General features: G+C 47.8%; 102 protein-coding genes, 7 pseudogenes and 1 other annotated feature (2 of these 110 only partly in view). Of the genes and pseudogenes, 47 read left to right on the forward strand and 62 right to left on the reverse strand.

Going from position 1 to position 115343, the window contains the following annotated elements:
• Positions 1–39: pseudogene (locus tag A4G20_06745) on the forward strand (hypothetical protein); it begins 770 nt to the left of the window's first position.
• A gap of 62 nt (positions 40–101) precedes the next feature.
• Here A4G20_06745 and A4G20_06750 read toward each other — a convergent pair.
• From A4G20_06750 to A4G20_06775, 6 genes and pseudogenes are all read right to left on the reverse strand, one after another.
• Positions 102–2322, reverse strand: a pseudogene (locus A4G20_06750) (hybrid sensor histidine kinase/response regulator).
• 8 nt (positions 2323–2330) lie between these two features.
• A complete protein-coding gene (locus A4G20_06755) occupies positions 2331–2834 on the reverse strand; it encodes a hypothetical protein (GenBank protein QIW16051.1) in 504 nt (167 codons plus the stop codon).
• A 265-nt stretch (positions 2835–3099) separates the two neighbouring features.
• On the reverse strand, positions 3100–3978 hold the full coding sequence (locus tag A4G20_06760; GenBank protein QIW16052.1) for an N-acetylneuraminate lyase: 879 nt from the start codon (positions 3976–3978) through the stop codon (positions 3100–3102).
• A gap of 81 nt (positions 3979–4059) precedes the next feature.
• Positions 4060–4923 (reverse strand): N-acetylmannosamine kinase, encoded by an 864-nt coding sequence (locus A4G20_06765; GenBank protein ID QIW16053.1) that lies wholly within the window; start codon positions 4921–4923, stop codon positions 4060–4062.
• 9 nt (positions 4924–4932) lie between these two features.
• A complete protein-coding gene (locus tag A4G20_06770) occupies positions 4933–5397 on the reverse strand; it encodes a hypothetical protein (GenBank protein QIW16054.1) in 465 nt (154 codons plus the stop codon).
• 175 nt (positions 5398–5572) lie between these two features.
• Positions 5573–6922 carry a metalloprotease PmbA gene (locus tag A4G20_06775; protein QIW16055.1) on the reverse strand — a complete coding sequence of 450 codons (1350 nt, stop codon included), beginning with the start codon at positions 6920–6922 and terminating at the stop codon, positions 5573–5575.
• Positions 6923–7009: 87 nt separating this feature from the next.
• Here A4G20_06775 and A4G20_06780 point away from each other — a divergent pair, with 87 nt between their 5' ends.
• The 7 genes from A4G20_06780 (at position 7010) to A4G20_06810 (ending at position 12054) form a co-directional block, all read left to right on the forward strand.
• Positions 7010–7537, forward strand: coding sequence for a hypothetical protein (locus A4G20_06780; protein ID QIW16056.1), 528 nt, complete (start codon positions 7010–7012; stop codon positions 7535–7537).
• 10 nt (positions 7538–7547) lie between these two features.
• Complete coding sequence (locus A4G20_06785; protein QIW16057.1) at positions 7548–7910, forward strand: invasion protein expression up-regulator SirB; 363 nt, start codon at positions 7548–7550, stop codon at positions 7908–7910.
• A 222-nt stretch (positions 7911–8132) separates the two neighbouring features.
• Positions 8133–8630 (forward strand): 5-(carboxyamino)imidazole ribonucleotide mutase, encoded by a 498-nt coding sequence (locus tag A4G20_06790; GenBank protein QIW16058.1) that lies wholly within the window; start codon positions 8133–8135, stop codon positions 8628–8630.
• Entirely contained in the window at positions 8630–9595 is a 966-nt protein-coding gene (locus tag A4G20_06795) for an L-asparaginase (GenBank protein QIW16059.1), read from the forward strand. Before A4G20_06790 ends, A4G20_06795 begins: the two co-directional genes overlap by 1 nt.
• A 10-nt stretch (positions 9596–9605) precedes the next feature.
• Positions 9606–10694 carry a 5-(carboxyamino)imidazole ribonucleotide synthase gene (locus A4G20_06800; protein ID QIW16060.1) on the forward strand — a complete coding sequence of 363 codons (1089 nt, stop codon included), beginning with the start codon at positions 9606–9608 and terminating at the stop codon, positions 10692–10694.
• Positions 10695–10868: 174 nt separating this feature from the next.
• Positions 10869–11636: a transcriptional regulator gene (locus A4G20_06805; GenBank protein QIW16061.1), complete on the forward strand. Its 768-nt coding sequence runs from the start codon at positions 10869–10871 to the stop codon at positions 11634–11636.
• Positions 11637–11676: 40 nt separating this feature from the next.
• The gene (locus A4G20_06810) at positions 11677–12054 is read left to right on the forward strand and encodes a hypothetical protein (GenBank protein ID QIW16062.1); all 378 of its coding nucleotides are present in this window, start codon (positions 11677–11679) and stop codon (positions 12052–12054) included.
• 51 nt (positions 12055–12105) lie between these two features.
• Here A4G20_06810 and A4G20_06815 read toward each other — a convergent pair whose 3' ends face one another.
• The 4 genes and pseudogenes from A4G20_06815 to A4G20_06830 form a co-directional block, all read right to left on the reverse strand.
• On the reverse strand, positions 12106–14145 hold the full coding sequence (locus tag A4G20_06815) for an oligopeptidase A (GenBank protein QIW16063.1): 2040 nt from the start codon (positions 14143–14145) through the stop codon (positions 12106–12108).
• A gap of 198 nt (positions 14146–14343) precedes the next feature.
• Positions 14344–15693, reverse strand: coding sequence for an anaerobic C4-dicarboxylate transporter DcuC (locus tag A4G20_06820; protein QIW16064.1), 1350 nt, complete (start codon positions 15691–15693; stop codon positions 14344–14346).
• A gap of 211 nt (positions 15694–15904) precedes the next feature.
• Positions 15905–16363: a hypothetical protein gene (locus A4G20_06825; GenBank protein ID QIW16065.1), complete on the reverse strand. Its 459-nt coding sequence runs from the start codon at positions 16361–16363 to the stop codon at positions 15905–15907.
• A gap of 82 nt (positions 16364–16445) precedes the next feature.
• A pseudogene (locus A4G20_06830) lies at positions 16446–18295 on the reverse strand (excinuclease ABC subunit C).
• A gap of 71 nt (positions 18296–18366) precedes the next feature.
• Here A4G20_06830 and A4G20_06835 point away from each other — a divergent pair.
• The 6 genes from A4G20_06835 (at position 18367) to A4G20_06860 (ending at position 22063) form a co-directional block, all read left to right on the forward strand.
• Positions 18367–18726, forward strand: coding sequence for a hypothetical protein (locus tag A4G20_06835; protein QIW16066.1), 360 nt, complete (start codon positions 18367–18369; stop codon positions 18724–18726).
• The gene (locus tag A4G20_06840) at positions 18716–19141 is read left to right on the forward strand and encodes a putative toxin-antitoxin system toxin component, PIN family (protein QIW16067.1); all 426 of its coding nucleotides are present in this window, start codon (positions 18716–18718) and stop codon (positions 19139–19141) included. The genes A4G20_06835 and A4G20_06840 overlap by 11 nt, the downstream gene beginning before the upstream one ends.
• A gap of 93 nt (positions 19142–19234) precedes the next feature.
• Positions 19235–19507 (forward strand): antitoxin, encoded by a 273-nt coding sequence (locus A4G20_06845; protein ID QIW16068.1) that lies wholly within the window; start codon positions 19235–19237, stop codon positions 19505–19507.
• Positions 19501–19863 carry a growth inhibitor PemK gene (locus tag A4G20_06850; GenBank protein QIW16069.1) on the forward strand — a complete coding sequence of 121 codons (363 nt, stop codon included), beginning with the start codon at positions 19501–19503 and terminating at the stop codon, positions 19861–19863. Before A4G20_06845 ends, A4G20_06850 begins: the two co-directional genes overlap by 7 nt.
• Before the next feature lie 103 nt (positions 19864–19966).
• Positions 19967–21520 carry an exodeoxyribonuclease I gene (locus tag A4G20_06855; GenBank protein ID QIW16070.1) on the forward strand — a complete coding sequence of 518 codons (1554 nt, stop codon included), beginning with the start codon at positions 19967–19969 and terminating at the stop codon, positions 21518–21520.
• Positions 21521–21580: 60 nt separating this feature from the next.
• Positions 21581–22063, forward strand: coding sequence for an rRNA maturation RNase YbeY (locus tag A4G20_06860; GenBank protein ID QIW16071.1), 483 nt, complete (start codon positions 21581–21583; stop codon positions 22061–22063).
• Positions 22064–22114: 51 nt separating this feature from the next.
• On the opposite strand, the gene A4G20_06865 is transcribed toward A4G20_06860, so the two are convergent.
• Positions 22115–23623 (reverse strand): exopolyphosphatase, encoded by a 1509-nt coding sequence (locus A4G20_06865; protein QIW16072.1) that lies wholly within the window; start codon positions 23621–23623, stop codon positions 22115–22117.
• 156 nt (positions 23624–23779) lie between these two features.
• Here A4G20_06865 and A4G20_06870 point away from each other — a divergent pair, with 156 nt between their 5' ends.
• The gene (locus A4G20_06870) at positions 23780–24289 is read left to right on the forward strand and encodes a peptidylprolyl isomerase (GenBank protein QIW16073.1); all 510 of its coding nucleotides are present in this window, start codon (positions 23780–23782) and stop codon (positions 24287–24289) included.
• A gap of 145 nt (positions 24290–24434) precedes the next feature.
• Positions 24435–25676: a multifunctional CCA tRNA nucleotidyl transferase/2'3'-cyclic phosphodiesterase/2'nucleotidase/phosphatase gene (locus tag A4G20_06875; protein QIW16074.1), complete on the forward strand. Its 1242-nt coding sequence runs from the start codon at positions 24435–24437 to the stop codon at positions 25674–25676.
• A gap of 25 nt (positions 25677–25701) precedes the next feature.
• Here the strand turns inward: A4G20_06875 and A4G20_06880 are convergent, their stop codons facing one another.
• The 3 genes from A4G20_06880 to A4G20_06890 all read right to left on the reverse strand — a co-directional run bounded on the left by A4G20_06880 (position 25702) and on the right by A4G20_06890 (position 28141).
• Positions 25702–26163: a hypothetical protein gene (locus tag A4G20_06880; protein QIW16873.1), complete on the reverse strand. Its 462-nt coding sequence runs from the start codon at positions 26161–26163 to the stop codon at positions 25702–25704.
• Between the two features lie 63 nt (positions 26164–26226).
• Positions 26227–27366: a hypothetical protein gene (locus A4G20_06885; GenBank protein ID QIW16075.1), complete on the reverse strand. Its 1140-nt coding sequence runs from the start codon at positions 27364–27366 to the stop codon at positions 26227–26229.
• A gap of 112 nt (positions 27367–27478) precedes the next feature.
• Entirely contained in the window at positions 27479–28141 is a 663-nt protein-coding gene (locus A4G20_06890; GenBank protein QIW16874.1) for an adhesin, read from the reverse strand.
• A 43-nt stretch (positions 28142–28184) separates the two neighbouring features.
• On the opposite strand from A4G20_06890, the gene A4G20_06895 reads away from it, so the two are divergent.
• Positions 28185–31307: a hypothetical protein gene (locus A4G20_06895; GenBank protein QIW16076.1), complete on the forward strand. Its 3123-nt coding sequence runs from the start codon at positions 28185–28187 to the stop codon at positions 31305–31307.
• 218 nt (positions 31308–31525) lie between these two features.
• A complete protein-coding gene (locus A4G20_06900; GenBank protein ID QIW16077.1) occupies positions 31526–31771 on the forward strand; it encodes a hypothetical protein in 246 nt (81 codons plus the stop codon).
• Positions 31772–33499: 1728 nt separating this feature from the next.
• Here the strand turns inward: A4G20_06900 and A4G20_06905 are convergent.
• The 7 genes and pseudogenes from A4G20_06905 to A4G20_06935 all read right to left on the reverse strand — a co-directional run bounded on the left by A4G20_06905 (position 33500) and on the right by A4G20_06935 (position 42845).
• Positions 33500–34642, reverse strand: a complete 1143-nt coding sequence (locus tag A4G20_06905; protein ID QIW16078.1) for a tRNA guanosine(34) transglycosylase Tgt — start codon at positions 34640–34642, stop codon at positions 33500–33502.
• A 280-nt stretch (positions 34643–34922) separates the two neighbouring features.
• Entirely contained in the window at positions 34923–35978 is a 1056-nt protein-coding gene (locus A4G20_06910) for a protease SohB (protein ID QIW16079.1), read from the reverse strand.
• A gap of 17 nt (positions 35979–35995) precedes the next feature.
• A complete protein-coding gene (locus A4G20_06915) occupies positions 35996–36796 on the reverse strand; it encodes an ABC transporter ATP-binding protein (GenBank protein QIW16080.1) in 801 nt (266 codons plus the stop codon).
• Positions 36789–37708 (reverse strand): annotated as a pseudogene (locus tag A4G20_06920) (ABC transporter permease). Before A4G20_06920 ends, A4G20_06915 begins: the two are co-directional and overlap by 8 nt.
• 185 nt (positions 37709–37893) lie before the next feature.
• Positions 37894–40383 carry a restriction endonuclease gene (locus A4G20_06925; protein QIW16081.1) on the reverse strand — a complete coding sequence of 830 codons (2490 nt, stop codon included), beginning with the start codon at positions 40381–40383 and terminating at the stop codon, positions 37894–37896.
• 154 nt (positions 40384–40537) lie between these two features.
• Positions 40538–42196: a restriction endonuclease gene (locus A4G20_06930; GenBank protein ID QIW16082.1), complete on the reverse strand. Its 1659-nt coding sequence runs from the start codon at positions 42194–42196 to the stop codon at positions 40538–40540.
• On the reverse strand, positions 42177–42845 hold the full coding sequence (locus A4G20_06935) for a restriction endonuclease subunit M (GenBank protein QIW16083.1): 669 nt from the start codon (positions 42843–42845) through the stop codon (positions 42177–42179). The genes A4G20_06930 and A4G20_06935 overlap by 20 nt, the downstream gene beginning before the upstream one ends.
• Before the next feature lie 340 nt (positions 42846–43185).
• Between A4G20_06935 and A4G20_06940 the strand changes: the two genes are divergently transcribed.
• Entirely contained in the window at positions 43186–43653 is a 468-nt protein-coding gene (locus A4G20_06940; protein QIW16084.1) for a hypothetical protein, read from the forward strand.
• Positions 43643–44020, forward strand: coding sequence for a hypothetical protein (locus A4G20_06945; GenBank protein ID QIW16085.1), 378 nt, complete (start codon positions 43643–43645; stop codon positions 44018–44020). The genes A4G20_06940 and A4G20_06945 overlap by 11 nt, the downstream gene beginning before the upstream one ends.
• A gap of 70 nt (positions 44021–44090) precedes the next feature.
• Here A4G20_06945 and A4G20_06950 read toward each other — a convergent pair whose 3' ends face one another.
• On the reverse strand, positions 44091–46700 hold the full coding sequence (locus A4G20_06950; GenBank protein ID QIW16086.1) for a DNA topoisomerase I: 2610 nt from the start codon (positions 46698–46700) through the stop codon (positions 44091–44093).
• 139 nt (positions 46701–46839) lie between these two features.
• On the opposite strand from A4G20_06950, the gene A4G20_06955 reads away from it, so the two are divergent.
• Complete coding sequence (locus A4G20_06955) at positions 46840–47730, forward strand: LysR family transcriptional regulator (protein ID QIW16087.1); 891 nt, start codon at positions 46840–46842, stop codon at positions 47728–47730.
• Here A4G20_06955 and A4G20_06960 read toward each other — a convergent pair whose 3' ends face one another.
• From A4G20_06960 to A4G20_06995, 8 genes are all read right to left on the reverse strand, one after another.
• Positions 47731–48003 carry an addiction module toxin RelE gene (locus tag A4G20_06960; protein ID QIW16088.1) on the reverse strand — a complete coding sequence of 91 codons (273 nt, stop codon included), beginning with the start codon at positions 48001–48003 and terminating at the stop codon, positions 47731–47733.
• Positions 47993–48277 carry a hypothetical protein gene (locus tag A4G20_06965; protein QIW16089.1) on the reverse strand — a complete coding sequence of 95 codons (285 nt, stop codon included), beginning with the start codon at positions 48275–48277 and terminating at the stop codon, positions 47993–47995. Before A4G20_06965 ends, A4G20_06960 begins: the two co-directional genes overlap by 11 nt.
• A 141-nt stretch (positions 48278–48418) precedes the next feature.
• Positions 48419–48778: a hypothetical protein gene (locus A4G20_06970; protein QIW16090.1), complete on the reverse strand. Its 360-nt coding sequence runs from the start codon at positions 48776–48778 to the stop codon at positions 48419–48421.
• A gap of 25 nt (positions 48779–48803) precedes the next feature.
• Positions 48804–51668 (reverse strand): DNA polymerase I, encoded by a 2865-nt coding sequence (locus A4G20_06975; GenBank protein QIW16091.1) that lies wholly within the window; start codon positions 51666–51668, stop codon positions 48804–48806.
• 115 nt (positions 51669–51783) lie between these two features.
• The gene (locus tag A4G20_06980) at positions 51784–52647 is read right to left on the reverse strand and encodes a hypothetical protein (protein ID QIW16092.1); all 864 of its coding nucleotides are present in this window, start codon (positions 52645–52647) and stop codon (positions 51784–51786) included.
• 154 nt (positions 52648–52801) lie between these two features.
• Complete coding sequence (locus A4G20_06985) at positions 52802–53860, reverse strand: molybdenum ABC transporter ATP-binding protein (GenBank protein ID QIW16093.1); 1059 nt, start codon at positions 53858–53860, stop codon at positions 52802–52804.
• A gap of 148 nt (positions 53861–54008) precedes the next feature.
• On the reverse strand, positions 54009–54713 hold the full coding sequence (modB, locus tag A4G20_06990) for a molybdate ABC transporter permease (GenBank protein QIW16875.1): 705 nt from the start codon (positions 54711–54713) through the stop codon (positions 54009–54011).
• 111 nt (positions 54714–54824) lie between these two features.
• The gene (locus A4G20_06995) at positions 54825–55583 is read right to left on the reverse strand and encodes a molybdate ABC transporter substrate-binding protein (GenBank protein QIW16094.1); all 759 of its coding nucleotides are present in this window, start codon (positions 55581–55583) and stop codon (positions 54825–54827) included.
• 180 nt (positions 55584–55763) lie between these two features.
• Here A4G20_06995 and A4G20_07000 point away from each other — a divergent pair, with 180 nt between their 5' ends.
• The 3 genes from A4G20_07000 (at position 55764) to A4G20_07010 (ending at position 59896) form a co-directional block, all read left to right on the forward strand.
• Positions 55764–56513, forward strand: a complete 750-nt coding sequence (locus A4G20_07000; protein ID QIW16095.1) for a molybdenum-dependent transcriptional regulator — start codon at positions 55764–55766, stop codon at positions 56511–56513.
• A 356-nt stretch (positions 56514–56869) separates the two neighbouring features.
• Positions 56870–58462 (forward strand): FAD-dependent oxidoreductase, encoded by a 1593-nt coding sequence (locus A4G20_07005; GenBank protein QIW16096.1) that lies wholly within the window; start codon positions 56870–56872, stop codon positions 58460–58462.
• 99 nt (positions 58463–58561) lie between these two features.
• Positions 58562–59896, forward strand: coding sequence for a patatin (locus A4G20_07010; GenBank protein QIW16097.1), 1335 nt, complete (start codon positions 58562–58564; stop codon positions 59894–59896).
• A gap of 61 nt (positions 59897–59957) precedes the next feature.
• On the opposite strand, the gene metQ (A4G20_07015) is transcribed toward A4G20_07010, so the two are convergent.
• The 7 genes from metQ (A4G20_07015) to A4G20_07045 form a co-directional block, all read right to left on the reverse strand.
• Entirely contained in the window at positions 59958–60755 is a 798-nt protein-coding gene (metQ, locus tag A4G20_07015; GenBank protein ID QIW16098.1) for a DL-methionine transporter substrate-binding subunit, read from the reverse strand.
• 112 nt (positions 60756–60867) lie between these two features.
• Complete coding sequence (gene metQ / locus A4G20_07020; protein QIW16099.1) at positions 60868–61659, reverse strand: DL-methionine transporter substrate-binding subunit; 792 nt, start codon at positions 61657–61659, stop codon at positions 60868–60870.
• A gap of 111 nt (positions 61660–61770) precedes the next feature.
• On the reverse strand, positions 61771–62565 hold the full coding sequence (gene metQ / locus A4G20_07025) for a DL-methionine transporter substrate-binding subunit (protein QIW16100.1): 795 nt from the start codon (positions 62563–62565) through the stop codon (positions 61771–61773).
• Positions 62566–62650: 85 nt separating this feature from the next.
• Positions 62651–63328 (reverse strand): methionine ABC transporter permease, encoded by a 678-nt coding sequence (locus tag A4G20_07030; GenBank protein ID QIW16101.1) that lies wholly within the window; start codon positions 63326–63328, stop codon positions 62651–62653.
• Entirely contained in the window at positions 63318–64352 is a 1035-nt protein-coding gene (locus tag A4G20_07035) for a D-methionine ABC transporter, ATP-binding protein (GenBank protein ID QIW16102.1), read from the reverse strand. The genes A4G20_07030 and A4G20_07035 overlap by 11 nt, the downstream gene beginning before the upstream one ends.
• Positions 64353–64563: 211 nt before the next feature.
• Positions 64564–64920 (reverse strand): hypothetical protein, encoded by a 357-nt coding sequence (locus tag A4G20_07040; protein ID QIW16103.1) that lies wholly within the window; start codon positions 64918–64920, stop codon positions 64564–64566.
• 62 nt (positions 64921–64982) lie between these two features.
• On the reverse strand, positions 64983–66050 hold the full coding sequence (locus A4G20_07045; protein ID QIW16104.1) for a homoserine O-acetyltransferase: 1068 nt from the start codon (positions 66048–66050) through the stop codon (positions 64983–64985).
• Positions 66051–66225: 175 nt separating this feature from the next.
• On the opposite strand from A4G20_07045, the gene A4G20_07050 reads away from it, so the two are divergent.
• From A4G20_07050 to A4G20_07060, 3 genes are all read left to right on the forward strand, one after another.
• Complete coding sequence (locus tag A4G20_07050) at positions 66226–67131, forward strand: hypothetical protein (protein QIW16105.1); 906 nt, start codon at positions 66226–66228, stop codon at positions 67129–67131.
• Entirely contained in the window at positions 67115–67807 is a 693-nt protein-coding gene (locus tag A4G20_07055) for a hypothetical protein (protein QIW16106.1), read from the forward strand. The genes A4G20_07050 and A4G20_07055 overlap by 17 nt, the downstream gene beginning before the upstream one ends.
• 147 nt (positions 67808–67954) lie before the next feature.
• Positions 67955–69055 (forward strand): murein transglycosylase A, encoded by a 1101-nt coding sequence (locus A4G20_07060; protein ID QIW16107.1) that lies wholly within the window; start codon positions 67955–67957, stop codon positions 69053–69055.
• Here A4G20_07060 and A4G20_07065 read toward each other — a convergent pair.
• The 8 genes from A4G20_07065 to A4G20_07100 all read right to left on the reverse strand — a co-directional run bounded on the left by A4G20_07065 (position 69052) and on the right by A4G20_07100 (position 75457).
• The gene (locus A4G20_07065) at positions 69052–71667 is read right to left on the reverse strand and encodes a protein-P-II uridylyltransferase (protein QIW16108.1); all 2616 of its coding nucleotides are present in this window, start codon (positions 71665–71667) and stop codon (positions 69052–69054) included. The genes A4G20_07060 and A4G20_07065 overlap by 4 nt on opposite strands.
• Before the next feature lie 185 nt (positions 71668–71852).
• The gene (locus A4G20_07070; GenBank protein QIW16109.1) at positions 71853–72176 is read right to left on the reverse strand and encodes a hypothetical protein; all 324 of its coding nucleotides are present in this window, start codon (positions 72174–72176) and stop codon (positions 71853–71855) included.
• 71 nt (positions 72177–72247) lie between these two features.
• Positions 72248–72700 carry a molybdenum cofactor biosynthesis protein MoaE gene (gene moaE, locus A4G20_07075; GenBank protein QIW16110.1) on the reverse strand — a complete coding sequence of 151 codons (453 nt, stop codon included), beginning with the start codon at positions 72698–72700 and terminating at the stop codon, positions 72248–72250.
• Positions 72701–72946: a molybdopterin synthase sulfur carrier subunit gene (locus tag A4G20_07080; GenBank protein QIW16111.1), complete on the reverse strand. Its 246-nt coding sequence runs from the start codon at positions 72944–72946 to the stop codon at positions 72701–72703.
• A 94-nt stretch (positions 72947–73040) separates the two neighbouring features.
• Entirely contained in the window at positions 73041–73523 is a 483-nt protein-coding gene (locus A4G20_07085; protein QIW16112.1) for a molybdenum cofactor biosynthesis protein C, read from the reverse strand.
• A 140-nt stretch (positions 73524–73663) separates the two neighbouring features.
• Positions 73664–74686, reverse strand: coding sequence for a cyclic pyranopterin phosphate synthase (gene moaA / locus A4G20_07090; GenBank protein QIW16113.1), 1023 nt, complete (start codon positions 74684–74686; stop codon positions 73664–73666).
• Positions 74675–74821 (reverse strand) — a binding site (molybdenum cofactor riboswitch). (Overlaps the previous gene by 12 nt.)
• An 88-nt stretch (positions 74822–74909) precedes the next feature.
• Positions 74910–75152 (reverse strand): hypothetical protein, encoded by a 243-nt coding sequence (locus A4G20_07095; GenBank protein QIW16114.1) that lies wholly within the window; start codon positions 75150–75152, stop codon positions 74910–74912.
• On the reverse strand, positions 75152–75457 hold the full coding sequence (locus A4G20_07100; protein ID QIW16115.1) for a DUF1902 domain-containing protein: 306 nt from the start codon (positions 75455–75457) through the stop codon (positions 75152–75154). The genes A4G20_07095 and A4G20_07100 overlap by 1 nt, the downstream gene beginning before the upstream one ends.
• Positions 75458–75678: 221 nt before the next feature.
• Here A4G20_07100 and A4G20_07105 point away from each other — a divergent pair, with 221 nt between their 5' ends.
• On the forward strand, positions 75679–77676 hold the full coding sequence (locus A4G20_07105) for a transketolase (protein ID QIW16116.1): 1998 nt from the start codon (positions 75679–75681) through the stop codon (positions 77674–77676).
• 67 nt (positions 77677–77743) lie between these two features.
• Here the strand turns inward: A4G20_07105 and A4G20_07110 are convergent, their stop codons facing one another.
• Together A4G20_07110 and A4G20_07115 are read right to left on the reverse strand one after the other, a co-directional pair.
• On the reverse strand, positions 77744–77935 hold the full coding sequence (locus A4G20_07110) for a proteolipid membrane potential modulator (protein QIW16117.1): 192 nt from the start codon (positions 77933–77935) through the stop codon (positions 77744–77746).
• 66 nt (positions 77936–78001) lie between these two features.
• The gene (locus A4G20_07115) at positions 78002–79012 is read right to left on the reverse strand and encodes a fructose-bisphosphatase (GenBank protein QIW16118.1); all 1011 of its coding nucleotides are present in this window, start codon (positions 79010–79012) and stop codon (positions 78002–78004) included.
• Between the two features lie 163 nt (positions 79013–79175).
• Between A4G20_07115 and A4G20_07120 the strand changes: the two genes are divergently transcribed.
• Both A4G20_07120 and A4G20_07125 read left to right on the forward strand, forming a co-directional pair.
• Entirely contained in the window at positions 79176–79421 is a 246-nt protein-coding gene (locus A4G20_07120; protein ID QIW16119.1) for a DinI family protein, read from the forward strand.
• A 40-nt stretch (positions 79422–79461) separates the two neighbouring features.
• Positions 79462–81330: a hypothetical protein gene (locus tag A4G20_07125; protein ID QIW16120.1), complete on the forward strand. Its 1869-nt coding sequence runs from the start codon at positions 79462–79464 to the stop codon at positions 81328–81330.
• Positions 81331–81605: 275 nt separating this feature from the next.
• On the opposite strand, the gene A4G20_07130 is transcribed toward A4G20_07125, so the two are convergent.
• Genes A4G20_07130 through A4G20_07145 form a run of 4 tightly spaced genes read right to left on the reverse strand, consistent with a single transcriptional unit; the run spans position 81606 to position 86269 of the window.
• Positions 81606–82304 (reverse strand): formate dehydrogenase subunit gamma, encoded by a 699-nt coding sequence (locus A4G20_07130; GenBank protein QIW16121.1) that lies wholly within the window; start codon positions 82302–82304, stop codon positions 81606–81608.
• Positions 82297–83205, reverse strand: a complete 909-nt coding sequence (locus tag A4G20_07135) for a formate dehydrogenase subunit beta (GenBank protein ID QIW16122.1) — start codon at positions 83203–83205, stop codon at positions 82297–82299. Before A4G20_07135 ends, A4G20_07130 begins: the two co-directional genes overlap by 8 nt.
• Before the next feature lies 1 nt (position 83206).
• Positions 83207–85630 carry a formate dehydrogenase-N subunit alpha gene (locus A4G20_07140; GenBank protein ID QIW16123.1) on the reverse strand — a complete coding sequence of 808 codons (2424 nt, stop codon included), beginning with the start codon at positions 85628–85630 and terminating at the stop codon, positions 83207–83209.
• A gap of 48 nt (positions 85631–85678) precedes the next feature.
• Entirely contained in the window at positions 85679–86269 is a 591-nt protein-coding gene (locus tag A4G20_07145) for a sulfate ABC transporter substrate-binding protein (protein QIW16876.1), read from the reverse strand.
• 337 nt (positions 86270–86606) lie between these two features.
• Between A4G20_07145 and A4G20_07150 the strand changes: the two genes are divergently transcribed.
• From A4G20_07150 to A4G20_07180, 7 genes and pseudogenes are all read left to right on the forward strand, one after another.
• Complete coding sequence (locus A4G20_07150) at positions 86607–87188, forward strand: hypothetical protein (protein ID QIW16124.1); 582 nt, start codon at positions 86607–86609, stop codon at positions 87186–87188.
• 48 nt (positions 87189–87236) lie between these two features.
• Positions 87237–88051, forward strand: a pseudogene (locus A4G20_07155) (formate dehydrogenase family accessory protein FdhD).
• Positions 88052–88074: 23 nt separating this feature from the next.
• Positions 88075–89391 carry a Xaa-Pro aminopeptidase gene (locus A4G20_07160; protein QIW16125.1) on the forward strand — a complete coding sequence of 439 codons (1317 nt, stop codon included), beginning with the start codon at positions 88075–88077 and terminating at the stop codon, positions 89389–89391.
• Between the two features lie 124 nt (positions 89392–89515).
• Positions 89516–90307, forward strand: coding sequence for a nucleoside triphosphate pyrophosphohydrolase (locus tag A4G20_07165; protein ID QIW16126.1), 792 nt, complete (start codon positions 89516–89518; stop codon positions 90305–90307).
• A gap of 97 nt (positions 90308–90404) precedes the next feature.
• Positions 90405–91127, forward strand: a complete 723-nt coding sequence (locus A4G20_07170) for a DNA-binding response regulator (GenBank protein ID QIW16127.1) — start codon at positions 90405–90407, stop codon at positions 91125–91127.
• A gap of 49 nt (positions 91128–91176) precedes the next feature.
• Complete coding sequence (locus A4G20_07175) at positions 91177–92562, forward strand: two-component system sensor histidine kinase CpxA (protein QIW16128.1); 1386 nt, start codon at positions 91177–91179, stop codon at positions 92560–92562.
• Positions 92563–92607: 45 nt separating this feature from the next.
• On the forward strand, positions 92608–93306 hold the full coding sequence (locus A4G20_07180; protein ID QIW16129.1) for a carbonate dehydratase: 699 nt from the start codon (positions 92608–92610) through the stop codon (positions 93304–93306).
• Here A4G20_07180 and A4G20_07185 read toward each other — a convergent pair.
• Positions 93287–93835, reverse strand: coding sequence for a glycerol-3-phosphate acyltransferase (locus tag A4G20_07185; protein ID QIW16130.1), 549 nt, complete (start codon positions 93833–93835; stop codon positions 93287–93289). The two genes, A4G20_07180 and A4G20_07185, sit on opposite strands and share 20 nt — an antisense overlap.
• Before the next feature lie 69 nt (positions 93836–93904).
• On the opposite strand from A4G20_07185, the gene A4G20_07190 reads away from it, so the two are divergent.
• A complete protein-coding gene (locus A4G20_07190) occupies positions 93905–94255 on the forward strand; it encodes a dihydroneopterin aldolase (protein ID QIW16131.1) in 351 nt (116 codons plus the stop codon).
• Between the two features lie 9 nt (positions 94256–94264).
• A complete protein-coding gene (locus A4G20_07195) occupies positions 94265–95158 on the forward strand; it encodes a cytidine deaminase (protein ID QIW16132.1) in 894 nt (297 codons plus the stop codon).
• Between the two features lie 110 nt (positions 95159–95268).
• Here A4G20_07195 and A4G20_07200 read toward each other — a convergent pair whose 3' ends face one another.
• The 7 genes and pseudogenes from A4G20_07200 to A4G20_07230 form a co-directional block, all read right to left on the reverse strand.
• Entirely contained in the window at positions 95269–96759 is a 1491-nt protein-coding gene (locus A4G20_07200; GenBank protein ID QIW16133.1) for a hypothetical protein, read from the reverse strand.
• 1336 nt (positions 96760–98095) lie between these two features.
• Positions 98096–101191 carry a transporter gene (locus A4G20_07205; protein ID QIW16134.1) on the reverse strand — a complete coding sequence of 1032 codons (3096 nt, stop codon included), beginning with the start codon at positions 101189–101191 and terminating at the stop codon, positions 98096–98098.
• Positions 101192–101203: 12 nt separating this feature from the next.
• The gene (locus A4G20_07210) at positions 101204–102427 is read right to left on the reverse strand and encodes an efflux transporter periplasmic adaptor subunit (GenBank protein QIW16135.1); all 1224 of its coding nucleotides are present in this window, start codon (positions 102425–102427) and stop codon (positions 101204–101206) included.
• Positions 102428–102490: 63 nt separating this feature from the next.
• Positions 102491–103042, reverse strand: a complete 552-nt coding sequence (locus A4G20_07215; GenBank protein ID QIW16877.1) for a hypothetical protein — start codon at positions 103040–103042, stop codon at positions 102491–102493.
• Between the two features lie 260 nt (positions 103043–103302).
• Positions 103303–105177 (reverse strand): peptidylprolyl isomerase, encoded by a 1875-nt coding sequence (locus A4G20_07220; GenBank protein ID QIW16136.1) that lies wholly within the window; start codon positions 105175–105177, stop codon positions 103303–103305.
• Positions 105178–105435: 258 nt separating this feature from the next.
• Positions 105436–105935, reverse strand: a pseudogene (locus A4G20_07225) (hypothetical protein).
• On the reverse strand, positions 105920–107029 hold the full coding sequence (locus A4G20_07230; protein QIW16878.1) for a Zn peptidase: 1110 nt from the start codon (positions 107027–107029) through the stop codon (positions 105920–105922). Before A4G20_07230 ends, A4G20_07225 begins: the two are co-directional and overlap by 16 nt.
• Positions 107030–107278: 249 nt before the next feature.
• On the opposite strand from A4G20_07230, the gene A4G20_07235 reads away from it, so the two are divergent.
• The 7 genes and pseudogenes from A4G20_07235 to A4G20_07265 all read left to right on the forward strand — a co-directional run bounded on the left by A4G20_07235 (position 107279) and on the right by A4G20_07265 (position 112708).
• Positions 107279–108592, forward strand: a complete 1314-nt coding sequence (locus A4G20_07235; GenBank protein ID QIW16137.1) for a sodium:proton antiporter — start codon at positions 107279–107281, stop codon at positions 108590–108592.
• 106 nt (positions 108593–108698) lie between these two features.
• Positions 108699–108968: a 30S ribosomal protein S15 gene (locus tag A4G20_07240; GenBank protein ID QIW16138.1), complete on the forward strand. Its 270-nt coding sequence runs from the start codon at positions 108699–108701 to the stop codon at positions 108966–108968.
• A gap of 70 nt (positions 108969–109038) precedes the next feature.
• On the forward strand, positions 109039–109635 hold the full coding sequence (locus tag A4G20_07245; protein ID QIW16139.1) for a LemA family protein: 597 nt from the start codon (positions 109039–109041) through the stop codon (positions 109633–109635).
• Between the two features lie 175 nt (positions 109636–109810).
• Positions 109811–110257, forward strand: coding sequence for a hypothetical protein (locus A4G20_07250; GenBank protein QIW16140.1), 447 nt, complete (start codon positions 109811–109813; stop codon positions 110255–110257).
• Complete coding sequence (locus tag A4G20_07255; protein ID QIW16141.1) at positions 110254–111015, forward strand: methanol dehydrogenase; 762 nt, start codon at positions 110254–110256, stop codon at positions 111013–111015. The genes A4G20_07250 and A4G20_07255 overlap by 4 nt, the downstream gene beginning before the upstream one ends.
• A 206-nt stretch (positions 111016–111221) precedes the next feature.
• Positions 111222–111686 (forward strand): hypothetical protein, encoded by a 465-nt coding sequence (locus tag A4G20_07260; protein ID QIW16142.1) that lies wholly within the window; start codon positions 111222–111224, stop codon positions 111684–111686.
• 411 nt (positions 111687–112097) lie between these two features.
• A pseudogene (locus A4G20_07265) lies at positions 112098–112708 on the forward strand (transposase).
• A 155-nt stretch (positions 112709–112863) separates the two neighbouring features.
• Here the strand turns inward: A4G20_07265 and A4G20_07270 are convergent.
• Genes A4G20_07270 through A4G20_07280 form a run of 3 tightly spaced genes read right to left on the reverse strand, consistent with a single transcriptional unit; the run spans position 112864 to position 114520 of the window.
• Positions 112864–113889 carry a hypothetical protein gene (locus tag A4G20_07270; GenBank protein ID QIW16143.1) on the reverse strand — a complete coding sequence of 342 codons (1026 nt, stop codon included), beginning with the start codon at positions 113887–113889 and terminating at the stop codon, positions 112864–112866.
• A gap of 44 nt (positions 113890–113933) precedes the next feature.
• Positions 113934–114281 (reverse strand): growth inhibitor PemK, encoded by a 348-nt coding sequence (locus tag A4G20_07275; protein QIW16144.1) that lies wholly within the window; start codon positions 114279–114281, stop codon positions 113934–113936.
• Complete coding sequence (locus tag A4G20_07280) at positions 114278–114520, reverse strand: hypothetical protein (protein QIW16145.1); 243 nt, start codon at positions 114518–114520, stop codon at positions 114278–114280. Before A4G20_07280 ends, A4G20_07275 begins: the two co-directional genes overlap by 4 nt.
• 214 nt (positions 114521–114734) lie before the next feature.
• Between A4G20_07280 and A4G20_07285 the strand changes: the two genes are divergently transcribed.
• Positions 114735–115343: the 5' portion of a hypothetical protein gene (locus A4G20_07285; GenBank protein ID QIW16146.1), read on the forward strand. 1110 nt of this gene lie beyond the right edge of the window; 609 of the gene's 1719 nt are visible here — the first part of the coding sequence; it begins with the start codon at positions 114735–114737; the stop codon falls past the right edge of the window.

Here is a 115343-nt window from a genome sequence, read left to right on the forward strand (position 1 = left end):
GAAGCCGTTGCCCATTATCTAACCCAACTCTTCTTATAGAACAAGCGGTTGAGGATTTGCAAAAATCTGCAAAAAATCAACCGCTTGTAAAGGCCATCTTATTAGGCATGCGCCGTCTGTCTCACCCATTCCTGGGCCTGTTCCAAATCTTTCTCCCAGGCCTGGGCAATATTTTCAACCCAAGTTGCAATGCATTGTTCCCATTCTTGACTGTCTGTTTGGGCTTTTTGAGCGATTTGCTGGAGTTGGCTCAAGCCCACGGAGGCCAATGCCCCTTGATTTTGTGGGCTTCGTCCAGCACAGCCTTACGTGAAGCTGGGCTTGGGCTAGCCTGCCAGGCTTGGTGGTAGTTGATAAGGTTTTCCACATACTTAGGCATCAGGCTGCCAAAGAGCTGGAAGTTATTCAGCACAGCCTGCTTGCCCATGACCTCACACAGTTCTCGTAGAATTTGACGGTCGAAGGCAACCTGGCTTTGCTCAACAAGCGGTTGTTTTTCGGGATTTTTTTGCAAAATATCATGGCCGAAATAGTGGTTGAGGCACTGGGAAAGGGCCTCTAGTGAAAGCGGCTTACGTAGCACATCATCCATACCCTGTTGCTGGTATTCGCCCTTGGTTTGTACGATGTTGGCAGTCAGTGCCACCAAGAGCGGCAGGTAGTCGATTTTGCCGCTTTCATACTGCTCCCGCAGGGCCTGGGCAATAGCCACACCCGTGGTATCAGGCAGTTGAATATCCAGCAAGATGAGATCGTAGCTTTGCTGGTTAAAACGCTCAAAGGCTTCCGCCCCTGTCATGGCCACGTCCACTTCACAGCCAAATTTTTCCAGCATGGCACGGGCCACCACCACATTGACCTCAATGTCCTCCACCAGCAACACTTTCAGAGCGTGGTGGCTGATTTCCATTTTTTCTTGGGCCTGAGTGATGTCAGCTTGAATGGTTAGGGTAAAGGTCGCCCCTTGGTTTTCTTCGCTTTCCACGGTTAAATCGCCACCCATCAGGCGGGCAATCCGTTTGGAAATGGCCAGGCCAATGCCGCTGCCCTGGGCCTTTTTGCCCTGGCTGTTTTCGGCCTGATAGAACATGGCAAAGATCTTGCGTTGTTCGTGTTTGGGAATGCCAATGCCGGTGTCTTTTAATTTAAAGCAGAAATGGTTGCTGTCGAGCTGGGATACGGTCAAATAAATATCGCCGCCATGTGGGGTGAATTTAACGGCATTGCTGACCAAGTTCCATAAAATTTGGCTAAGTCGGGCGTTATCAATATAAATAAAGCTCGGTAGGTTGTCGGCATAATCAATATGGAATTTAATTTTTTTCTTTTCGGCCATAATATTGGCAAAATGGCTAATGTCGGTAATTAATTGGGAGAATTCTACCTCGGTTCTAAATAATTCAATGCGGCGGCTGTCAATTTTTTCTAAATCAATAATATCGCTAAAAATATGGCCTAAAGAAATAGCGCTCACATTGATGGTTTTTAAATATTCCCGCTGCTGGGTATTTAGCTCCCCCTCTAAGAGAATACGGCTCAGGCCAATAATGCCGTTAAGGGGGTGCGTAATTCGTGGCTGATGGTGGCCATGAGTTTGGACTTGTCACGGTTATTTTTTTCGATAATGTCTTGGTAGCGGCGGCGTTCGGTAATATCCCGCCCAAAACCCATAATGCAGTGGCGGTTTTTAACTCGGTCGTAGTAAGGGACTTTGCGGATCTCAAAGCAGGCCAGTTTGTCGTTGGGGTAACGCACCCATTCTTCATAGGTCATACTGGAATTGCTGACGAAGGTGTCACGGTCGGAGTCGGTTTCTAACTTGGCCGTTTCCAGGGAATAAACATCTTTTATATTTAATTGGGTTAATTCGGCCTGGGTTTTGCCCGTTAATAATTCCATGGCACGGTTGCAGCCCAATATTCTGCCCGACTCATCACGGTAAAAAACCAAATCAGGTGAAGCATCAATAAAGGATTGGAGAAATTCGGCCTTTTGTTCTAATTCAATATTTAATTGGGCATCCTGTTCTCGTAGTTCGGATAAATCTTGCAGAGATTCTTGTAAACGCAGGCGGGAGCGTTCTAATTTCTCTACAATTAAATTGAAAAAATAAATCACAAAGGGGGCAGAAATTAACCCAAAAATAATGGAGCGTAAAATATCACTGGTGTGAATTTGGGCAAAAAATAAGAGGCTTAAGAGCATTTGTAAGCCAATGGCAAAGGAGGCCAGCACAGCAAAGCCTAAGAGGGCGGAACGCACCTTGCCCAATTTTAAGACCCAGTTTACATAGGCCTGTCCGTAGTGTTTGATGTTTTTCATAAGGTTTCCTATTCAAGCGCTTCAATGGCCGCCAGGCATTTGAATTTGCGGTATTCGGTTTCTTGCAACTGTTCCTGCCAAAAGGCCTTGTCTGGTTCACTGGCTTGATAATTTTGCTCCATAATCCAAGAGATTTTTTCATTTAAGGCCCTAAGCGCCTTCTTGTATTCGGCCAGCTTTTTATCATTGGGCAGATTATGGATATTGCGGGGGAAGCGGAAATTAGACTGAAAGCTAGGCCGAGTGGCTTTGAGTTGATTTGCAAATTTTTGGTGCTTTTCCACCGCTTGTTGCAGGGCCTTGAACTGGCGAAGCAGCTTATCGGCATAAAACTCGGCCAGTTCGGCCTGTTCTGCCTGACTAAGCAGGGCGGCTGTGACCTGAATTTCTCGTATAAAATCAGCCACCTTGGCCCTGGTTTGATTAAAGGCTTGGGGAGCGGTGGTTACGGTTTCCTGCTCATAGGGCCTAAAGAAGGCCAGTTGCTGGGAAAGGGATTGGTTAAAGTTCATGGGTTTGGTTTAGAAAAAACTTGGGCCTATTATCAGGAATTTATCGGTTTTTCAGAAAGATCTGTGAACCTTGATATATAAAAAGTAAGCGGCATTAGTTTGATTCTCCCAAACCTATGACGCCACCTAGCCTTATTTTAACAGACAAATAATGGACTCATCTATTTAATTTACTTGAACATAACGGACAAATTTACAACAAAAAATCCCCCAGCTTTACCTCAAGGCTGGGGGATTTCTACTTATCTCTTCTTGTTACAAATCATTACAGAAACTTAGCCTTAAGCTCTTTGGTTACAGCTTTTTGTTCTGCGGTTTGCTCTTTGGTCATTGGTTCACGGCAGTAGCCGGCTTGTACGCCTTCAAGCTCCAGTAAGCCTTTGATGGTTTGGTATAAACCATTGCCCAGGATGCCTTCGATAAGATCGTTGGTCACGTTTTGAATTTCAAAGGCTTCTTTAACCTTGCCTGCTTGGGCCAATTCAAAGATTTGACGGGCACGAAGACCGTTTACGTTGAAGGTTGAGCCGATGGCACCGTCCACACCTAATACGGCAGCTGGTAACATCATTTCATCAAAGCCTGCATAGATGAGGTGGTTAGGGAAGGCCTTGCGTAAACGCTCAAGCAGATAAAAGTCGCCTGCGGTGAATTTCACGCCGATGATTTTTTCGTTTTGGAAGAGTTCCGCAAATTGGCTAACGCCGATGTTTACCCCTGTTAAGAATGGGATAGAGTAAACGATCATGGTGTTGCCTGTTTCACGAATGATGGTTTCGTAGAAGTTTTTGATTTCTAGGAAGCTAAATTTGTAGTAGAACGGCGTTACCGCTGACAGGCTGTCATAGCCTAATTCGGTGGCATATTTACCCAATTCAACTGCTTCTTTTAAGTTTACACTACCCACTTGGGCAATAAGTGCAATCTGGTCTTTGGCTTCATCTTTAGCAATGCGGAAGATTTCTTTTTTCTCTTCGGTTGAAAGCATAAAGTTTTCACCTGTTGAGCCGCCCACATAGAGGCCATCAACCTTCATTTTATCAATGTTGTGGCGGACGATTTGGCGTAGGCCTTGTTCATTGATGGTGCCGTCTTCGTTAAAAGAAACCAATAAGGCACTGAAAATACCTTTTAAATTTTTCATAGGAATACCCTTTTGATGATTAAGTTAAATAAATAGGGGTTGCGTTTTGCAAGTTTTTTGCAAATCCCAACCGCTTGTAAATTACAGTCTTTGCTCCAAAATCACATTAAGCGTCTTCTGCTTATGGGCCAATGCCTTGTCAGGATCGGCTGTGACCAAGAGCGTATAAATTAAGTCTAATACAAAAAGCTGGGCCATTTTGGTGCCGATGGAGTCCCCTTGCATCTGACCCTGACGGTTGCCGTTAATCAGCACATAATCGGCTACATCCGTAATGGGGGAGCGTAAATAGTGGGTCAGGGCAATGGTCACAGCGCCATTCATTTTGGCAATGCGTAAGGCGCGGTTGGTTTCTTCCGACTGGCCCGAATGGCTAATGCCTAAAACCACATCCCCCCGCTTGACCAAGGCCGCCTGCATATACATAAAATGGTTGTTGGTCACCGCATCGGTTTGCAGGCCGATACGCATCAATTTATGCTTGGCATCTTCTGCGGTGAGGCCTGATGAACCGACCCCAAACAAGAAGATCCGATTGGCCCCTCTAAGCATGGTGACCACATCGTCTAACACCTCAAAATCCAGCAGGTTGATGGTTTCTGCAATCACATTGCTTAGGCTGGCCTGCAACTTCACGGCAATTTCTTTGGGCGTATCCACATCGGACACATCGGTGTCCAACATTTCGTAATTTTCTTTGGCCTGGGTGGCCAGCTCAATGGCCAAGTCCAATTTAAAATCAGTATAGCCCTTATAGCCCAAGGTGCGGCAAAAGCGAATAAAGGTTGCCTCCCCCACATCCAACTGGGCTGCCACTTCAGACAAGGAACATTGGTTGAGCAGCTGGGGCGAGGCCAAAATGGCATTGGCAATCTTTTTTTCTGTCTTGGTTAGGCTAAATTGCAGGGCACCGATGGTGTCTAAAATCTTTCCACGGGACGACATTTTCGCCTCCTATAAGATCTCAACAGGGACTTTTACCACGAGTTTTCGTAATAATTGGCTTTGGCCGACCTGGTTGCCTGGCTTATGGGGTTCATAAGGCAGGAAGATGGCAAACATATTGGGCCTTAAAACCACTTCATTCTTATCTTCAATGGCAGGCGTTAATTGGTAGTCGTCTTCATCACGGTATTCATCGTAATGGGCTAAATTAGGCTGGGCCAGGCCATATTCAATCATTTCTTGGCCTGAAATCAGGAGCTGAATATCCACAAATTTACGGTGCATTTCAGCCTGTTTGCCTTCAGCAGGGGCGGTTTCAAACTCCATCACATTCATTCTTATCCCCTCTTCCAAATCCTGCCAGCCCAAAGGTAGGTTGGCCAAATCAAGGGCTTTTAATTTGCCGCAGAGGCGGGCAAAAACAGGGGGTAAGGATTTTGCATAATCATCACGAGAGAGATCACCTAATAGCATACGACATTCCTTCTAAAATTAGCACTTTGAAAATATACTCCAGTTATTGAAAGAATAAAGATTTTTTACTTCAAAAACAAGCAGCAAAGTGTAAAAATGAGAAGTAGATCAAAGTTTTTCAGGTGCTCAATAGCAAAAAGGCAGTTTACCCTTAGATAAACTGCCCTTTTTCATCTTATTCCCCAGACACTTTCAATTTGTCTAACAAAATCGACCCCGTCTGAATATTGGAACGATGCTCCACATCATCTCCTACTGCAACCAGGTTCTTAAACATTTCCTGTAACTGGCCTGCGATGGTAATTTCGGCCACAGGGTACTGGATTTGGCCATTTTCCACCCAAAAACCTGCCGCCCCTCGGGAATATTCGCCTGTCACGCTGTTGATGGCAGAACCTAGCATTTCAGTCACTAAGAGGCCTGTGCCCATTTCTGCCAGCAAGGCATCTAGCCCACCTGCCCTATTCGGTTTAACCAGCCAGTTATGAATGCCGCCTGCATGGCCTGTGGTTTGTAGGCCTAGCTTGCGGGCGCTGTAGGAGGTCAGTAGGTAGGTTTGTAAGATACCATCGCTAACAATTTCCCGATCTTGGGTACGAACCCCTTCGCTGTCAAAAGGTGAAGATGCTAACTGGCGGAGCAAGTGCGGCCGTTCCACAATTTCAAACCAGTCGGGCAGGATTTGCTGGCCCAATTTATCCTGCATAAAGCTGGCCTTACGATAAAGTGCGCCGCCGCTAATTGCGCCTGCCAAATGGCCAATTAGGCCTGTGGCGATGTCGTTATAGAAGATAACCGGCACTTCGCAGGTCTTGAGTTTTTGTGGATTGAGCCTGTCCACCGCCTTAAAAGCCGCCTCTTGGCCCACCCATTCAGGGCTGGCTAATTGGCTGAAATCACGGGAAATGGTGTACTCATAGTCCCGTTCGAGCTGATCTTCAAAAGCAGAAATTACACTGCAAGACAGGGAATAGCGGCTAGACAAGTAGCTCTGCAAGAGGCCGTGGGTGTTGCCATAAACCCGCACGCCCGAATGGGAATTAAAGCTGGCCCCCTCGCTATTGACCACCCTTTCATCCGCCGCCAGGGCTGAATGTTCCACCGCCTTGGCCAACTCAATGGCCTCATCAACCGAGACATCGGCTTGATGATAGAGGTCTAAATTAGGGGCATCAAAGGCCATCATGTCCCGATCGGCTAGGCCTGTGCAATCATCTTCTGAAGTGTATTTGGCAATGGCCAGGGCCGACTCCACCGCCCGCTGGATGGACTGGGGTTGCAAGTCTGAAGTGGAAGCATTGCCCTTGCGCTTGCCCAAGTAAACCGAGATCCCAAGCGATCCATCATTGTTAAACTCAATATTTTCCAGCTCCTCCAAACGGGTAGAAACCGAAAGCCCGGCTACCTTGGTCACCGCCACCTCGGCCTCTGCGCCGGCCTTTTTTGCAAAATCAAGGGCCGATTGCACCGCTTGTCTTAGGGTTTGTTCCTGTTCTTGGAGTTCTGCTTTATCAATTAATGCCATTTCCTAGCCTTATCTACACGAATAAATTTGCACATTCTACCGCAAAACTCTGCTAAAATATGCCATTTTTTATGGATAGGAGCCCTAATGGCCAGAAAACAACGCAATGAAATCGACTGGACAGATGAGGAAGAAGAAATCATCTGGGTCAGCAAGAGCGAAATTAAGCGGGATGCGGAAGCCCTTAAAAAGCTTGGTGCCAGCTTGATTGAACTTAGCCCGCAAAACTTGGCAAAAATCCCCCTTGATGATGAACTGAAAGATGCCATTGAACTGGCCCAGCGCCTCAAACTAGAAGCTCGCCGTCGCCAGTTGCAATACATCGGCAAGCTCTTACGCAACCTTGATCCAGAGCCTATTCAAGAGGCCTTAGACAAGGTGGAAAACCGCCACGCCCAACAGTTAGCCTTGCTACAAAAGCTGGAAGTGGTGCGAGATCAGCTAATCGAAGAAGGCGACAGTGCCGTCAATGCCCTGCTTGATGAATACCCTGAGCTAGACCGCCAGCACCTACGCAACCTAGTGCGGATGGCTCAAAAGGAAAAACAGGCCAACAAGCCACCTAAAAACTACCGTGAAATCTTTCAATATTTAAAATCTGTGATTGCAGAATAGTGGGAACAAAATGAAAACCTTATTAATGATCCATGGCCTTACGGCCTATCTTAGCTTGAGCCTCTTGCTCATTCGTGGTGTGATGTCTGTTAAAGGCAAAGACTGGCGGGCTTATAAACTCCTTAAAATTGCCCCGCATGCGGTCGATACCCTTCTTTTAGTCACGGGCTTTGCCTTTGTGGGAATCTTATTAGCCAACGAGTATGTCGAACTGGCCCAGTTAAGTTGGGTGCTGCCAAAACTGGCCTTTATTGTGCTTTATGTGATTTTCAGCGCCAAGGCCTTTAAGAAAAACCAACCCTTCTCCCTCAAACATTTCTTACTGGCAGTGGTAAGTTTTATGTTGGCAATTTTTACGGCGGTGCTTCACTAGGCTTTCTTGCTCTGCTGGCGCCAGCGTCCCCGCTGGTGCCAATATTAAAGCCGTAAAAATCAGCACCAACCTGGAGGCTGGCGCTATCTATATCCTCTTCTTTCATTCCCTTTCAACAAGCGGTCTAAATTCCCTCAAAATCTGCAAATTTGTCTTAAGCAACCGTTTGCTTTTGTGCTATCATTCCGCCCGTTTTTTAGTATCAATACCAAAGGATTTAAAATGACCGCAAAAGCACAAATTGCCATTGTGATGGGTTCCAAAAGCGACTGGGCGACCATGGTTGAAGCCACTCAAATGCTGGATCTCTTTAACCTGCCTTATCACGTTGAAGTGGTGTCTGCCCACCGCACGCCCGACAAGCTCTTCCAGTTTGCCCAAGGAGCTGAACAAGCCGGTTATAAGGTGATTATTGCAGGCGCAGGCGGGGCAGCCCATTTGCCGGGTATGATTGCGGCCAAAACCATTGTGCCTGTGCTGGGTGTGCCAGTTAAAAGCTCCACCCTCAGCGGCATTGACAGTCTCTACTCTATCGTGCAAATGCCCAAGGGCATTCCTGTCGGCACCCTGGCCATTGGCAATGCAGGAGCGGCCAATGCAGGCCTGTTAGCTGCCCAAATTTTGGCAGCTTTTGACAAGGATTTAGCCCAAAAACTCCACCAATTCCGCGCCCAACAAACCCAAAGCGTGTTGGATAATCCTGATCCGAGGGCTGAATAGTGAGCAAAAAACTGCTGATTTTGCACACAGGCGGCACCATTTCCATGAGCGAGGGAGAAAACGGCAAGGTTACCCCTTCAGATCGTAATCCCCTTTTAGATTCCCTTACCCGCCTCAACCACCCAGCACAACTGGTGCAGGAGGCAGTGCTTAACCTGCCCTCGCCCCATATTCATCTGGCACATTGGATCTTATTGAAAAATCGGATTGAACAGGCCGTTCAAACCGAGCAGGTGGATGGCATTGTGATCACCCACGGCACAGATACCTTGGAAGAAACGGCCTATTTCCTTGATTTGGCCCTGGCCGTGGACGTGCCTGTGGCCATCACGGGCGCCATGCGTTCCAGCAATGAACTGGGGGCCGATGGCCTCATCAACCTGCAAAGCGCCATCTTGGTTGCCTTAAGTGAAGAAAGCCGTGGCAAGGGCGTGTTGGTGGTTATGAATGATGAAATTCACAATGCCAAGTTTGTGACCAAAACCCACACCACCAATGTGGCCACCTTCCAAACCCCAACCTTCGGCCCCTGCGGCCTAGTGGCTAAAAATCGGGTGCTCTACTTCCAGCAACTCAGCCACTATGAACGCTTCCCAATGGGAGACTTGGTTAAAGACAATGTGCAACTGATCAAAACCTATGCGGGCATGGACAGCTTCTTGCTCAAGCAACTGGCCCAAAGTGCCTGCCATGGTGTGGTGATTGAAGCTTTAGGTGCTGGTAACCTGCCGCCAAGTTGCTTGGAAGGGCTTGAGGCTCTCTTGCAGGCCAAGATCCCCGTGGTGCTGGTTTCCCGTGCCTTTAACGGCGTAACCCAAGATGTCTATGACTACCAAGGCGGCGGCAAACAACTCAAGCAAAAAGGTGTAATTTTCACCACAGGTCTGAGTGGCCAAAAGGCCCGTATCAAATTGCTGGTTTTGTTAAATCAGACCCTAAACCGACCGCTTGCAGACTATTTTTAAGGACGATACCATGAACAAAAGCTCCCTCTACCCGCCTATTTATGTCCTAGGCAATGGCCAACTGGGCAGAATGCTCCGCTATGCCGGCGCCCCGCTGGATATTGATGTTAAGCCCCTGGCCTTTGATGCTCCCGTCTTTGAGATCGAGGCCAATAGCCTGATTACGGCTGAAATTGAACGCTGGGCTGACACACCGCTTACCCAGCTCTTGGGCAACCACCAAAATTTTGTCAATTTGCCCGTCTTCGGCCGCCTGGCTGACAGGCTTACCCAAAAGACCCTCTTAGACCAATTAACACTGGCTACCAGCCCTTGGCAACTACTAGAAAGCCCTGAACAATGGCCTCAAGTCTTTAGCCAAATCGGGGAAAAAGTGGTGGTAAAACGCCGTACAGGCGGTTATGACGGCCGTGGCCAATGGATTGTGACCCAAGACAGCATTGACCAAATCACGCCTGATCTCTTTGGTGAAGTGATTGCCGAGAAATTTATCCCCTTTGATGGCGAGGTTTCCCTGGTTGGTGCCCGCTTCCGCAATGGTAACACCCGCTTCTACCCAGTTACCCACAACCTACAGCAAAATGGGATTTTACGTTACAGTGTTGCGGATGTTGCGCTGCCTAACCAAGCCCTTTATCAAGCTCAAGCCGAAAAAATGCTGTCTGCCATCATGCAGGAGCTAGATTATGTGGGCGTGATGGCCATGGAATGCTTTGTGGTTGGCGATAAGCTCTTGATTAACGAATTAGCCCCACGGGTGCACAACAGCGGCCACTGGACGCAACTGGGCTGCTCCATCAGCCAATTTGAACTCCACCTGCGTGCCCTTTTAGACCTGCCAACGCCAGAATTAAAGCCGATTGCCCCAAGTGTTATGGTCAATCTTATCGGCATTGAACACCAGGCCGCCTGGCTCAATCTGCCCTTCAGCCAACTGCACTGGTATGGCAAAGAAGTCCGAGCTGGCCGAAAACTGGGCCACATCAATCTCACCCACCCCGACAAGGCTGTCTTATGTGAGCTTTTAGAAAGCCTTAAGCCGCATTTAACGGAGGATTTCCATTCGGGCTTAGAATGGGCCTGTGAAAAGCTGGCCTAATTATACTTAGGCCTCCAACCCCAAAGGGCTGATTTCGATCTTACATTGAAATCGGCCCTTATCATTTGGAGCTTGAAAACCACAAAGATAAAAAACATAGTTCAAAATAGGTAGATTTATGCTAAAATTTGCCCTAAATCAAAAAATCTTACTATTTTCAATTGGAAGACGTGTATGAAAATTGTTTCGGAATATAAGGGCTCAGCAAAATCTAGCTGCACAATTCACTGCCAAAATTGCAGTATCAGCCAGCTCTGCCTGCCTTTTACCTTGAGCGAACACGAGCTAACCCAGCTCGATAACATCATTGAACGCAAAAAACCTGTCCAAAAATCACAAATTATCTTCCAATCTGGCGATGAGCTACAGTCCCTTTATGCCATTCGTTCAGGCACACTCAAAAGCTACACCATCAGTGAAAATGGCGAAGAGCAAATTACTGCCTTCCATCTGCCTGGTGACTTGGTTGGCTTTGATGCTATTATGAATATGAAGCACGTTGGCTTTGCCCAGGCCCTTGAAACCTCGATGATCTGCGAAATCCCCTTTGAGGTCTTAGATGATTTGGCCGGCAAAATGCCGAAAATCCGCCACCAGATTATGCGCTTAATGAGTAGCGAGATCCGCACCGATCAGGAAATGATCTTACTCCTGTCCAAGATGAATGCAGAAGAAAAACTTGCTGCCTTTATCTATAATTTATCCCAACGTTATGCTGCCCGTGGCTTCTCTGCCCGAGAATTCAGGCTTACCATGACCCGTGGCGATATTGGCAACTACTTGGGCCTAACCATTGAAACCATCAGTCGCCTCTTAAGCCGCTTCCAAAAAAGTGGTATGATCTCTGTACAAGGCAAATACATTACCATCAACCAAATGGAGGCCTTGGCAGAAATGGCCGGCTCCACCAAGGCGCAAATTCCCATCGTACAAACCGCATAAGTTGGAGGGCTGATTGCCCTCTTTTTATTTAAGGATTTTTATGGAATACCAATTCACCCACACCATGCACGGTGTCGTAGCCAAATGTTCTATGGATCACGAGGCCTTTGCCCACTGGCTTAACACTGAAATTGCCAATAAGCCTGAAAAAGTCACCACTATTTTGGAACATATTACCCAATGCAAACAAGCCTTCCCCAACCCATATGAGTGGGCCTTTGAGGGCAAGGAGTTTAGCTTGTATTTGGATACCGATGAGGTTATGGTCAAGGCCAATAGCTTTGAGGCCATTTTTGATGATGTGGAAATGGAAGATGGCTTTAGCTTCTACGATCAAGAAAGCATTGCCTTTTGCGGCCTAGAAGATTTTGAGAAATTCCTACTGGCCTTTCAAACCTTTTTAAGAACCTATCATTAAAGAAATCCCGATATGCTAACACATATCGGGATTTCATCTTAAGTCTTGCTCTTAGGCGGCAATGCCCTTATGTCTCAATAAGGCATCCAAACTCGGCTTACGGCCACGGAAGCGTTCAAAGAGCACCATTGGTTCTTCTGAACCACCACGGGTCAGGATGTTATCTAAGAAGGACTGCCCTACCTCACGGCTGAAGATCCCCTCTTCCTCAAACCGGCCAAAGGCATCGGCTGAAAGCACGTCTGCCCACATATAGCTGTAGTAGCCTGCCGCATAACCGCCTGAGAAGATGTGGCCAAAGGCGTGTGGGGAGCGAACGTAGGTTGGGATTTCAATCACTGCCACCTCATTACGCACCGCCCGTTGGGTTTCCAGCACCTGATTTGGGTTGGCTGGGTTGATGGCATTGTGCAGGCGGAAATCAAAGAGGCCGAACTCTAATTGGCGAAGCACAAACATGGCTGCCTGGTAGTTTTTGGAAGCCAAGAGCTGGGTGAGCTTCTCTTTTGGCAGAGGCTCATTGGTTTCGTAATGGCCAGAAATAAAGGCCAAGGCCTCTTCCTGCCAGCACCAGTTTTCTAAGAACTGGCTTGGCAACTCAACGGCATCCCACGGCACGCCGTTAATACCGGCCACATCGCCCACTTCGATTTGGGTCAGCATATGGTGAATGCCGTGGCCAAATTCGTGGAAGAGGGTCGTGACTTCATCATGGGTAAAGAGGGCTGGCTTGTCGCCGATTGGCTTGTTGAAGTTACAAACAAGGTAAGCAACTGGTTTTTGTAAAGAACCATCTGACAAGCGTTTTTGGCCAATGCAGTCATCCATCCAGGCTCCGCCACGCTTGTGTTCACGGGCGTAGAGGTCTAAATAGAAGGAGCCCCGCAAGCGGTCGGTTTCGTCATAAATATGGAAGAAACGCACGCTTTCATGCCAAACATCCACGCCAGACTGCTCTTCCACCCGCATACCAAAAATGCGTTTAACCAGCTCAAATAAGCCGCTTAGCACCCGGTTTTCAGGGAAATATGGGCGGAGTTCTTCATCGCTGATGGCATAAAGGGCTTGTTTTTGCTTCTCGCTGTAAAAAGCGATGTCCCAGGCCTGTAAGTCCTCTGCTCCAAAGTTTTCTTTGGCAAAGTGGCGGAGATCGGCTAGCTCTTTTTCCCCTTGTGGTTTGGCTCGGTGGGCCAGATCTTCTAAGAAATCCAGCACCTGACGTGGGCTTTCGGCCATTTTGGTGGCAAGAGAATAGTCGGTGTACTGCTCAAAGCCCAGCAGGTTGGCCAGCTCTAAACGCAGGCTGAGAATTTCCTGCATATAGGCCGAATTGTCCCACTTACCAGCATTTTCTCCCTCGTTGGAGGCGCGAGTGTTATAAGCATTGTACATACGCTGGCGGAGCTCTCGGTTTTCGCAGTAGGTCATGACCGGCAGGTAGCTTGGGAATTCAAGGGTAAAACGGTAGCCGGTTTTGCCCTTGCTTTCAGCATCTAAGCGAGCGGCTTCTAAAGCAGACTCTGGCAGGCCCTTGATTTCATCGGCATTTTCAATCACCACTTCCCAACCCATGGTGGCATCTAGCACGTTGTTGCTAAATTTAGAGCTCAGTTCCGACAAGCGAGCTACAATTTCACCGTAGCGTTGTTGTTTTTCCGCAGGCAGGGAAATGCCGGATAACTCAAAATCTCTTAGGCTGTTTTCAATGGCCTTTTTTTGGGCGACAGAATAAGTAGCAAATTCAGGGCTGTTTTTGAGTTTGACATAGGCCTGATAAAGCCCCTGATGTTGGCCCACCCAGGTGCTGTATTCAGAAAGAAGCGGTAGACAGGCCTGATAAGCTTCCCGCAATTCAGGGCTGTTTTTCACTGCATTAAGGTGACCAACTGGCGACCAGGCCCGGGAAAGACGGTTGCCAGCCTCGGCTAAAGGTTGGTAGAAGTTTTCCCAGCTTGGATTATCAATTTGAGCCACACGCTCCACCGTTTCACGGTTTTCTTTGATGAGCTGCTCAACAGCAGGTTGGATATGGCTAGGTTGGATTTGAGAGAATTTCGGCAGGCCCGAAAAATCAAGTAATGGGTTAGACATTGTGTCTCCTTTTTGTGTAATGTAGGGGCGAATCACATTCGCCCCTTGTGCGTTTTCGGGCGAATATGATTCGCCCCTACAAATTAGGTTAAGATAGTTTGGGGAATTTTAAGGAAAGATCAAGGGCAAGCGGGGTAAATTTGAGGATTTTTTGCAAATAAGGGCGGAATATCCGCCCCATTGAGTAAGAAGAACCAGCTAAGCCACCACCAAAAACTCCGTCATCACAATCACCACAACCAAGCCAACCAACATAGGCACAGAGGTGCGTTTGACCACTTCAAAAGGCGAGATATTGGCCATGCCCGATACGGCCACCACCACGCCTGACACTGGCGACATACTGCGGCCGATGTTAGAAGCCTGTAGCATAGGAATGGTCAGGTAGGCCGGGTTGATGCCCATTTGGGTGGCCAGTTTCGGGATAAGCTCCACAAAGGCATAAAAAGGTGCATTACCTGAGCCGGTGGTAAAGGCAGCTAGGGTGGTAATAATCGCCAAGACCAACATCATCACAATACCGCCGCTGCCTAGGGATTGGGCGGAATCAATCAGGCTATGGATAAAGCCGATGGTGCTAAGGCCCTGGGCGAAAACGCCGGCTGCCACCAAGAGAATAACCACGCCAGAGAAGGCTTCTGCCATGCCCTGATAGGCGGCGTTAAGATTGTCAAAGGTCTGTTTGGCACTGAAGTTGCGGCAGAAATCAATCACCGCTGTCAGCACAAGACAGAAAATAATGATGGTAATAATATGGAGTTTGGGCAGGATAGTCCCATTAAAAATTATCACACCCACAATCGGCAAAAATGGCAAGATGGCATAGAAGGCTGGTACTTTGACCTCAATATCCTTCACATTCAGGCTTTCAGCCACAAAGCCTGCCTTGCGATCCAAATAACGCTGCCAGAAATAATGGGTCACTGCAATGGCCCCAATGGCCACAAAGGAAATGGGCAGGGTCAGCTTAAAGGCGAAATCGACCAGCGGCACTTGAGACACTTCTGCGGCTAAGACCACATCGCCCGAGGTTGGCGATAAAATAATGGCAGCAGGTGAAGCACAGATGGCTGCCGCTGCCCCACGGGAGATGCCCATATTGACCATCACCGGGAAAAGTGTGGCCATCAGTAAAACGCCCAAGCCCGTGGCAGACGGCACGGCCAAAGACATCAAACAGGCCACAAAATAGGCGGCTACCATTAAGATATAGGGCGATCGGATATATTGCAGCGGGCGGGAGGCCAGTTTGACCACCATATCATTGGCCCCCAAGTGGGTCATATAGGCCGCAAACCCGCAAAGCACCATAATCATCATGCCCAGGTTGCCGCCCCTGTCCATGAGCAGGAACTTCACATATTCTAGAATATCTGTATAGCTTGAGCCCGTAGTTTTGACGGCCGCCGGCAGGATATTCTTATCTAAAATCACACTGGCCAAGAGCAGGCCCAAGCCTGTCAGCATCAGCACGCCAGAGGCCGCATAGCCCTTTACAATATAATAACCAGCCAAAATCACGGCCAGCAAGCCAATCAATAGATCCATGTTTACCTCCTTTTATTTGAAATATCGGCCAGCATTCTACACGATTGGGCCCTGCCCTACCTTGATTTACATCAGAAGAAGCAGCTAGATACTCAGTGCTGAAAAGGCGAAAATGAAGTGATCGCAAAAATAGATGGACGCAAGCGGTTCTTTAGGCCTAAAATTTGCAAAAATTCAGGCATAAATGACCGCTTGTTAAATAGGTTATCAACTAAAACACAAAGTCTTTGATGTCTTGGATAATAAAGTGGTTGGGCTGGCCTTGGACAGGAATGGCGCCGATCACCGTTGCTCCCCTAACCTTGTGGAGCTTCTCCAGCTTATCTTGGGTAAGGCCCGTAGGATCGGTGCGGCCGCTATAGGCTTTGCCGTCTGCGGTGTGGAAGTTGAGTATGGCGTACTGCTTGCCCTCAATGGTCTTATTTTCGGTGCTAAAGCTCGTGATATTGTTGAGCACGGTTGGCTTATTAAGCTGCTCGGCTACCTGGCCCAGGGCATTATTCAAGGCACCTTTCAGGTTACCTAATTCTGAAACATCAATGCTGACAGCCTGCCCGTCTTTGGCTGTGGTAGTGTAAATGTTAGTGCTGTCTGCCTGTGTGCCTAGGCTCACACAAGCACTGAGGCTTAAGCTGGCACAAAGTGCTATGAAAAGGTTTTTTAATTTCATAAGAATGTCCTTTTTGTGGTGAAGATGGCATATTGATGTGGCTCATCTTAACAAAGGGAGCTGCGCTTAGCAAATATCGCTCCTAAAGCGCCTGCATTTCGCCATGCTGGAGGGTATCAAAAATCACCTCCGCCAAAGCCTTGGAAATCCCTGGCACAGACTGGATCTCCTCCAAGGTCGCCGATTTCACCCCCTGCATCCCCCCAAGTATTTGAGTAGAGCCTGGCGGCGTTTGGCCCCTACGCCGGCAATGGATTCCAGGCCGCTTTCAGTAAAGGCCTTTTGGCGTTTTTTGCGGTGGCCTGAAATGGCGTGGTTGTGGGATTCATCCCGAATATGTTGAATCAAATGTAGGGCCAGGCTGTCAGGCGGCAGGTGGATTTCCTTATCCCACTTGCTGATCAAAAGCGTTTCCAGCCCTGCCTTGCGTTCCACCCCTTTTGCCACGCCGATCAGAAGTGGCTTGGTCTTGTCCCAGTCCACTTTTAGGTTAGCGAAGGTTTCCAAGGCTCGGTTGAGCTGGCCCTTGCCCCCATCAATAAAGATGATGTCGGGGATCTTTTCAGGTGGCAGGGGCTTGTCGTAACGCTTAATCAGAGCCTGTTCCATGGCGGCGTAATCATCGCCCCCGGTAATGCCCTCAATGTTAAAGCGACGGTAGTCGGACTTAAGCGGGCCGCCCTCATCAAAAACCACACAAGAAGCCACCGTCTGCTCCCCCATGGTATGCGAAATGTCGAAGCATTCCATCCGCTTGATCGGAGGCAGATCCAAGACCTCTTGCAGGGCAGCAAAGCGGGCCTGAATGCGGGAGTCTTGCTGTAATTGCAGATTTAAGGCGGCCTGGGCATTGGTCTGGGCCAGGGCCAGATAACGGCCCTTTTCCCCACGCACGTTTGCTGAAATCGTCACCTTATGGCCCGCTTGTTGGCTAAGCAGCTGGGCCAGAGCTTCGGCTTCACTGATGGCCTGGTTGATAATAATCTGGTTGGGAATAGTGCGGTGCTGGTTAATCTGCAAGTAGAACTGGCCCACAAAGGTGTCGGCCAGCTCGCTTAGGTCAGTATTAGACGGCACCTTGGGAAAATAGGAGCGGTTGCCCAGCACCTTGCCTTGGCGCACAAAAAGAATATGCACGCAGGCTATGCCGTGCTGGTAGGCAATGGCGATGATGTCCAAGTCGTCCAACCGATCATTAGACACAAACTGCTTCTCTGTTACTGCCCGCACGGCCTGAATCTGATCTCGAAAACGGGCGGCCGCCTCAAAGTCTAGGTTTTCCGCCGCGCCTTCCATTTTTTGCACCAGATGTTCAATCACCTGACTATCTTTCCCTTGTAGGAATAGACGGACAAAATTGACCTGCTGGTCGTATTCGGCCTGCTCATAAAAGCCCTCCACACAAGGGGCCAGGCAACGGCCAATCTGGTATTGCAGGCAGGGGCGGGAGCGGTTCTTGTAGTAGGAATCCTCACACTGGCGGATGGGGAAGAGCTTTTGCAGCAGATTGAGGGTTTCTCGCACGGCCGTGACATTGGGGTAGGGGCCAAAATACTCACCTGCAATCTTCTTGGCTCCCCGAAAGCTGGCCAAGCGTGGGTGTTTATGCTTGGTCAGCAGGATATAGGGGTAGGACTTATCATCCCGCAAAAGCACATTATAGCGAGGCTGGTTTTCCTTGATGTAGTTATGCTCAAGCAGCAGGGCCTCGGTTTCGGAGTGAGTGATGGTAGTTTCAATATGGGCAATCTGAGCCACCAATGCCTCGGTCTTACGGCTGGCCAGCTGGCTGCGAAAGTAACTAGACAGGCGTTTTTTCAGATCCTTGGCCTTGCCCACATAAATAATGGTGCCCTTGGCATCAAACATTCGGTAGACCCCTGGTAGGTGGGGGACGGTGGCGAGGAAGGCTTTGGGGTCGAAGTTAGGCATAGTGTTAGAGATAAAATGGAGATTAGGGCTATGATATAACAAAAGCCTAGATAACGAAAAGCCAAACTATTTTGCTTGAAAATCAATCCAAATCAGCCTATTCTGCTTTAAATTTTATGGAGATTCTGAACATGCTGACTATTCCATCTCAACAACTAAAAAAGAACTTTAGCGAATTTGCCAACATCGCCAAAAGCTCTGAACCCATTGTTATCACGCAATATAACCGCCCTACCTTGGTGCTTTCCTCTTATCAAGACACCATGGAATTAATGCGTTTGGCGGCAAAAATGCGTTTTATTGAGCGTTTAGATAAACAGGCACGTTATGCCACAGAGCCAACAGACCAAGAAATGGAGGCCTTAAACCGCTTAATTGAGGAAGAACGTGAACTTGTTTATCAAGAAAATTTAAAGAAAAATGCCAAATAACAAGCTCAAACAACCTATTGTGGTTGATACCAATGTTTTGATTAGTGCCATCTTATCGCCTAAATCATTATCCGCTTTGGCACTTAAAAAAGCCTTGATAGATTATGATTTATACCTATCCAAAGAGACGTTTAGTGAGTTTTTGGAGGTTATTCAACGTGATAAATTCAAAAAATTTCTTAATAACCGTTTAGATGAGCGAGATGCCTTTATTAAGGACTTGCAGGCCCTTGGTGTGTTTATTGAGCCAAGCCATCACGTTCACGACTGCCGCGATCCCAAAGATAACAAATTTCTATCACTGGCCCTAAGCTGTAAAGCCATTTATCTGGTCAGTGGCGACAAGGATTTGACGGTTTTAAATCCCTACAAAGGCCCTGAAATTTTGACACCAGCAGAGTTTTTGGAAAAATAAAAACTACTTTCCTCACAATAAACTACAAGCGGCCTGTTGAAATTTATGCAAAAGTCACTTATGCTACTTTGTCACACTTAAGAGGAGAAAGCCATGCTAACAGGAAAACTACGCCAACAAGGCGGTGCCATGGTGCTAACCGTACCCAACGCTATTGTGGCTCAAATGGGCTGGCAGGTTGGCAATTTATTGGATATTGAATCGCAGGGCGAAACTGTTGTACTACGCTCTGCCAAACGTAAACCACGGGGCAGAAAGAGCCTGGATGAACTCCTTGCTGGCATTGACTGCCAAGAGATTCAAACCCTAAATGAAGAAATGGCAGAATATAATGCCCTGCCTGCTAAGGGTAATGAGGTCTGGTAATGCGTATTCCTAAAAAAGGCGAGATTTGGCATATCGATCCAGACCCAACATCAGGCAAAGAGCTAAGAAATCCGCACTATTTTATCGTGGTTTCTGAACAGGCCCTTAATAAAGCATTGGGTGTCGCCATTTGTTGTCCTATTTCCACCGGCGGAAATGCAGCACGTTCGCATAGTGTAACCGTCGCCTTAGATGGTAACAGCACTAAATCAGGCAAAATCACAGGCGTGGTACTTTGCCATCAAGTTAGAGCCTTAGACCTATCTGCTCGACAAGCAAGCTACAGCACCGAGGCCGAATCTTATTTGGTGGATGAAGTCGTGATGAAATTGGTCGATTTAATTGATCCGCAATAGCCTACAAGCGGGGCAAAAACCCTGCTTTTTTGCAAATCTAACTTCATCTTCCTTACCTCCAATATGCTACAATAGCCCCAATTTCCTTGTTTATGGCTAGATTATGAACAACCATACTTTTTTTATCTACGATTACGAGAGCTTTGGGGTCAATCCTGCCTCCGACCGCCCGGCCCAGTTTGCTGGCATTCGTACCGACAGCGACTTTAATATCATTGGCGAGCCGGTTATGTTTTTCTGCAAGCAAACCCCTGACTACCTGCCTCATCCGCAGGCGGTGATGGTCACGGGCATTACCCCCCAACAGTGTAATGAACAGGGCCTGTCTGAACCTGAATTTGCCAGGCGGATCCACGCCGAATTTAGCCAGCCCAACACCTGCATTATGGGCTTCAACAACATCCGTTATGACGACGAGATGACCCGCTATACCTTCTTCCGCAACTTCTTTGAGCCTTATGAATACAGCTACAAAAACGGCAATTCCCGCTGGGACTTACTGGATGTGGTTCGGGCCTGCTATGCCCTGCGGCCAGAGGGCATCAACTGGGCCTTTGATGAGGAAGGCAAGCCCAGTTTTAAACTGGAAAACCTAACCCGTGCAAATGGCATTGAGCATAGCAACGCCCACGATGCCATGGCGGACGTTTACGCCACCATTGCCATGGCTAAATTAATCAAGGAAAAACAGCCCAAGCTCTTTGACTTCTTCTTTAACAATCGAGGCAAAAAAGCCCTAGAGGCTATGATTGACACGGGGGAAATGACCCCGCTGGTTCATGTTTCAGGTATGTTGGGAAATTATCGGGGCAATACCACTTGGGTTGTACCTTTAGCCTGGCATCCAAGTAATCAAAATGCGGTGATCGTCTGTGATCTGGCTGGAAACGTGCAAGATCTCCTCAATGAAGAGGCTGCCCTGCTCCGCTCCCGTCTCTACACCAAAAAAGAAGAGTTAGAAGCTCAAGGCCTGGCCTCTGTGCCGCTTAAACTGGTGCATATTAACAAGTGCCCGATTTTAGCCCCTGCCAAGACCCTGCTCCCAGAAAATGCCCAACGCTTGGGCATTGACCGAGCCGCCTGTTTGGAAAACCTCAAGGCCATCAAGGCACAAAAAAATCTGGTGCGGGAAAAGGTGATTGAAATCTTTAGCGAAGAACGCAGTTTTGCCGCCTCTCCCAATGTGGAAACCACCCTTTACGAGGGCTTTTTCTCCCCTGCTGATAAAAACAATATGGCCATTTTGCGGGATTTACCGCCTGAAGAGCTGGCCCATCACGGCCTCAAATTTAGCGACCCACGGGTGAAAAAGCTGCTCTTCCACTACCGTGCCCGCCACTACCCGCATACTCTAGATAGAGCCGAGCAGATCCGCTGGCAAAAATACTGCCTGCAACAAATTGATAACCAGGCCCAAGAATTTGCAGCCGCCATGGATGAGCTTTTTAGCGACTACCACGATCAGCCTGACAAACTGGCCCTGCTTGAAAGTTTGGGCCAATATGCCAAGCAACTGGAAGACGGCCCTAAATTTCAAGCCACAGCCAAGCCTGAAAATGACCAACTGCTTAACCAGCTCAATGCAACGGCCGATCAGGCCTTGAGCAAGGCAGAAAAATTAAGGCAACTTCAGGCTCTGATGAAACAATCTAGCTAAAAAAATCTTGCAGGTTTTTACAAAAAACCAACCGCTTGTAACCACTTAATCGAGTAAAACATGACCAACCCAATTATTGATCTTCAACTGGCCAGCCAAAACACGGCTGACTTACCAAGCCTGGAACAATTTACCCTCTGGATAGGCCAGGCCCTGGCCCTAGAAGCCCAAAGCCAGGCTTTCCCCGAAACCGAAATCACCGTCCGCATTGTCGATGAGGCCGAAAGCCAGGACTTAAATTTCACCTACCGAGGCAAGGACAAGCCAACCAATGTCCTTTCCTTCCCCTTTGAAGCCCCAGAAGGCATTGAATTGCCACTCTTGGGTGACTTGATTATCTGCCGTCAGGTGGTGGAAAAAGAGGCGGCGGAACAAGGCATCGGCCTTGAAGCCCACTGGGCGCACTTGGCCGTACACGGGACTTTGCATTTATTGGGTTACGATCATCTAAATGATGAGGAGGCTGAAGAAATGGAAGGCCTAGAAACGGAAATTATGCAGGCCATGGGCTTTGATGATCCCTATTTGAGCGAGAAGGTCTAAGACAAGCGGGTAAATTTTTGCAGATTTTGGCAAATTTTTACCCGCTTGCCCCTACTCCACCAACAGTTCCCAGCCAATCTCCCGCAGGCAGTCCTGTTCTTCAATCAAGTCAGCTAAAACCAGCGGATTATCCGCTAAAAAGTCTGCTGGAAAGGCTAATTTCCAATGGTGGTATTTGGTGGACAGGGTTAGTTTATCTAGGGGCAGGGCCACCGCTTGGCGGGAACGATTGAGTAAAACCGCCAAACGAAAAAGCCGAATTAACGTGATGATGTCACGGTTTTGAAAACGGTTAATGGGGCGAATTTGGCTGCGTTTAAAGGCCTTTTGCTGAAAACGCATAAGGCTGGCCAGCAGGGTCTGCTGTTCGTGGTCAAAGCCTGGCAGCTCGGTGTGGGTCAAAATATAAGCAGCATGGCGGTGGGCAAAGTTGTGGTTGATGGCCAGGCCGATTTCATGCAAGAGGCTGGCTGTGTGCAAAATGCCATACAGCTCATAACGCTGAGGGGCATCTCGCCACATACTTATTTGCTCAAAGAGAACCTTGGCCGTTTCTTGCACCCGCTTGGCCTGAACCTGGTCAATATCAAACTGTAGGGCCAGGGCTTCTGCCGTACGCTGGCGAATATCAGTAACCTGAAAGGCCTTCTCCAGGCCATACATGACCCCTTCCCTTAAAGCACCATTGGAATAACGCATGGCCTCAATATTAAAGGTATGGAAGAGGGCCAGCAAAATAGCCAGGCCTGGCACTAAAACGTCTGCCCGCTCCTCCAGCACGCCCTTCATTTTTAAATCATTGAGGTTGGAAAAGGCTAGGCAACGGGTCACCAGCTCCTGCAAACGGGGTTCAGTGATCTTGCCATCACGATAGCCATTGGCCATCAAGACCTTGCTCACGGTTTTAATGGTGCCAGAAGACCCCAGCACGCACTGCCAGCCCAGTTCTCGGTACTCCCAGGCCAGGTCTTCAATCTTTTCCATGGCCAAATGATAGGCTGCCTCAAAACGCTCCTTGCTCAACTCCCCTTGCGGAAAAAAACGCTTGGCGAAGCTGACACAGCCCATGTGACGGCTTTCTGCCCGCAGGGGTTGAAAATCATCGCCAATGCTCATTTCCGTTGAGCCGCCGCCAATATCCACCACCAGCTTGCGCCCCTTTTCAGGCTGGGTATGGCTGACGCCCGAATATATGAGGCGTGCTTCCTCCTGGCCTGAAATAATCTTGATCTCATAGGGGAAAACCTTGGCTGCCTCCGCCAAGAAGGCTTCCTTATTAACTGCTCGACGCAAGGTATAGGTGCCCACCACCTTGACATTTTCAGGGGCAAAGCCTGCCAAGCGGTCGGCAAACAAGGCCAGACAAGCCACGCCCCGCTCAATGGCCTCTTGGCTGAGAATCCGCTCCTCATTTAAACCATCCGCCAAACGCACCCGCCGCTTGATGCGTGAAAGCACCTGAATGGAGCCATTCACAATGCGGGCAACAATCATATGAAAGCTATTAGAGCCAAGATCAATGGCGGCAAATTCACGAGGCGGCAAAAAATGGGGCTGCATAAGATTCCTTTAATTGGGTTGAGGCGACCTTATTCTAATATAAAAGCCCCAAGAGTTAAGCAAAATTTGCAAGTTTTTAAGAAAAATAGGCCGCTTGTAAGAAGCTGCCCAAAAACTTTGTTATAATGCCCTATTTCTACTCCCATAAGGAACATTATGATTACACTACACACCAACTTTGGCGACATTAAAATCGCCCTAAACCATGAAAAAGCGCCAAATACGGCCGACAACTTTGAACAATACTGCCGTGATGGCTTCTACAACAACACCATTTTCCACCGTGTGATTGACGGTTTTATGATCCAAGGCGGCGGTATGGAACCTGGCCTTCTTGAAAAGCCAACCCGTGCGCCCATTAAAAACGAGGCCAATAATGGCTTGAGCAATATTAAAGGCTCAATTGCTATGGCTCGTACGTCTGACCCACATTCCGCCACCGCCCAGTTCTTTATTAACGTGGCCGACAACACCTTCTTAGACTACCGTGCCAAAGAGATGTTTGGTCGTGAAGTGGTGCAAGAATGGGGCTATGCCGTCTTCGGCCAAGTAGTTGAGGGCATGGATGTGGTTGAGAAAATCAAGGGCGTGAAAACGGGTAACAAGGGTTTTCACCAAGATGTCCCGACTGAAGATGTGATTATCACGTCAGTGACGGTTGAATAAATTTTCTTTTAGTTCCCCCCCTCCGCCTTCGGCACATCCCCCCGTAAACGGGGGAGGGAAGTTCATCAAGATATTCAAGTACCTTTCGCTCCCCCTGCTTGCGGGGGAGCTGCCGAAGGCTGAGGGGGGCATAACCTATATTCCCATGCAAATCTACCTCGTTGGCGGCGCTGTCCGTGATAAATTATTAGGCCTGCCCGTCAAAGATCGGGACTGGCTGGTGGTGGGTGCCAAACCTGAAACCCTACTTGCCCAAGGCTTTGAACAGGTCGGCAAGGACTTCCCTGTCTTTCTCCACCCCCAAACCCACGAAGAATATGCCCTAGCCCGCACCGAACGCAAAAATGGCACAGGCTACCACGGCTTTAGCTGCGACTTCACCCCAGATGTCACCCTAGAGCAAGACCTGCTTCGCCGAGATTTAACCATCAACGCCATGGCAGAAGATGAAAAAGGCCAAATCATCGACCCATATCATGGCCAACAAGACCTAGCCAACCGCCTCTTACGCCATGTCTCCCCTGCCTTTGCCGAAGATCCGCTACGGGTTTTGCGGCTAGCTCGCTTTGCTGCCCGTTTTTATAGACAAGGCTTTGCCATTGCAGCTGAAACCCTGGCGCTTATGCAAGAGATGGTAAAAGCGGGCGAGCTGACTCATCTGACGGCTGAACGGGTCTGGCTTGAAACCCAAAAGGCCTTTCAAACGGATCATCTTCATATCTATTTTGAGGTCTTACGGGAAGTCGGTGCGCTTGAAGTTCTCTTTCCTGAATTAGCCAGGCTTTTCGGCGTGCCTCAGCCAGAAAAACATCACCCTGAAATCGACAGCGGCATCCACACCCTTATGGCCATGGCTCAAGCCAAGCGTTTAAGCCCCCTGGCCAATAACCCAGAAGCCCTGATCTTCGCCCTGCTCTGCCATGATCTAGGCAAGGGCTTAACACCTAAAGACATTCTACCCCACCATTACGGGCATGAAAAAGCTGGCCTCAAACCAACAGAAGCCCTCTGCAATAGGCTCAAAGTGCCAAGTGAGGTCAAGGACTTTGCTAAACTTGTCACGGAATTTCACACCCACATCCACAAAATCGCTGAGCTACGGCCTGAAACCGTGGTCAAGCTCTTTAATCACTTAGATATCTGGCGTAAACCTGCCCGCTTTGAGGATTTCCTCCTGGCCTGCGAAGCTGACGCCAGAGGGCGATTAGGTTTTGAAAATCGAGATTACCCACAGCGGGAATATGCCCGCCAGCTCTACCTTGCCGCCAACCAAGTAGATGTACAGGCCGTTATTCAAGACGGTTTTGAAAAACAGGCTATTCGGGAAGAGTTAAACAAGCGGAGAAAAGGGGCCATAGCCCAGTGGAAACAGGCACAAAAAAAATAGGAACCTCAGGTTCCTATTTTTATCTCTACAGGCTTCTACGTTCAGCCATGATCTTGCCCATGGCTGCCAGCTCATCTTCCGCCAAATGCTGTTTGCCTAGCTCAAAGAGCGGCTCTTCAATGGCAATATGGACATCATAACCAGCCACAAACTTCTGAATAAGTTCCCGATCAACATTGTCTCGGTTGCCTGCCAAGAGAGCTTCTAGCTGCTCTCTCAACAAGGCCCAATTGTGGTGCAGCTCATGATGCTGGCTTTCCAGGGTATCAATATCGGCCTGAGCCTCAGGTGCAGCCTTGGCCAGGGCTGGGAAGAAATCTTTTTCCTCATCATCGTGATGAAGGGGTGCCGCCTTGTTAAAATAATTTAAGATCTGCTGCACATCATTTTTGACTGCTTGGTTAATGCCATGCTGGGCCAAATAATCCGGCAAGATCTGCAACTGCTTACAAAAAGCCTTAACCCGCCCGTGGCAGGCATAAAGCATTTCAATGGGTTCATCCCAGGTCACAAAATTTTGGGGGAGAGTTGTTGGATCATAAATTTCCTTTTATTCTTCAAATAAACGTTTTAATTCTTTTTCGTAAAGATAAACATTAACAGGATTAGTTGGTAAAAGCGACTCGAGGTATTCATTGGCTCTTTTCACATAAGCCTCATGTTGCTTATCGTGGTTTTCAATCACATCTAATAAGACTTTAGCTCCTTCAAAAGCATCAAATTCAGGGTAATAATAACCTACTCCCTTGGGTAAGAAAGGCGAATTATGGATCAGGGGATAACCACCATAAAGAATATCATTATAGGCATTATTTAAGCCATTTTCCCATTGGTGACTCACGACAATATCCACATAACGTGTTAAGTAATCAGGCAATTGATAACGTCTTTCAACCGTCATAATATCATCTCTTACCAATTCTGTTCGCCCAATAAAATTAAAAAAGGTCGGATTGTCTTTCTTGTTATAGGTATTACAGGCGTAAAAATGTTTGATTTTTTCGGGAGCTGTGCGGTAAGCCTGTTCACAAATAAGAATCGGGGTAAAACAGGTTTTAACTACATTACTATTAGGTTCAAAGCAGGCTAGGCGCTTACTCTTTTGAGATAAATCGGGCTTATAGCCAAATTTAAGCTGATACTTATCATCTAAATTTTTAATCACCTTATCACAAAAAATAGGTGACCAAATATAAGGAACTATATACGATTCGCAATGTTGCATAATGGATAAGTATGAGCGACACATCTTATCATGGTGGGGCAACATCCAAATAGCATCAAACTTGGCCCCATTAAAAAGTCGGCCAGCACGACGGTCAAAGAGGAAATACTCTACATCCATGATATAGCTATTCCCCATCTTATAAGAAACCACCTTACCACCATGGCTATGCATACGCCTAACTTGGGAGGGTTCAATAGTAATACTGCCCTCAATAAGCACATCTAGATCATCGATCACATCATTGACATAGGCAAACTTCAGATCCATTCCATCCAACATAAAGCCACTTGGCGGTGTAGTGGTATTCTCCAGCCCCCAAGAGACTAAATAGATATCCTCAACCAGATCAGAAGATTTAAATAAGGTATAGAGATGAATCACATTCTGATTAACCCCATTAGACCAAATATCCTTTACTTCGGCCTCTAAATTAAAGGTAATCCCAAGTTTATATTTACGCATTAGCACTCCTTTTTAATTCTTTTAGATCAAAACACCTTGTACGCTGATCTAAAAGAATTAAAAGCTCCCCTAGGGGACTAGGGAAGCTTTGCTCAAGGTTAAGATTTAAGGCTTATTTCCACTGATAACCAACGCCAGCCCCGAAGTTATAATCACCTTGGGTTGTCGCAGCACCACTGAACTTAATAATCACCTTGTTATTATCACTCAGTTTGGAATACCCTACAGCAACAGCACTTTGGCCATTATAAGAACCAACGCCTACCCCTACAAGGTTTGCACCTGTTTGAGTAACTTGTGGAATATTTGCGATCGCTGTTGCTCCTGCAATACCACCTCGTAATTTCTTATCGGCTTTTCTTAAGTCTTTGCGAACAGCATTGATAGAATTATCAACATAGCGTTTATTGACGGCATCTGTTCCTTTTACAGGATCTGCCACATTCGTTACACGTCGCTCTTTACCAACACTACCAACCGAAACCGTATTGATCTCATTCGCAATCGATCCCTGGCCTAGAGCAACTGAATTCTCTGCTGTTGCCTGAGCATTTTGCCCTACAGCGGTTGAATTTGTACCCGTTGCTTTTGCACCATTACCGTTGGCTGTCGAATTTTTACCCGTGGCTTTTGCACTATGGCCAGTAGCCGTAGATTTCTCACCACTAGCATCAGAACCATATCCTAAAGATGTACTATCTTGTCCATTGGCTTTAGCACTTTCTGCTCCGCTAGTGTTATCTGCTGCAAATGCTGTTTTGCCATCTGCACTAATTAAGCCTGACTTCTCAATGGTCTGAACTGAATCAGAAGCTGCTTTGGCAGAGTCTGAAGCTGAATCTGCTGACTTAGCAGAGTCCGAAGCTGATTTTTCAGAGTCGCTGGCGGACTTGGCAGAGTCAGAAGCTGAATCTGATGCAGAGTCTGCTGATTTAGCGGAATCTGAAGCCGATTTTGCAGAGTCGCTGGCGGACTTAGCAGAATCAGAAGCTGAATCTGATGCAGAGTCTGCTGATTTAGCGGAATCTGAAGCTGATTTAGCTGAGTCGCTGGCGGACTTAGCAGAATCAGAGGATGAATCTGATGCAGAGTCTGCGGACTTAGCTGAGTCTGAAGCCGATTTAGCTGAATCACTGGCTGACTTAGCAGAATCAGAGGCTGAATCTGATGCAGAGTCTGCTGATTTAGCGGAATCTGAAGCCGATTTAGCTGAATCACTGGCGGACTTAGCAGAATCAGAAGCTGAATCTGATGCAGAGTCTGCTGATTTAGCCGAGTCTGAAGCTGATTTTTCAGAGTCACTGGCTGACTTGGCAGAATCAGAGGCTGAATCTGATGCAGAGTCTGCTGACTTAGCCGAGTCTGAAGCTGATTTTGCAGAATCGCTAGCGGATTTAGCAGAATCAGAGGCGGAATCTGATGCAGAGTCTGCTGATTTAGCCGAATCTGAAGCTGATTTAGCTGAATCACTGGCTGACTTGGCAGAATCAGAGGCTAAATCTGATGCAGAGTCTGCTGACTTAGCCGAGTCTGAAGCTGATTTTGCAGAATCGCTAGCGGATTTAGCAGAATCAGAGGCGGAATCTGATGCAGAGTCTGCTGACTTAGCCGAGTCTGAAGCTGATTTTGCAGAATCGCTAGCGGATTTAGCAGAATCAGAAGCTGAATCTGATGCAGAGTCTGCTGATTTAGCCGAGTCTGAAGCCGATTTAGCTGAATCACTGGCTGACTTAGCAGAATCAGAGGCCGAGTCTGATGCAGAGTCTGCGGACTTAGCCGAGTCTGAAGCTGATTTAGCTGAGTCGCTGGCGGACTTAGCAGAATCAGAAGCTGAATCTGATGCAGCATCTGCTGATTTAGCCGAGTCTGAAGCCGATTTAGCTGAGTCGCTGGCTGACTTAGCAGAATCAGAAGCTGAATCTGATGCAGAGTCTGCGGACTTAGCTGAGTCTGAAGCCGATTTAGCTGAATCACTGGCGGACTTAGCAGAATCAGAAGCTGAATCTGATGCAGAGTCTGCTGATTTAGCGGAATCTGAAGCCGATTTTGCAGAGTCGCTGGCTGACTTAGCAGAATCAGAGGCCGAGTCTGATGCAGCATCTGCTGATTTAGCCGAGTCTGAAGCCGATTTAGCTGAGTCGCTGGCGGACTTAGCAGAATCAGAAGCTGAATCTGATGCAGAGTCTGCTGATTTAGCCGAATCTGAAGCCGATTTAGCTGAGTCGCTGGCTGACTTGGTAGAATCAGAGGCCGAGTCTGATGCAGCATCTGCTGACTTAGCTGAGTCTGAAGCTGATTTTGCAGAATCAGAAGCTGAATCTGATGCAGAGTCTGCTGATTTAGCAGAGTCCGAAGCTGATTTAGCAGAGTCCGAAGCTGATTTAGCTGAGTCACTGGCGGACTTAGCAGAATCAGAAGCTGAATCTGATGCAGAGTCTGCTGATTTAGCGGAATCTGAAGCCGATTTAGCTGAATCACTGGCTGACTTAGCAGAATCAGAAGCTGAATCTGATGCAGAGTCTGCTGATTTAGCGGAATCTGAAGCCGATTTTGCAGAGTCGCTGGCGGACTTAGCAGAATCAGAAGCTGAATCTGATGCAGAGTCTGCTGATTTAGCGGAATCTGAAGCTGATTTAGCGGAATCTGAAGCTGATTTAGCTGAGTCGCTGGCAGACTTAGCAGAATCAGAGGCTGAATCTGATGCAGAGTCTGCGGACTTAGCTGAGTCTGAAGCCGATTTAGCTGAATCACTGGCGGACTTAGCAGAATCAGAAGCTGAATCTGATGCAGAGTCTGCTGATTTAGCCGAGTCTGAAGCCGATTTAGCTGAATCACTGGCTGACTTAGCAGAATCAGAGGCCGAGTCTGATGCAGAGTCTGCGGACTTAGCCGAGTCTGAAGCTGATTTAGCTGAGTCGCTGGCGGACTTAGCAGAATCAGAAGCTGAATCTGATGCAGCATCTGCTGATTTAGCCGAGTCTGAAGCCGATTTAGCTGAGTCGCTGGCTGACTTAGCAGAATCAGAAGCTGAATCTGATGCAGAGTCTGCGGACTTAGCTGAGTCTGAAGCCGATTTAGCTGAATCACTGGCGGACTTAGCAGAATCAGAAGCTGAATCTGATGCAGAGTCTGCTGATTTAGCGGAATCTGAAGCCGATTTTGCAGAGTCGCTGGCGGACTTAGCAGAATCAGAAGCTGAATCTGATGCTGAGTCTGCTGATTTAGCGGAATCTGAAGCCGATTTAGCTGAATCACTGGCTGACTTAGCAGAATCAGAAGCTGAATCTGATGCAGAGTCTGCTGATTTAGCGGAATCTGAAGCCGATTTTGCAGAATCGCTAGCGGATTTAGCAGAATCAGAGGCTGAGTCTGATGCAGCATCTGCTGATTTAGCCGAATCTGAAGCCGATTTAGCTGAGTCGCTGGCGGACTTAGCAGAATCAGAGGCTGAATCTGATGCAGCATCCGCTGATTTAGCCGAGTCCGAAGCTGATTTAGCTGAGTCCGAAGCTGATTTAGCTGAGTCGCTGGCTGACTTAGCAGAATCAGAGGCTGAATCTGATGCAGCATCTGCTGATTTAGCCGAATCTGAAGCCGATTTTGCAGAGTCGCTGGCGGACTTAGCAGAATCAGAAGCTGAATCTGATGCCGAGTCTGCTGATTTAGCCGAATCTGAAGCCGATTTAGCTGAGTCGCTGGCGGACTTGGCAGAATCAGAGGCCGAGTCTGATGCAGCATCTGCTGATTTAGCGGAATCTGAAGCCGATTTAGCTGAATCACTGGCTGACTTAGCAGAATCTGAAGCCGAGTCTGACGCTGCCTTAGCAGCATTTTCAGCCTTTTCAACCTGTGAGTTGATCTTATCCAAATTTTCGGTCACTGTTTTCGCAGCATCTGACGCAGCAGAAATAGCTGTTTTAGCCGTATTGGATAAGCCATAAATGATTTTTCCACTTCCATCTGTTGAAACAGAAAGATCTGATGTCGCACCAAAGGTTAAAGCATCATCACCACTTAATCTCCAAGTATCCGCAGTACCCTCTTTTGTTCCCGCTTCACTTTCATCATTTTTAACACTAAAAGTATAGCTGCGTCTATTTAATGCATCTGTCGCAGCTAAAGCAGCAGTTGCGGTGGTATTTGCGGTGTTCGCCACACCTTGGGCATTATTGGCTGTGGTATTTGCAGTATTTGCTACATCTTGAGCATTATTAGCTGTAGTATTTGCAGCATTTGCCACATCTTGGGCATTATTGGCTGTGGCATTTGCGGTATTCGCCACATTTTGGGCATTATTGGCTGTGGCATTTGCGGTATTCGCTACATTTTGGGCGTTATTGGCTGTGGCATTTGCGGTATTCGCTACATTTTGGGCATTATCCGCTGTGGTTTTAACTGCAAATAATTGGCTTCCATTAACCGCTTGTTTGCTATTAGCAGTAACGGTTCCATTAGCCACACCTTCAATAACATTGCCGCCCATATTAACAGTTTTACCTGAGCCAACCGTTAAACCACCATTCGCTGCAATTGAGCCTGCTGCGGTAATGGCACCTGTTGTATTGACTGTCGTAAACGTTGGGGTCATAGAGGTGCTAACCGTAAAGTTTGAGCGACTAAGATTAACATCAATATTATTTCCTGCCATGATTTTTAAGGTACTTCCTGTGCCAACAAAACTACGTTGTCCAGTACTCGTGCCTGAGCCACCATTGCCTGTTTCCACATAAAGACCAACTGCATTGACCGCCTGTACCAAAGTAGCGGTTGTTGCTAGGCCTTCTGTCGTTCCTGGTGCAGCAGCAACCCTTCCTCCATTAACATTAATACGTTGAGTCACAACATCAAATTTAACATCTGACTTATTCTCGCCGTCTGTTACCACTGCAGTAGTAAAGTTTCCATTGGTAAAATTCACTGCACCATTATTATTAATTCTAGATGAGTTACCATTGGCTTGAATATTAAAACCGCTGTTATTTACAAGATGATAAAGCTGGCTGCCGTTAATGGCATCAGTTGAGGTGGCAGAAACATCACCTGCTGCCACATTTTGGATTTGGCGTTCCTTACCTGCTGAACCAATAGAAACTACGCCATTAGCTGTAGAGGCCAGGCCTGCAAAAGAGCCATTTGTTGTCGTACCTCCATCTGCAACGATGGTGTAGTTATTGGCAGTGGCAGATGTTGTTGGGGCGGTTGTTGTTGAACTAACGCCAAGGGCAACGGAGTTAGCACTAGCATTCGCATTTGAACCTAAGGCCAAAGCGTTATTGCCCGTTGTATTACTAAAACTACCTAGTGCAGTTGAGTTCTGACCTTGAACAGTCACGTTATAACCAATACCAACCATATGGCGGTTATTTGTTCTTTCACCTCCATCACCTGCTTTAGCATTTGTACCCAAAACAATAGAACCTAAGCCTACACCCGTTATACGGCTATTAGAACCTATTGCAATCCCTGAGTTAATATCAAAAGAGACATTACTACCTATAGCTATAGCTCCATTTATGGCATTTTGACCGATAGATGAGCCATAGCCAACAACTGTTGCTGCAGATGCAGATGAGTTGGATGAAGAACCCACTACAACAGAATTGGTCTGAGCAGAAAATGAATTTGCACCAGCAACAAGAGAATTACGACCAATAGCACCTGCGGACGACTCTGTTGACCCAAAATTCGTCGTAGAACTTCCCCCTGTATTTGATCCCGTATTCACATGGAAATAGGAATCCGCTGAATATGTATTGGTTGATAAGAACAGTAGCAATGATGAAAAACATAAGGAAAATTTAAATGTTTTACTTAACCCTAAATGCCCTACCTCTAGCGTATGCTCTGTCGATGAGATTTTTACTCTTCCCTTAGCTAGTTCAGAAACGACAACCAAAGACTGAGTCGCTCGATTCCAAATTACCTTAAAGACCTTGTTCATATTAAATTCCTTACATTAAATCAATTAAAATACAATAAACCCCAAATTGCGCTGCGCATTCTATAGTCAAAGTATATGAAATGCAAAAGCAAAACCTTTCTTAGCTATAAAAAAATCACTTATAAATAAAAAGAGCAAGACCTCATCACCCATAATGAGTATCTCACTCCTTCTTTTTAGTATGTTTATATCTTAAACATTACTTTGCAAAGGCGGCACAGGCTTGCCGATTTTTTGGTAGAACTCCACTACAAAATCATCAAAGCGATCGTCCTCAATAGCCTGGCGGATTTGGGCCATGAGGCGTTGGTAGTAACGCAGGTTGTGGATGGTGTTGAGTCTGGCTCCTAGGATTTCGCCGCACTTATCCAAGTGATACAAATAGGCCTTGGTGTAGTTTTTGCAGGTGTAGCAGTCACATTCTGGGTCTAAAGGCGTGATGTCGTTACGGTATTTGGCGTTGCGGATCTTGACAATGCCATCACTGACAAACAAGTGGCCGTTGCGGGCATTGCGAGTTGGCATCACGCAGTCGAACATATCAATGCCTCGGCGAACGCCTTCTACCAAGTCCTCTGGCTTGCCCACGCCCATAAGATAACGGGGCTTGTCAGCTGGGATCTGTGGGCAGACGTATTCCAAAATACGGTGCATATCCTCTTTCGGCTCACCCACGGCCAGGCCGCCTACGGCATAGCCATCAAAGCCGATTTTAACCAGCTCTTCAACCGATACCTTGCGTAATTCTTCATAAACCCCACCCTGGATAATGCCAAAGAGGGCGTTTTGGTTGCCTAGTTCATCAAAGCGATCACGGCTGCGCTTGGCCCAGCGAAGGGACATTTCCATGGATTTCTTGGCATAGTCAAAGGTGGCAGGGTAAGGTGTGCATTCATCAAAAATCATCACAATATCCGAACCCAGGTCGTACTGGATTTCCATAGATTTTTCAGGTGAAAGGAAGATCTTTTCCCCGCTGATTGGGTTTTGGAAGGTTACGCCCTCTTCCTTAATTTTGCGGAGCTTGCCCAGGCTGAAAACCTGGAAGCCGCCTGAGTCGGTCAAAATCGGCCCGTGCCACTGCATAAAATCGTGCAGGTCGCCGTGCATTTTCATGATTTCCTGGCCAGGGCGCAGCCAAAGGTGGAAGGTATTGCCCAGGAGGATTTCTGCCCCCGTGGCCTTAACCTCTTCAGGCGTCATGCCCTTAACCGTGCCATAAGTCCCCACTGGCATAAAGGCCGGGGTTTCAACCGTGTATTCGCCCTTTGGGCGAGAGAAGGTCAGGCGGCCACGGCGGGCATTGCCTGATGTTTTGTGTAATTGGTATTTCATAAGTCCTCAAATAAACAGTTCGAGTCAATATAATCAAGGCTAGAAGCCGATTCCTGTGCCAATGCCGATGCTGCCACCACCATTGCCCACACCAAAAGATCCACCCACGCTGCAAGCTGTTAGGCCGCCAAGAGCGAGAATGAAGAGTAATTTTTTCATGTCAAATCTCGTGTTTAAGAAAAAAGCAAGCGGGGCAAAATCGGGGAAAATTTGCAAGTTTTCATCCCTTTTGACCCGCTTGCTTTATTGTACGATCTTGCCTTGAGATGGCAAGGAGATTTTAATATTTAGGCGAATTTGCCTTATTCAGCAACTTGGCAATCACATTTTCCAGGCTGCTTTCTAGTTTAGCCCCCAATTTATCGGCCAGTTTTTTCTTCTGGAAGAACTTAACCTCAATCACCTCTTTGCTTTCCACAGCCTTGAGAATCACATCATCACTGGTTGAAAGCTCATCCACCAACTGTAAGTCCAAGGCCTGTTGGCCGAACCAGTGTTCGCCTGTGGCGATTTTAGCCATATCTAGCTGCGGGCGGTGCTGGCCAACAAACTGCTTGAAAAGCTCATGGGTTTCTTCCAATTCTTGCTGGAATTTTTGCTTGCTCTTTTCGGTGTTCTCGCCCACTAAGGTGACCGTGCGTTTGTACTCGCCTGCGGTCATCACGTCCACATCCACATCCAGGCGTTTGAGCAAGCGGTGGATATTGGGCACCTGAGCCACCACACCGATTGAACCAATCACTGCAAACGGCGCTGAAACAATCTTATCTGCCACGCAGGCCATCATATAGCCCCCGCTGGCCGCCACCTTGTCCACCGCCACGGTAAGCGGGATATGATGCTGCTTTAAACGCTGCAACTGGGAAGCCGCCAAACCATAGCCATGCACTACTCCGCCTGGGCTTTCCAACTTAATCAACACCTCATCTTTTTCAGGCTTGGCCAGGGAAATAATGGCCGAAATTTCCTCCCGCAGGGAAGAGACAGCACTTGCCATCACATCGCCCTCAAAGTTCAAGACAAAGAGACGGGATTTCTCCTCTTCCGTCTTCTCCTCACCAGCTTTAAGGCGTTTTTTCTCGGCCTTGGCCTTCTCTTTTTCGGCCTTTTTCTCGGCTTTTTCAGCCTGCTTGAGTTCAGCTTCACTTAAAAAGAGCTTGGTCAGATCTTTTTTCTGTTCGCTGTATTTTTCGGTTAAGTTGGTGATTTCAATGGCGCCATCTTCATGCTGCTTGCGGCTGTGAATAATCAGGGCTACCACCAGGGCGACAATGCCAAACACAGTCAGCAGCTCCAATAAAAAGATGCCGTAATTAAGTAATACTTCTTTCCACATAATGTTCCCTTATTTGATTAGTCTGTTGATAACAAAAGCGCATCATCCGCCAGTTTTTCATGCCGGCTCTTTTCAAATAATTGCAAGAGATCAGGCACATCCATCCGCTTGCGCTCCTCGCCGCTGACATCAAAGGCGACCTGGCCTTGATGGAGCATCACCGTCCGATCCCCATAATCCAAGGCCTGACGCATGGAATGGGTGACCATCAAGGTAGTTAGTTGTTGTTCCCGTACGATCTTATTGGTCAGTTCCAGCACAAAGGCCGTGGTTTTAGGGTCAAGGGCTGCAGTGTGTTCGTCTAAGAGCAAGATATTTGAAGGCTGGAGGGAAGCCATAAGCAGGCTTACTGCCTGACGCTGGCCACCTGATAAACGGCCCATGTGGTCAGTTAAACGGTTTTCCAAGCCCAAGCCTAGGAGGGCTAGTTTTTCCCTGAATAACTCCCGCATTTGACGGTTTAGGGCAAAGCCCAGGCCCCGCTTTCTACCCCGTTGGTAGGCCAGTGCCATATTTTCTTCAATGGTCAAACTTTCACAAGTGCCAGCCATAGGATCTTGGAAGACCCGAGCCACCTGGCCTGCCCGCTGCCAACTTTGTTGCTGGCTAACAGGCTTACCCTGAATAAAAATCTCCCCCCTATCCAAACTGCAATCCCCGCTAATGGCATTGAGCATGGTGGACTTCCCTGCCCCATTGCTGCCAATCACCGACACAAATTCACCCGCTTTGACAGACAGGGACAAGCCTCGCAAGACAGGATTTTCAATGGCTGTACCCTTATTAAAGGTAATAAAGAGGTTGTTGAGCTTAATCACGGCGACCTCCTTTGGCGGCTAATATTTTCTGCTTGATTTGCGGCAGGGTCAGCACAATCACCACCAGGAGGGCAGTGACTAGGTTCAGATCCTGCGGGCCAAAGCCAAGGCTATTAAGGGTATCATTATTCAGGGCCATGGCAATAAAAATACGGTATAAGATGGAGCCAACAATCACAGCCGTGGTAAACCAAACCATCCGCTTGACCGAAAAAATGGCCTCGCCGATAATCACCGCCGCCAGGCCAATTACAATGGTGCCCACGCCGATGGAAATATCAAAGCCGCCATTGCTTTGCACATAAAGCGCGCCGGCCAAGGCAATCAGGCCATTGGCAATGGCCATGCCCAGCAGGGTCATCTTGTTAATGGCAATCCCCTGGGCCTTAGCCATACGAGGGTTGGTACCTGTTGCCCGCACGGCCAGGCCGATTTGAGTGGCAAAGAAGAGATCAAAGAGGATCTTGGCAATAATCACCACAAACAGCGCCATCAAAAGCCGTACCAAGGCTAACTGCAAATCATCATGGGCCGTGATGGCATCATAAATGGTTGGATCGCCCAAGAGCGACACATTAGGCTTGCCCATAATGCGTAGGTTGATGGAATAAAGGGCAATCATCATCAAAATGCTGGCCAAGAGCTTTTGAATTTTAAAGCCGATGTGTAGGCTGGCCGTAATAGCCCCAGCCACAAAGCCTGCCAGCATACCCAGCAAGGTGGCCAGCCAAGGATCGACACTGTGCAAAATACACAGCACACAGACCCCGCCCCCAGCGGAAAGCTGCCGTCTGCGGTTAAGTCGGGGAAATCCAGGATCTTATAGGAAATCAACATCCCCAGGGCTACCAGGGCATAAATCAGCCCCAGCTCCACCGCCCCAATCCAGGTTACGTTGTTTAAAAAGAAGATAAAAAAGTCAGTAGGTTGTCCATTTGCTTATCGGGTTTTAAATTTGAGATCATACTATTTTACTAGTACGTTTAAGATGGGAATTTTACGCTATTTTGTCCCGAAAGAAAAACGCAAGCGGGCCAAATTTGCAAGATTTTTGCAAATATAGCCCGCTTGTGGTGGCAAAAGAAGCTAACTTCAGCCTAGCCCAAAAGATCTGACCGTCTTACTCTGGTATTATAAAGCCCAATCCAAGCCTCTTTCTTATCAATGCCGGCATACTCAAGGCTGGCATCTTCATAGCGTTTGAATTTGTAAATGGCATCGTTCATCACACCTGCATTAAATACATTCAATCCAACCAAAAGCGAAAAATCCGCCTGGGTTAGGCCTGTTACCTTGGTAAAGAGTTCAGGTTCTAGCTCTTGAATCACATCTTGCAGGGCGTGTTCACGGTAATCGCTTAAATACATAAAAATCGGCACACGGGTGGCGAATTTGACCAATTTTTCCTGAATTTGCTTACGCAGTGCCTTTTCCTTTTTCTCATCATCAGACAACTGGGCTTTTTCTTCCTTGTCTAGCTCCCGTTCGCTGGCTTGGCGTTTTTTGTTTTTCACGGCTTCAGAACGATTGATGACCACTTGAATCTCGTCATTAAGATTACGGAAATCTTCGATTTTCATTAAAGCATCCATTGCCGTTTGGTTGTTCATCAGGTTTTTCAGAGTAGCATCGTCCACATTAACCAGTAAGGCTGACTGCCAACGGCGTGCCAAAAGCGTTGCCGTTGTGCCACTCATTGCCATATCCAAGAGTTTGCCTGCGTCCACTGCTTCCATTGCCGATCCGTCATAGGCCAGCACAGGCAAGAACTCAATAAATTCCTTAACCTTTTGCTCTGGGCTGATTGGGTCGGTGTTGAGCTGGCAGCTGTAATCGGCGATCTGTTTTAGGGCTCGGTTGGGGGCAAAGTCAAAAACATAGCATTCCTGTTTGATAATGCTCTGCTCGCCTGTTTCACTATCTTTCACCGTCCAAGGGGTTTGCACACGGAAGGCGGCTTGGAAATAGGTTTCAGGTGTGGCGAGATTTCGCAGCATAAAGATCCCCGTCCAAGCTGGCACAGAAATCCCTGTGGTGAGTTTGCCACAGGTCAGCGTAATAGACTTGCTAGCAAGCGGGTTATTTTTCATCGCTTTTTGCACAGGTTTGAGTGCCTCTGCCCCAATGCCTGCTTGTGTGCCTGCGGCGGTAATAATTTCGTAGTCTTGGTAAAAACGGTTATGGGGCTGTTTAAGTAAATTGGCCATCGCATAACAACTAGAAACATTGGGCAAAAACCAAAGGGTATGTAAAAGATTACCAAGTAAACGTGGATTACTAAAAGGCATTGGTGTTCTTTCATCTTTTCTTATTTTAAGATTTACCAAGTGCATTTCGTCCAAATTATCCCGAATTAAGTCCAGCCATTTTTGCACATAGATCTCGTGCTTAAAGCGTGCCTTGTCGCCACTGCCCTCTGCCTTAAAAAACTCGTTCAGATCGAACTCGTTAAACTCACCTTTTAGGGCAATATGACGTACAGTTTCAGGCAGCTGATAGGTCAAAAGCATCATCTTAGGCAGGGCGGCATACGGATTATTTGCAGATTGCCAGGCTAATTTAGCCGCTTGTTCATCGGAATAGGTCCAGTTAAAGATCTGCTCTTCAATAAACTCGCCCGAACCAATGGCTCGGAAAGGGGTGCCTGATAGGTAGAGATAGTGATCGGTGGTAATGGGCAAGAGTTCTTCATCAAAATAGTCCACAGTGGCCACTTCCATTTCTGCCAGCTCTTCTTGAATGGATTTCTGCTCGTTCTCTTCGTCTTTAGCGAACAAGCCCTTGGCATTGTCCCGCCAGGCTCCGTAGTGGTATTCATCAAAAATCACGCAATCCCAGTTGATGGTGTGGATTTCTTGGTTTTTGAACTTAATTCCGCCATTTTTGGTTTTACCCAAAACATCTTGAAAAGACGCAAAATAGACCATTGGGCGGTTTTTATCATAATCGTTTAGGCCCAATTCGCTGGTACGGCTGATAAACTGCCAGCCGTTAAAATCGCTATGGCTTTCCAAATCTTCCTGCCAGGCACTGACCACCGCAGGCTTAAAGGTTAAAATCAACACCCTGTGCCAGTTCATTCGCTTGGCAAGCTGGTAAGACGCAAAGGTTTTACCAAACCGCATTTTGGCATTCCAAAGAAAGTGCGGGGTTTTGTCTTGGTAAGCGGGGTCGCTTTTAACCTGCTCAAAATATCGGGCGGTTTTTTCCACCGCTCTTTCTTGTTCAGGGCGCATTTTAAAATCTGCGGTACGGCTACGCTCAAAAGTGCGGTTGTTTTTGACGTTTAAAATGGCGTTTTTTAGGGTATCTAAATCGCATTCAAACCATTCGCCTTCAATACGATTTACGCCCATTTTTTGTAATTCTTTATGAACAGCGAAATCCTTAAAATAAGTACCGTCTGATTTTATTGCCGTATCTTCAAATTCCAAGTGCCAGCTTTGGTTAGGGGTGATGGTGGGATATTGCTGTTTAATCCGTTCCAGTACATCTTGTTCGGTATAGCCAATTTTCAGGCAACCTGCAAAACGGCTGTCGGAATAGGCGTAGATTTTTGGGGTGTGGATGGGGTTGAAGGTTGTCATATTTTTTGCCTTAAAATTCTGAATTATTAAGAAACTTCTGAGAAACCAAATGCGTTTAGTAGGGACGCACTGCGTGCGTCCGTGCGATATTCTTGCTGCGATGATGTTTGCGGACGCATGCAATGCGTCCCTACCAATCACATTAAATCAAATTTTATGCGTTTGCCAATAAGTCGCCTTGATCCGCTTTTTTACTACGGGCTTTCTTCGGCTTTTCTCCGCTATCCATAGGACGGATCATACTTTCGATAAATTCAATTTCTTGCTTGCTTAAACCGTATTTCACATAAAGTTCAGCGTCTGTCCAAGGTTTAGAAAAGTCTTGCATTGGGACAAACTCATAAGCTCGTCTTGTTGCATGTTGAGTATTTTTCTTCAAGGTCAGCATAAAATGAAGAAATTTTGTTTCAATATAACTCATCACATTCTGGCAAATATCTTCATTATCAAAAGGTCCAATTACCAAATAAGTTTCTGTACAAGCTGTATTTAATCCCGCATAAATAGGATTAACCTTATCCGTTTTACCATCACCTGTACCAACAGCATAAGGAACGATCACTTTATGCCTGAAAATCCATTCTCTTCCTTTAGGAATATCATCCAAGGTTACATAGGAAGAACCTTTATTTTGAAATAAGAACACATTATCCAATCTGTCTTTATAAGGCTTAGGACTACCCTTAAAAAAGGTTCTTAGTCCAAAGGGTTTCGCACCACTAATTAGTTCACTAAAACTCGGCTCATTAAATTTCTGCACCTTTCTTAAAATCGAAATGGCTTGGTTATAACGAATAAAGACATCAATGCCTTCTTCTTTTAAAGGGCGTTTCGCCTGTGAAATACATTCCTTATTTTCATAGGTAAAGACTTCGCAATCGCCTTGATAGTCGTTTTGCCATAGGAAATAATTGACCCCGCCCTTGATTTCTACATTCTCAAAACAATCCTTGGAATTAGGGAAGTCGTGGATCTGTTTAATACGTTTATCTGCCAGCATTTCATCACGGAATTTGTCCAAGCCTTTGCCGCCTGCAAACCAGCGGCTTGGGGTAATCATCACGAGATAATTTGGATTAAGCTTTTTGGCTTGTTCAATAAAGTAATGATAAATGGGGGCGGCACTTGCTCCTGCTCCGCCGTCGTCCAGCTGATAAGGCGGATTGCCAATAATCACATCAAATTTCATCGTTAAAATATCCTTAAAATCATCTTCTTTTTCTGTATGGATAAAGGCATAGGCGTGGTTTTCTAGCCCTTGTCGGCTTCCAAATACGCTTTCGCTAGCTCCGCATTCAGTACATTTGCCATTTTCAAATTGGTGTTTGACCTGCCCGAACAGGATATTGCCCTTTTCGTTGCTAAATTCAGTACAAATGGAAAAAGGCGAGTTGGCCACCTTGGCACAATAAACACTACGGCGAGAGAGCAAGGCGGTGAGTTCGGTAATGGCGATGCCAAAAACCTGCTTGTGCAAGATATGGTTAATACGGGCCTGTTCATCGGGGATTTGCGATTTTAGCCCGGCATTTAACCGCTTGACGATCTCCCGCAAAAACACACCCGACTTGCAGACGGGGTCAAGAAAGGTCGCCTTGGGGTTAGACCAGAGTTCATTAGGCAGCAGATCCAACATTCGGTTGGCCAGTCTTGGCGAAGTGAAAACTTCATCATTGGAAAGGTTGGACAGGCAATCCAGCACATCGGGGTTGTAGGTTTCGCTAAAAAGCGAGAGTTGCCCCAACGGTTGGGCTTCTAGCTGGTGGATTTTGTCTAATGCCTGATTAATTTCATTATTTATTTCGTTGCTCATTAGGCACTCCCTGTGGTAAATCTAAATAAAAAATGGGGCGGAAATCTTGGTAGGATTGGAATTGATCTTCTTTATCTACCAATTTTTGGTAGATATAGTCGTGGCGTTTGATTTGAGTTGGGCCAACAAAGCTCCATTCGCTAAAGATAATGGGCTGATCGGTGTCTTGTTGTTGGCTGTCCACCTGTTTTAGGCTCAGGGCATTGCCCTGCACGATGTTTTTACCCAGCACAAATTGTGCTACGTCCAACACCTGTGGGTTGGTTTGGCTAAAATGGCTTTGGTAGTGTTCGAGAAAAATATGGAATAAACGCAGACGGCATTCCGCCACGTTATCGGATAAAAGCTCAATGCCGTAAATATGGCAAAGGGCCTCAATGGCTAAACGCTCGTAATGGGTTTGGGCATATTTGGGGGATTTTTGGCTTTTGTTGATTTGCGATTGGCTCAAGCAAACGGTAAGTTTTCGGCGGAGAATTTCCACCAAGAAATTCCCCGTACCGCAGGCTGGCTCTAAGAAACGGGCGTTAATGCGTTCGCTTTGGACTTTAACCAAGTCAAGCATTGCCTTGACTTCACGATCCGCCGTGAAGACTTCGCCGTGATCGGCAATACGTTGTTTGGATTTGGTTTGGGCGGTCTTGGTCATAGGCGACCGCCTTGAGGGGGATTTAGATTAGAAAGATCGCTATGCGTGCGTGCGTGCGTGCGTGCGTGCGTGCGTGCGTGCGTGCGTGCGTGCGTGCGTGCGTGCGTGCGTGCGTGCGTGCGTGCGTGCGTGCGTGCGTGATTATTGTCTGAAGTGTTTTAAGGATTGCAAGCATTTTTACGAATTCAAGATTAGATAATTTTGACGAGGAATTTTACGCTATTTGACCTTGAAAGAGCAATGCAAGCGGGGCAAATTTTCGGAAATTTTGCACAAAGGTCATAGATTGTTGTTTTTTAGACAAATCCATTGGATAATACCCCTTCAACGAGGAGTGAATATGAAAAATATCCCTTTATCAATGGCAGATACTTTCGCCACCATTTACCCACAATTTGCATTTTCTGATGAATTGCCTGCCACCCAAGAGCAAATTTCATTATTGAATTTTCGTATTACTATGGTCAATCAATTATTGATAGCCTGTATAGAAAATATTGAAAACAATCCTAATTTTTGGGCTGAAATTGATTTAAATGATTTTAAAAAATATTTAATTCAAAACAAGGCTGCCATTTTTGATATACAGCATTATTTTGCTGAAGGTGAAAAAACTACAGCGATATTGGATCAAGTTAAAGCCAATATACGTAAAATTGAACAAGCACTGATTAAAGCTAGTGCCTTTAATTTTGATTTAACTAGAATAGAAAACCGCCTAAATGATCATTTCTATGAAGTACCTGAGATAGTAACAAATGTGGATGAATTTAGACATTGGTTAAAAGGTGTGGCCAATGGGCATTAAGGTTTTATTTGGCAGCAAAATCGCTAATGAATTGCAATACTTCCCTGAAAAAGATTTATTGAAGATTTGGCAATTCAAGGAACACCTTGAAACCTATGGCTTTGAGCATTTAGCAGGCAGAAATAAACCTTCTGATGAAGTGCCAAAAGATGATCCTTATTGGTCAAAAAAAGTGGCTATAGCTCAACAATATCATTTATGGCATTATCATATCGGCATTCCTGGCTATGATAAAAGTAAGGGATTTGGCAATTACACTTCAGAATATATTTTACATTACATCAAAGGTGATGGTTTTATTAAAATTGTCGATTTTACCGCTCATCCTCCCTTTAAATTACCCTCTGAACGCTATTTAGAAGACTAATCCTTTCAAACGCAAGCGGGCTATATTTGCAAGATTTTTGCAAATATAGCCCGCTTGTGGTGGCTGAATCTTATTTCTTCCGCTCTACCCACTTACCCCCGACATAATCGACAAGCCACTTGGTGGCCTTGCCGTCTTTTTCAGAGGTGACATACTGGCGTTTTTCCTTGCGGCTGAAGCGGATAATGGCCTCGTTGCCTTCTGGGTCTTTCTGTGGAGCGTCTGCTAAATAATGCAACTTCTCGGGTAATCGATCCCGATAAAGGGCCAGTTCTGCTACTTTCGGGGCACGACTTTCACGGGATTTAGGGAAGTTGTGGGCGGACATAAAGACCCCGCTTGCCCCATCTCTCAACACAAAATAGGCATCCGATTTTTCGCATTTGAGCTCAGGGAAATGGACTGGCTCTTCCCGTGGTGGGGCAACTTCACCGTTTTTGAGAATCTTGCGGGTGTTGTCGCAAGCCGTGCAGCCCATATACTTACCGAAACGGCCTAGTTTGAGGTGCATATCGGCTCCGCACTTGTCGCATTCCACAATCGGGCCGTCATAGCCCTTGATTTTAAATGTTCCCTGTTCCACCACATAACCATCACAATTTGGGTTGTTACCACAGATGTGGATCTTGCGTTGTGGGTCGATCACATAGCTGTCCATGGCCGTGTCACATTTCGGGCAGCGTTTGCGTTGCATAAGGGCCTTGCTTTCCGATTCGTCATCTAATACGTTAAGCAGCTCGGCTTCTGGAATCAGGTTTACCGTGGTTTTGCAACGCTCTTTGACTGGCAGGGCGTAACCTGTACAACCCAAGAACACCCCCGTGCTGGCGGTGCGAATGGCCATGTGTCTGGCACAGGTTGGGCAGGCGATTTCAGTTTCCACCAAGTTATTGGGCCGCATACCGCCCTCTAACTCGTCCAATTCCGCCTTGGTTAATTGCTGGGAGAAATCCTTAAAGAAGCGGTTAAGTTCTTCCTTCCAGTTGCTGGAGCCTGAAGCGATTTGGTCTAGGGTGTCTTCCATATTGGCGGTGAAATCGTAGTTCATTAAATCGCCAAAGGATTCATTTAGGCGATCGGTCACAATTTCCCCCATCTTCTCTGCATAGAAGCGGCGGTTCTCCACCCGCACATAGCCCCGCTCTTGAATAGTGGAGATAATAGCTGCGTATGTGGAAGGGCGGCCAATGCCGCGTTTTTCCAGCTCCCGCACTAGGGCAGCCTCGCTAAAGCGGGCAGGCGGCTTGGTGAAGTGCTGAGTTGGCACGATTTCGCTTAGTTTCAATTCTTGGTTGAGTTCAACCGCTGGCAGTTCCTGATCTTCAGCGGTTTTTCCTTGAATTGGCAGGGCCCGTGTCCAACCGTCAAAACGCATGACTCGGCCTTTTGCCTTGAGTTCGTAGTCACCTGCCCTTACGGTTAGGCTGGTGGAATCATACTGGGCTGGGGTCATCTGGCAGGCTAGGAATTGCCGCCAAATAAGATCGTAAAGGCGTTCTGCGTCCTTTTCCATGCCTTTTAAGTCGCCGATTTTCACTTTGACATCAGACGGACGAATGGCCTCGTGGGCCTCCTGAGCGTTCTCTTTAGAAGAGTAGAAATTCGGTTTAGCCGGCAAATAGTCCGTTCCAAACTGGCTTTCGATATAGGCTCTTGCCATATTTAGGGCATCTTGGCTGAGATTGGTGGAGTCAGTACGCATGTAGGTGATGTAACCGGCCTCATACAAACGCTGGGCCAACATCATGGTTTTCTTCACCCCAAAGCCCAAGCGGGTGCTGGCCGTTTGTTGCAGGGTAGAAGTAATAAAAGGGGCCTTGGCTCGGGAAGAGGTCGGCTTCTTGTCGATTTCACTGACAATAAATGCAGATTCTTGCAGATTTTGCACCGCTTGTTGGGCTTCCGCCTCATTTTTGGCTGACCATTTTTTACCCTTGTAGTTGGCTAATTCAAGCGGTAAAACACTTCTGCCCGCCTTGGTTTTGGCCAGGATTTCCCAAAACTCTTCCGGCAAGAAGGCCTTGATTTCTCGCTCACGTTCGACTAAGAGCTTGACCGCTACCGACTGAACACGGCCAGCCGAGAGGCCACGGGCCACCTTCTTCCATAGGAGCGGAGAGACCATAAAGCCCACCACACGGTCTAAAAAGCGGCGGGTCTGCTGGGCATTGACCCTGTCCATATTGAGCTGTTCAGGCTTCTCAAAGGCTTGTTTAATGGCGTTTTTGGTAATTTCGTTAAAGACCACCCGGCTAAAGCGGGCATCATCACCACCAATCACCTCACGCAAGTGCCAGGCAATGGCCTCCCCTTCCCTATCCAAGTCGGTTGCCAAATAGATATGGTCGGCTTTCTTGGCCAGCGTCTTGAGTTCTGACACCACCTTTTCCTTGCCGGCTAAGATTTGGTAGTTGGCCTGCCAGTCGTGGTAGGGGTCAATGCCCATACGTTTGACCAGGGCAGCCCGATCCTTCTCGGCTTTTACCTTGGCTTTTTGATCTGCGGTCATTCCTTTGGTTGAAATCGGTTTAGCTTTTTCAGTTTTTTCCTTGTCGCCCCCGCTGGTTGGCAAATCACGGATATGCCCCACGCTGGATTTGACCACAAAATCACTGCCTAGATACTTATTGATGGTCTTGGCCTTGGCCGGAGACTCCACAATCACTAACGATTTTCCCATTGTTACACCTGAACTTATAAATAATGTATGAAATAATCTTAAATTTATTTCATTTTAGTTGATATTAAAGACTGCTTATCGCAAAATGGCTTAACGATAACAAGGCTTCGGCAAAAATACAATATAAAGGAAGAAGATTTTGGATAAACTCAATGCAATCAGTCTATTTTGTAAGGTAATCGAAACCCAAAGTTTCACCCAGGCCGCCGCCCAAGAGCAAATTTCCCTGGCCATGGCCAGTAAGTTGGTGGCCCAATTAGAGGCCCATTTAAACGTGCGCTTGCTCAACCGCACCACCCGCAAAATCACCCCAACCGAGGCCGGCCTGCTCTACTATCAACGTTGTCTGCCCATTTTAACCGAGCTTAAGGAGGCCGAGGATTCGGTAACCAATATCACCTCCACCCTACAGGGCAAGATCACCATGTCCGTGCCTATGGATTTCGGTTCTCGCTTCGTCGCCCCCTTCTTGGGCCGTTTTTTGGAAACCTACCCCAATGTGCAACTGCATGTAGATTTTAACGACAGGAAGGTGGACGTGGTGTCAGAGGGCTATGATTTAGTTATGCGAGTAGGACAGCTGACGGACAGCTCTATTGTGGCCAAGCGGATTGCCCAATCCCACCACCTGCTTTTGGCCTCGCCTGACTACCTGGCTCAACATGGTATGCCACAGACGGTAGCAGACCTAGACGGCCATAATTTCTTGCTCTATGAGTCCTATATGCAGTGGATCTTGTTTGAAGGGGGCCAGCAAATTCGCTATAAGCCCAAGGGCAGCTTCTATTGCAACAGCGGCTATGCCTTGGTGCAGATGGCAAAATCAGGTTTGGGGATTATTAACACACCAAAATTTTTGGTGAAGGAGGAATTGGCTTCGGGCCAGCTAATTAACATTCTGCCCCATATTAACCAACATACGCTGGACATCAGCCTGCTCTACCCCCACCGCCGTTATTTATCGCCAAAGGTGCGGGTGATGATTGATTTTTTGCAGGGTTTGATGGAGGAGCAGAGGGTGTTTTTGTAGCTAGCCGAAGATTTCAGAATGCGTATTTAAACGGACAAAAGTAAGACTATCTTCCGTCTTTTGATAAATTAAGACTAAATCATTCTTAATATGACAATCACGAAATCCCTTCCAGTTATTTGTTAAGGGGTGATCCTTATACTTTTCAGGCAAGGGCAAATTGTTATAAAGACAATACATTACTTCAACCATTTCTGCTGAAAGCAACAATTCTGGTTGAGTAGCTAAACGTTTTAGATCCCGCTTATAATCCTTGGTTAAACTAATCTTCATCTTCAGCCTCACCTGCAATCCCTTGCATTAAGGCCAATAATTCTTGAGCAGAATTGACTTGATAGGTTTCTACTCTTCCATTGAGCGCATCATTCATTGCTCTCAAAGTTGTCGGGTTAGGTTGATAACTTAAATCAACAGGGATAGACTTGGTTGTGACCACATGTTGCAGGATCATTTTTAAAGCCTGGGCGGGGTTTAAGCCGTAGCTTTTAAAAACAGAAAAGGCCTGTTCTTTTAAATCGGCATCTAATCTAAAGGTGTATGAAGTCATGATATGTCCTTGTTTGTAACTAATTTGTCTTACATCTTAAGGCAATTATGGCTAGATTTCAAGTTTAACTCAAACAACAAGCGGCTCAACCCTCAAGAAAATTTGCAAATTTTCCCTGAATTTGAACCGCTTGATCTTGAGTTACTCTTCAAGCTCCTCTTGGACAAAATTACCCTCTTCATCCCGATAAAAGGCCGTATTGTAAGGGGAATGAAGCAGCGGAATAATGTCCTTGTCATAATTGCAGAGGGTGTTGAGCCGGTAAACACCACTATTTTTAGGATCATTGACATAGTCATCATCTTCATCGCCTGCAAAAAACCGCCAACCGCTGTCATAGCTATCAAACTCTTCACTCGTATCAGGTTCTTCACGGTACATATAGCCCACCTTGCAGCCATCAACGGTAATTCTATCGGTTGCAAGGCAGCCGTCAGCGTCTTCCCAATCAGTAAGAAGATCTTGTAATTCTGTTAGGTAATACTGTTTTCGTTTCTTCATGAGATTCTCCTTGTTTAACCCGTCTTTAGTGGGCTTGATCCCAGTTCTCCCCCACACCCACTTCTGCCACCAAAGGCACGTTTAGGGCAATGGCCTTTTCCATCTCGGCCTTGATCAGGGCCGAATAATGCTCCACCTGATCAGCCTTGACCTCAAAGACCAATTCATCATGCACCTGCATAATCATTTGGATATGGGGATCATGGGCGATCAGCTTATCAATCCCAATCATGGCCACCTTGATAATATCGGCCGCTGTGCCCTGCATAGGGGCGTTGATGGCCACCCGTTCAGCTGCCTTGCGCCGCATTTGGTTGCTGGAGCCAATATCCGGCAGGTAGAGACGGCGGCCAAAGAGGGTTTCGACATAGCCTTTTTCTGCCGCCTTTTCCCGAATATCGACCATAAACTGCTGGACAGCTGGGTAGCGTTGGAAGTAGCGATCCATATAGTCCTGGGCTTCCTTACGGCCAATCCCCAACTGGTTGGAAAGGCCAAAGGCCGACATCCCGTAAATCAGACCAAAGTTAATGGCCTTGGCACTGCGGCGTTGCTCGCTGGTGACATCTTCCAAGGGTAGGCCAAAGATTTCAGCGGCAGTGGAACGGTGAATATCCTTGCCCTCAGCAAAAGCCTTAATCATGCTTTCATCATTGGCCAGATGGGCCATAATCCGCAGCTCAATTTGGGAATAGTCGGCGGCCACGATCACAAAGCCTTCCCGGGCGATAAAGGCCTGGCGAATCCGTCTGCCTTCCTCGTTGCGGATAGGAATGTTCTGTAAATTCGGATCGCTGGAAGAAAGCCGGCCTGTTGCCGTCACCGCCTGATGGTAGGAGGTATGGACCCGGCCAGTTTTAGGGTTGATCATCTGAGGCAGCTTGTCGGTGTAGGTGGATTTGAGCTTGCTCAAGCCCCGATGTTCCATCAAGAGCACCGGCACTTGGTGGCCCATTTGGGCTAGTTCTTCTAGCACTTCTTCATTGGTGGAAGGCGCTCCTTTTGGTGTTTTCTTGAGCACCGGCAGGCCTAGCTTATTGAACAAAATCTCCTGTAGCTGCTTGGTGGAGGCCAGATTAAAGACCTCTCCCGCCTCGGCATGAACCTGTTTTTCCAGCTCGTCTAAACGCTGGGCAATTTCCGCTGATTGGGCCAAGAGCCTTTGAGGGTCGATCAAGACCCCATTGCGTTCAATGCGGGAAAGCACGCCCACCAGCGGCAGTTCAACCGTTTGGAAGAGTTTGACCAAGCTTGGTTCTTTTTCCAACTCTCCCCATAAGACCTGGTGTAACTTCATGGTCACATCCGCATCTTCGGCAGCGTATTCAGCCGCCTGAGCAATTTCAATTTGGTCAAAGGTTAGTTGGTTCTTGCCCTTGCCGGCCAGTTCCTCAAAGGAAATGGTGGTATGGCCCAGGTAACGGCTGGCCAGTTCGTCCATATTGTGGCGGCCGGTGCTGTTAAGCGTATAGGACTCGATCATGGTGTCAAAGGCCAGGCCCTGCACCTCAATGCCATAATTAGCGAAGATGGTGAGATCGTACTTGATATTTTGGCCAATCTTACCTATTTGAGCATTTTCTAAGATAGGCTTGAGGGCCTGCAAGCAAGCGGTGCTGTCTAGCTGATTTTTTGCAAGCTCCAGGCTGCTTTCCGTTTCCACACTTTCTGCAAAGAGATCTTCCTGCTGAACCTGCTTGGCCACTCGCTCGGTATGGCCCAGGGGCAGATAGGCCGCCTCCCCGTTTTCCAGGCCAAAGGAAATCCCGACCAAATTAGCCAGCATAGGGTCTAAATTATCGGTTTCGGTATCGATAGCAAAGGCCTTGGCCTGGCTTAATTTGGCCAGCCAGTCGGCAAATTTTTCTTGGCTGTCAATGGTTTGGTAAGCGGTTCGATCTATCTCAATTTTTGCAAAATTTTCGGCTTTTTGTTCCGCTTGTCGGCTGGCCGTTGCCTGATAATGATTGGGGATTTTTTCCTTGGCTGTTTGCGTGACAGGGTTGCCGTCCCCCATCACTTCATTGAGCCAGCGTTTAAACTCATAGCGGCCAAAAAGCTCAACCAGTTGATCCCGATCTTGAGGCTGGGTTAAGAGTTCATCGTGGCGGACGGCCAGTTCAACATCGGTTTTGATGGTGGCCAGGGTATAGGAAAGCTCGGCCATGGCCTTTTCAGCCTCGATTTTAGGGGCAAAGGTCTTGGCCCCACGGAAGCTCAATTCGGCAATCTTATCTAGATTAGCATAAATCTCCTTAAGGGAACCAATGCCCTGCAAGAGGGCCAGGGCGGTCTTCTCACCCACGCCCTTTACGCCTGGAATGTTATCAGACGAGTCGCCCTGAAGGGCCAGGAAATCAATAATCAGCTCGGGCGGCACGCCGTATTTTTCGATCACGGCTTCACGGTCTAAGAGCGTGTTATTCATGGTGTTAATCAGCATAATGTGATCGTTCACCAGTTGAGCCATATCCTTATCGCCTGTGCTAATCAGCACATGCTTGCCGTCTTGGGCGGCTTGAACGGCCAAGGTGCCGATCACATCGTCTGCCTCTACCCCTTCAACCGATAAGAGCGGAATGCCCAGGGCCTTGATGATGGTGTGCAGGGGCTGGATTTGCGAACGCAGCTCATCTGGCATAGGCGGGCGGTGGGACTTATATTGCTCAAAAAGTTCATCCCGAAAGGTCTTGCCCTTGGCATCAAAAACCACCGCAATATGGCTGGGTTCGACCTGGGCAATCAGGCTCTTGAGCATATTGAGCACGCCATACATGGCTCCTGTTGGCTCGCCTTGGGAGTTGGTCAGCGGGGGAAAGGCGTGAAAGGCACGGTAGAGGTAGGAAGAACCGTCCACCAGGACGAGGGGATTGGGGGCAATGCTTGGCATAAAGATCTCTTGTCTAGTTAAAATCGGGCTATTATACCCAAGAAAGACAAGGCTTGGCACCGCTCTTGCAAGAAAAAAGCCACAGAGACTGTGGCTTATCTGAAACGTTTGGGGTTTAACGCCAATAATAAAGACAAACAATGGCCACAATGGCAACCAGAACGCCCAAGTAATTGATCTTGTGGATCTTCTCCTTAAAGAAGTAAGCTCCAATCAGCGTACCCAGGCAGATAACACCTAGGTTCATGCCGGTAAAGACCATGGTTGGGTCGTCCTTCATAACCTGGTGAGCCTTGATATAGAAGAGGATATTGCCGAAGTTGAGCAAGCCGAGTAAGAGGCCAGTGGCCAGGCTTGGCAGGTTCCAAGCGGTACGTTTAAGGGTTAAATAGGCAAACATGAGACAGCCTGCCCCCACAAAGGAAATAAAGAGGGTCAATGGGAAGGCAGAGCCAGATTTGGCCATTTGCTTAAAGAGGATGTCAATTACCCCAAAGCCCACCCAAACCAGGGCCAGGCTGAGGATGGCGGTTTTACCTCCTTTCTCCATGCCCTGATGGCCCTTCCACAAGAGACAACCCAGGGCCACAAAGGCCAAGATCAGGGCAATCAATTTATGGGAGGTAATGGCCTCGCCAAAGAGGGTGAAGGCCGCCAAAATCGGTAGGAAGAGGGAAAGGCGTTGGGCCGCATCAGTGCGGATAATGCCAGCAAATTCCAGGGCCTTGGCCTGAATAAGAAAGACGCTTGGCAAGAGGATGCCCAGGGCAATAAAGAGGTAGGAAGAGGGGTTGTCTGCCACGATGTCCACAATCCCCTTGCCTTGGAAGTTGGGCTTGAGCAAGAAATAGCAGAGGGTGGAGGCCACCACATAATTGACTGCAATACTCTGGCCGATGATCACGCCCTTGCTCCGGGCAATTTTGATCAAGACCCCAACCGATACACTACATAAGATGGCTAAAACAAGTTCTAGCATAAGTTTCTCCTTTTAAAATAAAGGCCGTATTTTACTAACTTGTTGGCATTAGGCAAATTTTTTACATTGTGGTCGGATCCGTAGGGTGGGCATCCCTGCCCACCATTTTGAGCAATATCGTTTTATGGTGGGCAAGGATGCCCACCCTACTACCCTACCGCAAGAGAGCAAGGCTCTTAATTTGAGCATAAACCGCCTGCCCCTCTGCCAAACCCAGCTCAGCATAGGCCCAGGGACTGATGGAGGCCCAAAAAGAAAGGCCCTCGCTTGCAAGTTTTAGGTCAATTTTATCCGCTTGTGGTCGGACTTGAGCAATTTCGGCCCTTAAGTTGTTGCGAATGCTGGTCTGTTGGGGAGGGGTAAGCGAAATGGCCACATCAGATCCTTGAATACAAACCCGCAGGCTAGTCTTGCCCTGCTCATGTAAGCCCTTGACCCAAAGAGATTGGCTACCAAAGGCCAACTCGGTCATCTGGTAGATCTCATTTTGCCCTCGAACCGGCAGATTAAGCAGGCTGGTCGCCTCCTCCCCCTCCTGCCAGGCAGCAAAGAGCGGACTGTTCCACAGGCTTTCTAAGCGATCAAAGGCCACCACCCTGCCCTGCTCCATCAAAATAACCTGCTGGGCCAGGCTTTGTAGCTCTTCCAGGCTGTGGCTCACATAAAGAATAGGGATTTGAAGGCTTTGGGTCAGCCTTTCTAGGTAGTCCAAGAGTTCCCGTTTGCGGGGAATGTCCAGGGCTGACAGGGGTTCGTCCATCAGTAAAAGTTCAGGCTCTCTCAATAAAGCTCGGCCAATAGCGACCCTTTGCTTTTCCCCGCCAGAAAGCGTGACTGGGTAACGCTTTAATAGGTGACCAATACCCAAGAGTTCCACCACCTGATCAAATTTAGCCCCTGCGGATTTGGCCATGCCATAGCCTAGATTGCCCTTAACCGTGTAATGAGGAAAAAGCCGAGCATCCTGAAAAACATAGCCGATATTGCGTTTTTCAGGCGGCAGATTGATGCCTGTCTGGCTGTCAAACAAGACCCGGCCATTAAGCTCAATCCGCCCTTGATCAGGCTGGCTAAGGCCACTGACTAGGTTGATAAGGGAAGACTTGCCCGCCCCAGACAGGCCGAAAATGGCGGTTACGCCTATGTTGGGGATGGAGAGATCAGCACTTAAGGTTAGATTACCTAGTTGTTTTTGGAGATTGAGTTTTAGCATTTCGTTTCTTCTGTTCAATAAGCTGGCTTATTTCCTGCACAACTTCTTCGTGGGGTAAAGATGGCAAGGGATCATCTAATGCTTCCTTAACCTTTTCAATAACATAATCATCATAAGATTTCATTTAATTCTTACCTATATGTAAACATCACTGCCCCAAACGCTGCTTCATGCTTCTAGCCAACCACTCCGACAGCCAGAGCGAGAGCAGCGAAATCAGCACAGCCAGCACACAAAGTCGGGCGGTCTGTTCATCTGCCCCGGGGGTTTGGATGTAGGTATACATGGCCAGCGGGATGGTTTGGGTTTGGTTGGCGATGTTGGAAACAAAGGTAATGGTGGCCCCAAATTCCCCCAAGGAGCGAGCAAAGCCCAGCACCAGGCCGGCTAGCACACCGGGCAGGGTTAGGGGGAGGGTGATGGTGAAAAAGACCCTATAGGGGCTGGCACCTAGGGTGCGGGCGGCGGCTTCAAGCTTGGGATCGACCGCTTCAATGGAGAGCCGAATGGCTCGTACCACCAAGGGAAAGGATACCACTGCCGTAGCCAACACCGCCCCCTTCCAGTTAAAGGCAAAGGAGAGGCCGAACCAGTCGTAGAGATACTTGCCGATAAAGCCGTTCCGCCCCATGGCCACCAGCAGCAAATAGCCCACCACCACTGGAGGCAAAACCAGGGGCAGGTGGATAAGGCTGTCAAAAATCGCCTTGCCGTAGAAGTTCTTACGGGCCAAAAGCCAGGCACAGAGAATGGCTAAAGGCAGGCTGGTCAGCATGGCGGTTAGGGCCACTTCCAGGCTGAGACGGACGGCGGTTAGTTCAAGCGGGGTAAAATTGAAGAATTCTTGCAACATGGTTTTTGTGATACAAAGATAGCGCCAGCCTCCAGGCTGGTGCTGTTTTTCCATCAGATTTCAGTCATCTTCGGCACCAGCGAGGACGCTGGCGCCATCAAAGAGATAAAACTATTTGGTTGTAAACCCATACCCCTGCAAGACCGCCTTGGCCTCGTCACTGGCTAAATAGGTCAAAAAGGCTCGGCTGGCTGGGTTATCCCCCTCTTTCAAAATGGCAACGGGGTATTCAATAGCCTTGTGGCTGTCGGCAGGGAAGGTGGCCACTACTTTGACGTTTTTAGCCTGTTTGGCATCGGTACTATAGACCACGCCATAAGGGGTTTCGGCCTTTTCGACCAGGGCTAGGCTGGCACGCACGTCCTTGGTGCGGGCAATGTGGTTTTCAAGTGCTGGCCAGGTCTTGAGTTTGGTCAAGGCCTCTTTGGCATAGATGCCGGCTGGCACATGGTCTGGGTCGCCCAAGGCTAAGAATACCCCATCCAGGCCCTTGAACCAAGTGTCTTTTGACACATCCACACTGTTAAGCTGCCAGTCTTTGGTAGCAATTAAGACCAGAGCATTACCAGCCAAGACCTTCTCGGTTTCTTTTACTGTTAAATCCTTGTCGCTTAAGTGCTTCATCCACTTGGTGTTGGCTGAAACAAAGAGGTTGGCTGGGGCACCCTGCTCGATCTGCTTGGCCAGGGTTGAAGAAGAGCCAAAGGAGAAAATCAGCTCATCATGAGGATTGACCTTTTTATAGCCTTCGGCCAAGGACTGCATGGCATTGGTCATGGAAGCTGCTGCAAAAACCGTAACCTGATCGGCCAGAGCAGAAAGTGATGTTGCAGCTAAACCAAGGGAGAGAAGAAGGGCTTTGAGTTTCATAATTCATCCTTTTATGCGGGAAAAAAGCCCTCTTGCGTGGGGGCAAGAGGGAAAAGAGTGATTTGATGCTATGTATATTTTTATATAGCGAAACGAATTATAAGGATTTCTTGCAAAAAATCTATATAAATTTCTTTATATTGCCTAAAATAGTGTCCAAACTTTCTTTGGAATAGGCTTATGCAAAACAGTGAAATCCTCCTAACCATCAAACTCAACCAAACCCTCTTTGCCGATCCGAAGCGGATCGAGCTCCTTCGCCAAATTGCCCATTCAGGCTCCATCAGCCAGGCAGCCAAATTGGCTGGCATTAGCTATAAGAGTGCCTGGGATCATCTGGATGCCATGAACAAGCTCAGCCCCAAGCCCCTTTTGGAACGCTCAACCGGTGGCAAGCAGGGCGGCGGTACACAACTGACAGCCTATGCCCAACGGCTCTTGCAACTCTATAATTTGCTGACCCAGCTACAAGAAAAGGCCTTTAGTATCCTCCATCAGGAAGATCAACCGCTGGACAGCCTCCTGGTAGCCACTGCCCATGCCTCCCTGCAAAGCAGTGCCCGCAACCAATTTTTCGGCAAGGTGGCACAAGTTCGTTTGGAACAGGGGACTGCCCTGGTCGATTTGCAAATTCCTGGCCTAAATCAACCGCTTGTGGCCGCCATTACAGCCAAAAGCTGTGAGCGTTTAAAGCTGGCAGAGGGCAAGGAGGTGATGGCCATGGTTAAGGCTCCTTGGATTGAAATTACTGATAAAGCCTGTGGCGAGAATGTCTTTGAAGGCGTGATTGAAGGCATAGAAAATCAGGAAATGCTGGTTAAGGTTGGGGAAGTTACCTTCTGTGGGGCCAATCAAGCCAACTTAGAAGCCGGCCAGACTGTACGGATTTTCCTTGACCCTAAACAGATTATTTTGGCTACGCTCTATTAAGGGCTGTTGATCCCCCCCTCAGCCCTTCGGGCAGCTCCCCCCGCAAGCGGAGGGAGCGAAAATTATACGAAATAATATTGGTAGAAAATTTCCCTCCACCCGCTTGCGGGGGGAGGTGCCGAAGGCGGAGGGGGATTTCATACATTCTAGTCAAATTATCAATACACCTTACCTCCTCCTCAAGTAGGCAAATCTGCCCACGCTTCCCACAAAAATGTGAGATAACTCACAAAATCAACTTAAATTTAGTTGTTTTATTTGTCTTTTTGTTTAAACCTCTTCAAAATAAACACAAACGAAAACAAAATGCTTGAAAACAAACATTTTGGACTAAAAATCGACAAGAGGGCAAGATCATGCAACGTAATACACAGTTAGCCAAGCTTAAACAAACAGAAAAATGGGACTTTATTGTTATCGGCGGAGGGGCCAGCGGCCTAGGCACGGCCTTGGATGCCGCCTCTCGGGGCTACAAGACCCTGCTCTTAGAAGCCAAGGACTTTGCCAAGGGTACCTCTAGCCGTAGTACCAAGCTGGTCCACGGCGGGGTGCGATATTTGGCCAATGGGGATGTGGCCCTGGTGCGGGAGGCCCTGCGGGAGCGGGGACGCTTGGCCCAGAATGCCAGCCATCTCTTTAAGAACCAAAACTTTGTTATTCCTAATTTTGGGTATTTTGATGCGGTCAAATACCGCATTGGCCTGGGTATGTACGATGCCCTGTCCGGCAAACTCAGCCTAGGCAGAACCGAGGCCATCAGCAAGGCTGAAACCCTAGAACGCTTGCCAACCTTGGACGGCCAGGGCCTGATAAACGGCGTGGTCTATAAGGATGGCCAGTTTGATGATGCCCGCTTAGCGGTTAATATGGCTCAAACCATTGTGGAACAGGGCGGTACGGTGCTTAACTATGCCAAGGTGACTGGCCTAATTAAGAATGATGCCGGCAAGATTGTGGGCGTAAAAGCACATGATGAACTGAATCAAGAAAGCCTTGAAATCTTGGGCACAGCGATTATCAATGCCACTGGTGTCTTTATGAACGAAATTCTCAGCATGGATCACGGTTCAGATAAGAAATTCGTGGTGCCCAGCCAGGGGGTGCATTTGGTCTTAGACAAGTCTTTCAATCCGTCTAATGATGCCCTTATGATCCCGAAAACCTCTGACGGCCGGGTGCTTTTTGCCGTGCCTTGGCATGATAAGTTGGTGGTGGGGACAACCGATACCCTGATTGAAGAGCCAAGCTATGAGCCGATTGCACTTGAGCAGGAAATTCAATTTATCTTGGATACGGCCTGCCAATATTTAACCAAGAAACCAACCCGGGCTGATGTTTTGTCAGTTTTTGCCGGCCTTCGACCGCTTGCCGCCCCTGAAAAAGCAGGCCAAAGCACCAAGGAGGTTTCCCGCAGCCACAAGGTCATTACCGATGAAACCAGCGGCTTGGTCACCATTACCGGTGGCAAATGGACCACCTACCGTGAAATGGCCGAAGATACGGTCAATACGGCCCTCAATGTCCATAGCGACCTGCCTCGTAAGGCCTGTGTAACGGTGGATTTGCCTATTCACGGCAAGATCCCAGCTGACCAGGTGGACTTATCCAACCACCTCTATGTTTACGGCTCCGACATTCCAGCCATTCGTGAGCTACAAAAAGAGCCCGCCTATGCCGAAAAACTCCACCCAAATTATGGTTACACCGTGGCCGAAGTGGTTTGGGCCGTGCGGGAGGAAATGGCTCAAAGCCTGGAAGATGTGCTGGCCCGCCGAGTCCGCCTACTCTTCTTGGATGCCCGGGCAGCCATTGATGTGGCGGCTAAGGTAGCCCAAGTGATGGCCGAGGAGCTGGGCAAGGATCAAGCCTGGCAGGCAGCCCAGGTGGCCGACTTCTTGAGTGTGGCCAAGCATTATTTATTGGTGGATTATTCGGCTCAATCCCTTTAATAGTTTGAAGCAAGACCGCTTGTTAGCCTGATTTTTGGCTTACAAGCGGTCTTGCTTTTGCTAAAATCTGCAAATTGATGATTTACCCTTGGAAGCCCCATGAAAAAATCCCTTACCCTTGCCGCTGCCCTCCTCCTTTCTGCCTGTAGCCTGGTCAGCTATCAACCTGTGCAAACCATCAAGCAGGTCAATCCCGATCAAGGCTACCGTATGCGTTCCACCATGCTCAAGAGCCAAGAAGATGGCAACTTGGTTATCTTGATGTTTTCTGGCGGAGGTACTCGGGCGGCTGCCTTGGGTTATGGGGTTTTGGAACAGTTTAAAGGCACACCGATAAAAGGAAAAACCTTGTTAGAACAAGTGGATATGGTTTATGGGGTGTCGGGCGGCTCGGTGCTGGCCTCTTATTTTGCCCTAGAGGGGCAGGATGTGGTGCCTAAATTTGCGGACAAATTCCTGACCAAAAACTTCCAGCGGGAGGTCATCAACCAAGTCTTTTCCCTGTCCAATATGCCCCGCTTGGCCTCGCCCCAATTCGGGCGGGGCGATCTGCTCCAAGAGCAGCTTAACCGTGCCCTTTATGGGGGCAAGACCTTCGGCCATTTGGCCCAAAATCGCAAGGGGCCTTTTGCTGTCATCAGTGCAACGGACATGAACATTGGCCAAAAACTGACCTTTACCCAAGAAACCTTTGACGGCCTCTGCCTCAACCTCAACGATTTAGAAATTGCCCGAGCCGTGGCCGCCTCTAGTGCGGTTCCCCTGGTTTTTGCCCCGCTGACCCTCAACAACAACGGCGGCAACTGCAATTTTCAAATTCCTAAGGAATACGAGGTGCGGGAAAAAACCCTTGACGGCCTGCGGGTCAAAAATGTGGAGGAGGTCAAACACCTGCTCGCCCTCTACCAAAACAGCCAAGAACGGCCCTTTATTCACCTGGTTGATGGCGGTTTAACCGATAATTTGGGCCTGGCCAGCCTGATTGATATGTCTGATGTGCTGGGCCTGGAGCAACTTTATGAACAAGTGCAAAAACTCAAGCTCCAAAACATCATTATCATCAACATCAATGCCCAAAATCAGGTTAATAGCGAGATAGACAAAAGTGCCGATATCCCTGGCTTGGGTGACGTTATCAACACTGTCATCAACGTGCCTATTGATAAAACCACCCACGCCACCCTTCGGCGTTTCCGTGAATTTACCGACACTTGGAACCGCTTTAGCCAGCAGCAAAAGGGCAAGCCCGTACCCCTGCACTTTGTGGACTTGGGCTTGAAGGATCTGCCCGAGGGCGACCTAAAAAAAGAGGTACTCAATATCAGCACCTCCTTCTATTTGCCGAAATCGGATATTGATAAGCTCCGCCAATCGGCCAAAATTTTGTTGGATAACTCACAGACCTATCAAGATGCACTCAAGGCCTTGCAATAAAGCAAGCGGCCAGATTTGCAAGTTTTCCTGCAAATCTGGCCGCTTGTTTATGGCTTAGGGCTTATTCCCAACCCTTAACCACAGCACCATTAAAGACTTCATTGGCCTTTTGGTGGACTTCTTCGGTTTGATAGGATTTCACAAAGTTTTTAACCTTCTCGTCATCCTTGTTGCTTTCACGGGCCACAATGATGTTTACATACGGGGAATCCTTAGACTCCACAAATAAGCCGTCCTTGGTTGGGTTGAGGCCCACTTGGCCTGCGTAGGTGGTATTGATGATGGAAAGGGCCGTATCATCAAGGGTGCGCGGCAGGAGTGGGGCATCAATTTCTTGAATAACCAGGTTTTTCGGGTTCTCCAAAATATCCACACGGGTGGCAAAAAGCTTGTTGCCTTCTTTGAGTTTTAAGAGGCCTTGAGCTTCAAGCAAGATCAGGGCACGGCCTAGGTTGGTTGGATCGTTTGGCACGGCAATGGTGTCGCCGTCCTTTAACTCATCAATAGACTTAATTTTCTTGGAATAGGCCGCAATCGGGTACACAAAGCTGTTGCCAACTGGCACGATTTTATAACCACGGTCTGCGATTTCCTTGTCTAAATACGGCTTATGCTGGAAGGCGTTGAGATCCATATCGCCACGATCTAGGGCTTGGTTCGGGGAAGAATAGTCAGTAAAGACCACAAATTCCACATTAAGATCATATCTGTCCTTGGCAATTTGAGCTGCCACTTCAGCCACCTTGTGTTCAGGGCCTGAAATCACGCCCACCTTGAGGACGTCTTGCTTGTCTTTACAAGCAGTTAATGCAAATACAGAGGTCAAAACGAGGGCTGAAAGGGATTTTTTTAGGGTCATAAATTTGTTTCCTTAAATAAATGCCCACAAAAGCGTGGGCCTCAACGGTAGGGTGCGGTTTACCGCACCGTTCTTTGTTTAATGGTGCGGTAAACCGCACCCTACAAATAAATTACCAACCTTTTACCACGGCACCGTTAAATAATTTAAGGGCTTCTTGGTAAACTTCTTCGGTTTGGTAGGATTTTAAGAAGGTTTGTAAACGTTCATCACCCTTGTTGTCTTCACGGCTGGTCAGCAGGTTTACATAAGGGGAATCCTTGGCTTCCACCACCACGCCGTCTTTTTCAGGGGTTAGGCCTGCTTGGCCGGCGTAAGTGTTGTTGATAACGGCTAAATCCACATCATCAAGGGCACGGGTAAGTAGTGCGGTTTCAACCTGTTTCACTTCGATTTTCTTCGGGTTTTCCACGATGTCTAGTTCGGTTGAGAAGAGATTGCTTGGATCTTTTAACTTAATCAGGCCATTGTTGTGGAGCAAGATAAGGGAACGGGCCGCATTGCTTGGGTTATTGGGAATGGCTACAATAGCCCCTTCACGCAATTCATCTAACTTCTGCACCTTTTTAGAATAGGCCGCAATCGGGTAAACAAAGGTGTTGCCGATGATGGCGATTTTATAGCCGTGAGCTTTGACTTCCTGCTCAATATAAGGCACAGTTTGGAAGGCGTTGGCATCTAAGTCGCCTAGGCTCAAGGCCTTGTTGGGCTGGGTGTAGTCGGTAAATTCGATGAGTTTAACGTCAAGGCCGTATTTGTCCTTGGCGATTTTGGCCGCTACTTCAGCGATTTGGTGCTCAGGACCGGTCATCACGCCGATTTTCAGAGCTTCTTTCTTTTCATTACAGCCTGTTAGGGCGAGGGTTGCGGCAAGTGCGCCAACAGCGAGGAGTTTTTTTAACATTGGGGTTCCTTAAGTAAATACTAAATTATTGATGGCGCCAGCCTCCAGGCTGGTGCCTCGTTCTATCAGCACCAGCCTGGAGGCTGGCGCTATCGTTTGAAAGGGGGGAATTTACCAGCCCTTTACCACACCGTCTTTAAAGTGTTTTTGGGCTTCTTGGTAAACTTCTTCAGTTTGGTAGGCTTTCACGAAGTCCTGTACAGCCTTGCTGTCTTGGTTGTCCTTGCGGGCCACGATGATGTTTACATAAGGGGAGTCTTTAGACTCAACAAACACACCGTGATCTTGGGTGTTAAGGCCCACTTGGCCTGCGTAGGTGTTGTTTACCACCGCTAAATCCACATCGTCCAAGGCACGGGCGGCAACTGAGGTGTCCACTTCACGGATCTTGAGTTTTTTCGGGTTCTCAATGATGTCTAAAGAAGTCGAGAAGAGGTTGGTGTTGTCTTTAAGTTTGATCAGGCCTTGTTTTTCAAGCAAGATTAAGGCACGGGCTAGGTTGCTTGGGTCGTTCGGTACAGCAATGGTTGCACCGTCTGCCAATTCGCTGATGTTTTTGATCTTCTTAGAATAACCTGCAAGCGGATAAACAAAGGTATTGCCCACAATGACCAGGTTGTTTAATTTTTTAGAGGAAGAATCCTTATCCAAATAAGGTTTGTGCTGCATGGCGTTCAGATCAAGGTCGCCCTTAGACACGGCTGTATTTGGCAGGGCGTAGTCGTTAAACAAAACGAACTCCACATCCAGGCCATATTTTTCCTTGGCCACTTCGGCTGCACGCTCGGCTACCGTATGTTCAGGGCCTGACATCACGCCCACCTTAATGCTTTCGGCATAGGCTTGGCCGGCCAAAGCCAGGGTGGACGCCACAAGGGATAGTTTGAATAGATTAGATAGTTTCATAGGATTCCTCCAAGAGTTGTGTTTTTTAGCAATACAAGCGGTTGAGAATTTGCAGATTTTCACAAATTTCCCACCGCTTGTGGGTTTATCGATGGTCAAAGCGCTGGGCCAGTTTGTCGCCCACTTTTTGGCTGACCATTACAATCAGAACAATAATGATGGTGGCAATCCATTTGACGTAGACCATATTGCGGTGCTCACCGTAGCTGATGGCCAGGTTACCCAAGCCACCGCCGCCGACCACACCCGCCATGGCGGAATAGCCGATAAGCGAAACCAGAGTCAGGGTAATGCCATTGATGAGAATCGGTAAAGATTCTGGCAAGTAGAACTTGCTGACCACCTGCCAGTTAGTGGCCCCCATGGATTTAGCCGCTTCTGTTAAGCCTGATGGAATTTCCAAAAGTGCATTAGAAGTCAAGCGGGCAAAGAAGGGAATGGCCGACACGCTAAGCGGAATAATGGCCGCTGTGGTGCCCAGGGTCGTGCCCACCAGTAAACGAGTGAAAGGCAGGAGAATAACCAACAAGATAATAAAGGGTACTGAACGGCCGATGTTGATGAACACATCCAACACACGGTGCAAGCCTTGGTTTTCCAAGATCTCGCCCTTGCCCGTTAAGAAGGCCAGCAGGCCAATTGGCAGGCCAACAATGATGGAAATCAGGGTAGCAGCCAGGCCCATATAGATGGTTTCAAGCGTGGAAATGGCCACCATTTCCCACATTCTTGGGGTTAATTCGCTTAAAAAATCATTCCACATAGCCTAAAACCTCAACTTTTACATTATTATCAATTAAATAGAATTTTGTTTCGGCAATGGCATCGGCATCGCCCTCCATTTCTGCAATCACAAAGCCAAACTTAACCCCGCCTGCATAGTCGATTTGCGACATCAAAATACTGAAATCAATGCCGAATTTTTTAGAGGCATGGGAAAGCAAAGGTGCATCCACCGAGCGGCCGGTAAACTCAAACTTAATAATGGGTTTACTGGTTGGAGTTGGGGCTTGCAGGAGCTGGTTAGTGTATTCCGCAGGCAACTCAAAGTGGAAGGTGGACTGAATAAAGCGCTGGGCCAATTCGGTTTTCGGGTTGGAGAAAATCTCGCTCACCGATCCGCTTTCCACCAACTGGCCACGTTCAATCACGGCCACACGGTCGCAGATGCGTTTAACCACGTCCATTTCGTGGGTAATGAGCAGGATGGTCAAGCCCAAACGCTGGTTGATTTCCTTGAGTAATTGGAGGATGGATTGGGTGGTGGCCGGATCGAGCGCACTGGTGGCTTCATCACATAAAAGCACCTGTGGATCGTTGGCCAAGGCACGGGCAATGGCTACACGCTGCTTCTGGCCGCCTGAGAGGTTGCTCGGGTAAACATCACGCTTGTCAGAGAGTCCTACCAAGTCTAAGAGGCTGGACACCTTCTGCTCGATCTTGGCCTTGTCTGCCCCATCTAACTCTAAAGGCAATGCCACGTTTTCAAAGACAGTACGGGAGGAAAGCAGGTTAAAGTGCTGGAAGATCATGCCAATATGGCGGCGAGCCTTGACCAGATCGGCCTCTTTTAGGGTGGTTAAATCGGTGCCGTCCACAATCACCTGGCCCATGGTTGGGCGTTCAAGCAGGTTTACGCAGCGGATAAGGGTACTCTTGCCTGCTCCAGAGGCACCAATCACCCCGTAAATCGTGCCCTTGGGCACTTCCAGGTTCACATTATCAAGGGCGGTAATCTTCTTACCCTTGACTTCAAATTGCTTGCTGATCTGTTTCAGCTTAATCATAATAGGTTGCTTCCAATGAAATTGATCGAAAATTAAGGCGGTATTTTAGACGTCTAGATTGCTGTGTCAATGGACAGGATGGTATTTTTTATGCCTAAATGGAATAAAAAATACTTTATTATCTGACCGTGATGGCGCAAGTGTCCTCGCTTGTGCCGTCTTCAATATAAAGAGGCACCAGCCTAGAGGCTGGCGCCATCCTTTTAAATGTCTAAAAATTCACCACCTTATCCGCCCAAAGGGTCCAGGCTGCTACATCATCCAGCGTTCCCAATCCCACACCTTGGGCCAGTGGCAGCTCGGTAATGCCGCGCGCCTTGGTACAGCTGGTGCAGAGTTTCACTTCTGCCCCTTGGGCAGTTAAGATTTCTAAAACCTGCTGCACATTGGCCCCTTCGTTGGGGTTCTGGCCGGCCAGGCCTGCCAAGACGGAATCCGAAAAGCAGAAAATCTTAATGTCCACGTCCTTACCATATTCCTCTTGCAGATTGACCGCCAAGCGTAGGCCGTTGAACATTTTTTCGGTGCCATAAGGCGATTCGTTAAAGATAAAGAGTAGTTTTTGCATGTTATGCTCCTAAAATTTGTAAATTTTGTCTGAAAATCTCCCGCTTGTGGGGGAAATCTGGCCTATTCTAACCCACGTCTTATCATCGGCTCAAAGAAATCATAGTCCACCAAGAAGGAATCGTGGCCGAAAATAGAATTAAATTCGTGGTAATCCACCTCCACGCCTGCTTGTTCCAGCTTTTGCACACTCTTATGAATATCCACCTGCTTAAAGAGCTGATCGCTGGTGACAGCCACCAAGGTATAACGAGCCTTAATCCGTTCAAGTGCGGCCTGTTCATTGGCATAGCCCAGGGCAGGATCGTAGCGATCTAGGGCTCGCAAGAGATGAAGATAGGAATTGGCATCAAAGCGGTCGAGGAACTTCTTGCCCTGATAGCTGAGGTAGGATTCCACCTGGAAATGATCGCCCCAAATTTCGCTTTGCTGCTTGGTTTCCCGCCCAAAGGCCTTGGCCAGTTGCAGATCGGTTCGGTAGGTCAGCATACCCAGCATACGGGCGATTTTCAAGCCATCATGCGGAGGCTGGCTCTCGTAATAATCGCCGCCATTGAAATGAGGATCGTTAATAATGGCCTGGCGCATCACATGGTTAAAGCCGATGGCCTCGGCACTGAAGGTCAGGGAAGAACAAAGATTGATGATACGACCCACGCAATCAGGATAAGAAATCCCCCACTGGGTGGCCTGCATACCGCCAAAAGAGCCTCCTGCCACCGCATGCAAACGCTCAATGCCCAAGGCCTCGACCAAGGCCTTTTGCACCTTGACAATGTCTTGTACGGTAATAATCGGAAAGCGGCTGCCATAGGGCTTGCCTGTTTGCGGATTGAGTGAAGCCGGGCCTGTGCTGCCCTTGCAGCCGCCCAGCACATTAGAGCAGATAAAAAAATAGCGGTTGGTATCAAAGGCCTGGCCTGGCCCGATAAAATCCTGCCACCAGCCCTTGTCGCCCGAGGCAAAATAGGGTTCGGCATCGCCTGTTAAGGCATGGCACAAGAGCACGGCATTGCTCTTATCCGCATTGAGGCTGCCATAGGTTTGATAGGCCACCTCCACAGGCGAAAGCAAGCCCCCCGAGACCAACTCAAGAGGGCTTTGTGTAAAAAGACTAATCTGTTCTGCCATGAGAATCCTTGCAAATTTCCTGCATTTTCTAACCGCTTGTTATGGCGCATAAGGTAACCAGCACCTTAAACTTTGTCAAGAAATTTTAGCCATCTAAACGTCTAGCATTCTATTTGAGTTGCGAATTTCGCATAGTTAGCTATACTTAGCCTTTATTTTTACTCTGAAACGACCTATGCCAAACCACCAACCCGTTAAAGGCGCTATTGCCATTATCACCGCAGGCTTTCTCTTTGCCTGCGTAAATACCCTCATTCCCAAGCTAACCTCTGTTTCAAGCATTGATTCTAGCGTGGTTGCCCTGGTGCAGTATTTGGTCGCCTTTATCTTTCTTGTGCCTAGCATGAATAATGCGGGCTTTTTAAGTTCGCTAAAAACCCAGCACTTTGGCTGGCACTGCCTGCGGGTTTTCCTGTCTGCCATTGGTATTCAATGCTGGACCATGGCCTTGGCCTATCCTATTCCGATTTGGCAAGGCATTGCCCTGCTTATGACCTCGCCGCTTTTTGTGACCATCGGTTCAGGCCTCTTGCTCAAGGAAAAGGTCGATCGCAAGCGTTGGATTGCCACCCTGTTCGGTTTTATCGGGGCCATGATTATTCTTGAACCTTGGTCAGAAAACTTTGATTGGATCGTGCTTCTGCCTGTGGCTGCCGCCTTCTTCTGGGCCTGCTACTCGCTTATGGTCAAAAAACTCTCGGTTTACGATTCGCCAACCACCATGGTGGCCTATCTCTTTATTTTGATTACGCCTTTTAACCTGTTGATTGCCCTGACCAACCTCAGCCCAAGCGGCTTTAGTATGCCTTCTTTCAGCGATTTCGGCTTCTTGATCTTACTGGGCTTCTTAACCGCCCTGGCCCAACTGGCTGTGGCCAAGGCCTATAATTTAGCTGATGCTTCTTACATCCAGCCCTTTGACTTCATCAAGCTGCCCCTTAACGTGCTGGCAGGTTGGCTGGTCTTTAACTGGGTGCCACCTGGCAAACTCTGGCTGGGTGCGGCCATTATCATTGCGGCCACCCTTTACATCACCCATTCTGAAACCAAAAATTTAGGGAAAAATGACCAAGCAAACTGATCCAAAACCCGCTAAGCAAAAATTGCAACTTTCTCGCTTTTGCAAACCACTTGTTAAGGGCCTGGCCAGCCTGGGCCTGACTGGGCTCTTGGCTATTTTTGCCCTGGATTATTCGGTTTCCTACTTGGTTAAGGACAAGATCTACACGGACATTGAGCAGCTCCCCCACCGCCCCTATGCGGTGGTCTTGGGCACGGCCAAGTACTACCCTTCCCGTGCGCCGAATCTCTATTATAAATACCGCATTGATGCCGCCATCGCCCTTTACAAGGCCCGCAAGGTGGATGATTTTTTAGTCAGTGGTGACAATGCCACGCCCTACTACAATGAACCCCGGGTAATGACCAACGACCTACGCCGCAAGGGCATTCCCAATGTGCTCATCAAGCAGGATTATGCGGGCTACGACACTCTGGCTTCTATCATCAGGGCACATAAAACCTATGAGATCCCGGCCTTTACTATCGTCAGCCAACAGTTTCACTGCGAACGGGCCTTAATGATCGCTAAATTCAACCAAATTGACGCCATCTGCTATGCCGCCCAATACCCCGAAGGCCATTACCGTGTCCGCATTCGGGAGGTTTTTGCCCGAGTGGGGATGTATGTGGATTATCTGATGGGCAAGCAGCCTAAAACCTTAGATCTGGTCAAAGAACAGGTCGTTACAAAATAAACCACCCTTCCCTTTGCAAGTTTTGCCCATTAATCAACCGCTTGTTGGGCAAAATGATGAGCATTTAGCCTTAATTTCCCCTGTTCCTTTTGGCGATTTTTTGTTAATCTATCGCCCTTTTTTACATCCTCTTTTTTAGGTATCGACATGGCTTGGAAAGCATATAAAAAAATCGCCGCATTGGCCGGTATTGCCGTTTTGGTGGCAAGTTGTAGTTCAAACGCTCCACAAACTGGCTCAACCATGGGCCAACAATCAGCCCAATTTGGGGCCAAATTCAATGGCCGCCAGTTTATTCCCCAGCAGTATCCCCTGGTCAGAACCACCTCTTTAACCAGCAGTCAGCGCATTGTCAATCAAAGTGACTTCTTAAAGCAGGTGGCCAATGTGGGGGCCTATTCCTCCAGCATTAACAACCGCTTTGCTGGCACCTATGGCAAACTAAGCCGCTGGATTGCCAGTGGGGCAAAAATCAACGATTTGCCTAACTACGGCATTCATATCCGCCAAATGCGGGGCGAAGATGGCTATCAAAACGTCCTAATGACGGGCTACTATTCCCCAGTTTACAAGGCTCGCCGTACCCCTCAAGGCAAGTTCCGCCAGCCTATTTATGCCATGCCGGCCAATAAACGCTTTACCCGTGCCCAAATCTACGCCGGTGCCTTGGCCGGCCAGGGGTTAGAACTGGCCTATACCGAGTCCATGTTTGATAACTTTGCCCTGGGCGTGCAAGGCAGTGGCTATGTGGATTTTGGTGATGGCCGCTTAAACTACCTGGCCTATGCCGGCCAAAATGGCTTCCAGTACACCAGTGTTGGGCGTCTTTTGGTGGAAGATGGCGAAGTGCCAAGGGAAAAAATCTCTATGCAGGCCATTCGTGAATGGGGTGAGCGTAACCCGCACCGTTTCCAAGCCTTGTTAGAACGCAATCCGTCCTACGTTTTCTTTAAGCACGACCCGACAGGCCAGGTAAAAGGCTCTGCTGGCGTGCCGCTGATTGCCTTGGCCTCATTAGCCTCTGACCGCAACATCGTGCCATCTGGCAGCGTGCTCTTGGTGGAAATGCCTCTTATCGATCACCACGGCAACTGGACAGGTAAACACGAAATGCGCCTTATGATTGCCCTGGATGTGGGTGGCGCCGTTAAGGGTCAGCACTTTGACCTCTACCAGGGCATCGGCGATGCCGCAGGCCACAAGGCTGGGCTCATGAAGCACTACGGCCGTGTTTGGGTGCTGAATTAGAACTCTGCTAAAAGCCTTTCTTTTAAAACCGCTTGCTGCTGGTCAGTTAAAGCGGTTTTTTCTTGATTAGACACCACAAAATAATCCTCCACCCGCTCGCCAATGGTGGAAATTTTGGCGTTGAGCAAATTAAGGCCCAGCTCATTAAAGATATAGCTGACCTGGGCCAGCAGGCCTTCTCGATCTAAGGTAAAGAGCTCAAAGGCGGTTTGATCGGCCCGGTGGTGGTTGAGGAAACGCACTCGGGTGGAGCGGTTAAAGGTTTGATACTTAATCGGTTTTTTATGGGGCTTGAAGGTCTTGGCCTTGTCGTCTTGCAGGGTTTTAAGCAGAGCCTGTTGGATCTGCTGGCAACGATCAGGGCTGAGGGGCTTGCCCTTAAGATCGGTCACAATAAAGCTGTCAAAAACCAAGCCCTCTTTACTGGTAATAATTTGGGCATGATGAATGCTGACCTTCTTCTGGCTAAGCACCTGGGCAACTCGGGCAAAGAGCTGGGGCTGATCGGCACAATGAATAAAGATCTCGGTAGCAGTCTGGGTCTGGTTGCCGACCAAGACACTTGGTTTGCCTGTTTTTAGCAGGCCCAACAAGTGCCATTCTAGTTGCTTGGCATTATTACGGGCAAAATAACTCGGCGGGCAAGTCGCCCAAAAGGCTTGGGCAGCCTGCCACTGCTTAGAGCTTAAAATCAGCTTGAGGTGTTCACTGGCTTGCAAGCGATTGGTTGTGGCAAGTGCCTGATAGTCCAGAGCCTTTTTCTCTCCCATCCGTAATTTTTCCAGGGTAAATTGATGGAGCTGGGCCAAAAGCGACCGCTTCCAATCGTTCCACAGGGTTTCATTGGTGGCACAAATGTCGGCTACGGTCAGGCAGGTTAGGGCATTTAAAGCGGTGGGTTCGCCCACTATATTGGCAAATTCACCCACAATAGCGGGGTCAAAAATATCCCGCCGCTGGGCGGTGATAGACATGGTTAAATGCTCAGCCACCAGCCAGGCCATAAAAGAGGCCTGCTCCTCATTAAAGCCGTGGAGCTTGGCAAAATCATACATCTCCACTGCCCCATTTTGGGCGTGATCGCCCTCCCGCCCCTTGGCGATATCGTGTAAAAGTGCCGCAAAATAAATCAGTGATCGGTCAGCAATTTGGGGGAAGAGCTGGCAGCATAAGGGGTGCTGGGCCTGGTTGGCTGGGTCTAAAAAGCTCTCCAGCTTGAGCATAACCCGCACGCTGTGTTCGTCCACCGTGTAGAGGTGGAACATATCAAACTGCATCAGGCCAGTAATCCCCTGCCAGGCAGGGAAATAGGCCTCCAGCACACCTAATTGGTGCATGGGTACAATGGCTCGAGCCACCATTTGGGGCTGGGTAAAGAGCAGCACAAATCGCTCACGGGCTTGAGGGTAATCACAAAGCGGTCGCTCCAACAGCTGCACTGCCAAGCGTAGCTGTCGCAGGGTTTGGGTGCTGGCCTTGGCTTGGGGTTGAGCAGTTAAGTGGAGAAAGAGATCTAGGATAGTAGATGGATCTTTTTGAAAGATATCATTTTCTCGACAGAAAATCAGGCCATCTTGTAGGTAAAAATAGCTAACCTCTTCCCCCCTTTCAAAAAGGGATTCTTCTGCCGTAGGGTGGGCATCCCTGCCCACCATAAAATTATCGGTTAAATCGGTGGGCAAGGATGCCCACCCTACCACTTTTAAAACATTTTGTTCAAAATGATTGAGCAAAAGCTGACTTAATTGCGAAATGGACTGGGTGGCATGAAAATAGCCCCTCATCATGGCCTCTACCGCCTGATTGCCTTGACCAAAGCCCAGATCCTCTGCCAGTTGCAACTGCCGGTCAAAACGCAGGCGGTTGTCGTAGCGTTTTAGTTGCAAATGTAGGCCAAACCGCATTTTAAAGAGGGTTGCCTCTGCCGCCTTAAGCTCCTCATATTCCTCCTCAAACAAGATCCCCTGCTCAAAGAGAGCTTGCAGGGAATGAATGCCGTAGTGCCGCAGCATAATCCACATGAGCAAGTGCAGATCCCGCAGGCCGCCTGGGCTGTGTTTAAGGTCGGGCTCAAGGTTGTAGCTGGTGTTGTGGTAGCGGGCATAACGCTCGGCCTTCTCAGCCATTTTGGCCTGGAAGAAGTCCTCAATGGGCCAAAAATCAGGCTGGTAGAGCTGGGCTTGCAGATCTTCCCAAAGGGGACGATTACCCGCCAAATACCGCCCCTCAAACATATTGGTCGCCACCGAAATCTCTGCCCGCCCCACCTCAAGGCACTCTTCCACCGTCCGAATACTGGATCCTACCTGCAATTTAACATCCCACAAGCGGGTTAAAATGAGGTTGATTTTTGCATGAGTCGCCTCATCAAGTGGGGCTTGGCAAAGGATGAGAATATCCAAATCCGACAGGGGAAACATCTCCCGCCGGCCATAGCCACCTACGGCAATCAGGGCTAGGTTAGGGTTTTGATCAAGGCCCTTTTCTTGCCAGAGCTGCATAAGCAAATTATCTAAGAAATCAGACCGTTTGTGGATGAGCTCAAAGACATCGCAGGTGGCGAAGGCGGTGGCTTGGATTTGGTTGAAAAGGGCGAGTTGGGATTGGGGCATGGGTATTTAATCTGACAAAATAATGTCTCTAAATAGGATAGCGCCAGCGTCCCCGCTGGTGCTTATATCCTATTGATAAACCAAGCACCAGCCTGGAGGCTGGCGCCATCAGTGGAAAGCAACAATATAATTGATTAGCCTGTTTTATTTAAAACAAAACCTAGCACCCTCGTGCTAGGTTCATCTTACTTCTGATTCGGTTGCTTATGGGCGTGTTCGGCCATTTTTTGGCGGATGCCGCGGCGTTCTTTGGAGAGCTCTGCATTGCGGATCATATAGTCGTCCACACGGCTTTCATAGTCCTCACGCATATTGGCAATAATGGCACGCACCTGCTCAATGCTCATATCATCAGTGATGTATTGGTTGAGGTTGTCGAGCAATAAGACACGTTTTTGGTTATCACGGATTTTTTTATCGTTATCAGCGGTTTCACGCAACAGTTTGTTTTTTAAGCGATATAGGTGAACATAGTCCAACATATCTTGAAACGATTGTTTTTTATCCATTTTAAAATCCTCTTGGGTTGAAAATTAGCGATTCAATCCTAGCCCTTTTGGGGCCTTTCGTCAAAGGCTTCTTACCATTTTTGCGCGGCTTTTTGATCGCTGTCACGTCCCTCAATCCAACGCTCACCATCACTTGTGGTTTCCCGCTTCCAAAAGGGGGCTTTAGTTTTGAGGTAGTCCATAATAAATTCATTGGCATGATAGGCATCACCCCGGTGGGCAGACGACACGCCGACTAAGACAATTTCATCGCCTGAGTGGAGCTGGCCAATGCGGTGAATAACCGCCACCCGTTGCAAGTCCCAACGGCTACGGGCCTCATCCACGATTTCTTGTAGGGCCTTTTTGGTCATGGCTGGGTAGTGCTCCAAATAGAGGCCTGACACGCTATCACCCAGGTTCATTTCCCGCACCTTGCCGATAAAGAGCGTAGTTGCTCCCACGCTATGATGTTGGCTAAGCCAGCGGTAGATCTGGTTTTGATCGAACTGGGCTTCTTGTACTTCAATAAGGGTCTGCTGCATTTAGCCCCCTGTTACTGGTGGGAAGAAGGCAACTTCATCGCCATCTTTGATGGCTGAGGTCAGTGGCGAGATGGTTTGGTTAATGGCAACCAAAAGTTTGCCCGCTTCCAAGGCCAGGGCCCATTTGCCCCCTTGTGCAGCCAAATGCTGGCGGAGAGCTTCAGCGGTGTCGAAATTGGCCTCAAGCTCAAGCTGGTCTGTGCCGACCAGTTCTCGGGTTTGGGCAAAGAAAAGGATTTTAATCATTGATTTATCTCGTTTTGTAGGGGCGAATTACATTCCTCGCTGGTGCTAGATAAGGTTTATAAAGGCACAAGTGTGGACACTTGCGCCATCAAAACTAAGGGGTTGGTGCAACAAAATCCCCCGACTTGCCGCCACTCTTACTGAGCAAGCGGACATTTTCAATCACCATATCCTTCTGCACCGCCTTGCACATATCATAGATAGTGAGAGCAGCCACACTGGCGGCCGTTAGGGCTTCCATTTCTACCCCTGTTTTGCCTGTCAGCTTGCAAAGGGATTCGATCCGCACCTGGTTGGTTTCAGGCAGGGCTTCCAGTTGCACTTCAACTTTAGAGAGCAAAAGTGGATGGCAAAGAGGAATAAGCTCCCAGGTGCGTTTTGCGGCCTGAATGCCAGCAATACGGGCAGTGGCAAAAACATCGCCCTTGTGGTGGTTGCCTGAAATAATCATTTGCAGGGTTTCAGGCTTCATTGTCACAAAAGCCTCAGCACGGGCTTCCCGCACGGTTTCTTGTTTGGCGGAGACATCCACCATATTGGCTTCGCCGTTTGTATTTATATGGGTAAATTGGTTCATAGAATGATTTTGCAAAAAAGTAGTGAAATTTAACCGCTTGTAGGGACACATTGCATGCGTCCATGCGATATTTATGTTCAGATAAAGCCTGCGGACGCATGCAATGCGTCCCTACAATAGGCTATTTGAGCTTATCGGTTTTAGCCCCCAATCGAGGCCAGATTATTCCGCACGCCACTGTCGCCGATATGCAGATAGTGGTGCTCCCGCTTGCCTTGTAGGGCTGCTTTCAAGCGGGCTTCAAGCTGGAAGTGCTGACCTGGCTCTTGAAGCAGATCACGCAGGTCGATACCCTCTTCGCCAAAGAGGCAGAGGTGCAACTTGCCTAGGGCAGATACCCTTAGGCGGTTGCAGGAGGCACAGAAATTCTTTTCATAGGGCATAATCAGGCCGATTTCACCCAGATAATCAGGGTGCGATAAAACCTTGGCAGGCCCGTCAGACAGGGCCTTTTCTTGCAGAACCCAGCCTTCATTAAGCAGGCGTTGCATAATGGTTTGGCCTGATAGGTGTTGGGTTTGGAAGAAGCTATCCATTTCGCCCGTTTCCATCAGCTCAATAAAACGCATTTGGATGGGCTTGTCCTTGATCCACTTAAGGAAATCGTCCAGCCCCTTGGCCGTGTACTGCTTCATCAGCACAGCATTGACCTTGATTTTCTGGTAGCCAATTTCAAAGGCCTTATCAATACCACGCAGGATGGACTGCAACTTATCCGCCCCAGTAATAAGCTGGAACTGGCGAGGGTCTAGGCTATCAACACTCACATTAATATTGCTAATCCCCGCTTCACGCCAAAGGGCGATATCTTTCTCCATACGGTAGCCGTTGGTTGTCAAGGCCACCTGGCGAATACCGGGGGTTTGGGCGATGGTATGGGCGATTTGCAGGAAGTCCTTGCGTAGCGTGGGTTCACCACCTGTGATCCGCACCTTTTCTGTGCCTAAGTTGGCAAAGGTGGACACCAAGCGTTGAATTTCATCTGGCTTGAGGAAGGTTTGCTTGTGAGCAGGCGGCTGGTAGCCGTCTGGCAGGCAATAGTTGCAACGAAAGTTGCAGACATCGGTAATGGATAGCCGCAAATAAACATACTGGCGCTGGAAGCGGTCAATAAGCTGGGAAACGGAGGCATCGCCGACATTTTTAATCGGGATAGTTTGCATTGGACACCTTTCTAAACACGAGTGGACAGTTCATTTCTAAACAATCCATTGAATAAGCGAACTTATTACAGGCTCTGCCACCTTATCTTTCTTATCGTAAGACTTAGGTAAACAGGCTCGGAGTCGGAAAATATTGGGTTGCTAGTGTGCGAAATTGTGGGAGATTAGTCAATATGCAAGATTTTTTATAACGCTAAATAGATAACAAGCGGGCTGATCTAGGCTATTTTTTGCATTCTTTAAAAAATTCCTTGGTAGATAAGCCTGCCTGTCTAGCCATTGATTTGATCAGGGCCTTATCAAAGGGAGAAATGTGTTTATCGACCGTGACAAGAAATTTACCCCGCTCATCTACTCTAATCCATTGTTCGTGAGCGGTGCCTGTTTTAGGCTTCATTTCAAAGCCTAGGCGTTTGAGGGCTGTGGTAACTTCCTTGTAGGTTAAGGGGCTAATTCGGGTAAACATTAGGCAAAGCAATCTTCTTCAAAAAATGCAATCCCTTTCTTATTACCATTGACAATAGAAAGAAATTTCAGCCAGTAATATTTAATCCACAAAGAAAGTGGTGCTGGGCGATTGAGCAGCTGCAAAGCATATTGCGGCTCAGCATTGGCTTCTGCAATAAAATCTTGAATTTGAGCATCCAGTTTATCCATTGCTTCTCGCTGGGTATTAGCCTGAGCAGCCAAAGAGAGATCTAAGCAAACTGCAATAGCCAAATCACCGTTTTGGTAGGCCATACAACGAATGGTTTTGCGATATTTTTTCATAAATCCTCACGAAATGAAAGCCTATCATACTGAAATAGGCTGTCCTAGGCAATGAAATTTGCAGGTTCTCTTGCCATTTATACCGCTTGTTTTGATTACTTATGATTATTTCATTTTTCGCTCTTCCGATCTGCGCTTTTACGAAGAAATTGTTGGGTTTTCGGGGCAAAAATAGTGTAGAATCGGGGGACTTTTTCCTTTCTTATCTTTAGGAGTTTTACATGACAGAACGTAAAAAACTGGCCAATGCCATCCGCTTTTTAGCCATGGATGCAGTACAAAAAGCCAATTCAGGCCACCCTGGTGCGCCAATGGGCATGGCAGACATCGCCGAAGTGCTTTGGCGTGATTTCTTAAACCACAACCCAAGCAACCCACAATGGGCCAACCGTGACCGCTTTGTGCTGTCTAACGGCCATGGCTCCATGCTTATTTATAGCCTCCTACATCTCACAGGCTACGATCTCTCCATTGAAGACCTGAAACAGTTCCGTCAATTACACTCCAAAACCCCAGGCCACCCAGAATACGGCTACACCCCAGGCGTGGAAACCACCACTGGCCCATTAGGTCAAGGCATTGTAAACGCTGTAGGTATGGCCATTGCTGAAAAAACCTTGGCAGGCCAATTCAACCGTGAAGGCCACAAGATTGTGGATCACTACACCTACGCTTTCTTAGGCGATGGCTGCTTGATGGAAGGGGTTTCTCACGAGGCCTGCTCCCTTGCTGGCACACTTGGTTTAGGCAAACTCATTGCTTTCTACGATGATAACAACATTTCGATTGATGGACACGTTGATGGCTGGTTCACCGACAACACAGCAGCCCGCTTTGAAGCCTACGGCTGGCAGGTTATCCGCAATGTGGATGGCCACGATGCTGATCAGATCCAATTTGCCATTGAAAATGCCAAAGCAGAAAGCGACCGCCCTACCCTGATCATCTGCAAAACCATCATCGGTTACGGTTCACCAAACAAACAAAATTCCCACGACTGCCACGGTGCACCATTAGGCGATGCCGAAATTGCCGAAGCCCGTAAATTCCTTAACTGGGAACACGCCCCATTTGAAATCCCAGCCGAGGTTTACACCGCTTGGGATGCCAAAGCCAAGGGTGCCGTGGCGGAAAAAGAGTGGAATGCCAAATTTGCCGCTTATGAAGCCGCTTACCCAGAGCTTGCTGCTGAATTTAAACGCCGCACTGCAGGCGACTTGCCAGCCAACTGGGAAGCCCAATCCCAAGCCTTTATCGAGCAATTACAGGCCAACCCAGCCAATATTGCCAGCCGCAAGGCCTCACAAAATGCCATTGAAGCCTATGCTCATATCTTGCCAGAACTCTTAGGCGGCTCAGCAGACTTAGCCAGCTCAAACTTAACCTTATGGTCAGGCTCTCGCCCAATCCGTGCCAACAGCAACGTGGACGGCAACTATATCAACTACGGCGTGCGTGAGTTTGGCATGTCGGCTATTATGAACGGTATCGCCCTACACGGTGGCTTCATTCCTTACGGTGCAACCTTCCTCATGTTTATGGAATATGCCCATAATGCGGTGCGGATGGCAGCGTTAATGAAACAACGCTCTCTCTTCGTGTACACCCACGATTCCATCGGCCTAGGCGAAGACGGCCCAACCCATCAACCAGTGGAACAAACCGCAGCATTACGTTTAATCCCACGTTTAGACACCTGGCGCCCAGCCGACCAAGTAGAATCTGCCGTGGCCTGGAAAGCAGCCCTTGAGCGTAAAGACGGCCCATCAGCCCTTATCTTTACCCGCCAAAACCTGGCCCAACAAGAACGTAATGCAGAACAACTTGCTAATGTTGCTCGTGGTGGTTATGTGTTAAAAGATTGCGATGGCCAACCAGAGTTAATCTTCATTGCAACTGGTTCAGAAGTGGAACTAGCAGTGAAAGCCTACGAGCAACTGACTGCTGAAGGCAGAAAAGTGCGTGTAGTGTCTATGCCATCAACCAACGTCTTTGATCGCCAAGACGCTGCCTACCGTGAAGCCGTGTTACCAGCCGCTGTCACCAAGCGTGTTGCGGTAGAAGCGGGTATTTCCGACTTCTGGTACAAATATGTAGGCTTTGAAGGCCGCATTGTGGGCATGAACACCTTCGGTGAATCAGCGCCTGCTGGCGAACTCTTCAAACTCTTCGGCTTTACTGTGGAAAACGTAGTAGCCAAGGCCAAAGAAATTCTCTAGTTTGTCTAAAAACAATAAACCCGCTTACAAGCGGGTTTATTTTTATCTTTTTTTGCAAATTCAAGGCTTATTTATTGGCCAGCGATTGGGCAATCTTTTGATCGGTCTTATATTGAGACAGGGCGTAAACCGCCCAAATGGTAGCGGGCAACCAGCCTAAAACCGTAATCTGTAAGATGAGGCAGATAATGCCTGCAAAGGGGCGGCCAATGGTAAAAAAGGTTAGCCAAGGCAATAGAAAGGCAATAAGCAATCTCATAAATACTCCTTATATTGATTAAGCAATGCAAGGAGTATCTCAAAAAATACCTGCTTTTAAAAGCCCTTATTCCTGATCTGCAAATTCAACCATCATTTTACCCGCTTGTTCCACCATATTTTTAGAGCCTACAAAGAGCGGTACACGTTGGTGCAACTCAGTTGGCTGAAGATCTAAAATACGGTTAAAACCATCGGTTGCCAGGCCGCCCGCTTGTTCGGCCAAGAAGGCCATTGGGTTGCCCTCATAGAGTAGGCGGAGTTTGCCCTTTGGATAGCCTGTGGTTTGTGGGTAAATATAGATGCCGCCCTTGAGCATATTGCGGTGGAAGTCAGACACTAAGGAGCCGATATAACGGGCTGAATAAGGGCGTTTTTCCTCTGGCACTTCTTCCTGGCAATATTTGATAAATTTTTTCACGCCCATTGGGAATTTGAAGTAAGAGCCTTCGTTAATGGAATAATATTTGCCCGCCTCTGGGATCTTAATGTCTGGGTGGGAGAGGCAGAAGAGGCCCAGCGATGGCTCATAGGTAAAGCCATTAACACCGTTGCCTGTGGTATAAACCAACATGGTAGACGAGCCATAAACCACATAGCCAGCCGCCACTTGGCGGTTGCCTGGTTGTAAGAAGTCTTCCAGGGTCACTGGCGTGCCAATGGGGCTGACACGGCGATAAATAGAGAAAATGGTGCCGACGGCCACGTTTACGTCAATATTAGATGAGCCGTCCAGCGGATCGGTTAAAACGATGTATTTGGCATTACGGCTTTGTTCATTGTCGAAGACCACAATGTCCTCTTCTTCTTCTGAAGCAAAACCCGCCACTTCGCCACGAGCAAGCAGGGCAGCCTTCATTTTTTCGTGGGCAAAAATATCCAACTTCATTTGGCTCTCGCCTTGAACATTTTCGTTGCCTGAAAAGCCGATAATATCGTTGGTTAAGCCAGCCTTGTTAATATCACGGTGGATAATTTTGGCCACCAAGCGGATGGCTGCCAAAATGCTACTCAACTCCCCCTTGGCATTGGGGTATTCGGCCTGTTTCTCAACAATAAATTCACCTAAGGTTTTCATATAGTCCTCCAATTGATTTCCTTTATTCCATTATACCTACCTCTTAAGGATTATTCTGTGATCTAGGACACATTTTTATGAAAAACAGATACTGACATTATTTACAACTGATTTTAAAACCAGTAAACTGTATGTAATTTCAGTAAATCTTATGGAGCAATTTATGAGCAAAAGTATCGACATCCGCATGGCCCATCCCTATGGCATGAAAGCTGAAGCCTTTGAAAAGGCCTTGGGCATTGTAGAAAAAGCCCTGACCAAGGAATACCCAGACGCCCTTATCCGCATTCGCAAGTCCACCTCCATGAATGAGGTATCCGTTTTTGGCTTTGGCAAAGAGGGCAAGGCCGAGGTGGACGCTTTTTTAGAAGCGCTCTTTAACGACAGCTATTTGTTTGAAGATCTCTAAATTTACGTGCCTTTGGGCTTAAAATGGCTAAAATAGGCTCATGCGAAAATTAGTCATCTTAACCCAGCCTGAAGCCCATGATTTCGGCTCAACCATCAGGCTGGTGCAAACTGCCAGCCAGCCCTTTGAACTGGACTTTTCCCAGGCAAGAAGTCTCTTGGGCAAACAGCTCCCCTGCGCCCTTTATGATATGCGGGGGAAAGCTGGTCTTTGTCTCAATTTAGAGGCCCTGGCCATTGTGGCAGGCTGCATTATGCAGGGCGGAAGCCTCGTCCTGCTCTGCCCTGATTGGCAACGGCTAGAAGAAATTATTGATGAAGACGCCCTGCGTTGGAATGGACAGGAGGCTATTGCCACCCCTCGTTTTTATGCCCATTTCAAACGTTTGGTTGAGGACTTTGGTTTTGAGCTTGATCCGCCTGATTTTGCCCTAACAAGCGGGCAAAATCCCCCTACTTTTGGCAAATTCACACCCCAACAGGCACATATTTTTGAGAAACTGCCCAGCCACCCAGCCCAGGTTCATTTGATTACCGCCCCCCGAGGGCGGGGCAAATCCACCCTGGCAGGTAAATTAGCCCAGGCCCTTGCCCAGGAGCAAAAGGTTTTGGTCACGGCCAAAAACCAAGCTGCCCTGGCCAGCTTTTGGCAGGAGGCTTCTGCAAACGCGATTGACTTTATGGCACCCGATCATCTGATGAGGCAGATTGAGCAAGGCCAGATCAGCCCAAACCACTGGCTCTTTATCGATGAAGCCTCCAGCTTGCCTCTGCCCATGCTGGGCCAGCTCTGCCACTTCTTCCAAAAAGTGGTGCTGACCACCACCACGCAAAACTATGAGGGCACGGGCAAGGGTTTTAGCCTCAAATTCCTGCCCCTGCTTGGCAACAAGCCTTATAAGCACTGGCAGCTGACCACGCCCCTGCGGTTTAAGGAAAATGATCCCTTGGAAGCCTTTATCAATCAGTTGCTCCTGCTTGAGGAAGACCAAGTTCAAGGGCAAGATGCCTTACACGATTTTTACCAGCTCCTCTGCCAGGCCCACTACAAAACCACGCCCAGCGATTTACGCCGTTTGTTTGATGCGCCCCATCAGCATTATTTAATTCAAATGGAAGAAAAGCGCTGCTTGGCCGGCCTTTGGGCCGTGGAAGAGGGCGGGCTAGATGAGGCATTAACGGCTGCCATTTGGCAGGGCACACGCCGCCCCCAAGGGAATTTAGTGGCTCAATATCTCTGTTTTCAGGCCAATCTGCCCCAGGCCTGTCGGCTACGCTCTCTGCGGATTTCCCGCATAGCAGTTGAGCCATCAAAACAAAATCAAGGCAGGGGCAAGCGGTTGGTTTCTGACTTTATTTTGCAAGCCCGAGAAAAGGGAGGGCTGGATTATCTGTCGGTCAGCTTTGGTCTGACCCAGCCCCTCTACCACTTTTGGCTGGCTTGCGGTTTTAAACTGGTACAAATCAGCCAAAAACCCGAGGCAAGTAGCGGCTACCACAGTGCCATGATGCTCCTACCCCTTTCTCCTCAAGGCAAGAGCTTGGTTGATGAGGCCCTCTCCCAATTTGAAAGAGATTTACCCTTACTACCCCTTTCCAATCATTTGCAAGAAATCCTGCCAAAACCACCGCTTGTTGAGATGGCTTTAAGCGAGCGAGACTGGCAAAACCTGCATTTATTCGCCACCACACCTCGTAAGCTTTCAGCTTGCTACGCCAGCTTGAAGCGTTTGCAGGCAGCCTATCCTAAGGAATTTACTGGCTTGGATAAACTCTTTTCCAGCCAAGGGGAAGACCATAAGGCTTTATTGGCTGAGTGTAAAAAAGCTATTTTAGGCCTAGGGGCTGTTGATAATTCCCCCCTCAGCCCTTCGGGCAGCTCCCCCGCAAGCGGAGGGAGCGAAAGTTAGACAAAATCTTGATGAAAAACTTCCCTCCACCCGCTTGCGGGGGAGGTGCCGAAGGCGGAGGGGGGGATTTAATTACCTTTAAGCAAATTATCAACAGACCCTAGGGTAACGAGTTACCCTAGTTTAAATATGATCTTGCCCCTTTGGGGCAAAAGACACACCATTCCCCAAAGGGGAATGATTATGTCTAACCGTGGGTAATTCATTACCCACGGTACATCAATAAAAAAGGATTAGACCCGAAGATCTAATCCTTTTTTTCTCAACAACCACTTTTAAGATTTATGCTTTTCTGCGTCTTGGCGTGCTTTTTCTTCCAATTCTTTTTCAAGTTTTGGCAGCACATCTTCACGGTACCATCTTGGATGGTGTTTTTTGGCCCAGCGGACAGTTACCCAGCCTTCCACCATACTGCGGATGGAGCCTTTGACCCAGAAGGCCATGTAGATATGCACCATAATGCCGGTAAAGAGCAAGAAGGCACAGGCCGAGTGGAGCAAGATGGCAATGCGTAGCACAGGGATGGAGAAGTTATGGGAGAAGTATTGTCTCCACATAATGATACCTGTGATGAGCAAGGTAAACATGGCGATAATCAAGGTCCAGAAAAGTAATTTCTGGCCAAGGTTATATTTGCCATTGTCTGCCACAGCATGCTCATTACCTTTTAAGACCTCCACAATGCCCTTGGCCCAACGGATATCGTTTTTCTCTGGAATATTGTGCTTCCAGTAGATAAGCGCTAGGTTAATGAAGGCCGCAAACATCACCAAGCCCGTAAAGGGGTGGATGGCTCGAGCAATTTTTGGTGTACCAAAGATTTCTGTCAGCCATGAGAAATCAGGGAAGAAGAAGGCCAACCCTGATAAGCCCGTGGTAAAGAAACAGATAACCAAGAGCCAGTGGCTTAAACGAGCAGGCAATCGGTGACGAACGATACGGTGGTCGTTACTGATCTTCATTTTCTTACTCATCTTTGCCTCCTGCATGGTCTTCTTCGTGCTCATGCTCTTCATCTAGTTCTTCGGTGTTCGGGCCAATTGACACATAGTGGGCAATTTCCGCAAGGGCCAGGCCGCCCATGGCCACCGCAGCGACTGGTTTAAGCACATCTTTCCAAAGGGTAATGGTTGGATCGATGCCCGGATCTTTTGGCAGGCCAGAATAAAGTTCTGGCTTGTCTGCATGGTGAAGCACATACATAACGTGCGTGCCGCCCACGCCCTCTGGGTCGTAGAGGCCTGCGTTTTCGTAGCCACGGGATTTGAGATCTTCGATACGTCTTTCGGCGTAGCGCTTCATATCATCCTTGCTACCAAAACGAATGGCACCCGTTGGACAGGTTTTGACACAGGCCGGTTCTTGGCCCACATTGACCCGATCCACACAAAGGGTACATTTGTAAACCCGGTTGTCGTCTGGGTTCATGCGTGGAATGTTGAACGGACAACCCGCAATACAGTAACCACAGCCAATACACTTGTCTGACTGGAAGTCCACAATCCCGTTTTTATACTGGATAATGGCACCTGGTGACGGACAGGCTTTTAAACAGCCTGGTTCAGAACAGTGCATACAGCCGTCTTTACGGATGAGCCACTCAAGGCGGTCGTTTTCTTCCACCTCGTTGAACTTCATCACCGTCCAGGCCTTGGCATTCAGATCGATTGGGTTATCATAAACCCCCACGCATTTTTCAGGCTCTGCCCGAATATCATTCCATTCGGAGCAGGCCACCTGGCAGGCCTTACAGCCGATACAGGTGGTCACGTCAATGAGCTTGGCCACTTCAAACTTGTGGTCACGAGCTTGTTCTGGTGGCGTAACAAATGATGTCGCCGACATTTTGATAATATCTTGAGTCTGTACACCCATCTTACGCCTCCGCTATTTTCTCAATGTTCACAAGGAAGGTTTTAAATTCAGGGGTTTGCGTGTTGCCATCGCCCACACGAGGGGTCAGGTTGTTAGCAAAATAGCCCTTCTTACCTAGGCCAGCAAAGCCCCAGTGGATTGGAATACCCACGGTATGAATTGGCTTGCCGTCCGCCTCCAAGGAACGAATACGCTTGGTCACCACCGCAACGGCCTTGATAAAGCCACGTTTGGAGGTCACTTTCACATGATCACCATTGGCAATGCCTTTTTCGGCCGCCAACTGTTCGCTGATTTCCACGAATTGTTCAGGTTGAGCAATCACGTTGATAAGCGAGTTTTTGGTCCAATAGTGGAAGTGCTCAGTCAAGCGGTAGGTTGTTCCCACATACGGGAAGTCTGCCGATGTACCGATGGCTTCACGGTCATGATCCAATAAGCGTGCCACTGGGTTTGATACCACATTCGGATGCAGCGGGTTGGTGCCGATAGGCGACTCAATCGGTTCATAATGCTCTGGGAATGGCCCTTCTGCCATCTTGTCGAGGGCAAAGAGACGGCTAACCCCTTCATTTTGCATAATAAACGGTGTCACATCGCTGTTTGGCGGCGCTGTGCCGTAGTCTGCCACGTCAATGTAGTTCCAGTTTTTGCCATTCCATTTGACCAACTGGCGTTTCGGGTTCCACGGGTTGCCCGCACGGTCTGCACTGGCTCGGTTGTAAATAATCCGGCGGTTGAGCGGCCATGCAAAGGCCCAGCCCAAGGTATTACCCAAGCCTGATGGATCGGAATTATCACGGTTGGCCATTTGGTTGCCCTTCGGTGTCCATTGGCCAGTGTAGATCCAGCAGCCTGATGAGGTTGTGCCGTCATCACGCAATTGAGCGAAGCTTGAGAGCAATTCGCCTTTTTTGACCACCACATTGCCATTGGCATCCAGTAAGTCTTCCAAGGCATAACCATTGTTTTCTTTGGCTACTTCGTCCGCTTTTGGCTCAAGCGGGTTAGCATAGTTCCAGGTCATGGCTTCAAGTTGGGCTAAACCACGGCCCCCCTCTTTGTGGTAGAGGTGGAGCAACTCTTCACGGATTTCAGACAAGATGTCGATATCTGGCTTAGCAAATTCAGGCTGATCTGCCCCCTTCCAGTGCCATTGTAACCAACGGCCTGAGTTGGCAATCGAGCCATCTTCTTCCACGAAACAAGTGGTTGGCAGGCGGAAGACTTCGGTTTGAATATCCTCGCTCTTCACATCGTTGAACTCGCCATAGTTCTTCCAGAACTCGGAGGTATCGGTGATAAGCGGGTCAAAAATAACCAAATATTTCAACTTGCTTAGGGCCTTGATGATCTTGCCCGTGTTCGGGTAAGAGGCAATCGGGTTCATACCCTGGCAGAAATAGCCATTTACCTTGCCGTGATACATGGCATCAATAAAGCGCAGGTGGTCAAAACGCACTTTTTCCTGTTTTGGCAGGAAGTGGTAGCCAAATTCATTGTCCTTGGTTGCCTTGTCGCCATAGAAGGTTTTAAGCAGGCTTACAAAGAATTTCGGCGTGTTTTGCCAATAGTTTACCTGGCCCTTGATCATGGTTTTCGGGGTAATACGATCCAAGAAGGCCTGCAAGCTGGTATCGCTTTCGCTTGGTAGCGGCAGATAACCCGTTAGCATATGCGGGAAGAGGCCTAAGTCGGTAATACCTTGTACGTTAGAGTGGCCACGCAGGGCGTTCACCCCACCACCTGCCACGCCGATGTTACCCAGTAGCAACTGGATCATGGCCATGGTACGGATATTTTGTGAACCCACTGAGTGCTGTGTCCAGCCTAAGGCATACAAGAAGCTGGCGGCTTTTTTCGGATCGGAGGTTTTGGCGATTTCCTCACAGAAAATTTGGAAATCTTTTTGTTTGGTACCACAAATCCGTTCTACCATTTCAGGCGTATAGCGTTCAACGTGGGCCTTAAGCATATTGATCACACAACGTGGATCCTGCATGGTCATATCACGTTTTGGCTGGCCTTCTTCATCGAATTGATAGGTCCAGCTGGATTTATCATAGCTGCGTTTGGCTTCGTCATAGCCCGTAAAGAGGCCGTCTTCAAACTTGAAGCCTTCGTCCACCAAGAAGGTGGCATTGGTATAGTATTTAACGTATTCGTGTTGGATCTTGTCGTTGGCCAACAAATAGCGGATCACGCCTGATAGGAAGGCAATATCCGTACCAGAACGCAGTGGCATATAGATGTCAGCAACAGATGCGGTACGGTTAAAGCGTGGATCGACCACCATTAATTTCGCACCGTTTTGTTTTTTGGCTTCAATCACCCAGCGGAAGCCAACAGGGTGAGCTTCAGCAGCGTTACCACCCATTACAATAACGAGATCGGAGTTTTTAATATCACACCAGTGGTTGGTCATGGCACCGCGACCAAATGATGGAGCAAGACTTGCTACCGTTGGTCCGTGTCAGATACTCGCTTGGTTATCGGTAAAAATCATACCGAGGGAGCGAACCCACTTTTGTGTTAATAAACCCGTTTCGTTACTACAGGCAGAGCCAGCGAGGAAACCTGCGGTCATCCAACGATTGACTTCTGTGCCTTCGGCATTTTTCTCAATATAGTTGGCATCGCGGTCGTCTTTGATGTGGCGGGCAATCCGCTCAACAGCTTCATGCCAGGAAATGCGTTTCCACTCGGTTGAGCCTGCTTCACGCACTTCTGGGTATTGGACCCGACGAGGGCTGTTTACATAGTCCAAGGCACCTGCACCTTTCGGGCATAATGCCCCACGGCTGACTGGGTGGTCTGGGTCGCCCTCAATATGGAAAAGTTTGCCCTTTGAATTGGTTGATAAGCCATGGCCCATGCTATATAAAAGCATGCCACAGCCAACCGCACAATATGTACAGGTGTTGCGTGTTTCACGAGCACGCAAGAGTTTGTATTCACGAGGCGCTGCCAAGGCCGTTGCTGGGGCAAACCCTAGCATAGCCGCAGACGTTCCCGCCATACCACCTGCACAGATCTTGAAGAATTTTCTTCGATTGACCTGCATCATAATCACTCCTAAACCGAAAACGGTTGTCCACTTTTAAGAATATTTGAGTTGATAAAACACCAACTAACCCTGCTATTATTCACCCAGCTTTCTGAGATGCGAATACCTCTTTGCCGTGAATATGCAAATTGATTGATTTTTATCAAACCAAAATTTGCAGAATTATACAAATTTTTAACATTTAAAACCATAAGCAGCACAATTTATTTACACTTTCTATGAGATAAATCAAATTTTTCGGCCAGTTCTCCTTGTTTTCCCGCCCCTAAAAGCAGCAAAAACCTATTTCTTTTAGGTTACAAACTTGTTATAGTCGCCCCACTTCCCTTGAAAAATGAGAATATTTGTGAAAATTTCTGCAAAACTGACCGCTTGTGGCCTACTTTTTGCCGCAAACCTTGCCCCAGCCAACCCGCTGGCCATTACGGAGAAAGAAATCAACCACTATCTTGAGCATAATCTGGCCGAGAAAGTCCCGCTTGAAAACAAAGTGGGCTTTGGCAAGCTCTTTCAGCTTCACTACAAGCTGGATGAGCTTTCCACCCAAATTGGCCGTACAGACGAAAAACGGGTGGCGGTAACTGGCCTCTTGGATGGCAAACTCTCCCTGCAAGGCAGAAATTATGATGCCAAGATCCAGCTCAACCTGGACACCATTCCCTACTATTCCCCTGAAAAAGGCGCCCTCTATCTCCAAGATGTCCGCCTAAAAAACTGGCACATCACGCCCGATAAATACCAAAACCAACTGCAAATGCTTATGCCCATGCTCATGGAAAGCGTCAGCAGCCTGCTTAACCACTACCCTGTTTACACCTTGGACGAATCCGACACCAAACAAGCCCTTATTAAGAAATTCGGCAAGGGCATTGTGGTGGAAAAAGGCCAAATTCGTTTAGAGGCCAGCCTGTTCTAAGAGCAAAATTGGCGTATAATGGGGCATTTTTCCTGAATGATAAATATGATGCAAGATTCCACCCCTTTTGACGCTACCCGCCTAACCTTCGGCAATCAAAGCCTAAGCCTTGCCCCTCAAGAAGACCAGCTTATCAGCGAAGTACCTGTGGCCCTGGTCTATAACGGCATTTCCCATACAGTGATGATGTGTACCCCAAGGACTTGGCCGATTTCGCCCTGGGTTTTTCCCTGGCCGAGGGGATTTTAAGGGACAAGAGCCAGCTCTATGGCCTGGATATTATTGAGCAGCCACAAGGGGTTGAAATTCAGCTAGAAATTGCAAGCCGCCAGTTTGTGGCCCTCAAGGAAAAACGCCGCTCTATGGCAGGCCGCACGGGCTGCGGCATTTGCGGGGTAGAACAACTGGAACAAGTCCAGCAATCTTGCCAATTTTTCCCCCAATTCAACCGCTTGCAGGCAGTCGATCCTGCCATGCTTCCTGCCTGCCTTGAGCAGCTTGAAGCCCACCAAGATTTGGCCAAACGCACAGGCGCCAGCCACGCTGCTGCCTTTTTCTCGCCTGAAGGCCAGCTCTTAGCCATCAGAGAAGATGTGGGCCGCCATGTTGCTCTGGATAAACTCTTGGGCTGGTATACCCAGCAAAATGCCCCACTGGGCTTTGTTTTTGTTACCAGCCGTGCCAGCTTTGAAATGGTGCAAAAATGCCTGGCCTGCGGGGTGGAAATGCTTTGCGCCATCTCCGCCACCACCCAAATGGCCGCCCAAATGGCCAAGGCCAATCATTTTACCCTGCTAGCCTTCACTCGCCCAGGCAAAACCACCGTCTATTCAGGCCTAGAACGCCTGGCCCTACCCAATTAACCACAGAATAAAAAGGAGAAAATATGGATTTAAGCTACCTAGCCCAGCTGCCACAAGAAGAATTTCGCACCCGCCGCCAAAAGCTACTTGAGCAGATGCAGGACAATTCCGCCCTCTTGGTCTTTACCGAAAGCGAAAAACGCCGCAATAACGACTGCCATTACGTTTTCCGCCCAGATAGCTACTTCTGGTATCTAACAGGCTTTGCGGAACCCCAGGCGGCCCTCTTATTGATCAAAAAAGCGGGGCAAACTCAAAGCATTCTCTTCCTAAGAGAAAAAGACAAGGAACGGGAAACCTGGGACGGCCGCCGTTTAGGCACTGCTGCTGCCCCTCAAGCCCTTAATCTTGATGCGGCCTACCCCATTGAGGAAATCGAAGGCAAACTTGCAGAAAAACTGGCTAACCTCACCGCTTGCTACCATGCCCGAGGCCTGCAAACCTGGGGCGATGAACTGCTCTTTAAGAGCCTAGATAAGATTGCCGCCCAACGCCAAAAGGCCCCAACCCAACTGATTGACTGGCAGCCTATCCTGTCTGAAATGCGTCTCTTTAAGTCTCAAGCCGAAATTGCCCTCATCCAAAAGGCCTGTGAAATCTCTGCTCTAGCCCATATTCGAGCCATGAAACAAACCCGCCCCAACCGCTACGAAATGGAAATTGAGGGCGAGATCCAACACGAATTCACCCGCTTCGGGGCCAGATTTCCTTCTTATAACTCCATCGTGGCCGGCGGCGACAATGCCTGCATTTTGCACTACACCGAAAACGATCAGGTGCTAAAAGATGGCGATCTCCTCTTAATTGATGCAGGTGCTGAGTTCGCCATGTACGCTGGCGACATCACCCGCACCTTCCCCATCAATGGTAAGTTCAGCCCAGCCCAAAGGGAGATTTATGAACTGGTACTGACCATGCTGAAAGAGGCCACCAAGCTCTTGGTGCCAAATAGTTCTATTAAGGCGGCTAATGATAAAGCAGTGGAAATTATGGTTGAAGGCTTGGTAAGACTGGGCGTGATGAAGGGTGAGGTCAAAACCCTTATCGAAGAAAAGGCCTACAAGGCCTACTATATGCACGGCCTGGGCCACTGGCTGGGGCTGGACGTCCATGATGTAGGCGACTACGGCACAGAACGGGATAGGTCGCTTGAAATCGGTATGGTCTTAACCGTTGAGCCTGGCATTTATATTCCACAAGATGCCGACGTGCCTGAGGCCTACAAGGGCATTGGGGTGCGGATTGAGGACAATCTGCTTATCACCGACTACGGCAACAAAAACCTGACCTCAGGCTGCCCGAAAGAGATTGAGGATATTGAGGCCTTGATGGCGGGTTAAAATATAGAAATATTGATGGCGCCAGCCTCCAGGCTGGTGCCTGTATATCAAGCACTTATCAGCACCAGCGAGGACGCTGGCGCTATCCTAGAAGGATAATCAACAAGGACTAGAAGGACTTTATATGACCACCATGACCGATTTTATCCAGCTGGTCGCCCAGCTTCGCCATCCTGAAAAGGGCTGCCCTTGGGATCTGAAACAAGATTTCGACAGCATGCTGCCTCACCTACTTGAAGAAACCTATGAAGTCGCCGAGGCCATTCACACCAAAGACCGCGCTGCCCTGCGGGAGGAATTAGGCGATTTGCTCTTGCAGGTGGTATTTCTTAGCCGTTTGAGCGAGGAGGAGGGAACATTTTCCTTTCAAGATGTACTAAACGACGTTTTTGATAAGCTCATTCGCCGCCATCCTCATGTGTTTGGCGACCAAACAGCTGGCAACAGTGAAGAGGCCCTTTCCCGCTGGGAGGAGATGAAAGCGGTTGAAAAAGCTCAAAAATCTGCAAATGAGGCCAGCTCAATTTTAGATGATCTGCCCTTCGCCCTGCCTGCCCTGACCCGGGCCCATAAGCTGCAAAAACGCTGTGCTAAGGTGGGTTTTGATTGGGCTTCACTGCCGCCTGTGCTGGCCAAGGTGGAGGAAGAGCTGGAAGAGGTCAAACAAGAGCTAGAAAAACAGCCCCAAGACAGGGAAAAACTGGGCGAGGAATTGGGCGATCTGCTCTTTGCGACTGTAAATTTATGTCGCCATTGTCAGTTTGAGGCGGAAAGTAATCTTCGTCACGCTAACGTAAAGTTTGAAAATCGCTTTAGAAAAGTAGAAAAAATGGTGGAAAAAGACGAAAAAAACCTCTCATCTTGCAGTCTTGATGAATTAGATAATTACTGGAATCAAATAAAACTGTTGAAATAAATTGACAAAAGTGGGTAAAATGTTCAAATTGATTGCCGTTAAAACCGATTTAGCGGGTCATACCCACGACAAAACTATAATGGATAGGAACCAAGCTATGCCAAAAATTTTGCTTGTAGATGATGATGTAGAACTCACAGAACTTCTTGCTGAGCTGCTTTCCTTGGAAGGATTTGATATTCGTGTTGTACACAACGGGCAGGATGCCTTAAATGATCTTGAGTTAGCACAATATGAACTCATTTTATTAGATGTGATGATGCCTGTCTTAAATGGCATTGAAACCCTCAAGCATATTCGCCAAAAATACGATACGCCTGTTTTAATGCTTAGCGCCCGTGACGATGAAATCGACCGTGTGCTAGGCCTTGAACTGGGGGCGGACGACTACCTGCCGAAGCCCTTTAATGATCGGGAATTGGTTGCCCGTATTAAGGCCATTTTACGCCGCACGGCCAGCACCAAATCACCACTCTTGGACGGCCTTGACAGCAGCTCAGGCGATAAGGACAACAAGCAGTTGCAATTTGGCGGGGTGGAACTCCATTCTGGCCGCCAACAGGCCACCTATCAGGGCAAGGACTTAGAATTAACCGGCACGGAATTTGCCCTGCTGCAAATGCTCATTCGTAACCCAGGGCAAATTCTTTCCCGTGAACTCCTAAGCCTGGAAATTTTAGGCAAACGCCTGACCCCTTACGACCGAGCCATTGATATGCACATTTCCAACCTGCGTAAGAAATTGCCAGAACGAGATGATAATTTGCCTTGGTTCAAAACCCTGCGTGGTCGAGGCTATTTACTGGTCACTGAAAAATAATCTTCAAAATCCCTCGATTTTCGGGGATTTTTACTTATGAGATTGAAATATGCACCTCTTCAACCGTATCAAAAAAATCCGCAATTACCTAGCTTATCAAATTTTTGCCTCATTTTGGTTCACCTTTGCTATCCTGCTCGGCATTGCCTTTATCCTACCCCATTACGATGCCCGTATTTTCTCAAACCTTGAAAGCGGTGAACTGGCCTTTTACCAACGTGAAAGCCAAAGTACTGAGGTTGAATACAACCTGGATGAGGTTTTTGAGCGAGGCCTGGCTGTCAAAACCCCCAATGGCTTTGATGTGATTTTACTGGAAAAAAACACGGGTATGTTTCGGGGCGTGCCTGAACACCACCTCAAGGCCTTCCAAACCTTTATTTTTCGGGCAGATAACCCTGCAAAACCGCTACAACGTCGCTTTGGCAACGTTGAATACCACGGGCCTTTTGTCTTGCAATCGCCGCAACGAGAATATTATCAATACTTCCTCAAGCGGGTTGATCCTCAAACTGAACTGATCAATAAGCTCTTTGACTCCCCTTGGCTCATGCTGCTCCTGCTCTTGCTCATCAGCACGCCCGTCCTACTTTGGCTGGCCTGGAAAATTGCCAAGCCTGTCAAGGCCTTGCGGATTTCAGCCAATGCGGTGGCCACCGGCAATTTGGCTATTGATCCGAGGCTAGAAACCGAAGGCATTAATGAGCTGCGTAAAGTGGGTCGCAGTTTCAACCAAATGGTAAGCTCACTTCAGAACCTGCGTAACTACCAACAACGCCTGCTCTCAGACATTTCCCACGAGCTTAAAACGCCACTTACCCGTATGCAGTTGGCCGTTTCCCTCATTCGCCGCCGCAATGGAGAGTCCAATGAGCTAACCCGTATTGAAAACGAAATCGACAAGCTCAATACCATGATTTTAGACCTGCTGACCCTCTCCCGCCAGCAGCTGGGCCACCACTTGACCCGTGAAGTCTTTACCGTCAATAAGATTTGGGAGGATGTGCTGGAAAATGCCAAGTTTGAAACCGAACAAAATGGCATCAGCCTCTATGTTAGCCAACGCATTCCCTTTACCGATCACCATAAATTAAATGGCAATCAGGTACTACTGGCCAGCGCCCTGGAAAACGTTATCCGCAATGCACAAAAATACGCTAAAAGTATGATCAAGGTCACCATGTATATTGATAAGGCAGAGCTGATTATCTTGGTGGATGATGATGGCATGGGTATTCCTGATGGCGAATACGACCAAATTTTCCGCCCCTTCTACCGTGTAGAACAAGACCGTGCCCGCCAAACTGGCGGCACAGGCTTAGGTTTGGCCATTGTGGCCAATGCCATTCAGCAACATAAGGGCTTGGTACAAGCGGCCAAAAGCCCGATTGGGGGATTGAGAGTAGAAATTAGATTGCCTTTGTGGGTAGAATAGACCCTTGCAAACATCAACAAGATACAAAAAATTTAAGGAAAGACCATGAAATCCATCGAAACCCTCTTTGCCAATAACCACGCCTGGGCGACTGAAATGAAGGATCAGCAGTCTGATTATTTCAAGGTGCTGGCCGCCCACCAAAAACCGACCTATCTTTGGATTGGTTGTGCCGATAGCCGTGTGCCTGCCGAAAAGCTAACGGGCCTGGAGCCTGGTGAACTCTTCGTTCATCGTAATGTGGCCAATTTAGTTATCCATACCGATCTCAACTGTCTGTCTGTGGTGCAGTATGCGGTGGATGTGCTGGATATTGAACATATCATCATCTGCGGCCATACCAACTGCGGGGGCATTAAGGCCGCCATGACCAATGAGGATTATGGCTTGATTAACAACTGGCTCTTGCATATTAAAGATCTCTGGTTCAAGCACAGCCACCTCTTGGGCAAGCTACCGCCTGAAGATCGGGCGGATATGTTAGTGCGTTTGAATGTGGCCGAGCAGGTTTATAATCTGGGCCGTTCGTCTATTATTGATGCTGCCTGGAAACGGGGCAAGAAACTCTCTATCCACGGCTGGGTTTATGATGTTAATGATGGCTTCTTAAACGATCAAGGGGTGATTGCCACCAGCCGAGAAACCCTTGAAATTACCTACCGCAATGTGATTGCATCGCTCACCACCGAGGCGGAACACATGGTGGAACAGCATCAGGAAGCGATTACCACCACCGAACCTTAGGCTCCAACCCTCGCCACATATCTTGGATATTGTCGTGGTAGCGATAAACAATCAAACAACAAACCAGGGCGATAGGAAAGGTCAGCTCTGGCCTGAGCCACCAAACATAGGCCGGCAGCACCAGCGCAGTCAGCACGGCACTAGCCGTGCGATAGCCCAGCACTAAAAAGCTAACCAACCATGTGGCTAGAGCCAGGCCTGCAATCCCAAAACTCATGGGCAGAATTACTCCCAAGGCCGTCACTGTGCCCTTGCCACCCTCAAACCTGTTAAAGACAGGGAAAATATGCCCCAAACAAACAGCAAAAGCCACACCACCCAAGGCACTTGGTGAAAGATTGAGGGCAAGGCCTACTGCAACAGGTAAAATCCCCTTGAGGAAGTCTAGAACCGTCACCCCACAAGCGGTCAATTTTTGCTGATTTTTTGCAAGGGCCTCCCCGCCTGATAACCAGTTAAAGAGCCTAAGGCTGGGTATGGTGCCCAAGAAATAGGCACTTATAATCAAGAAATGTGACAAACCACTCATATTTTTCCCTTTTATATTTCAAATGGTGCTGGCTTTGAGTAGCATATCATACTCTAAAAAGGAGCTTTTATGCACGATAAAGTATTTATTAAAGAATTAACCGTTTTCGCCTCCATCGGTGCTTATGAATGGGAGAAAACCATTAAACAGCGTCTGGTTTTCGACCTCGAAATGGCCTGGGATTTCCGCAAGGCAGCCGAGACGGATGATGTCCAATACTGTCTCAATTATGCCGAGGTCTCCCAAGCTGTTATTGAGCTGACCCAATCCCAACATTTTGCCCTGGTTGAAACCCTGGCCCACCGAGTGGCGGATATGATCCAGGCCAAATTTCAAGTGCCCGCCCTCCGCCTTACCCTCCACAAGCCCAAAGCGGTTGCAGAAGCCGCCAGCGTGGGCGTGATTGTTGAACGCCATTAAGGAGTTTTTATGCCAGATTTAACCCATATTCAAGCCCGCCTAGCCGCCCTAGAAACCCAAAACCAAGCCATCACCCAAGCCCTGCTTGAGCAACTGATTAAGCAAGACTACCAAGCCCAATTCTCAGCCGATTTTGTCACCCAAACCTGCCAGCAGTTTGAGTTATCAGCGGTAGATTTAGCCCTCCACTGCCTGCCCCTGGCCGCCTGCTATGCCTTGGTGCCGGTATCCAACTTCTACGTTGGAGCGGTAGCCATTGGCCAATCTGGCAACTTCTACTTTGGGGCCAACCAAGAATTTGCAGGCGAGGCCATGCAGCAAACCGTACACGCTGAACAAAGTGCCGTTGGCCACGCCTGGCTGGCAGGAGAAAAGGGCTTAAATCATATTGTGGTCAATTACACCCCTTGCGGCCACTGCCGCCAGTTCTTAAACGAACTCAACAGCGCCTCAAGCCTACAGATCCACCTGCCCCACAGCCAAAACAACCAGCTGCACAGCTACCTGCCCGATGCCTTTGGGCCTAAGGATTTGAATGTAGCCAAGGTCTTGTTTGACCCGCAGGAGCATCACCTAAATCTGACAAATTCAGACCCACTGGTGCAAGCCGCCCTCCAAGCCGCCAACCAGGCCTATGCCCCATACAGCCAAGCACTCAGCGGCCTGGCCTTGGAGGTGGGCAATCAGATTATCACCGGCCGCTATGCCGAAAATGCTGCCTTTAACCCCAGCTTCCTGCCCTTGCAAGCAGCCCTCAACTACCGCCGCCTACAGGGCTTAAGTGACTTGCCCATTAAACGAGCCGTCATGGTGGAAAAACAAGCGGTTCTCAGCCATGCAAAAATGGCAAGGAGTTTGCTCAAAGAGTTTGGCGTGGAATTGGAATATTATGCGGTGGAATAATTTGCAGGTTTTTGTGGATTTTTAACCGCTTGCCGCAATAAAAAACCCTAACCATCTCTCAACGGTTAGGGTTTTCTTTATCTAAGCACCGATGGCTTCAGCTTCTTGGTTTAAAATTTCCCTGTAAAATTCAAGCTCACGCCCCGTTGGGTGCTGCCGAACATGGCACGCTGGATATAAGGCATAAGATCTACATTGAAACTTGGGGCAAAGTTATAACGCAGGCCGGTTTGGATTTTTGGCCGCAGGCTATTCACACTGGCCTCATGTTGGAAGTTGCCAATATAAGGTGCATTAACCTTATAGGTTGGCGCACTGTTGGAAATGGATTTTTCCACCTCCACGCTGGCCAGCCATTGCAGGCTTGGGTTAAGCTGGACGCTGGATTTCAAGCCCACGGCCAAGGCTGTGTCTTGGAATTTGAGGTTGGCATAGGTGGCAGGGAATTCTGCACCCGTTTCAGTATAGCCATCACGGCGGACTTGGCTGTAACGCAAGGCACCATACCAGCCGATTTGGTTGCCGCTGGCCAAGGCAATGTCCTTACCAAAGGTTAAGCTGGCACCCAAGCCCTTGATGGTGCTGACATTTTGGCCTGCTTCTGTGTTTTTCAGGGCTTGGCGTTTGATACTGGCTTGGTACTTATCCCAAGCGACACTTGGTGCCAAATACCAGCCATCTTTTTCCCAATGGGCAAAGAGGCTAAGGCCTAGGTTGTTGCGTTTGGCCTGATAGGTGTCTGGCAACTGGCGGTAATGGGAGCGGTCGAAGCCCAGGCCCAGGGTTAAACCATTGTGGCCATAGCCCAAGCGCAGGCCAGACATAAAGTCTTGGCTGTGGGTTGTTTGGCTAAAGTCGTTTAAGACAGCATAACAGAAGCCATTATCCGCAATACAGCCCTGTTGCAAGCGGCGCAAGGCGTTGGCCTGTAGGGAAACCAGGTTAAAGGTGTCTGCCCCCAACTGGTGGAGGGTTTGTTGGGTTTTGGCCACGTCCACCATCGCAACCACAACAGGGCCTTGGGGTGCTGGGGCTGGCTCAACCGGTGCTGGGCTAGGTTCAGGCGCTGGAGCTGGCTCATCAGGCACCACATATTCAGGCAAGGCTTCTGCTTCTGGGGCTGTGTCGGGGGTGGAGGTGTAGGCCAGCTTCCAGAGGGCCATTACCATTCCAGTATAGCCACCACTCCTATCGTCAGTTTCAGAACCTCCAGCTACGATGGTACCATCAGCGTTAATTTTCCGAGCAAACGATTGGCCAGAATTATCACTTTTTAAGGTGCCTAAATCGGTTTTGGTTGCCCAGTTAGGGCCAGACCATAATACGGCTCTATATTCATTATTTTCGTTATGGGCATAACCTACAACTACACTTTGATCATCACTCAAGTCAGTTGCTGCAGAGCTACCTAAATTATCGCTTCTTAAGGTGCCTAAATCGGTTTTGGTCGCCCAGTTAGGACCAGACCATAATACGGCTCTATCTTCATTGTTGTCATTGGTAGCCTGACCTGCCACCACTCGGCCATCGGCACTGATAGCGCTAGCACTAGAATAGTCAGAATTATCACTTTTTAAGGTACCCAACTCGGTTTTAGTCACCCAGTTAGGCCCTGACCATAAGACATCCTTACTCCTATGAATAGAGGGATTATAACCTATTATCACACCTCCATCAGCACTGATAAGATCAATTATAAACATTGAGCGACCCAAATCCGTTTTAGTCGCCCAGTTAGGGCCTGACCATACTACAAGTCTAATTTCATTATTGTCATTGATAGCCCGACCTGCCACCACACGGCCATCAGCACTGATGGATCTAAGATCAGACCAGCCTGAATTATCACTTTTTAAGGTACCTAGATCAGTTTTAGTCGCCCAGTTAGGGCCAGACCATAATACGGCTCTCTCTTCATTATTGTCATTGGGAGCGATGCCTGCCACTACACGGCCATCGGCACTGATATAAACAGCCACAGACCTACCGGAATTATCGCTTCTTAAAGTGCCTAAATCGGTTTTGGTTGCCCAGTTAGGGCCGGACCATAATACGGCTCTCTCTTCATCATTGTCATTGGGAGCTCTACCTGCCACTACACGGCCATTGGCACTGATGCTATTAGCGTAGGAAAAGCCTGAATTATCACTTCTTAAAGTACCCAAATCAGTTTTTGTAGCCCAGTTAGGCCCTGACCATAATCCGAACCAATCATTGGAACTAGGATTTATCACCACACTGCCATCATCAGAGACCTTCATAATCAATACATGAGGAACATCATCTATTTTGATAGTTTCAAGCAGAGAAATATTTATATTAGCAAGGCTTACAGAAGAAAGGAGACTAAGAGAGCAAAAAACAAAGAGAGGTTTTAATAAGAAGGGAGAATTATGCTTTGATTGATTGATTGATTGATTGATTGATTGATTGATTGATTGATTGATTGAGAGGATTTTATTTTGCCACGGGCCAGTTCGCAAGCGACTTGCCAGCAATTTAGGGCAGTGTTCCAAATAATTTTATAGGCCTTGTTCATGGGAGATCTCCTAGGGTGTTAAAAAACAAGCGGATAAATTTTAGGCTTTTCTTGCAAAAGAAGCAATCGTTTGCTGTGTAAATTTTAGAGGGAAGGCTTCGACAGCGGTTCGACAAGCTCAACGGCCTTTGATGGCGCCAGCCTCCAGGCTGGTGCCGCAGACCTCTTGAGCGAAAAGGCACCAGCGAGGACGCTGGCGCCATCAAGGATCCTGATAAAGTTGATAAGCTTTATGGCTCACCAAGTTAATGTTTTGAACAGTTGTGGCGAGGACGCTGGCGCCATCAAGGGGCCGTGGAATAATTTGCAGGTTTTTGTGGATTTTTAACCGCTTGTCGCAACAAAAAACCCTAACCATCTCTCAACGGTTAGGGTTTTTCTTATCTCACTTTCAAGCCTTAGGCCTTAGGTAAGGCATATTTCTCTTCATCAAACTCAGGAAGCGGTTTGTGTTCGCTGCCTAAGAAGGTGTAGATCACCGGAAGCACAAACAGGGTAAAGAGTGTCCCGATGGCCAAGCCTGCAACAATCACCATACCGATACTAAAGCGGGCAATGGCACCTGCACCAGAGGCAAAGAGGAGAGGGATCAAGCCTGCAATCATGGCCGCTGTGGTCATCATGATTGGACGTAAACGGATGGTTGCAGCATACACAATGGCCTCAAAGCGGGATTTGCCGTGGAGCAACTGCTCTTCTTTGGCCACTTCACACATCAAGATACCGTGTTTGGTGATCAAACCCACTAGGGTAATCAAGCCTACCTGGGAGTAGATATTGAGGGTTGAGCCTGCAACACCTGCAACGCCTAACACGTTCATTACCAATAACGCACCACTGATGGCCAGCGGAACCGACACCAGGATAACCAGCGGATCACGCCAGGACTCAAACTGGATGGCTAGCACGATGTAGATCATCACGACAGCCAAGGCGAAGGTCATCATCATAGAGTTACCCTCTTGGATGTACTGACGGGCTTCGGATTTGAAGTCGTACTGGTAGCCTTGTGGGAGGCTGCGGTCTAGTTCAGCCTGGGCCCATTTCACGGCATCACCGATAGAACCGGATACCACGCCGCCGATGGTGGCTGAGTTAAGCTGGTTCATACGGCTAAGTGAAGCTGGTTCGGTCACGGTTTCCATGGTCACAAACGATCCCAATGGAATAGAGGCGCCGCTGGCCGTGGTCACATAGTAGTTCATTAAATCCTGTGGATTTAAACGGTCTTGGCGTACCGCTTGTGACACGATTGGGTAAGCACGGGAGTCGATATCCACACGGGTGATGATAGCGCCTGACAAGAAGCTACCCAAGGTGCCGCTGACCTGTTGCATGGTCACGCCATAGGTGCCCATTTTTTCACGGTCGAACTTCATTTTCATGGTGACCGTGTCAAATTTCAGGTCTAGGTTAGCAAAGAAGAACTGGCCTGAGGTTTGGGCTTTCTTCAAGAAGTCAGCCGCCACTTCAGCAAGTTTGCTGTAGCTTTCGGCTGTGGTAATCACCACAGAGAATGGCAAGCCACTTTCCCCTGTTTGGATTTCAGGGAAGGCAACCGCATTCACGTCCATGGCTACCACATCTTTGGCTAGGCCTGCTACCACATTTTTCACTTCAGCCTGGCTCTTTGAACGCTCAGACCAATCTTTCAAGGAAATAATGGATAAGGCACTGTTGCTACCGCTAAAGCCTGCAATAGACATCATACCGTGAACTTCTGGCAGCTCGAGTACTTTCTTGTTAAATGGCTCAAGAGCTTCTTGGCTGTAGTCTAAGTTGGTGTTAGACGGGCCATTTGAGAAGGCCACAACCACACCACGGTCTTCGCTTGGTGCCACTTCGCTGGAAAGCGAGGTAAACAAGAAAGGCAGGCTGGCGAAAATGGCGATGGCAAAAATCAACATAAACCAACGCACGGCCATCACACCCCGAAGCATATTGGTGTAGCAAGAAGTCATCTTGTCTAACATGCCATTGATGCACTTCACAAAGCGGCTTTCGTTTTCGTGGTCGTGCGGTTTAAGTACCCGGCTAGACATCATTGGCGAAAGCGTAAGGGCGGCAATACCTGAAATAAAGACCGCACCTGCAAGGGTTAGGGCAAATTCCTTAAAGAGGGAACCTGTCACACCTTCCATCAAGGCCATTGGCGAGTACACGGCGGCCAAGGTGATGGTCATAGAGATAACAGGCAGGGCGATTTCTCGTGTGCCGATGATGGCCGCATCAAATGGCGATTTGCCCTCTTTAACGTGACGCTCTACGTTTTCCAAGACCACGATAGCATCGTCCACCACCAAGCCGATGGCCAGGATCAGGCCTAAAAGCGTTAAGAGGTTGATGGAGAAGCCCAGCATTTGGAGTAGGAAAAGCACCCCAATCAAGGAAATTGGAATGGTGATAACCGGAATAATCATGGCCCGCAATGAACCCAAGAAGAGGATAATCACCACCAATACGATTACTGTTGCTTCACCAATGGTCTTGATTACCTCGGTGATGGAGCTGTTAATAGCAATGGTGCTATCGTATAAAATCTCACCCTGAATTGCAGTTGGTAGGTTATCAAGAATTTGCTCAAAGAGCGGATACACATTCTTGGCCACGGTTAATTTATTGGCCGTTGCGGCTGCTTCTACAGCAATCACCACCGCATCCTTGCTGTTGGCTGTGGCACGGGCGGCATCAGAGGATTTGTCTAGTTCAACGCTGGCAATATCCTTAAGCTTAATTTGTAAGCCTTCAGATGTGGTTGCAACTGTCACGTTTTCCAGTTCTGACACAGATGGCGTGGTGGACTCTACCTTGTTCTTATAAACCGTGTAGTAACCATTGGCACTGCCTGCGGCAGTAGAAAGGTTGTTGGCACTCAGGGCTGACAAGACAGAAGCACCTGAAAGGTTGTAGCCTGCCATTTTGTCAGGATCTAACCAAATACGCAGGCCAAAGGTTGCCCCACCAAAGATGTTTACGCTGGATACACCATTGACAGTAAAGAACTGCGGCTTAACCACACGGTTAAGGTAGTCTGTTACCTGCGGTGCAGAAAGCTCATCCGAGGTAAAACGGATGTACATAAAGGCATCGTTAGAACCTGAAGACACGCTGATAGACGGATCGTCAATCCCGCTTGGGAGGTTAGAACGAATGGCATTCACCTTGGCAGAAATATCTGAAAGGGCTTCTTGCGGGTTGGTATTGAGCTTCATCTTGGCCGTTACCGTGGTGGTACTCGGGCTAGAAGATGAGGTCATATAGTCAATATTGTCCGCCTGGGCCACCGCTTCCTCAATTTGTGAGGTAACCAAGGCCTGCATAAGGCTGGCATCGGCACCGGCGTAATTTACGCTAACGGTGACGATGGAAATCGTCATTTCAGGGTATTCACGCACTTGCAACTTGCTGATTGACTGTAAGCCCAAGATGGTAATCAAGAGGCTGATACAGATAGCAAGTACGGGGCGTTTGATAAAAATATCGGTAAATTTCATTGCCTACCTCAATTAGAGTTTGGTCGATTTGGCCGGCTGGGTCACGCCTACAGGCTCAACATCGGTGACTTGCACCAAGGCATTGTTGCTTAAACGTTGTAGGCCACCTGTTGCAATTAAATCACCTGCTTTTAGGCCCTTGCCTAATTGGGCATAGACACCACGGCGGTCAAGGGTTTTAACCTCCACTTGTTTAGCACGGTAGATCTTGTTCACATCTAGGCTTGGGTTTTGTTCTGCCATCTTGTTGATAAGGTTTTTATCTTCCTCAGACAGGGCTTGTAGCTGATAAACCGTTTCGCCATACATGGTATAGGTCACCGCAATTTGTGGCACGATCACTTGGTTGTGCTGGCTTGGTAAAGAGACATTTAGGCGGGCAAACATACCTGACAAGAGTTTCTCTTGGCCTTCGGTAATTGTCGCTTCAAGATTGATTAAGCCGGTGCTGCGATCCACCGCAGGATCGATGGCCGTAATACGGGCTGGGAAGGTTTGGGCTGGCAGAGCATCAATTTCTGCTGTCACCTTTTGACCAACAGCTAAATTTTCAAGATCAGTTTGTGGCAGGGTGAAGCGAACCTTCATGGCACTTTGATCTTCCACACGTACAATTTCAGTACCCATGGTAATATATTGACCCACGTTTACATTGACGATACCCGCCACGCCGCTAAATGGCGCATAAATTTGGCGACGGCCAATGGTCGCTTTAAGGGATTCAATATTAGCTAAAAGCTGATTGTAGGTCGCTTGGGCATTATCAAATTCCGCTTTTGAGGCAGAGTTTGAAGCAATCAAGTTACGATAACGATCAAAATTGGCCTTGGCAGCTGAAAGCTGGGCTTGGGAGGCCTTAAGGGTGGCTTCTTCCACGCTGCTGTCGAGTTCTAACAAGAGATCGCCCTTGTTCACACGCTGGCCAGATTGAACCAGCACACGTTTAACCGTGCCAGCTGCCTGAGCACTTAACATGGCCCCTTGGTTTGGACGAATGTAACCCACGGCAGAGATCATTGGCGTCCAGTCACGGGTTGCCACTTCCATTGCTGTGATTTGGCTGACTGATTCAGGCATATTGGCTGCGGCCTCTGCTTTTTTGCCCGCAATAAACTGCTGCAAGAAAACCACTGCACCAAAGGCAACTAACACAATAATCAGTGTTAGGATGATTAAAAACTTTCTACCCAAGCCTGTTTTTTTCTGGCTTTGTGGTGTCACAGTTTCTGTTGTCATATAAGCTCCATATTGAATAAATAAAAAACATTTGGCCCTCCCTATTTAAGGGAGAGTATCGACCTAACGGCGAATGGCCAGCCAGGTGCGCTCAACCATTTCTTCTATCATTGCTTCCGAGTAGCGTATGCCCTCAATAATCTGAATATAGGCCAAATCACGGATAACCCCGAAACTAAGGGCATAAATCATATTATTGGGTAGGTTTGCAATCTCACCTGTTTGCCTGCCCCGGTCTAAAAATTGGTTCCAAGGCATATCCTCCGCACTGGTACAAAACTTCACCACATCGTGAAATTTTGGCAAGGCTTCATATTGGTGCATATTCATCACAATCGTGGGATTGTTCTGCAAATAATGCCACTTGCCCAGCCACATCTTGCGGTACTGTTCAAACAGAGGCAAGCCAGGGGCAGCATGTCGCATACTGTCTTGATAAAAGCGTTGAAAGAGAAATAAAACCAGTTGAGTTAATAAATCATCTTTATCTTTGAAATGCACATAAATGGTGCCAACCGAGAGCTTGGCCTCTTTGGCGATTTTATGTGTAGAAAGATTTTGCACACCTTCACGAGCCATTAACACCTCGGCCGCCATTAAAATTCGCTGTGCCATCTCCGATTGAGACACGTCAAACTTAAACATAAGACCAACCTTTTGGGGGTTAATGAACGGTCGTTCATTTTACTGATTTTTGCCACAAAGCAAAGGGGGGAAACGCAAAGTTTTGTAAGGATGGGGCAAGCGGGTTATATTTTAGCCCACGCAGGGCAAGCCCTAGGTGGTTAAGCATGGTTGAGGGGCTCTTGCAAGTTTTGATGATTTTTACACCGCTTGTAAAAAGAAACCCCGAAATCCAATTTCGGGGTTGAAACTTAATGAGAAGTGCTTTGCTGATCTAAAAGTTCTTCATTAATATCAATGCTGGCACGTTCCCGCAAATCTTGCACCACGACACGGGTCAGATCTGCCCGCTCGGCCCATTCCACGGCTTGGGCCACTTGTTGGAAGTCAGCTAGGCTACCATCGGTTACACTGTCTAGGGCCAAGACCACCACATCGCCATTTGCCGCACGACTGGCCTTGTAACTTGGGCCATTAAGCGGTTTTGGCATGGCAAAAAGATCTTGTGCTAACACAGGCGACAAAGCGGAGTCTGCATAGCGGCTTGTGGCTTTCGGGCTAAATGAAATGCTCACGCTTTCACCCTTGGTTAGTTTTTCCACCATGTCTTGGGCTTGGGCAGTTAAGGCTTTTTCTGCCTTGTCTTGTTTCAGGGCGCTTTCTGCCTGTGCCTTAGCCTCTTCAAAGGTTTGCGGGCGAGAGGCCTCAAACTGGCTAACCTTGAGGAACATGGAGCGAGCTTCCGCAGCCGTGCTTAAATCAATGGCCTCTGATAGTTCGCCTGTGGTGCGGAAGTCCTTGGCAAATAATACATTGGTAATCTTCTCATTATCCAAGGCTTGAGGCAGATTATCTGGCGTGAATTGCTCGTTTTTTTGCACCTCAACCCCCGCCAACTGAGCCAGTTCTGCCAGTGAAAGCTGGTTGGCCTTGTTACTGATTTCACCAATGATTTCAGAATATTTGGCGGCTGTTTCTTCTTGAGTTAAGCGATCCTTAATTTGTGCCTTAACCTCATCCAAACTTAAGGCCGTGGTTGGCTTACGCTCTAAGACCTTGATAATATGGAAAGCGCCATCCACCTGCACAGGCTGGCTGAACTGGCCAGCTTGAAGGTTATTGGCTGCCTGTTCAAAGGCAGACGGGAAAACCCCTGGCTTGGCCCAACCTAGATCACCGCCTTGGTTAGCAGATAGAGGATCGGCTGACTTGATTTTTGCAAGTTCTGCAAAATCCTGCCCCGCTTGTAGAGCGGCTTCCACTTCTTTGGCTGCTTCTGCATTGGCCAGCTGAATATGGGCCAAGCGGGCTTCGCCCTGGGTGACAAAGCGGGCCTTATTGATTTCGTAGTAATTTTTGATCTGCTCATCAGACACCTTGATATTTTTGGCTACATCCGCAGGGGTGAAACTGAAATATTCTACGCTTAATTTTTCAGGCTCTGCAAACTTGGCTTGGTTGGCCTCAAAATAGGCCTGAACTTCGGCGTCTGTTACGCTTTGCTTCTGAGCCGCTTCTGCCAAAGGCAGGATAGCTGCGCGATATTCACGGCTTTGCAGGCTGAATTTGGCCAAGGCTTCCTGCTGGACTGGGGTCATAAAGTGGGTTGAAGCCAGACCTTCTTCCAGCTGGGAGCTTAAGATCCCCTCGGCCACAATACTGGCAAAACGGTCTGCTGAAATATTATTTTGACGCAAGACCATTTGATAAAGCTCATTGCTGAAACGGCCGTCTTTCTGGAAGGAGGCATCATGAACGATGGCCGATTTAATTTGGTCAGCAGTCACCCCTAATTTAAGATCGGTCATATATTGGCGTAAAAGGCGCTCATCAATCAGCTTATTTAAAACCCCTTGATTGAACTGTTTTGCTGTCTCAGGGTTATCTACAATCTTCCAAAAGTCCTCTCCCATTTGAGACAACAAGATATTTTGCTCACGGCTTCTAGCAGCAGAAAAGGTTTGTTGATCAATGCTCTCCCCATTTACCTTGGCCACTGCATTATCATCACCATACAGGAGCGAGCCACCTACACTGACGCCGCCCAAAACAAAGGAAAGGGAAACGGCAGTAAAAATCAGCTTAAAGGCAAAACTGTTGGTTTTTTCATGCATTTTTTCAATCATTTGACAAAATCCTAATTTGAAGAAAATTGTGGGGGATTATACTGATAAATCACCTTTTTTTAAACAAGGTTTTTTTCCCTTTTAGTTTCAATTAGTTAAATAGGTATTTTTCTAAAGTGTACAAAAAACAAGAAACATTCCGAAACGCTGTAAAAATAGCAGGAAAGAGAGAGCCTAAGGCATTGCAAGCGGGAGAATTAAGGGGAGATTTTGCAAAAGTAGTCAGAGGAGAGCAAAGAAAAACCGCCGTGGAGGCGGTTAAGGTTTAGGAATAAAGCCCTGGTCGGCAAAACGCTCTAAAAACTCAAAGAGCGTCACTACCTTGATATTGTGATCTTGAGCGACATTGGGAATCATAATACGTTTTTTCGCAGCAGGATTAAAGTTTCGTGTGTAATGATGGTAAAGTTATGTTCAAGGGCGTGTGCTAATAGCCAGGCATCGGCATTCTCTTGTTTAGCAAAGTCATCTTTGGCAATTTGTTGGACATTTAGCCCTTGTGCATAGTTCATTAGTGTGGCGTAACTTACTGCCGATTGGTACTGATCTTCAAAAAAGGTATCCGCTTGTGCATTCACCCAATTTGCCAAGTCATCGTTTTGTCGTAGCATTTCTTGCTTCACAGCTTGAATGCTAAATATAATGCCTTTTTGGTGCATTGTGGAGAGAAAATCCCAAAAAGCTTGGCAAAAGCTGAATTGATAATAGAGATTTTTGGCGGTAATAAAAATATTGGCATCAATTAGGAAGCGTTCCATAATTCCTTCCTTTTATGACGATAGTAGCCCACTACAGTATCAGCATGAACATTGAGTAGTTTTCCAGCTTCTCTTAATGGCAAATTCAAGCTCATTGCTTGATTAACTACAGCATCGGTGAAGCGGTGGCTATTTTTTACAGGGAACATATTGTAGAAGTGTCCACCTGTATTGGTTTCTTGAGGAGCCGCTTTGAGTTGTTTTCTTGCCTGTTCAATTGCCTCCTGTGGCAATAAATTAAGTTGAACAGCTTTTACCACCGTTGCAAGTTGGCTTACTTTGAAATAATTTGCTACATATTCAGCATGATTCTCATCGCTCTCTGCCCATTTGGCTAAAAATAGGGCTTCTGGCATCAGAAATTCAGCAGCAACCTTATTGCAAAAGGCCTCGACCGCTCTATCTTGATTCCAAGAAGATACGCCATTTTGCCCAATCCAAATATGTGCTACTTCGTGCAATAAGGTGAACAGTTGTGCAGATGGATGATCAGCATTATTAATAAAAATTGCTGGGACAAGATTATCAATGAGTGCAAAACCACGAAACTCTTCCACATTCAATTTACGCTTATTGTTGTTGCCCACTACACCATTTTTAAAAATCAGAATGCCGATTTTTTCAAAACGTGCAGAGAGTTTACGGTAGTAGTTTTCACGAGAAGTGTTTGGCAAATCACGCTCAATAAAAAAATCGATCGTTTTTGCAATATCTTGGGCAACATCAATGTAATTGGGCGTAGTGGAATAGGGGAATTTATTAACAAATTCGCGCGGGGTATCATCGCCATTTTCAAGTAAAAATTCTTTATACCAATCCACTTTACGTTCGATATCTTTGAGTACATCGATAAAATCTTTGCTTAGCGGTTCTGCACCAACAGTTTGACGCAAATCAGGAATTTGGGGATTATTGATAACAGGTGGCTGGGAAAGAAACAGATAACCAAAGGGAATATTTGCTAATCTCGCTAATTTTTCAGCAATGCTTTTATTCACCACGCCAGCTAAAAATTGCTCAACTTTTTTCGGAGCAAGCAACTCTGCCAAGCCTTGAGGCTCGGTATTTTCACGTTCTGCAATCCAGCCAATCATAGCTGGGGAGATTTGAAATTCTGTTGCTCTTCCCATAATTCTTGCATTTTAAAGTAAATTTTTATTTTTGGTCAATAAAAATCAGACCTTAGCCTTGATACTCCTTAGATTTACTGATAAGCCCAGCATTTCTCAAACCACAATTTTACCTAAAAGAGGGTAATTCCCTATCTTTCGCTTTACTTATGGGGCTGAAATTGGTTTAATTTAGGCTTCTTAACTTCCCCCTAAACAAGCTAAAGGTTCTCTATGAGTATTTACGCTTACCTCTGCTTTTTGGCAGCTTTAGCCATCTTGCTGGGCTTTTTCACCAGTAAAATCAATGATAAAGTTCAATCCACCATTGCCATTACTGCCGCCGCCATGATTGGTTCCATGCTTTTAATGATTTTAGGCTGGCTGGGCTGGTTTAATATTGACACCGTTGCTAAGGATGTGATGGAACAAATTGATTTTAAGAGCTTCCTCCTCAACGGTATTCTAGGCTTCCTGCTCTTTGCGGGCTCCCTGGGCATTAAGCTGCCTATTCTGAAAGACCAAAAATGGGAAATCTCCATTTTCGCCCTTTTTTCTACCTTCTGCTCAACCCTCTTAATCGGCCTTCTGATTTATGGCTTTGCCCACCTGATTGGCCTGCCCATTGATTTAATCTATTGTATTGTGTTTGGGGCCCTTATCTCGCCAACCGACCCCATTGCCGTGCTGGCCATTATCAAGAACCTACGGGCCCCCCGCCGCCTTTCCATGCAGGTAGAGGGCGAATCCCTCTTTAACGATGGCGTGGGCTTGGTGATTTTTGTGACCGTTTTTGCCGTGGCCTTTGGTGGCCAAGAAGCCACCTTTGGCGGTGTAATCAGCCTCTTCTTGCATGAGGCCATTGGCGGGATTTTGCTGGGCTTTGTCTTTGGTTTTATCGCCCATATCCTAATTTCCAATACCGATGACGGGAGTATGGAAATCCTCCTGACCCTGACCATTCCAACCGCTGGCTTTATGCTGGCCAACAACTATTTGCACGTTTCAGGCGCTTTAGCCATGGTGGTATCAGGCATCATGATCGGCAATTGGACTCGGCATTCAGGCTTCTCCGAGCAAAGCCAGCGTTATTTGGATCACTTTTGGGAAATGATTGACCACTTTCTCAACTCCCTGCTCTTCTTCCTGATTGGTTTTGCTATTTTGCTGATCGACTTTAATATCTACGGCATTATTTTAATGATTATCGCCGTCCCTGTTTGCCTGGCTGGCCGCTATATCAGCCTTTGGATGCCTTATAAGCTCCTGCAACAGTTCCGTACCTACAACCCCTACACCCTCAAAATTATGACCTGGGGTGGTTTGCGGGGCGGCCTAGCCCTGGCCATGGCCCTGTCAATTCCGGCCAAAACGGCTTATATTGGCGATACGGGCATGGATGTGCGGGATCTGATTTTGATCATGACCTACTCTGTGGTGATGTTCTCTATTTTGGTGCAAGGCACCACCATTGAAAAGAGCATCCAAAAGGCCAAAACGGTCGATCCTAACAAAGAAGAATATTTAACCCCCTCAAACAAGCATTAAACCTTGACTTGGCCCGTATTTTGTATAGAATGCGGGCTTCTCGTGTCGTAGCTGAATTAGAGATCGGCTATTGATGAATATTAACCTATCCTTTTAGGAGTAAAAAATGTCTCTAAGCACAGAAAAAAAAGCAGCTATCGTTGCTGATTTCGGCCGTGATGCCAAAGATACTGGTTCATCAGAAGTTCAAATCGCATTATTAACTGCACAAATCAACCACCTTCAAGCCCACTTTGCGGTGCACAAGAAAGACCACCATGGTCGTCGTGGTTTATTGCGTATGGTTTCTCGTCGTCGTAAACTTTTAGATTACCTAAAACGTACAAACCTAGCACTTTATTCTGAAACAATTGCACGTTTAGGTTTACGTCGCTAATTTCAAGTAAATGTATGATAAGCGGGCTTAGGTCCGCTTATTTTTTATCTATCCATAAGAGGAAAAGCAAATGAAAAAGTGGTGTGTCATCTTACTCGTCGCCATTCTAGGGATTGGCGGCTTAGGTTATGTGGTACTCAAAGACAGTTATAACGACTTGGTTAAGGCCGAAGAAGACATCAATTCGGTTTGGGCCAATGTGGAATCGGCCTACCAACGCCGGGCGGATTTAATCCCAAACCTAGTTAATACCGTTAAGGGCCAGGCTAACTTCGAGCAAGAAACCCTGACTTCTGTAATCGAAGCCCGTGCCAAGGCCACAGCCGTAACCATTGACCCAAGCACAGCAACCGAAGAACAAATGGCCAAGTTCCAAGAAGCTCAACAGGGTGTAAACTCTGCCCTATCCCGCCTCTTGGTGAGTGTGGAAAAATACCCTGAACTCAAGGCTCACGAAGGCTTCCTCAACCTCCAGGCCCAAATTGAAGGCACGGAAAACCGTATCAATGTTGAGCGTAATAACTTCAACAATGCGGTCAAGGGCTATAACACCCAAGTTCGCCAAATGCCAACCAAGTTTGTGGCCATGATCTTTGGCTTCCAAACCAAGCCACAGTTTAAGGCTGAAGCTGGGTCTGAAAAGGCACCAGTGGTGAATTTTAACTAGCCTTATGCCATCATGATAGCGCCAGCCTCCAGGCTGGTGCCTTAATCGTCAAGCATAATCAGCACCAGCCCGGAGGCTGGCGCTATCATTCATAAGTTTAATAACACCTTACAAGCGGTCACTTTTTTGCAAAAATCTGCAAAAATCCTACCGCTTGTCAGCCAAGGCAAAGACTATGGGACTACTCTCTTTTCTTCAAAAAAAATTGCCGATTGACACAACCCAAATCGAACAGGCCATTGCCAAATTGGAGCAGGCCAGCTCTGCCGAATTGCGGGTGGTAGTTGAGCGTAAAAGCAAAACTGATCAGGCCATGGAGCGGGCCACGGAAGTCTTCAACGCACTCAAGATGTATGAAACGGCCGATCGCAATGCCGTGCTGATTTATTTGTCCTTCAAGCCCCACCACCTGGCCATTATTGGCGATAAGGGCATCCATCAAAAGGTCGCCCCCGATTTCTGGCAAAAAATCTATGATGCCATGAAGCAGGACTGCCAGGCAGCATGTTTTACCCAGGCCATCTGCCGAGGGATTGAGGCCGTGCAAGTAGAACTGGCCCATCATTTTCCTCGCAAGGAAAATGACCAAAACGAATTACCAAATGAGGTGATAATCAAATGATCAAACGTGCTTATCTCTTCTTCTTTGCCCTCGTTTTAAGCCTAAATACCTGGGCCAATAACTACCCCAGTGTGCCCAATCCTTTTCGCTATGTGTCAGACTACACTCAGACCTTAAGCCCTAACGAATGGCAAACCCTGGAAAATGCCCTGCAAGGCTACAGCCAAAAGACCAGCTCCCAAATTGCCGTGGTCATCATTCCCTCCACCAACGGGGAAGAGATTGCCATGTACGGAGCCAATTTAGGCGAAAAATGGGGCATTGGCCGCAGCAAGCTCAATAATGGCGTGCTTTTGCTGGTGGCCAAAAACGACCGGGCAGTCAATATTTCCACTGGCCGAGGACTAGAGGCCGTCCTGCCTGATGCCATTGCCTCCAGCATTATCCGCAACGACATTCTGCCCTATTTCAGACAGGAACTTTACGCCCAGGGCATTGCCAAAGGCCTGTCCTCCATTATTGCCGCCACCCAGGGCGAATATGAGGCCCTGCCAGCAGCAGCCCATGAAGAAGAAAGCCCCTTTGAAGGCTTTGAAATCTTCCTGATTTTAGCGGTGATTATTTTCTTTATTTTCGCTCCAAGAGGCTCAAAAACCTACATCAGCCCAAACCAGGCAGGACAGGTAATTCGTACCATTGAAGGCATGAGCCGCAACCGCGGCAGCTTTGGCGGTGGTTTTGGTGGAGGACGCAGCGGTGGCGGCGGTGGCTTCGGCGGCGGCAGCTTTGGTGGCGGTGGCGCCAGCGGCCGTTGGTAGCCTAGGCTCAAGCTAAAAACTAGACAATCAGGAAAAAATATGGATAATCAAGCCCTTCTTGGCTTAAGCCACGAACAGCAACAAGAGGCTGTTGAACAAATTCAAGCCCTTATGCAGAAAGGTATCAGCAGTGGCGAGGCCATTGCCATGGTCGCCCAAGCCCTGCGTAAGGCCCATCAAGATAGTCAACATTAAGAGGACTTAATATGAAAAAATTTATCACAATCGCCCTGGCAGCAGCCCTAGCAAGCCCTGTTTTTGCAGCAGAACAAAAGCAGGCTCCAGAGCATCCCCCACGTTTGGTTCTATCTGTTTTTGATTTTTCAGGCAAGGTGCCGAAGGACACAAAATCCCTTAAGCTCTCACGTTCTAACAAGAACCTGCGCCTATGCTGGTACACCCTTGACACACCAGTAAAAGAAACGGCCCTAGTGATTGAGGAATTTACCTCGCCTAAAGGCGGTAAGTTTATTTCGCCCAATATGACCACCCAGTCTTCCAACAACAATACCCGCCATGTTGTGACCCGCAATAAACATAAGTCGGTCAATAGCGAATATGTGGAAACCTGCTGGACCTTTGATAAGAGAGATCCTATCGGCCAATATTCCTTGGCAGTGAAGGTGGATGATATTCACTTCCCAGCCCTGAAATTTAGCATTGAAAAGTAAGTTATATCAGACTTAATAGGCATATAGGACAAAATAGTTGGTAAAAAGTGGCTTAAAGCCTTATAGTACAAGGCTTTAAGCCCTCTTTTTGAAATATGCACAAAAAACTGTCCTTTCTGCCAACATTCCCCAATCCAGAAGTATGGCAAACAAAATAATTTACAGCGTTATAAATGTCTTAGCTGTAATAAAACATTTACGTTTAAAAATAAATTAGATCCTGAAAGAATTTGGCTTGATTATTCATCTGGAAAACAAACACAAGCACAGCTAGCAGAAAAATACTCCTGCTCTTCTCGAACTATTCGAAGATATTTAGAGAAACACCCTAAATCCTCCTTAAATAAACCTCAAAACACATACTTGAACTTAATTATTGATACAACATTCTTTCACCGGGATTTTGGTGTAATGGTGTTTGTTGATAGCTCTACAAAAAAGTAATTTATCACCAAATAGTCAAAACAGAAAAAGATATCTATTACAAGAAAGCGATGAACTGCTTAAGGGAAAGAAACTATATTATTCAATCAGTTACCTGTGATGGACGCAGAGGTCTATTAAAAGACTTATTCAATACACCAACACAGATGTGTCAGTTTCATCTTGTCGCAATCGTAATGAGGGCATTGCGAAAGAAGCACCAATCACATGCGGGAAGAGAACTAAAAAGTATTATTAAGACACTTAAAACCAGCTCTAAAAATGAATTTTATTTAAAAATATATGAATGGAAGAAAAAACATCAATCATTTTTAAATGAACGGTCAGATAAACCAAATGACAAAGGGAAATACCCTTATAAACATCGAAGTGTAAGAAGTGCTGCTGCGAGTATTAAGCGTTATTATGATTATATTTTTACCTATGAGAAACATCCTGAGTTAAATATTGAAAAGACAACAAATAGGATTGAGGGTTTATTTAAGGAGTTAAAAGACAAATTACGCCCGCACAGCGGTTTAACAAGAAAGCATAAGATCTTGTTTATACAGGATTTTTTGAATAAAAAGAGCTGGTAAAGATCCTTTAAAATAATCCTTACCAACTTTTTTGTCCTATAGAAGCATAAAGTGCAAAAAGACCAACTATTTTGTCCTATATGCCACTTAATACCACAAGCGGGCCAAGATTTGCAAGTTTTTGCAAATTCTGACCCGCTTGTCGCGTCTAGCGACTATTTGCCGGCCTTAATCTCCGCTACCCACTTCTCAATCAAGCGTTTACCCTCCTCACTGGTGCCAAACTTCTCAAAATCAAAATTCAGTAATTCCATCGCTTTAGGATCAACCGATTTAGGTGAATGAGCGGCCTTGATATTGGTTGGAATTTGGTAAACGTGGTTTTCCCGCCAAGGGATTTCCTGGGCTTCAGGGCTAAGTACCCAATCCATAAATAACTTGGCATTGTCCAAGTTTCTGGCCCCTTTCAAAATACTGGCCCCGCCCAAGGCATAGCCCAGTTGGCCTTGGGGCAATACCGCCTCAACTGGCGCACCCTTTTCTTTTTCCGTAGCATAGGCGTGGACAAAGCCGACTGTGACGGCCGTTTCGCCTCGAGCAAGATTAGAGGTCACCAGGCTGCTTTTTACATATTGGGGGATATTCACATCCAATTTTTTGAGGTAATCAAAGGCCTTTTCTTCGCCCAAGAGCTGGATGAGAGTGGCCATAATGGTGTAAGTGGTGCCTGAACTGCGAGGGTCTGGCAGTTGGACTTCGCCCTTGAGTTTCGGATCTAACAAGTCCTCCCAGGTTTGAGGCATTTGCTCAATGCCCAGGGCTTTAAGTTTTTCGGTATTAACCCCAAACCCCAGCACCAACATATAAACCACCGAGGTCAAATCCCCCTTCTTGTCCATCAAATCCTTGAAGTCAGGCAAAATGTCGGCCTGATTAGGCGAACGATAAGGCTCAAGTAAGCCCAATTCGCCGGCCTGCAAATGCGGCTCGATGGTGCCGCCATACCAAATATCAGCCTGGGGATTGTCTTTTTCAGCCTTGATCTTGCCGAAAATCGTGCCTGTGCCGGCGTGGACAAAATTAGTTTCTACCCCATATTTTTGCGAAAAGACCTTGGTCATGGTTTCACAGGTAACATTTTGCACCGTGCAATAAACCGTCAAACGCCCCTGAGCCTGGGCAGGCTGGCTAAATAAAAGGGGAGAGGCCAAACAAAGGGCCGAAAGCAGGATTTTTTTCATGGTTACTCCTAAGATTGTGTTTGCAAAATTCAAGATATTAAGCCCTATTCCGCCAAGATGGCTTCTAACCTAGCTTGTACATCATCAATAATAAAATCAGGCACACTTTCTTTACGTTTTGCCTGACGGGCCTTCCAATCAAGTGCCTTAAGTTGATGGCAATGCACCGCCCCTTGTGTATGCGTGCCAGCCCCCATCAGCGTCACCAAGGTGCCTCGGGAACGTGCCAGGCCTGCATTGCCCTGTGAAATGGGGCAAACAAAGGCTAAGCCTTGCTGATTAAAGATCTGGTTGCTCACCACCAAGGCATAATGATCGCCCTTCATTTCTTGCCCTGTGGCAGGGTCAAATTGAAGATGGATAATATCCCCACGTTTAGGTATATAGCTCATTTTTCTAACCCTACCGCTGGCATCTCATCCCAGCCCTCAACAAGGGGTAAGCCCTCCTGCATTTCAGCCATCAGGGTTTTGATGTCGTACTTTTTGGGCTTAATGGGCTTGAGCACCAGGCTATCACGGTGAATTTCGACATTAAAGTGATCATTTTCACTTAACTGAAACTGGGCTAAAACCGCCTGAGGTAAACGAACAGCCGCACTATTTCCCCATTTTTTGATTTGTAGTTGCATCTTGTTCCTCCACTAAAAAAGTAGATACATTATAGACACCTTTAGCAAGAAGGCAATATCAATCTTTGCCGGGTCTAACAAAGTATCGGAACATTTCCCCAACTTCTCCGTCTAAACAGCTGAAAACAAAAGAGAAAAACCTTGTTTAAAAAAAAACGATTTACAGGTACAATCAGAAAATTTTGAAAACCACGAAGATAAAAGGACCTTGCTTGTGAAACTTGCCTCTCATTATCTCTTAACCTTGGGCCTTCTCAGCCTTAGTGCCTATGCACACGCCTCCGTCACGCTCAAGGTGGAGGGCATCCCAAAAGGGGCGCTGCTGGATAACGTCAATATCTACCTAGACCAGCTTAAAAATGAAGTAGCAGATGGGTCTGAACGCCACCAGTATGTGGTGCAACAAGCCGTGGACAAGGGCCTGCGGGCCTTGGGCTATTACAACACCCAATACCATTTCAGCCAAAGCGGCGATGTGCTGACCCTGCAAGTTCAGCTAGATCAGCCCGTTAAAATCAATGAAACCGACATCAGCCTGACAGGTCAAGCCAGCCAGGACAGCGAGTTTGAAAAGGTGCTGAAAGAGGTGCCTAAAAAGGGAACCGTGCTTAATCACGAAACCTACGACAACTTTAAGGGCGAGATTGAAACCCTGGCCCAAAAACGGGGCTATTTTGACGGCACCTGGCTTTATAACCGTCTGGAGGTTTACCCCAAAGAGCATATTGCCGACTGGCGCTTGGCCTATGACAGTGGCACACGCTATAAGTATGGCAAGATCGCCTTTAAGGGCAGCCAAATCCGTGAGGACTACCTGCGTAAT

The sequence above is a fragment of the Pasteurellaceae bacterium RH1A genome (assembly GCA_012221805.1).
In the GTDB taxonomy this organism is placed as follows: Bacteria; Pseudomonadota; Gammaproteobacteria; order Enterobacterales; family Pasteurellaceae; genus RH1A.

Excerpts from the sequence above, each read along its gene's own strand:
- A4G20_06755 (QIW16051.1), bottom strand. The coding sequence starts at position 2,834 with ATGAACTTTAACCAATCCCTTTCCCAGCAACTGGCCTTCTTTAGGCCC.
- A4G20_06760 (QIW16052.1), bottom strand. The coding sequence starts at position 3,978 with ATGAAAAATTTAAAAGGTATTTTCAGTGCCTTATTGGTTTCTTTTAAC.
- A4G20_06765 (QIW16053.1), bottom strand. The coding sequence starts at position 4,923 with ATGTCGTCCCGTGGAAAGATTTTAGACACCATCGGTGCCCTGCAATTT.
- A4G20_06770 (QIW16054.1), bottom strand. The coding sequence starts at position 5,397 with ATGCTATTAGGTGATCTCTCTCGTGATGATTATGCAAAATCCTTACCC.
- A4G20_06775 (QIW16055.1), bottom strand. The coding sequence starts at position 6,922 with ATGGCATTAATTGATAAAGCAGAACTCCAAGAACAGGAACAAACCCTA.
- A4G20_06780 (QIW16056.1), top strand. The coding sequence starts at position 7,010 with ATGGCCAGAAAACAACGCAATGAAATCGACTGGACAGATGAGGAAGAA.
- A4G20_06785 (QIW16057.1), top strand. The coding sequence starts at position 7,548 with ATGAAAACCTTATTAATGATCCATGGCCTTACGGCCTATCTTAGCTTG.
- A4G20_06790 (QIW16058.1), top strand. The coding sequence starts at position 8,133 with ATGACCGCAAAAGCACAAATTGCCATTGTGATGGGTTCCAAAAGCGAC.
- A4G20_06800 (QIW16060.1), top strand. The coding sequence starts at position 9,606 with ATGAACAAAAGCTCCCTCTACCCGCCTATTTATGTCCTAGGCAATGGC.
- A4G20_06805 (QIW16061.1), top strand. The coding sequence starts at position 10,869 with ATGAAAATTGTTTCGGAATATAAGGGCTCAGCAAAATCTAGCTGCACA.
- A4G20_06810 (QIW16062.1), top strand. The coding sequence starts at position 11,677 with ATGGAATACCAATTCACCCACACCATGCACGGTGTCGTAGCCAAATGT.
- A4G20_06815 (QIW16063.1), bottom strand. The coding sequence starts at position 14,145 with ATGTCTAACCCATTACTTGATTTTTCGGGCCTGCCGAAATTCTCTCAA.
- A4G20_06820 (QIW16064.1), bottom strand. The coding sequence starts at position 15,693 with ATGGATCTATTGATTGGCTTGCTGGCCGTGATTTTGGCTGGTTATTAT.
- A4G20_06825 (QIW16065.1), bottom strand. The coding sequence starts at position 16,363 with ATGAAATTAAAAAACCTTTTCATAGCACTTTGTGCCAGCTTAAGCCTC.
- A4G20_06840 (QIW16067.1), top strand. The coding sequence starts at position 18,716 with ATGCCAAATAACAAGCTCAAACAACCTATTGTGGTTGATACCAATGTT.
- A4G20_06845 (QIW16068.1), top strand. The coding sequence starts at position 19,235 with ATGCTAACAGGAAAACTACGCCAACAAGGCGGTGCCATGGTGCTAACC.
- A4G20_06855 (QIW16070.1), top strand. The coding sequence starts at position 19,967 with ATGAACAACCATACTTTTTTTATCTACGATTACGAGAGCTTTGGGGTC.
- A4G20_06860 (QIW16071.1), top strand. The coding sequence starts at position 21,581 with ATGACCAACCCAATTATTGATCTTCAACTGGCCAGCCAAAACACGGCT.
- A4G20_06865 (QIW16072.1), bottom strand. The coding sequence starts at position 23,623 with ATGCAGCCCCATTTTTTGCCGCCTCGTGAATTTGCCGCCATTGATCTT.
- A4G20_06870 (QIW16073.1), top strand. The coding sequence starts at position 23,780 with ATGATTACACTACACACCAACTTTGGCGACATTAAAATCGCCCTAAAC.
- A4G20_06875 (QIW16074.1), top strand. The coding sequence starts at position 24,435 with ATGCAAATCTACCTCGTTGGCGGCGCTGTCCGTGATAAATTATTAGGC.
- A4G20_06880 (QIW16873.1), bottom strand. The coding sequence starts at position 26,163 with ATGCTTTATGCCTGCCACGGGCGGGTTAAGGCTTTTTGTAAGCAGTTG.
- A4G20_06885 (QIW16075.1), bottom strand. The coding sequence starts at position 27,366 with ATGCGTAAATATAAACTTGGGATTACCTTTAATTTAGAGGCCGAAGTA.
- A4G20_06905 (QIW16078.1), bottom strand. The coding sequence starts at position 34,642 with ATGAAATACCAATTACACAAAACATCAGGCAATGCCCGCCGTGGCCGC.
- A4G20_06910 (QIW16079.1), bottom strand. The coding sequence starts at position 35,978 with ATGTGGAAAGAAGTATTACTTAATTACGGCATCTTTTTATTGGAGCTG.
- A4G20_06925 (QIW16081.1), bottom strand. The coding sequence starts at position 40,383 with ATGACAACCTTCAACCCCATCCACACCCCAAAAATCTACGCCTATTCC.
- A4G20_06930 (QIW16082.1), bottom strand. The coding sequence starts at position 42,196 with ATGAGCAACGAAATAAATAATGAAATTAATCAGGCATTAGACAAAATC.
- A4G20_06935 (QIW16083.1), bottom strand. The coding sequence starts at position 42,845 with ATGACCAAGACCGCCCAAACCAAATCCAAACAACGTATTGCCGATCAC.
- A4G20_06940 (QIW16084.1), top strand. The coding sequence starts at position 43,186 with ATGAAAAATATCCCTTTATCAATGGCAGATACTTTCGCCACCATTTAC.
- A4G20_06945 (QIW16085.1), top strand. The coding sequence starts at position 43,643 with ATGGGCATTAAGGTTTTATTTGGCAGCAAAATCGCTAATGAATTGCAA.
- A4G20_06950 (QIW16086.1), bottom strand. The coding sequence starts at position 46,700 with ATGGGAAAATCGTTAGTGATTGTGGAGTCTCCGGCCAAGGCCAAGACC.
- A4G20_06960 (QIW16088.1), bottom strand. The coding sequence starts at position 48,003 with ATGAAGATTAGTTTAACCAAGGATTATAAGCGGGATCTAAAACGTTTA.
- A4G20_06965 (QIW16089.1), bottom strand. The coding sequence starts at position 48,277 with ATGACTTCATACACCTTTAGATTAGATGCCGATTTAAAAGAACAGGCC.
- A4G20_06970 (QIW16090.1), bottom strand. The coding sequence starts at position 48,778 with ATGAAGAAACGAAAACAGTATTACCTAACAGAATTACAAGATCTTCTT.
- A4G20_06975 (QIW16091.1), bottom strand. The coding sequence starts at position 51,668 with ATGCCAAGCATTGCCCCCAATCCCCTCGTCCTGGTGGACGGTTCTTCC.
- A4G20_06980 (QIW16092.1), bottom strand. The coding sequence starts at position 52,647 with ATGCTAGAACTTGTTTTAGCCATCTTATGTAGTGTATCGGTTGGGGTC.
- A4G20_06985 (QIW16093.1), bottom strand. The coding sequence starts at position 53,860 with ATGCTAAAACTCAATCTCCAAAAACAACTAGGTAATCTAACCTTAAGT.
- modB (QIW16875.1), bottom strand. The coding sequence starts at position 54,713 with ATGTTGCAAGAATTCTTCAATTTTACCCCGCTTGAACTAACCGCCGTC.
- A4G20_06995 (QIW16094.1), bottom strand. The coding sequence starts at position 55,583 with ATGAAACTCAAAGCCCTTCTTCTCTCCCTTGGTTTAGCTGCAACATCA.
- A4G20_07000 (QIW16095.1), top strand. The coding sequence starts at position 55,764 with ATGCAAAACAGTGAAATCCTCCTAACCATCAAACTCAACCAAACCCTC.
- A4G20_07005 (QIW16096.1), top strand. The coding sequence starts at position 56,870 with ATGCAACGTAATACACAGTTAGCCAAGCTTAAACAAACAGAAAAATGG.
- A4G20_07010 (QIW16097.1), top strand. The coding sequence starts at position 58,562 with ATGAAAAAATCCCTTACCCTTGCCGCTGCCCTCCTCCTTTCTGCCTGT.
- metQ (QIW16098.1), bottom strand. The coding sequence starts at position 60,755 with ATGACCCTAAAAAAATCCCTTTCAGCCCTCGTTTTGACCTCTGTATTT.
- metQ (QIW16099.1), bottom strand. The coding sequence starts at position 61,659 with ATGTTAAAAAAACTCCTCGCTGTTGGCGCACTTGCCGCAACCCTCGCC.
- metQ (QIW16100.1), bottom strand. The coding sequence starts at position 62,565 with ATGAAACTATCTAATCTATTCAAACTATCCCTTGTGGCGTCCACCCTG.
- A4G20_07030 (QIW16101.1), bottom strand. The coding sequence starts at position 63,328 with ATGTGGAATGATTTTTTAAGCGAATTAACCCCAAGAATGTGGGAAATG.
- A4G20_07035 (QIW16102.1), bottom strand. The coding sequence starts at position 64,352 with ATGATTAAGCTGAAACAGATCAGCAAGCAATTTGAAGTCAAGGGTAAG.
- A4G20_07040 (QIW16103.1), bottom strand. The coding sequence starts at position 64,920 with ATGCAAAAACTACTCTTTATCTTTAACGAATCGCCTTATGGCACCGAA.
- A4G20_07045 (QIW16104.1), bottom strand. The coding sequence starts at position 66,050 with ATGGCAGAACAGATTAGTCTTTTTACACAAAGCCCTCTTGAGTTGGTC.
- A4G20_07050 (QIW16105.1), top strand. The coding sequence starts at position 66,226 with ATGCCAAACCACCAACCCGTTAAAGGCGCTATTGCCATTATCACCGCA.
- A4G20_07055 (QIW16106.1), top strand. The coding sequence starts at position 67,115 with ATGACCAAGCAAACTGATCCAAAACCCGCTAAGCAAAAATTGCAACTT.
- A4G20_07060 (QIW16107.1), top strand. The coding sequence starts at position 67,955 with ATGGCTTGGAAAGCATATAAAAAAATCGCCGCATTGGCCGGTATTGCC.
- A4G20_07065 (QIW16108.1), bottom strand. The coding sequence starts at position 71,667 with ATGCCCCAATCCCAACTCGCCCTTTTCAACCAAATCCAAGCCACCGCC.
- A4G20_07070 (QIW16109.1), bottom strand. The coding sequence starts at position 72,176 with ATGGATAAAAAACAATCGTTTCAAGATATGTTGGACTATGTTCACCTA.
- moaE (QIW16110.1), bottom strand. The coding sequence starts at position 72,700 with ATGCAGCAGACCCTTATTGAAGTACAAGAAGCCCAGTTCGATCAAAAC.
- A4G20_07080 (QIW16111.1), bottom strand. The coding sequence starts at position 72,946 with ATGATTAAAATCCTTTTCTTTGCCCAAACCCGAGAACTGGTCGGCACA.
- A4G20_07085 (QIW16112.1), bottom strand. The coding sequence starts at position 73,523 with ATGAACCAATTTACCCATATAAATACAAACGGCGAAGCCAATATGGTG.
- moaA (QIW16113.1), bottom strand. The coding sequence starts at position 74,686 with ATGCAAACTATCCCGATTAAAAATGTCGGCGATGCCTCCGTTTCCCAG.
- A4G20_07095 (QIW16114.1), bottom strand. The coding sequence starts at position 75,152 with ATGTTTACCCGAATTAGCCCCTTAACCTACAAGGAAGTTACCACAGCC.
- A4G20_07100 (QIW16115.1), bottom strand. The coding sequence starts at position 75,457 with ATGAAAAAATATCGCAAAACCATTCGTTGTATGGCCTACCAAAACGGT.
- A4G20_07105 (QIW16116.1), top strand. The coding sequence starts at position 75,679 with ATGACAGAACGTAAAAAACTGGCCAATGCCATCCGCTTTTTAGCCATG.
- A4G20_07110 (QIW16117.1), bottom strand. The coding sequence starts at position 77,935 with ATGAGATTGCTTATTGCCTTTCTATTGCCTTGGCTAACCTTTTTTACC.
- A4G20_07115 (QIW16118.1), bottom strand. The coding sequence starts at position 79,012 with ATGAAAACCTTAGGTGAATTTATTGTTGAGAAACAGGCCGAATACCCC.
- A4G20_07120 (QIW16119.1), top strand. The coding sequence starts at position 79,176 with ATGAGCAAAAGTATCGACATCCGCATGGCCCATCCCTATGGCATGAAA.
- A4G20_07125 (QIW16120.1), top strand. The coding sequence starts at position 79,462 with ATGCGAAAATTAGTCATCTTAACCCAGCCTGAAGCCCATGATTTCGGC.
- A4G20_07130 (QIW16121.1), bottom strand. The coding sequence starts at position 82,304 with ATGAGTAAGAAAATGAAGATCAGTAACGACCACCGTATCGTTCGTCAC.
- A4G20_07135 (QIW16122.1), bottom strand. The coding sequence starts at position 83,205 with ATGGGTGTACAGACTCAAGATATTATCAAAATGTCGGCGACATCATTT.
- A4G20_07140 (QIW16123.1), bottom strand. The coding sequence starts at position 85,630 with ATGACCAACCACTGGTGTGATATTAAAAACTCCGATCTCGTTATTGTA.
- A4G20_07145 (QIW16876.1), bottom strand. The coding sequence starts at position 86,269 with ATGCAGGTCAATCGAAGAAAATTCTTCAAGATCTGTGCAGGTGGTATG.
- A4G20_07150 (QIW16124.1), top strand. The coding sequence starts at position 86,607 with ATGAGAATATTTGTGAAAATTTCTGCAAAACTGACCGCTTGTGGCCTA.
- A4G20_07160 (QIW16125.1), top strand. The coding sequence starts at position 88,075 with ATGGATTTAAGCTACCTAGCCCAGCTGCCACAAGAAGAATTTCGCACC.
- A4G20_07165 (QIW16126.1), top strand. The coding sequence starts at position 89,516 with ATGACCACCATGACCGATTTTATCCAGCTGGTCGCCCAGCTTCGCCAT.
- A4G20_07170 (QIW16127.1), top strand. The coding sequence starts at position 90,405 with ATGCCAAAAATTTTGCTTGTAGATGATGATGTAGAACTCACAGAACTT.
- A4G20_07175 (QIW16128.1), top strand. The coding sequence starts at position 91,177 with ATGCACCTCTTCAACCGTATCAAAAAAATCCGCAATTACCTAGCTTAT.
- A4G20_07180 (QIW16129.1), top strand. The coding sequence starts at position 92,608 with ATGAAATCCATCGAAACCCTCTTTGCCAATAACCACGCCTGGGCGACT.
- A4G20_07185 (QIW16130.1), bottom strand. The coding sequence starts at position 93,835 with ATGAGTGGTTTGTCACATTTCTTGATTATAAGTGCCTATTTCTTGGGC.
- A4G20_07190 (QIW16131.1), top strand. The coding sequence starts at position 93,905 with ATGCACGATAAAGTATTTATTAAAGAATTAACCGTTTTCGCCTCCATC.
- A4G20_07195 (QIW16132.1), top strand. The coding sequence starts at position 94,265 with ATGCCAGATTTAACCCATATTCAAGCCCGCCTAGCCGCCCTAGAAACC.
- A4G20_07205 (QIW16134.1), bottom strand. The coding sequence starts at position 101,191 with ATGAAATTTACCGATATTTTTATCAAACGCCCCGTACTTGCTATCTGT.
- A4G20_07210 (QIW16135.1), bottom strand. The coding sequence starts at position 102,427 with ATGACAACAGAAACTGTGACACCACAAAGCCAGAAAAAAACAGGCTTG.
- A4G20_07215 (QIW16877.1), bottom strand. The coding sequence starts at position 103,042 with ATGGCACAGCGAATTTTAATGGCGGCCGAGGTGTTAATGGCTCGTGAA.
- A4G20_07220 (QIW16136.1), bottom strand. The coding sequence starts at position 105,177 with ATGATTGAAAAAATGCATGAAAAAACCAACAGTTTTGCCTTTAAGCTG.
- A4G20_07230 (QIW16878.1), bottom strand. The coding sequence starts at position 107,029 with ATGATTGGCTGGATTGCAGAACGTGAAAATACCGAGCCTCAAGGCTTG.
- A4G20_07235 (QIW16137.1), top strand. The coding sequence starts at position 107,279 with ATGAGTATTTACGCTTACCTCTGCTTTTTGGCAGCTTTAGCCATCTTG.
- A4G20_07240 (QIW16138.1), top strand. The coding sequence starts at position 108,699 with ATGTCTCTAAGCACAGAAAAAAAAGCAGCTATCGTTGCTGATTTCGGC.
- A4G20_07245 (QIW16139.1), top strand. The coding sequence starts at position 109,039 with ATGAAAAAGTGGTGTGTCATCTTACTCGTCGCCATTCTAGGGATTGGC.
- A4G20_07250 (QIW16140.1), top strand. The coding sequence starts at position 109,811 with ATGGGACTACTCTCTTTTCTTCAAAAAAAATTGCCGATTGACACAACC.
- A4G20_07255 (QIW16141.1), top strand. The coding sequence starts at position 110,254 with ATGATCAAACGTGCTTATCTCTTCTTCTTTGCCCTCGTTTTAAGCCTA.
- A4G20_07260 (QIW16142.1), top strand. The coding sequence starts at position 111,222 with ATGAAAAAATTTATCACAATCGCCCTGGCAGCAGCCCTAGCAAGCCCT.
- A4G20_07270 (QIW16143.1), bottom strand. The coding sequence starts at position 113,889 with ATGAAAAAAATCCTGCTTTCGGCCCTTTGTTTGGCCTCTCCCCTTTTA.
- A4G20_07275 (QIW16144.1), bottom strand. The coding sequence starts at position 114,281 with ATGAGCTATATACCTAAACGTGGGGATATTATCCATCTTCAATTTGAC.
- A4G20_07280 (QIW16145.1), bottom strand. The coding sequence starts at position 114,520 with ATGCAACTACAAATCAAAAAATGGGGAAATAGTGCGGCTGTTCGTTTA.